The 81,854-nt window shown below is 44.4% G+C and carries 76 protein-coding genes; 30 read left to right on the top strand and 46 right to left on the bottom strand.

Annotated features, from left to right (window positions below; genetic code table 11):
• Positions 1-409: 409 nt before the first annotated feature.
• Positions 410-1,831 carry a cytochrome c oxidase accessory protein CcoG gene (gene ccoG, locus K5Q92_RS10255; protein ID WP_220768909.1) on the bottom strand — a complete coding sequence of 474 codons (1,422 nt, stop codon included), beginning with the start codon at positions 1,829-1,831 and terminating at the stop codon, positions 410-412.
• Between the two features lie 88 nt (positions 1,832-1,919).
• Here ccoG and K5Q92_RS10250 point away from each other — a divergent pair, with 88 nt between their 5' ends.
• From K5Q92_RS10250 to K5Q92_RS10240, 3 genes are all read left to right on the top strand, one after another.
• Positions 1,920-2,273, top strand: coding sequence for a hypothetical protein (locus K5Q92_RS10250; RefSeq protein ID WP_220768908.1), 354 nt, complete (start codon positions 1,920-1,922; stop codon positions 2,271-2,273).
• 128 nt (positions 2,274-2,401) lie between these two features.
• A complete protein-coding gene (locus K5Q92_RS10245; protein ID WP_220768907.1) occupies positions 2,402-3,304 on the top strand; it encodes a 1,4-dihydroxy-2-naphthoyl-CoA synthase in 903 nt (300 codons plus the stop codon).
• A gap of 163 nt (positions 3,305-3,467) precedes the next feature.
• Positions 3,468-3,665 carry a DUF2061 domain-containing protein gene (locus K5Q92_RS10240; protein ID WP_220768906.1) on the top strand — a complete coding sequence of 66 codons (198 nt, stop codon included), beginning with the start codon at positions 3,468-3,470 and terminating at the stop codon, positions 3,663-3,665.
• An 8-nt stretch (positions 3,666-3,673) separates the two neighbouring features.
• Here the strand turns inward: K5Q92_RS10240 and K5Q92_RS10235 are convergent, their stop codons facing one another.
• Positions 3,674-4,870 (bottom strand): potassium/proton antiporter, encoded by a 1,197-nt coding sequence (locus K5Q92_RS10235; protein ID WP_220768905.1) that lies wholly within the window; start codon positions 4,868-4,870, stop codon positions 3,674-3,676.
• 551 nt (positions 4,871-5,421) lie between these two features.
• On the opposite strand from K5Q92_RS10235, the gene K5Q92_RS10230 reads away from it, so the two are divergent.
• The 6 genes from K5Q92_RS10230 to K5Q92_RS10205 all read left to right on the top strand — a co-directional run bounded on the left by K5Q92_RS10230 (position 5,422) and on the right by K5Q92_RS10205 (position 10,622).
• Positions 5,422-6,231, top strand: coding sequence for a phosphate ABC transporter substrate-binding protein (locus tag K5Q92_RS10230; protein ID WP_220768904.1), 810 nt, complete (start codon positions 5,422-5,424; stop codon positions 6,229-6,231).
• Between the two features lie 75 nt (positions 6,232-6,306).
• Positions 6,307-7,212, top strand: coding sequence for a phosphate ABC transporter permease subunit PstC (pstC, locus tag K5Q92_RS10225; RefSeq protein ID WP_220768903.1), 906 nt, complete (start codon positions 6,307-6,309; stop codon positions 7,210-7,212).
• Complete coding sequence (gene pstA, locus K5Q92_RS10220) at positions 7,212-8,063, top strand: phosphate ABC transporter permease PstA (protein ID WP_220768902.1); 852 nt, start codon at positions 7,212-7,214, stop codon at positions 8,061-8,063. Before pstC ends, pstA begins: the two co-directional genes overlap by 1 nt.
• Before the next feature lie 10 nt (positions 8,064-8,073).
• The gene (gene pstB / locus K5Q92_RS10215) at positions 8,074-8,823 is read left to right on the top strand and encodes a phosphate ABC transporter ATP-binding protein PstB (RefSeq protein WP_220768901.1); all 750 of its coding nucleotides are present in this window, start codon (positions 8,074-8,076) and stop codon (positions 8,821-8,823) included.
• 176 nt (positions 8,824-8,999) lie between these two features.
• A complete protein-coding gene (locus K5Q92_RS10210) occupies positions 9,000-9,275 on the top strand; it encodes a hypothetical protein (protein WP_220768900.1) in 276 nt (91 codons plus the stop codon).
• A 303-nt stretch (positions 9,276-9,578) separates the two neighbouring features.
• Entirely contained in the window at positions 9,579-10,622 is a 1,044-nt protein-coding gene (locus tag K5Q92_RS10205; RefSeq protein ID WP_220768899.1) for a GMP reductase, read from the top strand.
• A 172-nt stretch (positions 10,623-10,794) separates the two neighbouring features.
• Here K5Q92_RS10205 and glmS read toward each other — a convergent pair whose 3' ends face one another.
• From glmS to mioC, 19 genes are all read right to left on the bottom strand, one after another.
• Positions 10,795-12,624 carry a glutamine--fructose-6-phosphate transaminase (isomerizing) gene (glmS, locus tag K5Q92_RS10200; RefSeq protein WP_220768898.1) on the bottom strand — a complete coding sequence of 610 codons (1,830 nt, stop codon included), beginning with the start codon at positions 12,622-12,624 and terminating at the stop codon, positions 10,795-10,797.
• Between the two features lie 96 nt (positions 12,625-12,720).
• Positions 12,721-13,491, bottom strand: a complete 771-nt coding sequence (locus K5Q92_RS10195) for a DeoR/GlpR family DNA-binding transcription regulator (RefSeq protein ID WP_220768897.1) — start codon at positions 13,489-13,491, stop codon at positions 12,721-12,723.
• A gap of 177 nt (positions 13,492-13,668) precedes the next feature.
• Positions 13,669-15,801, bottom strand: a complete 2,133-nt coding sequence (locus K5Q92_RS10190) for a TonB-dependent siderophore receptor (RefSeq protein ID WP_220768896.1) — start codon at positions 15,799-15,801, stop codon at positions 13,669-13,671.
• Positions 15,802-16,076: 275 nt separating this feature from the next.
• Positions 16,077-17,441 (bottom strand): bifunctional UDP-N-acetylglucosamine diphosphorylase/glucosamine-1-phosphate N-acetyltransferase GlmU, encoded by a 1,365-nt coding sequence (gene glmU / locus K5Q92_RS10185; RefSeq protein WP_220768895.1) that lies wholly within the window; start codon positions 17,439-17,441, stop codon positions 16,077-16,079.
• A gap of 101 nt (positions 17,442-17,542) precedes the next feature.
• Positions 17,543-17,899 carry a DsrE/DsrF/TusD sulfur relay family protein gene (locus tag K5Q92_RS10180; RefSeq protein ID WP_220768894.1) on the bottom strand — a complete coding sequence of 119 codons (357 nt, stop codon included), beginning with the start codon at positions 17,897-17,899 and terminating at the stop codon, positions 17,543-17,545.
• A gap of 478 nt (positions 17,900-18,377) precedes the next feature.
• The gene (locus K5Q92_RS10175) at positions 18,378-18,806 is read right to left on the bottom strand and encodes a F0F1 ATP synthase subunit epsilon (protein ID WP_220768893.1); all 429 of its coding nucleotides are present in this window, start codon (positions 18,804-18,806) and stop codon (positions 18,378-18,380) included.
• 45 nt (positions 18,807-18,851) lie between these two features.
• Positions 18,852-20,228: a F0F1 ATP synthase subunit beta gene (gene atpD, locus K5Q92_RS10170; RefSeq protein ID WP_220768892.1), complete on the bottom strand. Its 1,377-nt coding sequence runs from the start codon at positions 20,226-20,228 to the stop codon at positions 18,852-18,854.
• A 35-nt stretch (positions 20,229-20,263) separates the two neighbouring features.
• A complete protein-coding gene (gene atpG / locus K5Q92_RS10165) occupies positions 20,264-21,124 on the bottom strand; it encodes a F0F1 ATP synthase subunit gamma (RefSeq protein WP_220768891.1) in 861 nt (286 codons plus the stop codon).
• Positions 21,125-21,172: 48 nt separating this feature from the next.
• A complete protein-coding gene (gene atpA, locus K5Q92_RS10160; protein WP_220768890.1) occupies positions 21,173-22,714 on the bottom strand; it encodes a F0F1 ATP synthase subunit alpha in 1,542 nt (513 codons plus the stop codon).
• A gap of 14 nt (positions 22,715-22,728) precedes the next feature.
• Complete coding sequence (gene atpH, locus K5Q92_RS10155; protein ID WP_220768889.1) at positions 22,729-23,262, bottom strand: F0F1 ATP synthase subunit delta; 534 nt, start codon at positions 23,260-23,262, stop codon at positions 22,729-22,731.
• A 16-nt stretch (positions 23,263-23,278) separates the two neighbouring features.
• Positions 23,279-23,749 carry a F0F1 ATP synthase subunit B gene (gene atpF, locus K5Q92_RS10150; protein WP_028767767.1) on the bottom strand — a complete coding sequence of 157 codons (471 nt, stop codon included), beginning with the start codon at positions 23,747-23,749 and terminating at the stop codon, positions 23,279-23,281.
• A 27-nt stretch (positions 23,750-23,776) separates the two neighbouring features.
• Positions 23,777-24,034: a F0F1 ATP synthase subunit C gene (gene atpE, locus K5Q92_RS10145; protein ID WP_012157432.1), complete on the bottom strand. Its 258-nt coding sequence runs from the start codon at positions 24,032-24,034 to the stop codon at positions 23,777-23,779.
• A 33-nt stretch (positions 24,035-24,067) separates the two neighbouring features.
• Positions 24,068-24,898 carry a F0F1 ATP synthase subunit A gene (gene atpB / locus K5Q92_RS10140; protein ID WP_220768888.1) on the bottom strand — a complete coding sequence of 277 codons (831 nt, stop codon included), beginning with the start codon at positions 24,896-24,898 and terminating at the stop codon, positions 24,068-24,070.
• 12 nt (positions 24,899-24,910) lie between these two features.
• Entirely contained in the window at positions 24,911-25,294 is a 384-nt protein-coding gene (locus tag K5Q92_RS10135) for an ATP synthase subunit I (protein ID WP_220768887.1), read from the bottom strand.
• Between the two features lie 223 nt (positions 25,295-25,517).
• Positions 25,518-26,402, bottom strand: coding sequence for a ParB/RepB/Spo0J family partition protein (locus tag K5Q92_RS10130; RefSeq protein ID WP_220768886.1), 885 nt, complete (start codon positions 26,400-26,402; stop codon positions 25,518-25,520).
• A gap of 9 nt (positions 26,403-26,411) precedes the next feature.
• On the bottom strand, positions 26,412-27,200 hold the full coding sequence (locus tag K5Q92_RS10125; protein ID WP_220768885.1) for a ParA family protein: 789 nt from the start codon (positions 27,198-27,200) through the stop codon (positions 26,412-26,414).
• A 222-nt stretch (positions 27,201-27,422) separates the two neighbouring features.
• Positions 27,423-28,046, bottom strand: a complete 624-nt coding sequence (rsmG, locus tag K5Q92_RS10120; RefSeq protein ID WP_220768884.1) for a 16S rRNA (guanine(527)-N(7))-methyltransferase RsmG — start codon at positions 28,044-28,046, stop codon at positions 27,423-27,425.
• 118 nt (positions 28,047-28,164) lie between these two features.
• Positions 28,165-30,054 (bottom strand): tRNA uridine-5-carboxymethylaminomethyl(34) synthesis enzyme MnmG, encoded by a 1,890-nt coding sequence (gene mnmG / locus K5Q92_RS10115; protein WP_220768883.1) that lies wholly within the window; start codon positions 30,052-30,054, stop codon positions 28,165-28,167.
• A 457-nt stretch (positions 30,055-30,511) separates the two neighbouring features.
• Positions 30,512-30,952: an FMN-binding protein MioC gene (gene mioC, locus K5Q92_RS10110; RefSeq protein ID WP_220768882.1), complete on the bottom strand. Its 441-nt coding sequence runs from the start codon at positions 30,950-30,952 to the stop codon at positions 30,512-30,514.
• A gap of 375 nt (positions 30,953-31,327) precedes the next feature.
• Here mioC and K5Q92_RS10105 point away from each other — a divergent pair, with 375 nt between their 5' ends.
• Entirely contained in the window at positions 31,328-32,296 is a 969-nt protein-coding gene (locus tag K5Q92_RS10105; RefSeq protein WP_220768881.1) for a nucleoside hydrolase, read from the top strand.
• Between the two features lie 58 nt (positions 32,297-32,354).
• Here the strand turns inward: K5Q92_RS10105 and K5Q92_RS10100 are convergent, their stop codons facing one another.
• The gene (locus K5Q92_RS10100; protein ID WP_220768880.1) at positions 32,355-32,999 is read right to left on the bottom strand and encodes a LysE family translocator; all 645 of its coding nucleotides are present in this window, start codon (positions 32,997-32,999) and stop codon (positions 32,355-32,357) included.
• 312 nt (positions 33,000-33,311) lie between these two features.
• Between K5Q92_RS10100 and K5Q92_RS10095 the strand changes: the two genes are divergently transcribed.
• Positions 33,312-33,833, top strand: coding sequence for a type II secretion system protein (locus tag K5Q92_RS10095; protein WP_259649542.1), 522 nt, complete (start codon positions 33,312-33,314; stop codon positions 33,831-33,833).
• A 1,326-nt stretch (positions 33,834-35,159) separates the two neighbouring features.
• On the opposite strand, the gene mnmE is transcribed toward K5Q92_RS10095, so the two are convergent.
• The 5 genes from mnmE to rpmH form a co-directional block, all read right to left on the bottom strand.
• Complete coding sequence (gene mnmE, locus K5Q92_RS10090) at positions 35,160-36,521, bottom strand: tRNA uridine-5-carboxymethylaminomethyl(34) synthesis GTPase MnmE (protein WP_220768878.1); 1,362 nt, start codon at positions 36,519-36,521, stop codon at positions 35,160-35,162.
• Positions 36,522-36,637: 116 nt separating this feature from the next.
• On the bottom strand, positions 36,638-38,272 hold the full coding sequence (gene yidC, locus K5Q92_RS10085) for a membrane protein insertase YidC (protein ID WP_220768877.1): 1,635 nt from the start codon (positions 38,270-38,272) through the stop codon (positions 36,638-36,640).
• A 3-nt stretch (positions 38,273-38,275) separates the two neighbouring features.
• Positions 38,276-38,530, bottom strand: a complete 255-nt coding sequence (yidD, locus tag K5Q92_RS10080) for a membrane protein insertion efficiency factor YidD (RefSeq protein ID WP_084221438.1) — start codon at positions 38,528-38,530, stop codon at positions 38,276-38,278.
• The gene (rnpA, locus tag K5Q92_RS10075) at positions 38,497-38,853 is read right to left on the bottom strand and encodes a ribonuclease P protein component (protein WP_086020069.1); all 357 of its coding nucleotides are present in this window, start codon (positions 38,851-38,853) and stop codon (positions 38,497-38,499) included. The genes yidD and rnpA overlap by 34 nt, the downstream gene beginning before the upstream one ends.
• Before the next feature lie 14 nt (positions 38,854-38,867).
• Positions 38,868-39,005 (bottom strand): 50S ribosomal protein L34, encoded by a 138-nt coding sequence (gene rpmH, locus K5Q92_RS10070; RefSeq protein WP_011867659.1) that lies wholly within the window; start codon positions 39,003-39,005, stop codon positions 38,868-38,870.
• 445 nt (positions 39,006-39,450) lie between these two features.
• Between rpmH and dnaA the strand changes: the two genes are divergently transcribed.
• The 5 genes from dnaA (at position 39,451) to K5Q92_RS10045 (ending at position 46,735) form a co-directional block, all read left to right on the top strand.
• On the top strand, positions 39,451-40,836 hold the full coding sequence (dnaA, locus tag K5Q92_RS10065; protein WP_220768876.1) for a chromosomal replication initiator protein DnaA: 1,386 nt from the start codon (positions 39,451-39,453) through the stop codon (positions 40,834-40,836).
• 19 nt (positions 40,837-40,855) lie between these two features.
• Positions 40,856-41,956 (top strand): DNA polymerase III subunit beta, encoded by a 1,101-nt coding sequence (gene dnaN / locus K5Q92_RS10060; protein ID WP_220768875.1) that lies wholly within the window; start codon positions 40,856-40,858, stop codon positions 41,954-41,956.
• A 117-nt stretch (positions 41,957-42,073) separates the two neighbouring features.
• Positions 42,074-43,156, top strand: a complete 1,083-nt coding sequence (recF, locus tag K5Q92_RS10055; RefSeq protein ID WP_220768874.1) for a DNA replication/repair protein RecF — start codon at positions 42,074-42,076, stop codon at positions 43,154-43,156.
• Positions 43,157-43,172: 16 nt separating this feature from the next.
• Positions 43,173-45,590, top strand: coding sequence for a DNA topoisomerase (ATP-hydrolyzing) subunit B (gene gyrB, locus K5Q92_RS10050; protein ID WP_220768873.1), 2,418 nt, complete (start codon positions 43,173-43,175; stop codon positions 45,588-45,590).
• Positions 45,591-45,682: 92 nt separating this feature from the next.
• Positions 45,683-46,735, top strand: a complete 1,053-nt coding sequence (locus tag K5Q92_RS10045) for an HDOD domain-containing protein (RefSeq protein ID WP_374758448.1) — start codon at positions 45,683-45,685, stop codon at positions 46,733-46,735.
• Between the two features lie 65 nt (positions 46,736-46,800).
• Here K5Q92_RS10045 and glyS read toward each other — a convergent pair whose 3' ends face one another.
• Both glyS and glyQ read right to left on the bottom strand, forming a co-directional pair.
• Complete coding sequence (glyS, locus tag K5Q92_RS10040; protein ID WP_220768871.1) at positions 46,801-48,870, bottom strand: glycine--tRNA ligase subunit beta; 2,070 nt, start codon at positions 48,868-48,870, stop codon at positions 46,801-46,803.
• Positions 48,871-48,881: 11 nt separating this feature from the next.
• Positions 48,882-49,787 carry a glycine--tRNA ligase subunit alpha gene (gene glyQ / locus K5Q92_RS10035; protein ID WP_220768870.1) on the bottom strand — a complete coding sequence of 302 codons (906 nt, stop codon included), beginning with the start codon at positions 49,785-49,787 and terminating at the stop codon, positions 48,882-48,884.
• A gap of 117 nt (positions 49,788-49,904) precedes the next feature.
• Between glyQ and K5Q92_RS10030 the strand changes: the two genes are divergently transcribed.
• A complete protein-coding gene (locus tag K5Q92_RS10030; protein ID WP_220768869.1) occupies positions 49,905-50,465 on the top strand; it encodes a DNA-3-methyladenine glycosylase I in 561 nt (186 codons plus the stop codon).
• A gap of 72 nt (positions 50,466-50,537) precedes the next feature.
• Here K5Q92_RS10030 and K5Q92_RS10025 read toward each other — a convergent pair whose 3' ends face one another.
• The 8 genes from K5Q92_RS10025 to fadB form a co-directional block, all read right to left on the bottom strand.
• Positions 50,538-51,191 carry a hypothetical protein gene (locus K5Q92_RS10025; protein WP_220768868.1) on the bottom strand — a complete coding sequence of 218 codons (654 nt, stop codon included), beginning with the start codon at positions 51,189-51,191 and terminating at the stop codon, positions 50,538-50,540.
• Between the two features lie 237 nt (positions 51,192-51,428).
• Positions 51,429-54,617 carry an amidohydrolase family protein gene (locus K5Q92_RS10020; protein ID WP_220768867.1) on the bottom strand — a complete coding sequence of 1,063 codons (3,189 nt, stop codon included), beginning with the start codon at positions 54,615-54,617 and terminating at the stop codon, positions 51,429-51,431.
• 312 nt (positions 54,618-54,929) lie between these two features.
• Positions 54,930-55,364, bottom strand: coding sequence for an MOSC domain-containing protein (locus K5Q92_RS10015; RefSeq protein ID WP_220768866.1), 435 nt, complete (start codon positions 55,362-55,364; stop codon positions 54,930-54,932).
• 34 nt (positions 55,365-55,398) lie between these two features.
• The gene (gene tusA, locus K5Q92_RS10010; RefSeq protein WP_220768865.1) at positions 55,399-55,644 is read right to left on the bottom strand and encodes a sulfurtransferase TusA; all 246 of its coding nucleotides are present in this window, start codon (positions 55,642-55,644) and stop codon (positions 55,399-55,401) included.
• A gap of 147 nt (positions 55,645-55,791) precedes the next feature.
• Entirely contained in the window at positions 55,792-56,259 is a 468-nt protein-coding gene (ybaK, locus tag K5Q92_RS10005) for a Cys-tRNA(Pro) deacylase (protein ID WP_220768864.1), read from the bottom strand.
• 63 nt (positions 56,260-56,322) lie between these two features.
• On the bottom strand, positions 56,323-56,784 hold the full coding sequence (locus tag K5Q92_RS10000) for a GNAT family N-acetyltransferase (protein ID WP_220768863.1): 462 nt from the start codon (positions 56,782-56,784) through the stop codon (positions 56,323-56,325).
• Between the two features lie 187 nt (positions 56,785-56,971).
• Positions 56,972-58,135: an acetyl-CoA C-acyltransferase FadA gene (gene fadA, locus K5Q92_RS09995; RefSeq protein WP_220768862.1), complete on the bottom strand. Its 1,164-nt coding sequence runs from the start codon at positions 58,133-58,135 to the stop codon at positions 56,972-56,974.
• 18 nt (positions 58,136-58,153) lie between these two features.
• The gene (gene fadB, locus K5Q92_RS09990; protein ID WP_220768861.1) at positions 58,154-60,307 is read right to left on the bottom strand and encodes a fatty acid oxidation complex subunit alpha FadB; all 2,154 of its coding nucleotides are present in this window, start codon (positions 60,305-60,307) and stop codon (positions 58,154-58,156) included.
• Positions 60,308-60,670: 363 nt separating this feature from the next.
• On the opposite strand from fadB, the gene pepQ reads away from it, so the two are divergent.
• The 4 genes from pepQ to hemG (K5Q92_RS09970) all read left to right on the top strand — a co-directional run bounded on the left by pepQ (position 60,671) and on the right by hemG (K5Q92_RS09970) (position 64,894).
• A complete protein-coding gene (pepQ, locus tag K5Q92_RS09985; protein ID WP_220768860.1) occupies positions 60,671-61,993 on the top strand; it encodes a Xaa-Pro dipeptidase in 1,323 nt (440 codons plus the stop codon).
• 18 nt (positions 61,994-62,011) lie between these two features.
• Entirely contained in the window at positions 62,012-62,626 is a 615-nt protein-coding gene (locus K5Q92_RS09980) for a YigZ family protein (protein ID WP_220768859.1), read from the top strand.
• 155 nt (positions 62,627-62,781) lie between these two features.
• Positions 62,782-64,239 (top strand): TrkH family potassium uptake protein, encoded by a 1,458-nt coding sequence (locus K5Q92_RS09975; protein WP_220768858.1) that lies wholly within the window; start codon positions 62,782-62,784, stop codon positions 64,237-64,239.
• Positions 64,240-64,366: 127 nt separating this feature from the next.
• On the top strand, positions 64,367-64,894 hold the full coding sequence (gene hemG, locus K5Q92_RS09970; RefSeq protein ID WP_220768857.1) for a menaquinone-dependent protoporphyrinogen IX dehydrogenase: 528 nt from the start codon (positions 64,367-64,369) through the stop codon (positions 64,892-64,894).
• Positions 64,895-64,965: 71 nt separating this feature from the next.
• Here hemG (K5Q92_RS09970) and K5Q92_RS09965 read toward each other — a convergent pair whose 3' ends face one another.
• A complete protein-coding gene (locus K5Q92_RS09965) occupies positions 64,966-65,274 on the bottom strand; it encodes a metalloregulator ArsR/SmtB family transcription factor (RefSeq protein ID WP_202723612.1) in 309 nt (102 codons plus the stop codon).
• A gap of 199 nt (positions 65,275-65,473) precedes the next feature.
• Between K5Q92_RS09965 and hemG (K5Q92_RS09960) the strand changes: the two genes are divergently transcribed.
• A complete protein-coding gene (hemG, locus tag K5Q92_RS09960; RefSeq protein ID WP_220768856.1) occupies positions 65,474-66,013 on the top strand; it encodes a menaquinone-dependent protoporphyrinogen IX dehydrogenase in 540 nt (179 codons plus the stop codon).
• Positions 66,014-66,067: 54 nt separating this feature from the next.
• Here the strand turns inward: hemG (K5Q92_RS09960) and K5Q92_RS09955 are convergent, their stop codons facing one another.
• From K5Q92_RS09955 to def, 5 genes are read right to left on the bottom strand one after another with little or no spacing between them, the layout of a single operon-like run.
• The gene (locus K5Q92_RS09955) at positions 66,068-67,510 is read right to left on the bottom strand and encodes a TrkH family potassium uptake protein (protein WP_220768855.1); all 1,443 of its coding nucleotides are present in this window, start codon (positions 67,508-67,510) and stop codon (positions 66,068-66,070) included.
• Positions 67,511-67,530: 20 nt separating this feature from the next.
• Positions 67,531-68,940 carry a Trk system potassium transporter TrkA gene (gene trkA, locus K5Q92_RS09950; protein ID WP_220768854.1) on the bottom strand — a complete coding sequence of 470 codons (1,410 nt, stop codon included), beginning with the start codon at positions 68,938-68,940 and terminating at the stop codon, positions 67,531-67,533.
• Between the two features lie 7 nt (positions 68,941-68,947).
• Positions 68,948-70,228, bottom strand: coding sequence for a 16S rRNA (cytosine(967)-C(5))-methyltransferase RsmB (gene rsmB, locus K5Q92_RS09945; RefSeq protein WP_220768853.1), 1,281 nt, complete (start codon positions 70,226-70,228; stop codon positions 68,948-68,950).
• Between the two features lie 6 nt (positions 70,229-70,234).
• The gene (gene fmt / locus K5Q92_RS09940) at positions 70,235-71,200 is read right to left on the bottom strand and encodes a methionyl-tRNA formyltransferase (RefSeq protein WP_220768852.1); all 966 of its coding nucleotides are present in this window, start codon (positions 71,198-71,200) and stop codon (positions 70,235-70,237) included.
• 4 nt (positions 71,201-71,204) lie between these two features.
• Positions 71,205-71,717, bottom strand: coding sequence for a peptide deformylase (gene def / locus K5Q92_RS09935; RefSeq protein WP_220768851.1), 513 nt, complete (start codon positions 71,715-71,717; stop codon positions 71,205-71,207).
• 137 nt (positions 71,718-71,854) lie between these two features.
• Between def and K5Q92_RS09930 the strand changes: the two genes are divergently transcribed.
• From K5Q92_RS09930 to K5Q92_RS09920, 3 genes are all read left to right on the top strand, one after another.
• Positions 71,855-72,955 carry a LysM peptidoglycan-binding domain-containing protein gene (locus K5Q92_RS09930; RefSeq protein WP_220768850.1) on the top strand — a complete coding sequence of 367 codons (1,101 nt, stop codon included), beginning with the start codon at positions 71,855-71,857 and terminating at the stop codon, positions 72,953-72,955.
• 420 nt (positions 72,956-73,375) lie between these two features.
• A complete protein-coding gene (dprA, locus tag K5Q92_RS09925) occupies positions 73,376-74,395 on the top strand; it encodes a DNA-processing protein DprA (protein WP_220768849.1) in 1,020 nt (339 codons plus the stop codon).
• 2 nt (positions 74,396-74,397) lie between these two features.
• A complete protein-coding gene (locus K5Q92_RS09920) occupies positions 74,398-74,871 on the top strand; it encodes a DUF494 family protein (RefSeq protein WP_202723603.1) in 474 nt (157 codons plus the stop codon).
• Positions 74,872-75,022: 151 nt separating this feature from the next.
• On the opposite strand, the gene K5Q92_RS09915 is transcribed toward K5Q92_RS09920, so the two are convergent.
• Complete coding sequence (locus tag K5Q92_RS09915) at positions 75,023-76,795, bottom strand: collagenase (RefSeq protein WP_220768848.1); 1,773 nt, start codon at positions 76,793-76,795, stop codon at positions 75,023-75,025.
• A 138-nt stretch (positions 76,796-76,933) separates the two neighbouring features.
• On the opposite strand from K5Q92_RS09915, the gene K5Q92_RS09910 reads away from it, so the two are divergent.
• The 3 genes from K5Q92_RS09910 (at position 76,934) to hemF (ending at position 79,085) form a co-directional block, all read left to right on the top strand.
• Positions 76,934-77,497 carry a type I DNA topoisomerase gene (locus K5Q92_RS09910; RefSeq protein WP_220768847.1) on the top strand — a complete coding sequence of 188 codons (564 nt, stop codon included), beginning with the start codon at positions 76,934-76,936 and terminating at the stop codon, positions 77,495-77,497.
• 86 nt (positions 77,498-77,583) lie between these two features.
• Positions 77,584-78,147 (top strand): L-threonylcarbamoyladenylate synthase, encoded by a 564-nt coding sequence (locus K5Q92_RS09905; RefSeq protein WP_220768846.1) that lies wholly within the window; start codon positions 77,584-77,586, stop codon positions 78,145-78,147.
• Between the two features lie 23 nt (positions 78,148-78,170).
• Positions 78,171-79,085, top strand: a complete 915-nt coding sequence (hemF, locus tag K5Q92_RS09900; protein WP_220768845.1) for an oxygen-dependent coproporphyrinogen oxidase — start codon at positions 78,171-78,173, stop codon at positions 79,083-79,085.
• 54 nt (positions 79,086-79,139) lie between these two features.
• Here the strand turns inward: hemF and K5Q92_RS09895 are convergent, their stop codons facing one another.
• Entirely contained in the window at positions 79,140-79,574 is a 435-nt protein-coding gene (locus K5Q92_RS09895; protein WP_220768844.1) for a group II truncated hemoglobin, read from the bottom strand.
• A 185-nt stretch (positions 79,575-79,759) separates the two neighbouring features.
• Here K5Q92_RS09895 and aroE point away from each other — a divergent pair, with 185 nt between their 5' ends.
• Positions 79,760-80,575: a shikimate dehydrogenase gene (gene aroE, locus K5Q92_RS09890; protein WP_220768843.1), complete on the top strand. Its 816-nt coding sequence runs from the start codon at positions 79,760-79,762 to the stop codon at positions 80,573-80,575.
• A gap of 23 nt (positions 80,576-80,598) precedes the next feature.
• Positions 80,599-80,877 (top strand): DUF1488 domain-containing protein, encoded by a 279-nt coding sequence (locus K5Q92_RS09885; protein WP_220768842.1) that lies wholly within the window; start codon positions 80,599-80,601, stop codon positions 80,875-80,877.
• An 8-nt stretch (positions 80,878-80,885) separates the two neighbouring features.
• On the opposite strand, the gene K5Q92_RS09880 is transcribed toward K5Q92_RS09885, so the two are convergent.
• A complete protein-coding gene (locus K5Q92_RS09880; RefSeq protein ID WP_220768841.1) occupies positions 80,886-81,443 on the bottom strand; it encodes a gamma carbonic anhydrase family protein in 558 nt (185 codons plus the stop codon).
• Positions 81,444-81,854: the final 411 nt, after the last annotated feature.

Genomic DNA, 81,854 nt, shown 5'->3' with positions numbered 1-81,854 from the left:
AAGAGCGTTGCCTGCTTGGCGTTCTTACGAACCGCTTCAAGTGGCTAGGGCTGCGTATTCTACACTTCCCGTTGTTGGCGTCAAGCGTTTATTTTAAGAAGTTTTTCAAGCGATGATTCTTTATACAAGGCACATCAAATGAAGCTCTTAAACCGCTTGTCACCAGATTCAAATCTCTTTCGATTTTTGAATCCCTAACACTGCTGCAAGTCCCGTTCTATCTAGCGTTTACGCTGGGTAGTTAGCCTGCTGTGTCGTGTCAGTGGATGCGCATTATAGGGAGATTTAAGACGAGCGCAAGGGGCTTTCTTAATTAAATGAGAATATTCGAATCAAATGCATAGTTATCAAACGATACGTACAAAAAAGGGGCTAAAAGCCCCATTTTTATATGTTTTGTCTCTTTAGGTTAGTTACCGAAAAAGCGTGATTCTTGCTTTGCTTCAATCCCGCCGTCATCCGTAACCACTTTAAAGTTAATATGAGTCATCGTTCTAGAGAGATCGACTGGGTCAACAGCAACACTAATTGGTAGAGTCAGAACCTCTCCACCTTCGATAGTGACTTGTTGCGGACCAATCCATTCATAGTTAGCTAATCCCTCGACACTCATATTATAGATATGCGCGCTTTCAGTTTTATTGAGGATCTTCAAGGTGAAGGTGTTTTCAATCAAACCAGCATCGGTTTCTCTGAATAATTGGTTTCGATCTCGGATGATGTCGATACGAATTGGCGCTATCGTCGCAGTTGCATAGATAAAGATAAGTATCATTACTGAAAGTACGACACCATAACCAACAAGCTTAGGTCTAAGTACCTTCTCTTTAATTCCTTCTAGCTTGTTTTCTGTGGTGTAACTAATGAGGCCTTTCTCATAACCCATACGCTCCATCGTAGTATCACAGGCATCGATACAGCCACCACAGTTTATACATTCGTACTGTAAACCATTGCGAATATCGATACCCGTTGGGCATACCTGTACACATAAGTCACAATCGATACAGTCACCCAAGCCCATCGCTTTAGGGTCTGCTTTTCTCGATCTTGGTCCACGCACCTCACCACGCTGTACATCATAGCCGACTATATAAGTGTTCTTATCAAACATCGCTGACTGGAATCGCGCATAAGGACACATATGCAGACACATGATCTCACGCATCCAACCGGCATTACCGTATGTCGCAAAAGTGAAGAAGATAACCCAGAAATAGATAGCTCCGCTGGCATTTAAGCTAAATACCTCTATATAGACTTCACTCGTCGGCACAAAGTAAGAGACAAACGTCATTGCGGTCAATAAAGAGATAAACAACCAAGAGGCATGTTTCGCTGTTTTTCGCCATAGTTTGTCAAAACTCCATGGCATCTGATCTAGTTTAATACGCTTATTGCGTGAGCCTTCTAGCTTCTCTTCAAACCAGATAAAGATAAAAGTCCAAACGGTCTGCGGGCAGGTATAGCCGCACCATACTCGACCTAAATATGTAGTGATAAAAAACAGTCCAAATGCTGCAATCATCAATAATGCAGCTAATAAGGTAAAGTCTTGAGGCCAGATAGTCAGCCCAAACACATGAAACTTCTGCTCTGCAAGATTAAACCAGACAGCCTGACGATCTCCCCATGGGATCCATGGTAGAAGCAAAAAGAATAGCATTGCGATCCAACCTATACGGCGACGCAGTGTCGTCCATAGCCCTTCAACGGCCCTGACATAGATACGGTTACGCGGGTTAAAGCGGTCAGCCTTAGTCGCATCGGGTTGGTGGATCTTGATTCTTTCAGTTTTTGAGAAGTCTTTTTTATTTTGTTGAGCGTTCATTTTGCAGCCTTACAGCTTTAATATTGCAAGAAAACTAGCTTATTATAACGCTTATAATACAAGTTATTCACCTAGATAGGACTAAAAGATGAAGGGCTGGATCATATTGGCAATAATTGCAGGAATTCTTTACTACCTTTATACAGAAACAAACACCTTAGATGAGCCAATTGCTGAAGTTCAAGGGATCTACCAACAAGCGGAAGATAAGCTAGATAGCATGACGGGAACACAAATCCAACGCCTCGACGATAAAGTGGATTTATTAAAGACAGATATTGCTGACCGTCTTTCAGCTACCGAACAACAAGCATTGCAACTCATCACTCAATCTCAAGCTAAACTCGATGATTACAAGGATGAGTTTTGTGGCAATGGTGCTAGTCGCCACTCAGCATTTAGCAAGGAAAACCAAACCTACATCTGCGATAAGCTCAACTAATATGCTTAACCGCAAGCCGATAATGCAACAGATCTCAGTTAGCCTACAAACTTGATTGACCTGAGATCTGATTCAGCCTAGCCTTTAGCCATTACTGTAATTAAATGAAGTGAAAAGGCTATCAGCTCATGACACAACAAGTATCAGACATTTTTGATCCCGAACTATGGGATCTCGTTCCTGGATTTGATTTCGAAGATGTTACCTACCACAGAGCCAAAGATCAGGGCACTGTGCGTATCGCGATTAACCGCCCTGATTGCCTCAATTCATTCCGACCAAAGACTGTCGATGAGCTATATACAGCACTAGATCATGCTCGCCAATGGTCAGATGTAGGTTGCGTGCTATTAACGGGTAATGGTCCTTCGGCTAAAGGCCAATGGTCTTTCAGTGCCGGTGGTGATCAACGTATTCGTGGTAAAGATGGCTACAAATATGAAGGTGCAGAAGAAGGTACGCCAGATGTTGCTCGTATGGGTCGTCTGCATATCCTCGAAGTTCAGCGCTTAATCCGCTTTATGCCTAAGGTTGTTATCGCTGTCGTACCAGGTTGGGCTGTTGGTGGTGGCCACAGCTTGCACGTAGTGTGCGATCTAACCCTTGCCTCAAAAGAACACGCTGTGTTCAAGCAAACCGATCCAGACGTTGGCAGTTTCGATTCAGGCTACGGCAGTGCCTATCTTGCTAAGATGATAGGTCAAAAGCGTGCTCGTGAAATCTTCTTCTTAGGCTTTAACTATTCAGCAGAAGAAGCTTTCGACATGGGTATGGTAAATCGCGCCATTCCTCACCAAGAGTTAGAGACTGAAGCATTAAAGTGGGCTAAGGAGATCAACTCTAAGTCACCAACGGCGATGCGCATGTTGAAGTACGGTTTTAACCTGCCAGACGATGGCTTAGTGGGTCAGCAACTATTTGCAGGTGAAGCAACCCGTTTAGCTTACGGAACCGAGGAAGCCAGAGAAGGCCGTGACGCCTTCCTTGAGAAGCGTGACCAAGACTTCTCCTCTTTCCCATGGCACTACTAATACCTAGCACTTAACATACCTACCGAACCCCATCAGTGAATTCACCGATGGGGTTACCGCTCCCTTCTAATCGATTTATCCCATTAAATAAATCTAAGTAATCCTCTTTAAATTACAAATGAGAACCATTATCATTTAGTTAATTCAAATAGGGGGACTCACCATGATTAAGACCATGACTTTCGCAATACTTCACTTTAGCGTAGCTTTCACTATTACTTACCTATTGACCGGAAGTGTGGTCATTGGTGGCGCAGTTGCATTAATCGAGCCCGCTATCAATACAGTTGTGTTCTACTTCCATGAAAAGGTATGGAAAGGAATTGAAGCTAAAAATGCGTTAGTCACAGCAGCGGCATAAACGGTTCATTAATCTTTATCGGAACGGTTCAAACCTAGCTTATTTGCCAAAGGAGCGATAGCTCCCCCTTGAATAAAGACTGAGAACAATACGATAAAGAACACCATATGCACGATATCTAAGGCTCCAGGTACGCCAGCCGCAGCTGGAATTAATGCAAATACAATTGGTGTTGCGCCTTTTAAGCCTATCGCAGAGATAAATAAACGCTTCTTCCAGCTCGCCTTAACAAATGGCAGATAACAGAGCTGCACAGCTAAAGGTCTAGCCACCAGTATCAATAGTAGCGCCGGCAATAATGAGCTTACGAACACAGTTGCTAATGACTGTGGGAAGATCTGTAACCCTAACACGATAAACATCAGTGCCTGAGCCAACCAAGATAAGCTGTTAAAGAAGTGTAGATTAACCAACTGCCCACGCTTAATACCATTGCCTATCACCACACCTGCAATATAAGAAGCCAGCAAGATATTACCCCCTAGTAACTCGGCGCCATAGGTCGCAATAACAAAGCTGGCTAAAACAAACACAGGAATAAGCCCAAACTCAGATAGATGAATGCGATTAAGTAGCGATACAGCGATTTTAGCCACCAGCCAACCGACAACCATAGCAACACCGATTTGGGTTACCAGTTCCAGAGCTATATCTGATGCAGCTATGCTCTTACCCGTAGAGAGCGCCATATCCGTTAGAAAGATAACCAATAGCATGGCGACCGGGTCGTTGGTGGCCGACTCAAACTCCAATACCGTATCGGTCTGCTCTTTTAGCTTTAACTTTTTAGACTCGAGAATAGAAAATACGGCTGCGGCATCGGTAGATGACACGATTGCAGCAAACAGCAGACAAGTAATAAAATCAAAATCGAGTAGCCAATATAAAATGACCGCAAAAAACAGTGTGGTAAACAACACACCAAAGGAGGCCAGTACGCCGCCCTCTTTATAAGCCACTTTAATTTTATCAGTTGAGGTGTTTATGCCGCCTACAAACACAATCATGTTTAGCGCCAAACCACCTATCCACGCAGTCTTATCTAAATCATCATAGACAAAGTTAAACTCGCCATTTCCTAACATAAGCCCTACGCCCATGAAGATAAGAAGCGACGGGATCCCTAAGGTACGAGAAGGGTGATGCAACAAAATACCGACCAAGATCAAAATCGACATACCAATCATGACCATTTCAGTCGTCATAGAAGCACCTTTATTAAGTATTTATATGTGAGAGTTCATGCTTACGCATAAAGGATAGACGCCAAAAGTAACTTGGGGTTGAATACATAAGTTATTGTGACTAATTATTTGTACAAATATGTGGCAAACACATATTGTCATAAAAGTTTAATAATAAATTTATCCTGCGTTCTAATAACCGAAACATAACATATTTGCCCTCGCGAGTTGTTAATCTAAACTTAATTTGAAGTTAACTCGCAGAAGTAACAACCGCGCAATCACCATAAAAAACCTGCTCCACACCCCATAAAACCTAGAGTCGAGTACAGCTAAAGACGGCTTAATAAACCCATTCTGAATTTTTGTTCATGTAACAAAAAACGATTAGAACCTAAAAAACAGTATTTCCTAATACACATCGAGTGAGCCTTTCAAATTAACCTAACCTGTTTCTTAGTCACATAACTGTCATATAAGTCTGTCTTAATGCGCTTGCCTTCAGTGAGGCACTAACTTGGTTTTGTAAATAACTCGTATCTAAGCGACCAAACAATAGAGTGGAAATCGTAATGAAAAAAGTATTTGGCTTGTTAACCGCAGTAGGTCTAATGACGACACCTCTTGCACATGCAAGCACGGTAACAGTATCAGGTTCGACATCTGTAGCTCACGTAATGGAAGTGCTTGCAGAAAATTATCAAAACACCACTAACACTAACGTTGAAGTACAAAGTACTGGCTCATCGGCTGGCATTCGTGCAGCGAAAGATGGTACCAGCATGATTGGTATGTCTTCACGCAACGTCAAAGAAAGTGAGCTCAATAGCAATACTAAAGAAATTGTCATCGCACGTGATGGTATTGCGGCAGCTGTGAACAAGGCTAACCCTGTGAAAAATCTCACCCAAGAGCAGATATCAAAAATCTATCGTGGTGAAATTAAGAATTGGAAAGAGGTTGGCGGTGAAGCTCGCCCAATCGTCGTTGTTACCCGTGAGAATGGCTCGGGAACGCGCGGTGCATTTGAAGAAATAATGAAGCTACAACGCACGATTAACGGCCACAAGGTCACAGCTATCTCACCAACTGCCCAAGTAGGTAACGGTAACGGCATGATCAAGACCATTGTCGCCAACAACCCATATGCTATCGGCTATATATCTCTAGGCAGTGTCGATGACAGCTTACGCGCTATCGATGTAAACGGTATCGCAGCGACAGAGAAAAACATCATCGCTGGCGACTATCAAATTGCCCGTCCATTTATCGTATTAATGGACAAGCAGGCCCCCAAAAATGCCAACGACTTTATCAACTACATATTATCGAAAGATGGTCAAAGCATAGTGGCTGCAGAAGGCTATATCCCTGTTCAATAATTCAATGACAAGATACAGAGGAAACACTTTCCTCTGTATCAACCGTTCATTATAGGTAGATGTCGAGGTTAAGTGATGACAACAGCCAGTAAAGTCCAACCACAAGGGCTTAAACTCGCTCCAGCAAAGTCCTATGACTGGAAAGAGATGAGTTTTCATATACTCTTCCTTAGTTGCGCCATGGTTGGCGTGCTTTCGGTCGCAACCATAGGATGGTTTGTCTTTAGCGAAGGCTTACCCGCCTTTAAAGAGGCTGGCGTTTCGCAGATGATATTAGGCAAAGAGTGGCTACCACCAGCACTGTTTGGCTTGTTACCAATGATAGTCGCATCACTTATCTCCACCGCTGGCGCAGTGATTATTGGTGTCCCCATCGCGTTGCTTACGGCAGTGTTCTTAGCCGAATTAGCCCCAAACTGGTTAGCCAATATAATTCGCCCTGCTGTTGAGCTACTAGCTGGTATCCCTTCAGTGGTTTATGGCTTCTTTGGTTTGGTCATTATTGTTCCAGCCATCGAGACCATTTTTAATATTCCTGCAGGTAACACCATACTTGCAGGTGTAATCGTGTTGGCCATCATGATCTTGCCAACTGTGATTACGATTTCAGAAACCTCACTGCGCGCCCTACCTCCAACCTATAAAGAGGGGGCGCTCGCGTTAGGGGCTTCGCACATCTTTAGTATCTTTAAAGTTCTCATTCCTGCCGCACGCAGTGGTATTTACACAGGCATAGCCCTAGGTGTCGCACGCGCAATAGGGGAAACCATGGCAATTATTATGGTGATGGGTAACGCACCAGCAATGCCCGGCTCGATACTTGAGCCAGCTAGAACCTTAACCGCCAATATCGCCATGGAGATGTCATACGCTACCGGGATCCATGCCAACGCTCTGTACTCGACAGGCATAGTGCTACTGGCCTTTATCATATTACTAAACGGTTCACTGCTTTATCTCAACCGAAAGCGAGCTCACTAATGTTACAACTTTCACGAGACAACCAAGATAAGCTGATGCTAGCCGCTATTTGGGCCGCAGCGGCAACAACACTACTGTTTTTACTCTGGGTCGTTTGGCACATCTTAAGCAATGGCCTAGATCATGTCAGTTGGGAATTTATCACTGGCGCCTACACACGTATCGGTGAAGCCTCGGGTATTTGGGCTATGATAGTGTCGACCGTTTACATGGTCGGTCTATCACTGACCTTCGCCGCCCCTATTGGCATAATGACAGCTATCTACCTAACTGAATATGCAGCGCCGGGGAGTAAAGTCGTTAAGGTCATCCGCTTCTGCACCGAATCGTTGGCGGGTATTCCATCGATCGTTTACGGTCTATTCGGTATGACATTCTTCGTCACCACCCTAGGGCTAGGTTTCTCAATTCTTTCGGGTGCGTTGACATTAGCTATGCTGATTTTACCTGTAATAATCCGCACCACAGAGGAAGCGCTACTATCTGTGCCTATGAGTTATCGCGAGGGCGGCTATGCTCTGGGTAGCTCGAAAATTTACACCATCTGCCGCTTAGTACTTCCAAGCGCATTACCGGGTATCGTCACGTCAATCATCCTAAGTACGGGCAGAGTCATAGGTGAATCAGCCCCAGTATTTTTAACTGCGGGCATGGTGACTCAAATACCTGAATCTGTCTTAGAATCTGGCCGCACCTTAACGGTTCACCTTTATAAATTGACTCAAGAACTCTTTACTCAACACGAGTGGGATCAGGCCTATGCTACCGCCACAGTGTTGATTGTCTTGGTACTTATTTTAAATCTGGCAACCAAAGTGATTGCCTCACGCTTAAACCGCTCATCTAAGTAAGGTTATCTCCATGAATAAGCTAGAAGTGAACAACTTAAACCTATTTTACGGCGACAACCATGCGCTAAAGAATATCTCTCTAACCATACCTGCTCGCCAAGTTACCGCGTTAATTGGCCCTTCTGGTTGTGGTAAATCGACTCTGCTGCGAACACTAAACCGTATGAATGACTTAGTAGCTGGTGTGAAGATTGATGGTGACGTGATGTTTGATGGCAACAATATCTATCAAGATGTTGATGTAAAACACCTAAGAATGCGTGTGGGTATGGTGTTTCAAAAGCCTAACCCTTTCCCAATGAGTATCTATGAGAACGTTGCTTTTGGGCTCAGAGCTCAGGGAGTTAAAGACAAAAAAGTGCTCGATGATACCGTAGAGGAGTCGCTGCGTAGTGCCGCTCTATGGGAGGAAGTGAAAGATAGACTTAATACACCAGCATTTGGTTTATCTGGCGGGCAGCAACAGCGTCTGTGTATTGCACGCACCATCGCGATGAAACCTGAGGTCATTTTAATGGATGAGCCCACCAGCGCACTCGACCCTATTGCGACGCACAAGATCGAGGAGTTAATGGATGAACTACGCAAACAATTCACCATTGTCATCGTCACTCATTCAATGAATCAGGCCAAGCGGATCTCCGATAAGACCGCCTTCTTCTGGATGGGAGAGTTAGTAGAGCATGGAGAAACCACCCAGATATTCAATCAACCACGAGATCAGCGAACTCATGGCTATGTCAGCGGACAATTTGGCTAAATCAGATAACGCTCGCTATAAATAGTGAGCGTTTTTTCTTTCCATATAGTACATAAGGGCGAGATAACCGATAGTCTCCCACCTAAAATACTGACTTTAGCCTACAAGCTTGTTTAAACTAGGTTATTAAGATAGCTTCGGGGTTATTGCTGAATTGATTAAAGAGAACCTTATACATGGAAAGAATAAGAGAAGCTCAAGAATGCCTGCAAAGAGAGTTTGAAATCTATAACAACGCATCCAACAAAAAGCTCCCCGCTCTCGATATAAATTGTCCCGAAAACCTTGAGACAATGCTGGAGTTTGTCACTCGCAGAGAATCTCTGAAGCAAACAAAGAAACCAACCTACCCACCTGCGGCGAAACTCAAATCGGCTATAGCTGACACCTTATTATTACTAGATAATTTCGATATGAAAGAGTTTAAAGAGAAAGCCGCAAAAGATAAGTAAACCTTAACTAGTTAATATCAGGGTTTTACGTTATGCAGCTTAGCTAATCACTCACAGTGAAATAAAAACAAAGACGCAAGCAGGTATCAACAAAATAATAACCTTCCGTTTTTAAGAAATGATAGTTTTAATTTGAGAACTTGCTAATAAGAAATCTGTTCCTATAATGCCTAAAACCGGAGCGTCCACAAACGTTCCGGTTTTTTTGTGCCTGAAATAAACTCAGGAATTAATTTAATATCCGATAAAACTACTTTTTATCGGCGGTTTTGCTGCGCGCAAAATCCATGTGAGGAATAAACTATGCGTATTGAACAAGATCTAAAATTAGGTTTTAAAGATGTTCTTATCCGACCTAAGCGTTCAACGTTGAAGAGCCGTTCTCAAGTAGACTTAAACCGTCAATTTACTTTTAAGCATAGTGGCAAGACTTGGTCTGGAGTGCCAATTATTGCTGCCAACATGGATTCTGTAGCTAGCTTTGAAATGGCTGTTAGCCTAGCCGAGCACAATGTAATGACTGCTGTTCATAAGCATTACAGTGTCGGGCAGTGGAGCGAATTTGTAGCAAACCAAACTGCAGATGTATTGAAACACGTTATGGTTTCTAGCGGCACCTCTGATGCAGACTTTATCAAACTTAGTGAAATTCTATCGATGTCTGAAGACCTTACCTTCATCTGTATCGATATCGCTAACGGCTACTCTGAGCACCTAGTTGATTACGTGCGTAAAGTAAGACAAGCATACCCAATGAAAGTTATCAGTGCTGGTAACGTGGTTACGGGTGATATGGTCGAAGAGCTCATTATTGCTGGTGCAGATATAGTTAAGGTCGGCATTGGCCCGGGGTCTGTATGTACGACACGTGTAAAAACCGGTGTTGGCTATCCACAACTTTCAGCCATTATCGAATGCGCCGATGCAGCGCACGGTTTAGGTGGACAGATCATCGGTGACGGTGGCTGTAGTTGTGCCGGTGATGTAGCTAAAGCCTTCGGCGGTGGTGCTGACTTCGTTATGCTTGGCGGTATGTTAGCTGGCCATGAAGAGAGCGGCGGAGAAGTCGTTGAGCAAGATGGTAAGAAAATGGTTAAGTTCTATGGCATGTCGTCACAGTCGGCCATGGATAAGCATTCTGGCGGCGTAGCAAAATACCGAGCAGCTGAAGGTAAAACCGTACTACTACCATTTAAAGGCAGTGTAGATAACACCATTAACGATATTATGGGCGGCGTTCGCTCTACTTGTACTTATGTTGGTGCGGCATCTCTAAAAGAGTTAACTAAGCGTACTACGTTTATTCGTGTTCAAGAGCAAGAAAATAACGTTTACGGTAAAGAGTAAGTAATTTATGGCGCTAACGACAATATCATTCGTTAGCGTTTAAATTTATTAAATTTCAATTATAAGGCGATTTATTTAATAAGCTTTAAATAAGTATCAGCTTAATTGATTAAATATAAAAGCGGCTACCTAGGTAGCCGCTTTTTTGTTTCACTCATTGCTAATCAAATACTTACTCAACCGTAACTGACTTAGCCAAATTACGTGGTTGATCAACGTCAGTACCTTTAATCAAGGCCACATGATAAGAAAGTAATTGTAGTGGAATAGTATAGATAAGTGGTGCCATAAACTCATCACAGTGAGGTACAGGGATCACCTTCATAGTGTCATCAGATTCAAACTCGGCATCTTTATCAGCAAACACATACATCAAGCCACCACGAGCACGCACTTCTTCGACGTTAGACTTTAGCTTCTCTAACAGTTCGTTATTAGGTGCAACCACAATAACCGGCATATCGGCATCAATCAGTGCTAGTGGACCGTGCTTAAGCTCACCAGATGCATAAGCTTCTGCGTGAATATAAGAGATCTCTTTTAGCTTAAGTGCACCTTCCATCGCGATTGGATATTGATCGCCACGACCTAAAAATAGTGCATGATGCTTATCGGCAAAATCTTCTGCCAATGCAGCAATCGCATCATCTAAACCTAATGCTTGCTCTACTTTAGCTGGCATTGAAAGCAGGCTTTGGCTGATCTCAGCCTGCATCTCATCAGACATACCGTTGTAACGGCCAATAGCAGAAGTCAGCATCAACAGACCCGCTAGCTGCACGGTAAAGGCTTTAGTCGATGCAACACCAATCTCTGCGCCCGCTTTCATCATGTACGCCATATCTGATTCGCGTACTAATGAAGAGCCTGGAGCATTACAGATAGTCAATGTTGCCTTATAACCCATCTCTTTGGCTAAACGCATTGCCGCTAAGGTATCTGCAGTTTCACCAGACTGTGAAATGGTCACAAGCAAGCTGTTAGGAAACAGGTGCGACTTGCGGTAACGGAACTCTGATGCGATTTCGACGTTACAAGATACGCCAGCCCAATCTTCTAACCAGTAACGTGCTGCCATACCCGCATGGTAACTGGTACCACAAGCGATGATCTGTACGTGTTTAATATCTTTTAAGAATTCAGCAGCGTTATCACCAAAGGCTGTATCTAATACTTTGCCAGCGGCGATACGACCTTCTAGCGTACGGGCGATTGCCGTTGGCTGCTCGTAGATCTCTTTTAGCATGTAGTGACGGTATTCACCTTTATCACCGGCGTCATGAGTGACTTCCGACTCTTTAACCTCACGCTCAACTGCATTACCGTCAACATCATAGATGTTCACTTCGCGGCGAGTCACTTCGGCAACATCACCTTCTTCTAGGAAAGCAAAAGAGCGAGTAACAGGCAATAGTGCTAATTGATCAGAAGCGACAAAGTTTTCACCAAGACCATAACCGATAACTAGCGGGCTACCAGAGCGAGCCACTATCATGCGCTCGCTATCAGTGCGGTCGATAACCACAGTACCATAGGCACCTTCAAGCTGTTTTACCGTTGCTTGAACTGCAGCAAGTAGGGTCTTGTGAGTCTTTAACTCATGATGTACTAAGTGGCAGATCACCTCAGTATCTGTGTCTGACTCAAACACGTAACCTAAGCCTTTGAGCATCTCACGTAGCTTGTTATGGTTTTCAATAATACCGTTGTGTACAACCGCGATATCGCCATTTGACTGATGCGGGTGAGCATTACGCTCGCTCGGCTCACCATGGGTTGCCCAACGTGTGTGCGCGATACCCGTGCCACCAGCAAGAGGTGCAGCCTCTAAAGCTGCAGATAATTCTTGTACCTTGCCCACGCGACGAGTTCTATTTAACTCACCATTATTTAATACCGCGACACCAGCAGAATCATAACCGCGGTATTCGAGGCGTCTTAGGCCTTCAACCAGAATTTCTGCCACATCTCTTTGCGCTACAGCGCCAACGATTCCACACATATTTAGTTACCTAATCTCTCTGTATGAGAGTTAAATTGAAAGTTAAAAGTTAAATTTGAAACTAGATAATTTAAACAAGCAGCCTGCTTGTAATAGTTACCCGGCATAAGGTGCAAGAATGACCCGCACCCCATGGTTAGAAATAGTCTCTAGCGCATCTCTTGGTAACTTATCATCGGTTACCAATACGCTGATCTTGCTCCAAGGCAGCTCTAAGTTCGGTATGCGTCTACCCAGCTTTTCCGATTCAAGCATCACCACCACTTCTCGCGACACCTCGGCCATCACCTTACTCAAGCCTGTTAGCTCATTAAAGGTTGTGGTGCCGCGCTCAAGATCAATACCGTCTGCACCAATAAACAACTGATCGAAGTTGTAGGAACGTAATACTTGCTCGGCAATTTGGCCTTGAAAGGACTCAGAGTGCGGATCCCATGTCCCACCAGTCATCAATAAAGTCGGCTCGTTTTCAAGCTCATGAATTGAATTGGCAAGTGCAAGTGAATTGGTCATCACCAGTAAGCCACGCTTATTGTTGAGCTCGCCGATTAAACCTGATGTGGTACTGCCACTATCGATAATGATACGGTTATGATCTTTAATCAGTTCAGCAGCCACCTTAGCGATAGACAGCTTGTTAGGTGCTATCTTGGCGGAGAACTGCTGAGTCACCTCATCAGGCACGGCGACGGCGCCACCGTAACGGCGCAACAATAGGCCCGTTTTCTCTAAAGTGGCTAAGTCCTTACGAATAGTGACCTCAGAGGTTTCGAAACGTAAGGATAACTCCTCAACACTCACTTCGCCTTGCTGAGTAAGCAGGCTAATAATGCTATGACGTCGCTGTTGAGTGTTTCGTTTGTTCATAAAACCTTTCACTAAGTTTCGTTTCGAAAGGAGCATTATAGTGAAACGAAACTTAATTGCCAGTTTTACACCTTTATAATCGTTAAAGAGAGATATTTCAGGCAAAGAAAAGCCCCAACCCTAAGGTTGAGGCTTTTAATACGAACTAGACTTTAAGCCTATATTTACGACTTAGTTTTAGAACTTAGCTTCCAATGCAAGGCTGAAGTGACGACCTTCACCCACGGTGACATCAGTATTTGTGCCGCCGGCAAGGTAATCGGTATCGAATAGATTCTTCACGTTTACACGTACACTCACATCGCTGCCCATTACATCCATAGTGTATGCGGCGCCCATATCGAATCGCACATAGCCGTCTTTGCTAATGGTGTTACTGGTATTAGCAAAACGCTCACCTACATAGATAGCACCGAAGTTTAATGCTAAGTCATCGGTCATCTCATAACGTGTCCAAACGTTTGCCGACCACTCAGGCGCGTCGACCGGTGTCTTACCATTTAGGCTATCTGTTTCAGGACGAAGATACTCAGCATCTAGGTACATCATAGAGCCTGTCATAAACCAGCTATCGCTTATCTGGCCCTGTGCCCCCATCTCGAAACCTTTATGGCGCTGCTCACCAGACTGAGTGGTAATTGTTTGGCTGCTACCTTCAATCTCTTCAGTTACCGTCACATTCGATACCGTGATATCAAATACCGCACCGGTTAATAGTAAGCTACCGTCAAATAGCTCCCATTTGGTGCCAATTTCATACTGTTCACCGTATTCAGGATCTAGGTTTTTACCATCATTGACATCATCAATATCATTTACGATGCCTTGAGGCGTGAAACTCTTAGAGTAGTTAACGTAGATGCTACCGTTTTCAGCTGGAGAGTAAATAACACCAAACTTAGGTGACACTGCATAACTGTTGTTACCCGCGCCGTCTTTCTTCTGCTCGTCGTAACGCACGCCAGCTAGCACTTGCCATTCATCGGTAATCGTCACTAAGTCTTGAACATAGAAGCCATAATGCTTGTACTCACTCTCGTACAAAGTTTCATCACGGTTGTAATCAAGATCTGGCTTAGGAATAGGTTGGCCTGGCATCACAACTTGATTCTTATCACCCGACTCTTTTAGCTGACCATAGTAGTAGTCCAGCATGTTAGCGCCGATAAGCAGTTGATGCTCTAAGTCGCCAGTATAAAAGTTACCAGTAAAATCAACAAAACCTGTCTTATGTTGCCAGTCATCATAACGGTCAAATGGGCTGACATAGTAGCCATCGGTAAATGGATCTTCTGAACCGCTGATTAGCGATGGTGAAGAATCTAGGCGCTGGCGATTAAACTGCTGATCGTTATAGCCCGCTTTCACTTTCCAATCATCAGACAAGTGATAAGTCAGTTCTGCACCTAGGTTAGAGATAGTGTTGTCAGTGAATGCCCATGGCTGATCCCAGATAATATCACGACCACCAATTAACTCACCGTCGCTGTCTAGCCAACCACCGCGGTCGATACCCGTCTTGTCTTGAGTGTGGTCATACTTAAGCGACAACATTAGATCATCGGTAATATCAAACTCTAAGTTTAAATAACCTAACCAGCGATCACGCTCTTGATTAGTGCCATCTTGGTACTCTCTCCAATAGGTCGTATCTTGCTTCACTAACACTGTACGATAACGAATAGTCTCGGCTTCGTTTAAGCTACCGCCAGCATCGAGTTGGAAACGTGTAGAGCCGTGCTCATCGGTATCAAAGCCGATATCGAGCATGGTTTCATAAGTAGGCTTCTTAGTGACCATGTTGATCAGTCCACCAGGACCTGACTGGCCATAAAGCATACTAGATGGGCCCTTTAGCACCTCAACTTGCTGTAGTGTTTCAATAGGTTGTACGTAGTGAGACCACTGTTGCTGACCATTTATCAAGAAGCCTGAGCCTGAAGACAGCTCAAAACCACGTATGTTGAATACTTGGCGGTTCCATTTCTCAGAGCCACCAGTCACGCTCGAGTCATTAACCAGTACTTCTGAAAGGTTAGTCGCTAACTGCTCATCGGTAACGAAGTCAGGAATGACAGTGACAGATTGAGGTGTGTCTAGGATGTCGATATCGCCGCGCATAGCGCCTGAAGATGAGCCAACATTGTAATCGTTAAAGCTACGACCTGTAACGCTAATGCGCTCGATATTTGGCTCAGCCACAATAGCAGAGTCAACACTTGCATCCTCAGCCAGCGCAGATGATGAAGCCAGTGCAGCAACGATTGCCAGCCCTAAACGAGAAAACTTAAATGACGTCCCAACAGACATATCCAACCTCAAAATGACACATGAATGTATTAATTGAGTCGCAATATAAATGAGAACTATTTTTATTTAAGTTTCTTTACACTTCTTTACAATGGCTAGTGACGCACTTCAAAATTACCATTGAGAATAAACATTTGCAGCCACAAATGTATCAATAAGTATCTACAGCGATTGGCTTTATTAAGTTTAAAGACAATATGCTGAACATAGACATAACGGGCTAAATAAAAAACAAAAAAGCGGCTCTTGAGCCGCTTTTTTTGAAGCCTTTAAAATTACTTTTTCAGCTTAACTGGTCGTGGCCAACCAGTTAAATGACGCTGCTTAACACGGGTAATGACCAACTCATCTGCAGCAACATCCTTAGTAATCGTCGAACCAGCACCTAAGGTTGCGCCTTTGCCAATCGTCACAGGTGCCACTAACTGGGTATCACTGCCCACAAACACATTGTCTTCGATAATAGTCTGGAACTTGTTAGCCCCATCGTAATTACAGGTAATGGTACCCGCACCAATATTAACACCACTACCGATAGTCGCATCGCCAATATAGGCTAAGTGTCCAGCCTTAGAGCCTTTACCTAGTACGGCTTTCTTCATCTCAACGAAATTACCGATATGGGCATCTTCTTTAAGCTCTGCACCTGGGCGCAAACGCGCGAAAGGACCAGCACTCGCATCGACACCAACTTTGGCATTTTCAATAATAGAGTAAGGTTTAATTACAGCGTTATCGGCAATCTCACAATCGATAAGAATTACGCCAGCGCCAATGGTTACGTTATTACCGATAGTCACTCTACCTTCGATAACCACATTCACGTCGATCATCACATCCATGCCTACGGTAACGTCACCGCGAATATCGATACGGGCAGGATCGCGCAGGTTAGCACCTTCAAGCATCAGCTTTTCCGCTGCACGAGCTTGGAAAGCACGTTCAAGCTGTGCCAACTGTACACGGTTGTTTGCGCCTTCGACCTCAATAGCTGACTCAGGCTGTGCAGTCGTAATCGCCACGCCATCGTTGTGTGCCATGGCAACAATATCAGTCAGGTAGTATTCACCCTGGGCATTATCCGATGATAACTGACCAAGCCAAGCTTTCAACTGCTTACCCGGCGCCGCCATAATGCCAGTATTAATCTCATTAATGGCAAGCTGCTCAGCATTGGCATCTTTTTGTTCGATGATACCAACTACATTTCCACCTTTTCTAACGATGCGGCCATAACCTGTTGGGTTTGGTAGATTAACAGTTAAGATAGCTAAGCCATTCTCTTCGCGAGCAGCAAGTAGCGCCTCAAGCGTAGATGCTTGGATCAGTGGCACATCGCCATAAAGAATTAACACGGTATCATCATCGGCGATATTGGCATTCGCCTGTGCTACCGCATGCCCTGTACCCAATTGCTCAGCTTGTAGCACCCAATTTAACTGCTGTTCACCCAGTTTTGCTTGTAGCTTATCAGCACCATAGCCATAGACTAGCTGGATAGCATCACTGCCCACTTGATGTGCAGTATCGATTACATGCTGAACCATGCTCTTATGAGCGATTGGGTGAAGAACTTTTGGAAGATCTGAGCGCATGCGGGTTCCCTTGCCTGCGGCCAAAATCACTACATTCAGTGCCATTGGTTTATATCCTTGAGCTAATGCTTGCTTATAAAATAGAGAGGTCTGTATCTGAGTGCTGATTTTAAGCGATACCAGTACTAAAAGCGACTCGCTAGCCTTTAAAAGGTAATCGTTTTATCAGCCACCAGCACCCATTGTGCAAGATCATCCATAGTCGCCATCTCACAACCCTCTATCACTTCAAGCTCTGTTAGGCCGCGAGCATGCATACAAGAACCACAAAACTTTACTTGCGTCTTTTGCGCCATAACAATCTCTAGCATCTGCTGGATATTATAACCCTCGGCAGGCTTTTGATTGGGTAAAACGGCAGTGACGGCATCAGACATTAAGAATAGGCTCACTCGAACGGGTGAATAGTCTTGTTCATTGAGCTGTATGGCTAAACGAAGCGCATTGAACAACTTTTCAGAACCATAAGGGGCATCATTGACGATAATTAACACGTGCTGCATGGGAAGCTCTCAGACATAAAATTAGTGCCTGAGGGTAGCACTCAAATGAGATAAGGGTTCTTACTTAGATCACGTTCTGAAGTTATGTCGATTGCGGTAAAGAGTTCTTCAGACAGTTAAATATACCAGCTGCTAGGACGTGACTTCGTCACGGCTAGAGCGTCACTACGTTCCTGCTAGATCCTATAAGAGCAGGACCGGCTGTCCAAAGCTAGCTAATCCCAAAGCTGGTGGGCAAAGCAACCTAGGGTAGGTTGATTAGAAGGGTCACTGAAGCTTTCGCTAAACTTACCGTGAGTGAGCTTGCGAACGTTCCGTTATCCGTCAGCGTAGCGTTCCGTAAGTGACGCAGTCTCGTTCCCTAGGACGAAGGCCGTTCATCTTTGCTTTCCTAGAACCTTTCTTAGCTTTTCCTAGGGCCTTCTTTTAGATACAAAAAAGGCGCCATTAGGCGCCTTTTTTTCATCAAACAATAACCTTATCTGGCAATGTTCTTCTTGATGGTCTCGACTACGCGTAATTGAGCGATAGCTTGAGCTAACTCAATCGCTGCAGCTGCATAGTTGAAGTCTGCGCCAGCACCCGCCATAGCGGTTTCTGCACGGAGCTTAGCTTCAGCAGCGGCTTGCTCGTCAATCTCATCGGCACGCATAACGACGTCAGCCAATACTGAAATTGAAGAAGGCTGTACTTCCAGGATACCACCTGAAAGGTAAAGCACTTCTTCGCTTCCATCTTGCTTGACGATGCGCGCCATGCCAGGTTTGATACTTGTTAGCAGAGCCGCGTGACCAGGCATAATACCTAGCTCACCTTCCGTTCCGGTAACTTGTAGCTGAGCTACGCGACCAGAAAAGATATGACTTTCTGCACTTACCATATCAAGCTGTACTGTCATGGCTGCCATCCGTTCTCCTTAAACTAGTGCTCTATATTACTACAGAATACTTAGTTATTTTTTGTTAGCTTTCTCAACGGCTTCGTCGATTGAACCAACCATGTAGAACGCTTGCTCTGGAAGGTGATCGAATTCACCCTCTAGAATGCCCTTGAAGCCACGGATTGTGTCTTTAAGAGAAACGTACTTACCTGGAGAACCGGTGAATACTTCTGCTACGAAGAATGGCTGAGAAAGATATTTTTCAATCTTACGAGCACGGAATACAGTTGTCTTATCTTCATCAGATAATTCATCCATACCTAGAATCGCAATGATATCTTTCAGCTCTTTGTAGCGCTGAAGTACAGTTTGAACACCGCTAGCAACATCGTAATGCTCTTGACCAACAATTTGTGGATCTAGCTGACGTGAAGTCGAATCCAATGGGTCAACCGCTGGGTAAATACCTAGCGAAGCAATGTTACGAGACAATACAACAGTCGCGTCTAAGTGAGCGAAGGTTGTTGCTGGTGATGGATCCGTTAAGTCATCCGCAGGTACGTATACGGCTTGAACAGAGGTAATAGACCCTGTCTTAGTCGATGTAATACGCTCCTGAAGAACACCCATCTCCTCAGCCAATGTTGGCTGGTAACCTACTGCTGATGGCATACGGCCTAGCAGTGCAGATACTTCAGTACCCGCCAAGGTGTAACGGTAGATGTTATCCACGAAGAAAAGAACGTCTTTACCTTCGTCACGGAACTTCTCAGCCATTGTTAGACCAGTTAGTGCCACACGTAGACGGTTTCCTGGAGGCTCGTTCATCTGACCATATACCATGGCCACTTTATCTAGAACGCCAGAATCTTCCATCTCGTAGTAGAAGTCGTTACCCTCACGAGTACGCTCACCTACACCAGCGAAAACTGATAAACCAGAGTGTGCTTTAGCGATGTTGTTAATAAGTTCCATCATGTTAACGGTCTTACCAACACCAGCACCACCAAACAGACCAACTTTACCACCCTTAGCGAATGGACATACAAGGTCGATAACCTTGATACCAGTCTCTAAAAGTTCAGTTGTGTTTGACTGATCTTCGTATGAAGGAGCTTCACGGTGGATCACATAGCGATCTTCTTCACCGATAGGGCCCGCTTCATCAACAGGCTCACCCAATACGTTCATAATACGGCCTAGGGTCGCAGACCCAACCGGAACAGTAATTGGTGAACCAGAGTTTACAACCTCTAGGCCACGACGCAGACCATCTGAAGAACCCATAGCGATGGTACGAACTACACCACCACCAAGTTGCTGCTGAACTTCCAGCACCAAGCCTTCACTTTTGATCTCTAGAGCGTCATATACCTGAGGTACGGCATCATGTGGAAACTCTACGTCCACAACCGCGCCAATTACTTGGACAACAGTACCTGTGCTCATGATTAATCCTCTAAAACTTGTATTCGTTACCTAGCCTAAACGGCGGCAGCACCTGAAACAATTTCCGAAAGTTCTTGCGTAATCGCAGCCTGACGGGCTTTGTTATAGACCAACTGCAAGTCACCGATAAGTTCACCAGCGTTGTCTGTCGCAGCTTTCATAGCAACCATACGGGCCGCTTGCTCAGATGCGATGTTTTCAACAACACCTTGATAAACTTGAGATTCCACAAAGCGAACCAACAAAGTATCTAACAATAACTTTGGATCTGGCTCGTAGATGTAATCCCACTGATGAGTAAACTCATCTTCTTCTGACTTAGGCAAAGGTAGCAGCTGCTCGATCACCGGGGTTTGCGTCATAGTATTTACAAACTTGTTGAATACTACGTACAAACGGTCCAGCTTGCCTTCGTTGTATGCTTCTAGCATCACACGTACTGTTCCGATCAAGTCGGCTAGCTTTGGAGCATCGCCTAAACCTGAAGCAGAAGCAGATACTTGTCCACCAAAGCTGTTGAAGAATTGCGCACTACGTGCACCAATTGTACAGAATTCAACTTCTGCACCAGCTTCACGCTGCTTCTTCACGTCTGCGACAACCTTCTTGAAAAGGTTAACGTTCAGACCACCACAAAGACCACGGTCGGTTGACACTACAATGTAACCAACACGCTTAGCTTCTCGCACTTCCAAATATGGATGCTTATATTCGAGAGAACCTTGCGCCACGTGACCGATCACCTTACGCATATTTTCTGCATATGGACGACTAGAAGCCATGCGATCTTGTGCTCTACGCATTTTGCTCGCGGCAACCATTTCCATTGCAGACGTGATCTTCTGAGTGTTTTGAACACTCGCGATCTTGGTTTTAATCTCTTTAGCGTTGGCCATCTTTACTCTCCAATTCTGGACCTGAGGTGCCAGAGGCACCTCTAATATTTACCAGGTTTGGGTTTCTACGAACTTGTCCAAGCTAGCCTTCAACTCACCTTCGATATCAGCGTTATAATCGCCAGTATCGTTGATAGTCTTCATTAGGTCAGCATGTTCACTGTTCATGAAAGAGAGCAGAGACGCTTCGAAGCTACCGATTTTGCTTAGCTCAACGCTCTTCAAGTAGCCTTTTTCAGCTGCGAAAATAGACACAGACTGATCAGCGATACTCATTGGAGCATATTGCTTTTGCTTCATTAGTTCGGTAACACGCTCACCATGCTCAAGCTGAGCACGAGTTGCATCATCTAAGTCAGATGCAAACTGTGAGAACGCTGCAAGCTCTCGATACTGTGCAAGAGCGGTACGGATACCACCAGACAGTTTCTTGATGATCTTAGTCTGAGCCGCACCACCAACACGAGAAACCGAGATACCTGGGTTAACAGCTGGACGTAAGCCAGAGTTAAATAGGTCTGTTTCAAGGAAGATCTGACCATCGGTAATCGAAATTACGTTAGTCGGTACGAATGCAGAAACGTCACCAGCTTGAGTTTCAATAATTGGTAGAGCAGTCAAAGAACCTGTTTGGCCTTTAACTTCACCTTTAGTGAACTTCTCAACATACTCGGCGTTAACACGTGAAGCACGTTCCAACAGACGAGAGTGAAGATAGAATACATCACCTGGATATGCTTCACGTCCTGGTGGACGCTTAAGAAGCAATGAGATTTGACGGTAAGCAACAGCTTGCTTAGACAAATCATCATATACGATTAGTGAGTCTTCACCGCGGTCGCGGAAGTATTCACCCATTGTACAACCAGAGTATGGAGCCAAGTATTGCAGTGCAGCAGCTTCAGAAGCTGTAGCAACAACAACAATGGTGTTCGCCAAAGCGCCGTGCTCTTCTAGCTTGCGTACCACGTTAGCGATTGTAGAAGCCTTTTGGCCTACCGCTACGTACACACACTTAATGCCAGAATCTTTTTGGTTGATAATCGCGTCGATCGCTAGAGCGGTTTTACCGATCTGACGGTCACCAATGATCAATTCACGCTGTCCACGACCGATTGGGATCATAGAGTCAACGGCTTTATAACCAGTTTGTACTGGCTGATCAACTGACTTACGCTCAATTACACCAGGTGCAATTACTTCAACAGGAGAGAAACCATCGCTTTCGATAGGTCCTTTACCGTCAATTGGCTCACCTAGCGTGTTGACTACACGGCCTAGTAGACCGCGGCCAACAGGTACTTCCAAAATACGGCCTGTTGTTTTAACTTTGTCGCCTTCTGCCAAGTTGGCATAAGGGCCCATTACTACGGCACCGACAGAATCACGTTCTAAGTTCAACGCGATTGCAAAACGGTTGCCAGGCAGCTCGATCATTTCACCCTGCATCACATCGGCTAGGCCATGGATGCGGATGATGCCGTCACTTACTGCAACGATAGTACCTTCGTTGCGAGCTTCACTAACGACTTCGAACTGCTCGATCCGCTGTTTAATCAGATCGCTGATTTCAGTGGAATTCAGTTGCATGCTCAAACTCCCAATTACGACTGCAGCGTATCAGACAGACGCGAAATTTTTCCGCGGACCGAGCCATCAATGACTAAGTCTCCTGCCGTGATAATTACACCAGCAATAAGGCTGGTATCTATGCTGCAATTCAGCTTAACTTTGCGTGCTAGACGTTTCTCTAGAGAAGCGCTCAGCTCTTGTAGTTGCTCTGAGGTTAGCTCAGTAGCTGAAACGATTTGCGCTTCAACTTCTTTCGCGTACTCACGTTGCATCTCAACAAATTGTTGAGCAACAGCAGGTAGCGCAACTAAACGACCGTTTTCAGCCATTACCTTTAACAGGTTCTGAGCTTGCTCATTGATCTGCTCACCACAAACTCCAATAAAGAGTTCAGCAAGCTTATTGCTGGCCATAGCGCCAGACAGTAGTGGCTGCATAGCTTCGTTTTCACTAACTAATGCGGCGAAGTTAAGCATTTCTGCCCAACTATCTACTGCTTTCTGTTCAAGAGCGAAGTCAAAAGCTGCCTTTGCGTAAGGACGAGCGATGGTGGTTATTTCAGCCATAACTCAAGCTCCTTATTTAAAGTTCAGCAACAAGTTTATTAACTATGTCACTGTGTGCGGCTTCATCAATCGAACGTTCAAGAATCTTCTCTGCGCCCGCAATAGCTAGTACAGCTACTTGCTTACGTAGATCTTCTTTCACGCGATTACGTTCGTTTTCAATTTCAGCGTGGCCTTGAGCGATGATTTTCGCACGCTCGGCGTCAGCTTCAATTTTTGCTTCATCAACAATTTGAGCTTTGCGTTTGTTCGCTTGCTCAATGATTTCGTTTGCTGTTGCTTTAGCGTCTTTTAGCTGCTCTGTGGCTTTCACCTGAGCTAGCTCTAAATCTTTTGCAGCACGTCCTGCATCAGCTAGCCCATCAGCAATTTTCTTCTGGCGTTCTTCGATAGCGTTCATCAATGGCGGCCATACAAACTTCATGCAAAACCACACAAAGAGAAGAAAAGAAATCGCTTGGCCTAGCAGGGTAGCGTTAATACTCATAACGACAACTCCTTCTAAGGGGGACGATTAGCCTGCCAATTGACCTAAGAACGGGTTAGCGAATACGAAGAATAATGCAACACCAACTGCAATCATTGAGATCGCATCAAGTAGACCAGCTACGATGAACATTTTAGTTTGAAGTGCAGGAGCAAGTTCTGGTTGACGAGCAGAAGCTTCTAGGAATTTACCACCTAGAATAGCAAAGCCAATACCAGTACCTAGCGCTGCTAAGCCGATCATAATTGCAACAGCTATTGCTGTAAAGCTAATTACAGTTTCCATTTTATCTCCGATAAGTATCTAATTTTTAATAAATTAATGGTCTTCATGTGCCATGCTTAGATATACAATCGTCAGCATCATGAAGATAAACGCCTGCAGCACAATTACCAAAATATGGAAAATGGCCCAAGGCACTGATAATGCAAACTGAGCCCACCAAGGCATCAGTGCTATCAGAATAAAGATCAACTCACCTGCATACAGGTTACCAAACAGACGAAGCGATAATGAAATCGGCTTCGCAACCAAAGTCACTGTTTCCAAAATAAAGTTAATTGGAATTAGTGCCCAATGATTGAAAGGCTGTAAAGTTAGTTCTTTAGTGAACCCACCTACACCTTTAACCTTGATACTGTAGAAAACAATTAACGCGAACACACTTAAAGCTAAGCCCAAAGTTACGTTCAAGTCAGTTGTAGGTACAATCTTTAGGTAAGGTACGCCTAATAATCTGTTTGCGGCCTCAGGTACAAAGTCAACAGGGATCAAGTCCATCAAGTTCATCAGGAAAACCCAGACGAAAATAGTTAGACCTAATGGTGCGATAAGCGCGTTTTTCCCATGAAATGAGTCTTTAACGATTTTATCTACACCTTCCACGCACATTTCAACGAAACATTGAAGCTTGCCTGGAACACCAATTGTTGCCTTTTGTCCTACTTTGTAGAATAACCACAAAAATAGAACCCCTAGACCAACTGAAAACAAAAGTGAGTCAATGTGCCAAGTCCAAAACCCCGCATCTTGACATGCATAGTTAAAAGCAATCCCGCCATCAGCGGAACACATTTTCGCATTAGTCAGGTGATGCTGGATATAGTCGGAAGCCGTTATAGTTAACGTATCATCCCCAGTTGTCGCCATGATTAATCTCACTTAATTTTGTTTGAAGTATAAAGGGACTGTCCAAGGTACAACTAGCACAAGTAAATAACAGATGAATAACGGCATAAATGACGCTTTCATCAAACCAAATGCAAGTGAAAATAGTACAATGGTTAACAGCAACTTTACCGCTTCCCCCAGGAAAAATGATCTTACGACCTTTCCTGATGCTTGCGCCCCCGAATGGGAGAAAGCTAGGGTTGCGAACACAAAATTAGGGAATACAGCGATAGCACCACCTGCCAAAGCAGATATACCATGCTGAACTCCCCACATAGCGAAAAAGAAAAGGGAAACACATCCAGCAACCGCCGCCTGCAGTAAAACTAATCTATAGGCTGACCGCCGGCCACGACGTGCTAAAACCTTGCTCAATTTACCTTCTCCGCATTATAACTTCTTGTTTCGATGACAGGATTACAAATATCCGTATAAACCCGAGGTACAAAAAGCTTGCGAAAGTATACCGTTTCAGGCTTTCAAAGCAAGTTTAACAGCTATAAAAAGGGGACTTTTAGTGTGATCTACGCCAAAAGTCTAAAAGTGTAAGATTAACGAATGTCACAAAGTTACATAATATAGTGTTAACTTTAAGAATTTAGTGAATTTTGCTGATAATTCCCTCTAATTCAGCCAAATTTTGATAGTTTATTACCAATTTACCTTTCCCCTTCTTGTTATGGGTTAACGTAACCTTGGCACCGAGCCTTTCAATTAATTGGCTCTCTAGACGCACTACATCATGATCTTTAGCTGGCTTTTCGACGATTTCAGTTTGATTTAAGGTTTTATTAACCAATCGTTCAGTTTCACGAACTGTTAATTCTTTAGCAACAACCAATCGAGCAAGATTAGTTTGTTCATCACCATTAATCGCCAACAATGCGCGACCATGACCCATGTCGATATCGCCATATTCAAGCATACGCTTAACTGGTTCATTTAATCCATTGAGGCGTAGCAAATTTGAGACCGTTGCACGAGATTTACCTACTGCGTCAGCAATCTGCTGATGAGTTAAGTCAAATTCTTCGATTAAACGGTTTAATGCAATCGCTTCTTCCATTGCATTAAGGTCTTCGCGTTGGATGTTTTCGATTAGCGCGATAGCAACAGCAGCTTCATCGGGGACCTGCTTAACGATACAAGGGATAGCAGCTAGACCAGCTAACTGCGATGCACGCCAACGACGTTCACCCGCAATAATCTCGTAACTTTCAGGAGATACTTTACGTACAACAATAGGCTGGATAATACCTTGAGCACGAATAGACTCAGCAAGCTCCTCAAGTGCTTCAGGCGCCATATCTTTACGCGGTTGATACTTACCAGGTTGCAATCTATCGATATCTAACGTGACTAAATCATCGTTTTTAATCTCTAGCTCAACTTCTGCAGCAGGTGCGATACGCTGACTAGCCGCTTGGCTGGTACTCAATAGTGCATCTAGGCCCTTACCTAAGCCTCTTTTTTTCAGTGTCATCTTTTATCCTTAAACTAACTCGGCCTGGCTTAGTTGCTCTGCACGGCGAATAATTTCACCAGCCAATGCGAGATAGGCTTTAGCCCCTGCGCTTGATTTATCGTAATACATTGCGGGTGCACCAAAACTTGGTGCCTCAGCTAAGCGAACATTCCGTGGGATCACAGTGCGGTAAACCTTATCACCAAAGTGCTGTTTTAGCTGATCAGATACATCATTTGAGAGTCGATTACGTGGATCGTACATGGTGCGTAAGATCCCTTCGATATGTAGACCAGGGTTAACCATAGCCGCTAACTTACTAATGGTATCCATCAATGCCGTTAACCCTTCCAATGCATAGTACTCACACTGCATAGGAACCAGCACAGAGTCGGCAGCAGACATAGCGTTAACCGTTAGCATATTCAGTGAAGGTGGGCAGTCGATGAAAATAAAGTCGTAATCATCTTTAATTGGGGCGAGGGCGTTGCGTAAACGGATTTCGCGAGCAAAAAACTCCATGAGTTTAATCTCGGCAGCTGTCACGTCACCATTGCCGGCAATGAGATCGTACTTACCGTTCGTATCTCGGCAAACAACTTCTTCAAATGGTTTCTCTTCAACCAGTAGTTCATAGGCAGTATTCTCGACTTCATACTTATCGATACCGCTCCCCATGGTCGCATTCCCCTGTGGATCGAGATCGATCAACAAAACACGACGCTTAGTCGCCGCTAAAGAGGCAGCTAAATTTACACAAGTTGTTGTTTTTCCGACACCACCTTTCTGGTTGGCCACGGCAATCACTTTACCCACAATATCACCCTGTAAGTCACTTTTATTATATCCCTAAGCGACGTTTGCTTAAGAAATTAGCGCGCAAATCTAATGGTTATTTCTTAAATTGCTTGAAGCGCTGAAAGATTGCAACTTTTCAGTACGCTTTATAAGCTGTAGCTCACTTCATTAGGCCTTTATCTATCACGGCCGAAATAAAATTAGCTGGCGAGCACACTAAAATGGCGCGCGCCCAAATAATTAATCTTGTTTGATCACTCTAAGCAGATGACGCTGCTCGTCGAGTTTAGGCACTTTAAGTTCGATAGTATCGGTCACCACAAAACCAGCTGGCATCTGTGACATCTCTTCTTCACTTAATTGTCCCTTAAGCGCGTAGAAACAACCATCTTCCTTAGGTAAGTGCTGGCACCAATGCAGCATATCTTGAATCGATGCAAATGCGCGACTCAACACGCCATCGAATAGCTCTTCTGGCTGATAGGCTTCAACACGGCTTTCAATTGACGATATGTTATTGATACCTAATTCAAACTGAACCTGCTTTTGGAAACGAATACGCTTACCTAAACTATCGAGCAGTACGAACTCTTTATCTGGATTTAAGATCGCTAGTGGGATCCCTGGTAATCCGGGTCCAGTGCCGACATCAATAAAACGATCGCCTTTTAGGTGAGGCGACACTACTAAGCTGTCCATGATGTGACGAATTAACATCTGCTCAGGATCGCGAACAGAAGTCAGATTAAATGCCTTGTTCCACTTATTGAGCATGCCAACAAAGTCTACAAGCTGCTGTTTTTGCTGCTCGGTAGCAGTCAGGCCAACTTCGGCCAAATAATCATTTAATTGGGCAGATAACACAGTTTGTGTCCTCAAATAGAGCGAATTAAATATCAATCAGTATTATGAATCGCTAAAAAGATGAAAGGAAGCCTCAAAGCTTCCCTTTATCATGTAAAACTACCGAGTTTAGAGCGAACTAAGCGCTCTTTCTCAATAAACCACGTTTTTTAAGGTGTACCAACAAAATAGAGATTGCCGCTGGTGTCATTCCTGAAATTCGTGAAGCCTGCCCAATGGTTTCTGGCTTATGCTCATTTAACTTAGCAATAACCTCGTTAGATAAACCAGGAACTTCTTGATAATCAAGCTCAAGTGGTAACAGGGTCGTTTCATGGCGAATAGCCTTATCGATTTCGCCCTGCTGACGCTGGATATAACCAGAATACTTAACTTGGATCTGAACTTGCTCTGCAGCGCGTTGATCTTCAAGTCCAGGTCCAAAACCGTCAATAGACATCAGCTTTGGATAATCCATCTCTGGACGACGTAGCAGATCTTCAAATGTCGCTTCACGAGTGATCGGTGTGTTCAAGTGTGGATTCAACACATCAACCAGAGGTGAATTAGGATGGATCCATTGACCACGTAATCGCTGTAGTTCTGTTTCGATCGACTCCATCTTCTCGCTAAACAGTGCCCAACGATGATCATCAACTAAACCTAGTTCACGGCCTTTCTCGGTTAAACGTAGATCGGCGTTATCTTCACGTAGCAATAAACGGTATTCAGCACGGCTAGTGAACATACGGTATGGTTCTTTGGTGCCTAAGGTAGAAAGATCATCAACCAATACACCTAGATAGGCTTGATCTCGGCGTGGACACCAAGCTTCTTTCCCCTGCACTTGTAGTGACGCGTTCATCCCCGCTAGCAGACCTTGTGCCCCAGCTTCTTCGTAACCCGTTGTGCCGTTAATCTGTCCAGCAAAGAACAAACCGCTAATGGTCTTAGTTTCTAGCGAGTTTTTAAGATCGCGTGGATCGAAATAGTCATACTCGATGGCGTAACCTGGACGCATGATCTCAGCATGCTCCATGCCTTTGATCGAACGGACTAAGTTCAACTGCACATCAAACGGTAAACTCGTTGAGATACCATTTGGATAGATCTCAGTGGTGTTTAACCCTTCAGGCTCAATGAAGATCTGATGAGATGTTTTATCGGCAAAGCGATTAATCTTGTCTTCAATCGAAGGGCAGTAACGCGGTCCGATCCCTTCGATAATGCCTGAATACATAGGACTTCTGTCCAATCCTCCACGAATGATATCGTGGGTACGCTCGTTAGTATGCGTAATATGACAAGAAATCTGTTCAGGATGATCGTTAACATCACCGATAAATGACATAACAGGCAATGGATCATCACCTTTTTGCTCCGTCATTTTTGAAAAATCGATAGTGTTCGCATCGATACGTGGTGGCGTACCGGTTTTTAAACGGCCAACACGAATTGGTAACTCACGTAATCTATTGGCCAATGCGATTGCAGGCGGATCACCAGCGCGACCACCGCTATAGTTTTCAAGTCCGATATGGATCTTACCGCCTAGGAAGGTACCAGCGGTCAAGACAACTGCTGGTGCTTCAAAGGCTAAACCCATCTGTGTAACAACACCGATAACTCTGTCGTTTTCAACAACAAGATCATCAACAGCTTGTTGAAAAATACGTAAATTAACTTGGTGTTGCAGGATCTCTTGGATCTTATGGCGATAAAGCGCTCTATCTGCTTGTGCACGAGTAGCACGAACAGCTGGCCCTTTACTTGAGTTCAAAGTACGAAATTGAATACCTGCAAAGTCAGTAGCAACAGCCATTGCTCCACCTAACGCATCAATTTCTTTGACTAAATGTCCTTTACCTATGCCGCCGATAGCAGGGTTACAGGACATTTGCCCTAAAGTATCTATGTTATGGGTCAGTAAAAGTGTTTTAGAGCCCATTCTGGCAGAAGCTAAAGCCGCTTCTGTACCTGCATGACCACCACCAACAACGATTACATCAAACCGTTCATGAAATTGCATTCGACAGCCTTCGATTCGTAAAAGGATAAATTGTTTCTGAGCAGAGCATTTTAGCATTTGCTTTGCTTAAGGTGAACGATCTATTTAGCTTGTTTTGATCAGAGGGGATCGCCTTAATAGATCTTAAGATCTTTATATAGATCTCTTATTATGTTTACTATTAAGATCGCTGTTTTCGGTGGATAACTTTAATTGTCTTTTATATTCAATGATTAACAGCAAAATGATCTTGTGATCTGATCGCGATCTAACTGGATTAAGCTTGGGGATAGATCGGCTATTTATCCACAGGGTGGATCATTGAGCAGATCCGATGTGAATTAATGCAACTGTTGATCAGATCAAAATAATAGCTTATCCACATATTTATTAAATTAATAACTATTATGTGGATAAGTTTGATCTAATCTGTGAGTTGTTGGGAAGAATAATCGTAAAAAAGGCGAGGGATTAGATCTTAAAGTTGATCTTGCCAGCCGCAAAGCCAGGTTAATGCAGGTTCTTCAGGAATTGGATCGTATTGAACATCGATCTGGATCTTATCCACATAGACTTTTGCACCGCATTGAATAAGCTCATCAACCAGTTTTTCTGGGCCCTGACAAAATGTGTCATAACTTGAATCACCAATGGCACACAACGCGAATTTTACGCCATTGAGATCGGGTTTTTTAGCTTGGATCTCATCGAAAAATGGCACGATATTATCGGGAAGATCCCCGGCTCCATGAGTCGAAGATACGATTAACCATAGAGAATCTTTACTCAGTTCGTCTAGATTTGCAGCAAGATGCACAATCGTTTCATGACCTAAATCACCTAACTGATCGGATATTTCATCCGCTACATACTCCGCACTGCCTAGTGTGGTACCTACTAAAATGTCTACTTTTGCCATGATCGATCCTAATAATTTGTGTCAAACAGAGGGTTGTTGACTGCTACAGCTTATATATAGTGCATTATTTACAGCCAATAACCTGTATGCATCATAAGTGAAATTGTAATTATGATCTCTAAGCTCGGTCTGTTTTGTCGTTAATTTTCTATGGTGTTTTCAGTGAGATTGATTTGCAGTGGGCTAGGTTTGACAGCTGTTAATGTAGCTTATTAGCTACATTAACAGCAGATTGGCCAATTTTTCACTGAAATAGGCATTAGGTTTGAAATAGTTTATTTAGCTTAAAATCTATATCACGTTAATCAATGGCTTATAAAGGTATCTTACGGCCACCTACACTAGATAAATTGTAATGATTAGGATCCGAATAAAATGACAAATAAAATAATTCTCGATACCGATCCGGGGATTGATGATGCTATGGCTATCCTGTTTGCCGAAGGGCATCCAGCAATAGAACTGAAAGGTATTACGACAGTTTTTGGTAATGCGACTATCGAGAATGGTACTAATAATGCTCTGTTTTTAAAACAAAAGTATGGATTTAGTGCAGATGTCGCGAAGGGCGCTGATAGACCTATTGTACGTGATCCTGTGGGGCCTACAGTAGTCGTTCATGGTGAAACTGGATTTGGTGATGTTCATGCGCCTACCGATCTAACTGTGACAGCCGATCCTCGTCCTGCTTATCAATATATTATCGACTCGGTTAAAGCCGAGCCAGGTGAGATCACCTTAGTTGCCGTTGGGCCTTTAACTAACTTAGCGTTGGCGTTAGACGCTGCACCTGAGATAGCTGGCTTAGTTAAGGAGGTCGTGATTATGGGCGGGGCCTTCGGTGAGAATAATCACCGTGGTAATGTTACTCCTTATGCTGAGGCGAATATTCATGACGATCCACATGCTGCTGATAAAGTATTTACTGCAGCTTGGCCAGTGGTAATTATTGGTCTAGACGTCACAGAGGAGAGTTTCTTCAGTAAAGATTATCTCGATCACTTAAGAGACGATGCTGGTGAAGTAGGGCAGTTTATTTGGGATATTAGTCGTTATTATCTTAAATTTTACTCTGAAAAAGTAGGGTTAGAGGGATGTCATGTCCATGATCCATCTGCGATAGCCTACGTTATCGATCCTACTTTATTTACCCTGCGTGAAGGGCCTGTTCGTGTAGTTACCGATGGTCCTGCTGAAGGACTAACAATCCAGAAGTTTGACGGTCGTAAGCATCAGCACGATGATTGGGCGTCTAATACTGCCCAGCGAGTTGGTGTAAAGGTGAGAGATGAAGCGTTGTTAAAGCTCTATCGTGAAACGATTATTGAATACGGTAATCGTTAATCTTTTGCCAAAAAGCGGGGAATAATCCCCGCTTTTTTATTGTCCTTTATAAAAGAGCTTAACTGATATTTTGAACCTGAGAAGCCAGTAGCCAGATAGCCAAAACAAAGAAGATCACGCCCATAAATTTATTTTGATAGGTTCTGAATTTCTCATTTTTCAATAGTGGTTTACCTACCGTACCGACTAAAGCCACTAGCAATAGATTAAAAGCTAACCCCATCACGTTAAGTAATAAGCCCAGGGCTAACATCTGCTCACCAGAGCTGGCTGTTAGTTGAGTCGATACAAATTGGGGTAAAAATAATACAAAAAATATCAATGCTTTAGGGTTAAGTAAGTTACTGACTACCGCGCGTCGATATAATAGCTTGGCCAGATTATTCTGCTGCTCTATTTCAGGAGCTTCCGCTGCCGAGCTGCGAATACAGTCCCATCCCATCTTTAATAGGTAGGCACCACCTAGAATGCGTAATACTTCTAATGCCATCGGGTTCATGGCGATAATTGCCGATACACCCATGGCTGCCAACAGGGTTAAGATCAGTCCAGATGTCGCATTACCAAAACTGGCGTAAACACCTACTTTACGGCCATAACTTAGGCTTGAACTGGCTATCAGCAGCATGTCTGGTCCGGGGATCAGTAGAAGGGCCACTACAGTGGTTAAATAAAGTGGTAATAAGGCCAGATCGATCATCATAAATAAGCTATTTAAAAGGTGTGGAATCAAACAAGGCGCGGATTTTACCGTGATCAAAATGGAATGAAAGTGATACAGCTTGTAAAACTCATCACTGAATTGGCAGGCTTTGTTTACGCTTGAGTTGCTGAGTCAAGATGAGGTTGATATTGCTAGCTCATTTCAAGCTATCTATTCTGTGCTACATCGCTTTCTAAGGCTGAATCTCGCTAAGCATTAGTGGCAGGTTTAACCTGATAAATATGAACTGTATTCATTTTAAATTATTCAATATAATGCAGTTTCTTCTTAGTCAATAAAACGATGAATTTAATGAAAAAAAATGGATTTACACTGATTGAATTAGTTGTGGTCATTATTGTTCTCGCGATACTCAGTGTTATTGCTGCTTCTCGTTTTATTGAACTTCAGTCTGATGCCAGAATCTCTTCTTTGAAAGGCCTACAGGCTGAGATGCATGGTGCTATGAGTGTGCTTTACCCTAAATCTGTATTACAAGGACTGCAGAACAAGCCACCAGAAGATAAAAATGATCCAAGCTCTGAAGAGAATGTCATTATTATCGATGGCCAAAAAATTCATTTAGCCTATGGTTATCCAGCTGCTGATGCTGCTAATAGTTGGAGTAAGCTGATTCTTGCTAAATTTGAAGATTCACAATTTCATCCTGAGCGTTCTGCGGACTGGTACTTTCATAATAACGGCGGTGATAATTTCATTCGCTTCATGACGCAGACAAAAAAGTATAGCGGTGATAATTGTTACCTTAAATACACACAGGCTGCTAGCCCTACCACACCTCCAGTATTTGAGATTGTCGATTCTGGTTGCTAGTGCTATTCACTTTTGAAATGCCATGAGTCACTTATTTTTTTAGAAGTGAATAGGCATAGATTAGCTCTTACTTATTAGTAACTAACTGTATTACTTTATGCGTATGATTTTAAAGGTTTTTTATTTTAGTTAGTAAGGGTTTCACGTGGAACCAAAGTGCTAATTAGCGAAAGGCTAACCTCTATAAGCATCGGGTTTAGAGTAAAAGGTCAAAACAGTAGTTACAATTTTATCTGCTAATTTCGGCACATTATTCTACCTTTCAGACTGGTTAAATTTTACTTCACTCTGTTAACTACAGAGTTGAACCTATCCTATTTATGGCGTTATATCAGTAGAGAAACATGGTGGCCATCTGCCGTTATTATGTAATTAGACATCATCACTATTGTGTACAAGGCTAAATATCTGCCTAGCGGTAAATAGCTATAGTTAACTCGCTTTTGGGTCCGCAAGAGCCCACAAAAAATCCGGACACAAGCATACTCGAAGACCTAATAAATCTAGTATCGAAAAGCCTGTTGAGTCGATGGGATCTACTAACGTGAAATTGCGGAAAAAGCTGGCTCTATTTGGGAAAATTCATCGCTTTTTACTCTCAAAATGGAACAGTTATTAAATTCGGATCATGAATATAATTTTTCTGAGTATAACTTATTAATAAAGATCGATTGATTTGGAAAATAATCAGATTGAGATCTTAAATGGTATGGCTATATTTTTGTTAAAAATCAATTTGTTGCATGTTGTGTCTGTAGTTGATCTAGAACTATCCACAGATCAACTTTGCTTGTTGATATCTCTGTTGATACTTATATGAGCTTTAATGATCTCGATCATTGCTTTCAGTTGAAGTGGTTTATTTTGCGTGTCTTCTAGGAGGAATGTTCTTTTCTCCACATTCCTCACCATAATTTATTTCAATATATACACAAACAAAGATCTTATCTCTAGGTTGCTGGTGTTATTGATCCCTCCTGTTTGATGAGGGAGTAATTCATTGCTGCTAGATGAAGTGGTGTAGAGGAAAGGATTCGGTATTTTTGAGCTATAACCGATAGCTTTAACGCAAGTATATGGCTTTGCTATGACCGGGATTATTTATATTTCTCCGGTGAAAGCTGAGCGTGAAGGCCTGCTGGGTGAGGCTATGGCTGCCTGTTCCGTTGGTGAGCTGAATAATAGTGCTTAGTAGACTAAAGCTAAGGAAAAGAGCGAAAAAATGCCACTAGGGTAACTAGTGGCATTTCTTCATTAATTGAGTAGCAATCTATTGATATCAGACTATAACAATTAATATCTAAACTGGGGACTGGAGTCTAAGTTTTACTTACCGATACAAAATGAGCTAAAGATCTTACCTAACAGATCATCTGAGGTGAACTTACCAGTGATCTCTGAGAGTGCCATCTGACACATACGTAACTCTTCGGCAAGTAGTTCGCCCGCCTGATACACTTCTAACTGCTCTTTACCTAGCATTAAATGGCTGCTAGCTAAGTCTAAGGCTTCTAAGTGGCGACGACGGGCAATAAAGCCGCCTTCAAGGTTGCTCTGGTAACCCATTAGTGATTTCAGGTGTTGCTTTAGCTCTTCTACGCCTAAGCCTGTTTTCGCTGAGATCCGGTAGATGCTGTGTCCGGCTTCTTGCGTTATAGCGAGATCTTCACCAGTAAGATCGGCTTTGTTACGCACGACTGTCACACCTAAGTTATTTGGAAGGCGATCGATAAAGTCTGGCCAGATTTCGTGGGGATCAACGGCATCGGTCGTCGTACCATCGACCATAAACAGTACTCTATCGGCGGTTTTTATCTCATCCCAAGCTCGCTCGATGCCTATTTTCTCTACCGTATCGGCGGTATCACGCAGGCCTGCAGTATCGATAATATGCAATGGCATACCGTCTAAATGGATATGTTCACGCAGTACATCGCGAGTGGTACCTGCAATTTCGGTGACAATAGCAGACTCCTTACCAGCGAGGGCATTCAATAGGCTAGATTTACCAGCGTTAGGGCGACCCGCAATCACTACCTTCATGCCTTCTCGAATAATTGAGCCTTGCTTAGCGCTAGCTTGAACACCATCGAGTTTGCTAATAATCCCATTTAAAGAGGCGGCAATTTTACCGTCAGATAGGAAATCGACCTCTTCATCTGGGAAATCAATCGCAGCCTCGACGTATAAGCGTAGATTTGTGACCTTTTCTACCAGATCATGTACTTGAGTTGAGAATTCACCCTGAAGTGAGTTTAGAGCGCTTTTAGCGGCCTGTTCGCTGGTCGCATCAATTAGGTCGGCAATCGCTTCGGCCTGAGTAAGGTCAAGCTTGTCATTCATGAAAGCTTGTTCGCTGAATTCACCGGGTTTTGCAATACGCAGCCCATCGACTTCCATCACACGCTTAATGAGCATGTCGAGAACGATTTGACCGCCGTGGCCTTGCAGCTCGAGTACATCTTCACCGGTAAAGGAGTTTGGACCTTTAAAGAATAGCGCGATGCCTTGGTCAATCACTTCACCTGTTTCATCTTTAAAATCACAGTAATCTGCGTAGCGAGTTTTAGGGATATGCCCTAAAACGGCCATAGCAACATTACTCGCTAAGTCGCCAGATACGCGAATAATACCTACGCCACCACGTCCGGGAGCGGTCGCTTGTGCCACGATAGTATCTGTAGTCATTACTGTGTTTCCTAATTTGATTTTCAGGTGAAGTAAAAAATATTGTCTCTACATAGAAAGCAAAAAAGCGGTCAATACTCAGTATTAGACCGCTTTTTGTTAGTCAGAGCTAAAGGTTATTTTAACCCTTTTTTCTCCAGACCAGCATAGATAATTTTCTGCTGCGTAATCGCCACTAAGTTACCTACCAACCAGTATAGAACCAGACCTGCTGGGAACCATAGGAAGAATACGGTAAAGATCACTGGCATCCACTGCATCATCTTAACTTGCATTGGGTCCATCGTCGGTGCCATTGGCTGCATCTTCTGCATAATGAACATCGAGATACCCATTAGGATAGGTAGCACGTAGTAAGGATCTTGAACTGATAAGTCAGTAATCCATAGCATGAATGGCGCGTGACGCAATTCAACACTTTCTAGTAGTACCCAGTATAGTGCGATGAAGATTGGCATCTGTAGCAAGATTGGAAGACAGCCACCCATAGGGTTTACTTTCTCTTTCTTGTACAGTTCCATCATAGCCTGACCCATCTTTTGACGGTCATCACCAAAACGCTCTTTTAGATCTGCAAGCTTAGGCTGTAGATTACGCATTTTCGCCATAGAGGTGTATTGCGCTTTCGTTAGCGGGTATAGCAGACCACGAACAGTTAATGTGATTAGGATAATAGCGATACCCCAGTTACCAACGATTGATTGGAAGAACATCAATAGTTTGTAGATAGGTACTGCTAACCACCATAGGAAGCCATAATCAACTACTAGGTTTAGCGATGGAGAAAGCGCTGATAGTGCTTTTTGATCTTTAGGACCAACATAGAACTCAGCTGAAATCGTTTTTTCAGCGCCAGGTGCGATATCTTGTAGCTCACCACGGAAACCAATATTCGCGAGTCCATTTTTTACACTAGAGAAGATAATATTCTTCTCAGCAGCTGGTGGTATCCAAGCCGATACGAAGTAGTGCTGCAGCATTGCTACCCAGCCACCTAGTGTTGAGTCATCTAGGTTTTTATCTACCATATCGTCGAAGCTGTACTTCTCGTAGCGAACATCAGCAGTTGAGAACGCTGCGCCACGATAAGTTGGCATCATCATGCTGCTTTCGCTCTTCTTGATGCTGTGCTTGATCTGTCCATACATTTGAACTTGAAGCTGTGCATCTGAAGTGTTGTTAATTTTGTAATCAACAGCGACGTTGTATTTACCACGAGTGAAGACAAATACTTTGGTGTAAGTCACACCTTTGTCACTAACGTAAGTCAAAGGAACGTTTAGTGTGTCTTGACCATCAGTCAATTTGTACTCACGTGAAGCACTGTCAAAGTGAGCTCGACCTTTAACACTACTATCAATACCGTCACGGCCGATTAGGCCACTTTGCGCGATATAGTAGATATCATTTGTCTGCTCAAGAAGAACGAATGGATCGTCTCCATTTTCTTCAAGCTTGTGAGCAAGAAGGGCTGAGTAAACTATATCACCACCAACAGGGTCAATTTTGATCTCTAGTTGGTCAGTAATAACTGTGATTAGCTCTTTTGATGCGGTAACCGTTTCTGGTACAGCTGAATCGGCATCAGGTACGTCTGAGCTATGAGCGTCAGCAACCGTTGAAGCAGGGATTGAAGATTGAGTTTGAGCTGCTGCCACCGGTTGAGGAGCTTTATCTGCTTGCCACTGTTGCCACAGTAGGAAGCTGACAAACAGCAAACCGATCAGCAATATATTGCGTTGAGATTCCATAACCTATTTATCGCACCTATGTTTTTTGTTAGGGACGGGGTCTTCACCGCCCGGATGTAAAGGGTGACATTTTAATATGCGTTTACCTGCAAACCAACACCCTTTCACCACTCCATGCAAACGAATTGCTTCGATTGCGTAATGTGAACACGTTGGATTGAACCTACAACGAGGCCCCAGCATGGGGCTTATGAGTAGTTGGTAACCACGAATAATCGTAGTTGCTAGCCATTGTAACGGCGAGAGAGTTTTCGCCATAGCTTTTCTACTAAGTTTTTAAGTTCTGCGTTTTCCATATCAAGCACGCCATTTCTTACAAGCACAACGATATCCACAGCGGGTAGATCATGCTGGTGTAAACGGAAATTATCTCTAATTATGCGTTTAATACGGTTACGTTGGTTTGCTTTTTTGACATAACGCTTGGCAACAGTTAGTCCTAAACGAGGATGTTGTTCAGAATTAGGAATTGCAAGTAAGGTTATTTCAGCGGAGGACGCTTTGATAGGTTTGGTAAATACAGATTTAAATTGCGCGGGAGTTAACAAACGTAACTCCCGCGTAAAGGTGTAGCTAGTCACTTGCATTTCTACGATTACGCAGAAAGACGAGCGCGACCTTTAGCACGGCGACGTGCGATGACCTTACGGCCACCTACTGTAGCCATACGAGCGCGGAAGCCGTGAGAACGCTTGCGCTTCAGGTTGCTAGGTTGAAAAGTACGTTTACTCATTATGGCAATCCGTCTTTGTTAGGTTAATAATCCTTACACTCTATAAATAGAGCTAAGGGCAAAAAAGAGGCCGAATTGTAATCACTTTAGTTATCCTCGTCAACAAGGAAAGCGCACAAGTGATGAAATATTGGCATCTCCGAATATTCTTCGAAGGTTTAACGCTACTATAATGTGTGGATAACTCTGTGAGTTACCACTACATCTTGTGGTTTAGTAGATCAAAAAGCAGATCGAAGGTCATCTATTATAGATCGATCTGGATCGCTTTATAAAGCTGGATTTGCAGCTTGGCTAATTTTTTTTGATCGCAAGGGATCTTTTAAGATCGAGATCTTAATGATTAGTTGATCTATCTGGGGATAAATCTATTTAAAGGATAGCGATCAGCGTGATCTCACTATAGAATAGACCTCTTTTGTATGATCTTCTGGGGATAACTACAGTGGCGGTTTCACTTTGGCAACAATGTATCGCAAGGCTGCAAGATGAGCTATCTGCTCAGCAATTCAGTATGTGGATAAGACCGTTACAAGCAGAAATGGAAGGCGACACGCTCGTCATCTATGCGCCTAATCGTTTTGTTTTGGATTGGGTTAGGGATAAATACCTTAATATCATCAACCAATTTTTTACTGAACAAATGGGTAACGATGCGCCAAGTTTGCGTTTCGATATCGGCAGTCGCCCATCGGCGAAGCCAGTTGTTCAGGCCACAGCTGAAGTAAAGAGTAGCAAGCCTGCTAGTAGAGAAGTGGCCAAGCCTTCTTTCAATACTCCGCATGCAGAGCCTATGGCGAATGCTAATCATCGTAGTAACATTAATCCGACTTACCAGTTTGATAACTTCGTAGAAGGTAAATCAAACCAATTAGGTAAAGCGGCTGCTTTGCAGGTGGCTGAAAATCCTGGTGGTGCATATAACCCGTTGTTCCTTTATGGTGGCACCGGTTTAGGTAAGACTCACCTATTGCACGCTGTTGGTAATGGCATTATTAAGAATAAGCCAGATGCAAAAGTGGTTTACATGCATTCTGAGCGTTTTGTGCAAGATATGGTTAAGGCGTTACAAAATAACGCTATCGAAGAATTCAAGCGTTACTACCGCAGTGTTGACGCGCTGTTTATTGATGACATTCAATTCTTTGCTAACAAAGACAGATCTCAAGAAGAATTTTTCCATACCTTTAATGCCTTATTAGAGGGTAATCATCAGATCATTCTGACTTCGGATAAATATCCAAAAGAGATCGATGGTGTTGAAGATCGTCTTAAGTCACGTTTCGGTTGGGGTTTAACGGTTGCGATTGAGCCGCCAGAGTTAGAAACCCGTGTAGCGATCTTGATGCGTAAGGCACAAGAGAGTGGCATTAATTTGCCGGATGAGGTGGCGTTCTTTATTGCTAAACGTTTACGTTCAAACGTTCGTGAGCTTGAAGGCGCACTGAACCGTGTAATTGCTAATGCTAACTTTACCGGCCGTCCGATCACTATCGACTTTGTCCGTGAAGCACTACGTGACTTACTCGCTCTACAAGAGAAGTTGGTGACGATTGATAATATTCAGAAGACAGTAGCGGAATACTACAAGATTAAGATGGCGGATATGCTGTCTAAGCGTCGCTCCCGTAGCGTGGCGCGTCCAAGACAGATGGCGATGGCATTATCGAAAGAGCTAACCAACCAGAGTTTGCCTGAAATTGGCGACGCCTTTGGTGGTCGTGACCATACAACGGTTTTACATGCGTGTCGTAAAATTGCGCAGTTGCGTGAAGAAAGTCATGACATTAAAGAAGATTATGCTAACTTGATAAGAACTTTATCTTCTTAAGATCAGGGATATTGAATCAATGAAATTCTCAATTGATAGGGATGCCTTATTAAAACCGCTGCAACTTGTTAGTGGCGCGGTAGAAAGGCGACATAACTTGCCTATACTGGCAAACCTTTTAGTTGAAGTGAGTAATCACTCACTAAAGTTGACTGGAACCGATTTAGAGGTCGAATTAGTCGGCGAAGTTCAGCTAGAAGGTGAGATCCTTGAGGGGCGAACAACTGTTCCGGCGAAGAAGTTTTTAGATATTGTTAAGTCACTGCCGGATCAGGTAGAGCTTAAAATAGAACAGCAAGACAATCGCTTGTTATTACGTTCAGGCCGTAGTCGCTTTACTTTAGCGACCTTGCCAGCAGAAGAGTATCCAAACGTCGATGCCTTTGAAGCTGAGATAGAGTTTACTCTGAAGCAGGGCACTATGAAGTCCTTAATCGATGCGACACAGTTCTCTATGGCTAACCAAGACGTGCGTTACTACCTTAACGGTCTGTTATTGGAAACCGAAGGTAATGTGCTACGCGCGATTGCGACAGACGGACACCGTTTGGCACTGAGTCATCGAATGATCGAAGCGTCACTGCCTGAAAAGCAAGTGATCGTGCCGCGCAAAGGTGTGTTAGAGCTGATGCGCTCTTTTGAAGCCGACGATCTCGATGTGACCATTGCAATTGGTGACAATGCGATTAGAGCAACGACTGCGACGGCAGTATTTACCAGTAAGCTGGTGGATGGGCGTTTCCCTGATTATCGCCGGGTATTACCAAAAGGTGGTGACAAAGTCGTTATTGCCAGTCGTCAGCAGTTAAAGCAAGCGTTACTGCGTGCTTCTATTCTGTCGAATGAGAAGTTTCGTGGCGTACGCGTACAGCTGGAAAACAATTTAATTAAGATCACCGCTAATAACCCTGAACAGGAAGAAGCGGAAGAGATCTTAGATGTTGAATATGAAAATGCGCCATTAGAGATAGGCTTTAACGTCAGTTACTTACTCGACGTGCTCAATAACCTACCTTCAGATGATGTACGCATTACCTTGATAGACGGTAACTCAAGCGCACTTATCGACAATCACATAGAGCAAGACTCTATGTATGTTGTTATGCCAATGCGTTTGTAGTCCCCAACCTTCCTATCTTGACTTAAGGTCAGCCAGATAAAGGTGTTTAACATGCTTTATCTGGTTAACCTAAGTGACTCAGTAATAGAACACTCCCCGTTGTTATAAAGGTCATCAATGAGTCTTACTCGTCTCCATATCGAAGCTTTTCGTAATATCTCCTCTGCACAACTGCAGCCGGGTGACGGGCTAAACTTAATCTATGGCCACAATGGTAGTGGAAAAACCAGTATCCTCGAGGCCATTTACTTCCTCGGCATGGGGCGCTCCTTTCGTAGTCACCTCTCCCAGCGTGTCATTAAGAATGACGATGATGCTTTGACATTGTTTGCCAATATGGTTAACGGCGAAGAGCTCAGCAAGATAGGTTTACGGCGTTTTAGAAGCGGTGATATTGAAGTTAAAATCAATGGTGATAAAGTAAAGCGTTTATCGACATTAGCCGAAACTCTGCCGATCCAAGTGATCACGCCTGAGAGTTTTTCGTTGCTGTTCGAAGGTCCTAAATCTAGACGTCAGTTTATTGATTGGGGCGCGTTTCATTCCGACCCACGCTTTTATGCTGCATGGGTTAATGTTCGTCGAATTTTAAAGCAGCGAAATCAGTTACTCAGAGATGGATCGCCCTATAGTTCTATTCAGTTTTGGGATAAAGAATTTATTCGTTATGCTGAACTGGTTACCGAGATACGAAAGCAATATGTAGACTCGTTAAATGAGCTACTTAAGGGTATAATCGGAGAGTTTTTACCTCAGGTTGATGTTAAGGTTTCTTTTACTCGAGGATGGGATAATAAAACCGAGTATGCGCAGCTACTCGAGACGCAGTATCCCAGAGATTTAGCCATAGGCTATACCGTCAGTGGACCACACAAAGCAGACTTACGTTTGCGGGTAGGAACCCTACCTGCACAAGATGCTCTATCCCGTGGCCAACTGAAGTTGTTAGTCTGTGCGTTGCGTATTGCACAGGGAAAGTTGCTTAAACAACAAATAGATAAAAAAAGTATTTATCTGGTGGATGACCTTCCATCGGAATTGGATGCACAGCATAGAAAACTATTGTTACAGCAATTAGCTGATACCGGGGCACAAGTTTTTGTCACGGCTATTGAGCCTGCAGCGATAGTGGATTCGTTAATCACGCCGCCAAGTAAGACGTTCCATGTGGAACAGGGTCGTGTAACGGTAATTGAATAACCGACGAGAGAATAATATGTCAGAGAATAGTTATGATTCTTCGAGTATTAAGGTTTTAAAAGGCCTTGATGCGGTACGTAAGAGACCAGGTATGTATATCGGTGATACCGATGATGGCACAGGTCTACATCACATGGTATTCGAAGTGGTCGATAACTCTATCGATGAAGCGTTAGCGGGCCACTGTAGCGACGTCGATATTACCATTCATGCCGATGGGTCTGTATCGGTTCGAGACGACGGTCGAGGTATCCCTGTTGCTATTCACCCTGAAGAGGGAGTGTCAGCTGCTCAGGTTATTATGACGGTACTGCACGCTGGTGGTAAGTTCGATGATAACTCTTATAAAGTATCAGGCGGTCTACACGGTGTAGGTGTGTCGGTTGTAAACGCATTATCTAAAAAGCTACAGCTTACTATTCGCCGCGACGGCAAGGTGTATGAGCAGTTCTACACCATGGGTGAGCCTGATGAGCCAATTAAAGAAGTTGGTGAAGCGACTAACACTGGTACAGAAATTCGTTTCTGGCCAAGTGAAGAGACCTTCTCTGATGTTCAGTTCCATTTCGATATTCTTGCCAAGCGCGTTCGTGAGCTGTCATTCCTAAACTCTGGTGTGGGCATTCGCTTGATTGACGAGCGTGATAACCGCGATGAGTTTTTCAAGTACGAAGGCGGTATCAGCGCATTTGTTGACTTCTTAAACGTTAACAAGACACCAGTAAACAAAGAAGTTTTCCACTTTTGCCAAGAGCGTGACGATGGTATTACTGTTGAAGTCGCGATGCAGTGGAACGATGGTTTCCAGGAAAACATCTTCTGTTTTACTAACAACATTCCACAGCGCGATGGTGGTACGCACTTAGCGGGCTTCCGTGGTGCGTTGACTCGTAACCTGAATAACTACATGGAGCGTGAAGGTTTTAACAAGAAGGGTAAGACTGCTGCAACGGGTGATGATGCTCGTGAAGGTCTAACTGCGGTTATCTCTGTTAAAGTTCCCGATCCTAAGTTCAGCTCACAGACTAAAGATAAGCTAGTTTCAAGCGAAGTTAAGTCTGCGGTTGAGCAAACAATGGGTGAGCAGTTAGGTGATTACCTAATGGAACATCCAAATGAAGCTAAGCTGATCGTGGGTAAGATTATCGATGCAGCCCGCGCTCGTGAGGCGGCACGTAAAGCACGTGAAATGACTCGTCGTAAAGGCGCATTAGATTTAGGTGGTTTGCCAGGTAAGCTTGCTGACTGCCAAGAGAAGGACCCTGGTCTTTCTGAAATTTACATAGTGGAGGGTGACTCTGCGGGCGGTAGTGCTAAGCAGGGTCGTAACCGTAAGAACCAAGCGATTCTTCCACTAAAGGGTAAGATCCTAAACGTAGAGAAAGCGCGCTTCGATAAGATGTTATCTTCACAAGAAGTGGCGACATTAATTACTGCATTAGGCTGCGGTATTGGCCGTGACGAATATGATCCGGACAAGACTCGTTACCACAACATCGTTATCATGACCGATGCTGACGTCGACGGCTCGCATATTCGTACGCTGCTGTTGACCTTCTTCTTCCGTCAAATGCCTGAGCTTATTGAGCGTGGTTATGTGTATATTGCACAGCCTCCTCTCTACAAGGTTAAGAAAGGCAAGCAAGAGCAATACTTGAAAGATGATCCAGCGTTGACTGAGTACCTAACGACTCAAGCGCTAGATAACGCTAACATCTATCCGTCTCAAGGTGCACCTGGCATGTCTGGTCAGCCATTAGAACGTTTAGTTAATCAGTACCGTGAAGTTGAGGCTATCATTGCTCGCTTAGAGCAACGTTACCCAACCAATATCACTGATCTAATGCTATACCACCCAGCATTGACTAACGAAATGCTAGCTGACGAAGCACAGGTTAAAGCATGGGCTGATGTATTCGTTGCTGACTTAATTGAGAAAGAGACAGGCGGTATCTTATATAGCGCTGAGCCAGTACTTGATCCAGAGCGTCAATCTTACTTGCCTAAGATCACGATTCGTAAGCATGGTATCGATACGCACTACTTGTTCTCATATGACTTCTTCCAGTCAAATGATTATCAGCGCATCGTTAAGATGGGCGGCGAAATCAATGGTCTGATCGAAGAGGGCGGTTATGTTCAACGTGGTGAGCGTACTAAGGACGTAACAAGCTTTGTAGAGGCACTAGATTGGTTGATGAACGAGTCTAAGCGTGGCTTATACATTCAGCGATATAAGGGATTGGGTGAGATGAACCCAGAGCAGCTGTGGGAAACTACTATGGATCCTGAATCTCGCCGTATGCTACAGGTGACGATTGAAGATGCTATTGCCGCTGACCAACTATTTACCTGTTTGATGGGCGATCAAGTTGAGCCGCGTCGTGACTTCATCGAAGCCAATGCTTTGAATGTAGCTAACCTAGATGTTTAAGTTTATTCTTATCGTTAAACTTATAAGTTGATTAAAGTCGGTGCTATATGCACCGATTTTTTTGTTGATAACTTGGTGTCCGGTCATAACAATTGTTTAGTAAAGCCTTTAAAAAACTGTTTAATATCAGAGAACAGGTCGTCATAGAGAAGCCAAAGAGCTTCAGTGGGTCAATGGAGTCGTTTCAGTCTAGGCAAAGTCAATCCGCGCCTGAGACTAAGAGGGCTGTACAGCCACAAGAGAGCCCCTCGATAGTGACAATTGATCTATCCGCGTTGTTTTATAGTCTGTTGTTTCCTAGCACGCAACTTAGCGGTACGGCAAACGAGTTAGAGAAGAGTGTATTTAGGCGAGTGGAGGCTGCACTTGCATCCCCAAAAGCCATCGCCGAAAGGGTGCTGAAGCTACCAACTCAAGTAGCAGCTTTAGAGCAGCAACTTGCAGATGAGAACACCGATACTAAAACACTGTTGGCCTTAATTGAGAGAGATCCCGTACTGAGTGTTGAAGTGCTAAAACTATGTAACTCGCCACTTTTTAGACGCAGTGATAAAGAGGTGACGAGCTTACAGGTTGCACTAGTCCAACTCGGACGAGAGCAGATGAAGCGTTTCGTAACGACCGCTATGATGCGTAAAGTCATCGATATTCAGCCAATCTACTTTCGTCGTTTTGGTAGCCAAATTTGGCGCCACTCTATGCAGGTAGCCTATCTATCGAGTGAACTTACTCAAGACGATCCTGACACAGCCTTTCTACTCGGGTTGCTCCACGATGTGGGCAAGATAGCTATTTTTAAATTGTTATTAGAAGCCTTTAAACAAGCCGAGCCTGGTGAGCAACCCTGTTCTAGCCTATTCAGACAGGTGATGACGGCGAAATCCTTAAGCTTAAGCGCGCTGTTGGCGCGTTACTGGGAATTACCAAGCTTATTTGAGACAGAGCTTAGTCGTCTCGCTGTTATGGACTCTAAGCCTGCTGGTGGCCTTGCCGAGGTGATTTGGCGTGCCAACCTGATCAGTGAGTCTTCCATGTTATTGGAAGCGGGTAAGTTACAGCCAGAGCAGTTAGATAGACTGTTATTTGAAGCTGGGATAGACAGTGAAACCTTTGAGCAAATGCATCAGAAACTGGTGCTGTTTTAACTGCTAGAGCAATAATCATAAAAAAACGCGCCCAATGGCGCGTTTTTTATTTATCGATTCAGTGGTTACTGAAGCAGTGAAATATCTGCCGCATGTAAGAACTGCTCGCGTAGACTAGATAGTAGCGCTAAACGGTTGTTCTTAAGTGCTTCATCGTCAGCCATAACCATCACATCTTCAAAGAAGGTGTCTACGCTTTCACGTAGGCTAGCAAGCAGTGCAAGCGCTTCTTGGTAGTTAGCAGCAGCGAATAGCGGCGCTAGTTGTGGTTGTAATTCAGCAAGCTTTTCAGCCAGTGCTTTTTCTGCAGACTCAACGAGTAGCTTATCGTCGATTGCAGCTGGTAGCTCACCTTCAACTTTAGCTAAGATATTTGATACACGCTTGTTAGCTGCCGCTAGTGCTGAAGCTTGCTCAAGGGTTCTGAAGTGAGCAACAGCTTTAATGCGGCTTTCAAAATCAGCTGGAGCAGTAGGGCGACGAGCCAATACGGCTAGGATTACGTCTACACTCACGCCTTGATCTTGGTACCAGGCACGGAAGCGAGCCATAAAGAACTCAAGTACTTGCTCTGCAACATCTGCGTTAGTTAGATTCTCGCCATGTAGCTCTTGTGCCTTAGCAATCAGGTCAACAAGATCTAGCGGCAAGTTGTTTTCTAAACAGATACGTAGCACACCAATTGCTGCACGGCGAAGTGCGAATGGATCAGCAGCACCTTTTGGTGCTTGGCCAATACCAAAGATACCCACTAATGTATCTAGCTTTTCTGCTAGTGCCACACAGATAGAGATAGGGGCTGTTGGTACGGTATCGCCAGAGAACTTAGGCTTATATTGCTCAGATAATGCCACGGCAACGGCTTCTGTTTCACCATTTAGGCGAGCATAATGCATACCCATGGTGCCTTGAAGATCGGTAAACTCCATCACCATGTTAGTCATTAAATCAGACTTAGAAAGCAGACCTGCGCGTGCGGCTTCGTCGCTGTTGGCGTTGATGCTAGTCGCAATATAACCTGCCATCACTGAGATGCGCTCAACACGTTGCTTAATGGTGCCTAGTTGCTTCTGGAACACAACTGTTTCTAAGCTAGCAAGGCGTGCTTCAAGGGTTTCTTTCTTATCGGTCTCGAAGAAGAACTCAGCATCGGCAAGACGTGGGCGAACCACTTTCTCGTTACCTGAAATAATTTGCTGAGGATCTTTCGATTCGATGTTAGTCACGAAGATAAAGTTTGGTAGCAGCTGTCCGGCATTATCAAATACAGGGAAGTACTTTTGGTCGCCTTTCATGGTGTAAACCAAGGCTTCGGCTGGTACATCTAAGAACTTCTCTTCGAAGCTTGCTGTAAGCACTACTGGCCATTCAACCAAAGAGGTAACTTCTTCTAGCAGGTCATCTTCAAGATCCGCTACGCCACCAATCTTAGCTGCTGCAGCTTCTGCATCGGCTTTGATAATCGCCTTACGAGCTTCGTAATCGGCTAATACCTTGCCTTTCTCTTTTAGAGCAACAAGGTAGTTGTCAGCATGCTCTAACTCGAAGTTAGACTCGCCCATAAAGCGGTGGCCACGAATAACGCGATCAGACTTGATGCCTAGTAGCTCACCGTCAACCACTTCGCTTCCGAGTAGCATGGTCACGGTGTGAACTGGACGGATAAATTGTGTGGTGTTACTGCCCCAGCGCATTGGCTTAGGGATAGGTAACTTGTCTAGTGAGCGCTGCGCCATATCGGCGATAAGGCTCTTAGTTTCAACACCGACAACACGCGCTTGATGTAGTAACCATTCACCTTTGTCAGTCTTTAGGCGCTCAGCTTGCTCAACAGTAATACCATTACCACGAGCCCAGCCCATTGCGGCTTTAGTTGGGTTGCCATCAGCATCAAAAGCTTGTGCAACGGCAGGGCCGCGCTTCTCAACCACTTTGTCTGCTTGTGCTAGCGCAAGTTGGTTGATGCAAATTGCTAGGCGGCGTGGCGCTGCGTGCCAAACTGCTGACTCAAAGCTTAGCTCTGCTTTAGTTAACTCTTCAGTAAAGTTGGCAAGAAATGACTCTGCCAGTTTACGTAGTGATTTTGGTGGTAACTCTTCTGTGCCTACTTCAATTAGTAAGTTTTCAAAATTCATCTGTTATTCCTCTACTTACACATTGGGAAGCCTAGTGCTTCACGGGCCTGATAGTAAGATTCAGCTACACCTTTAGCCATGGTACGAACGCGTAAGATATAACGCTGGCGCTCAGTAACAGAGATAGCGTGGCGAGCATCAAGCAAGTTAAATGCATGAGAGGCTTTCATGACTTGTTCGTAAGCAGGTAGTGGCAATGGTTTTTCAAGCGCTAATAAACGCTGACAAGCTTGCTCACAGTCGTCAAACATCTTGAATAGCACGTCAACATCGGCATGTTCGAAGTTGTAAGTTGATTGCTCAACTTCGTTTTGATGGAAAATATCACCGTACATGACTTTGCCCATTGGGCCGTCGGTCCAAACAAGATCGTAAACGCTGTCTACTTCTTGGATGTACATTGCAAGACGCTCAAGACCGTAAGTAATTTCACCTGTAACAGGCTTACACTCAAGACCACCCACTTGCTGGAAGTAAGTAAATTGAGAAACTTCCATCCCGTTAAGCCAAACTTCCCAACCAAGACCCCAAGCACCTAGAGTAGGTGATTCCCAGTTGTCTTCAACGAAGCGAACATCATGAACATTCATGTCTACGCCTAGCGCTTCAAGTGAGCCTAGGTAAAGTTCCTGAATATTGCTTGGCGATGGCTTAAGTACTACTTGATATTGGTAGTAGTGCTGAAGACGGTTAGGGTTTTCACCGTAACGGCCATCAGTCGGACGGCGACATGGTTGAACATAGGCACTGCTCATCGGCTCTGGGCCTAATGAACGTAAGAATGTCATAGGGTGGAATGTACCAGCACCTACTTCCATGTCCAATGGTTGAACGATTGCGCAACCTTGCTGCGCCCAGTATTCCTGCAGGGTCATAATGAAGCCCTGGAATGTTTTCACATCGTGTTTCGTCGTCATATCCGCTTGTCTACTGCCTGGAAGCCTTAATAGAAAATGGTTTCGATTATACCTTGTAGAATAACGCTTATGTAGGTTATTTTTTATCTGGTTGGTTAAAAATTTAGGGATCGGACTATGGAAGTGACGCGTTGCGGTTGGGTAGGCAGTGATCCCATCTATCAGGAATATCATGACAAGGTGTGGGGAAGGCCTGTTTTCGATAGCCAAGAGTTATTTGCCAAGCTTTGTCTCGATGGCCAACAGGCCGGCTTATCTTGGATCACCATACTTAAAAAACAGCAAAACTATGAGGACGCATTCGCTAATTTTGATCCTAAAGTCATTGCGACATTTGATGAAGCAAAAGTTGAAGAACTGCTGCAAAACCCTGGAATTGTACGAAATCGACTTAAGGTTAACTCGATCATTAAAAATGCCAAAGGCTATATGGCCTATGTAGAGCAGGGTAATGATTTTTCAGCGTTTTTATGGAGTTTTGTTGGTGGTTCTCCAAAGGTGAACCACTTTGATTCAATGAGTGAACTACCCGCACAGACTCCAGAATCAGAAGCCATGTCTAAGGCGTTAAAGAAGTTAGGTTTTAACTTTGTTGGCCCTACTATTTGCTATGCCTTTATGCAGGCTGTAGGCATGGTTAATGACCACACCACGGACTGTTTTTGTTATCAAAGATAATACTTATGAGTATAAAGAGTCGTACACTCGCCTTTATGTGGCAGTAGTGGACTCTTTATACCGATTGCTTCATTAATGCTGAGTCATAACCAGTTGTGACGGGTCTTCGGTATAGATATAGATAGCTTTAAACTCCAACTCACCCGTTGCATTCTCTGATGTATTTACAAAGCTAAGATTGCTGTCGAAGTTTTGTATTAACTTTTTGTTGGCTTCGGTCAGTTCATTGGTGGTTATCGAGAGTGCACAAATTCGGCCTGCACACCCAATATTTTGTTCATACAAGGCCATATTATTAAGCTGCAGTAATTGTTGGTTAAGCTTATTTTGTCGCTCGATAGCAAATTCACTATTTGCAGGTAAGTTGGAAACCTGTTCTATAAAGTCATTCATTCCTCTAGTTAATACATCGACTAGAGCTTTACGTTCAATTGCGCCGGCTTCATTGACGAAGAGTGTATTTATTGCTGTTTCATCGTTTAGTTCGAAGTATAGGTTAGGGCTGTTATCGGACTCAACATTGGTGATCGTTGGGGAGTCATCTGAAGTTTGTTTAAGTTTTACATCGGCTTTTGTAGCTTGTTGATTTTTTTTGGCGGCGGGCATTGCAACATCTTCTTGTATTGTCGCAGCGATTTGTACCTGTGGTTTAAAAAATAGTTGGCTAGCTAATATTGATAATGTGATGCTAATAATGACTAAAGCAATTATTCTAGATGTGGACATGCTCAACTTCCTTGATTTTGATAAAGATTTCCATTCACTATGCACATCAAGATAAAGCATTAGCTTGAGTTAATAAAGTCATTAAAAAAGGATGTTCCACGTGGAACATCCTTTTTTATTTAGAGGACTTCTAAAATAATGAAGTCTTGTTTTTGGCATTTTAAAACCGAAAAATAATTTTTCTGAAATTTAAAAATTGCAGCTAAGTTAGCCAGATTTTAAATTAAAAAATGAAATCTATTTTTCAAAAAAGAACGGTTTTCTCTGTTGGCCTCTGTTTTTCGAACCACCATTGAGTTGGTCCATAGTTTCTGCATTAAACAGCTTACCGTTCACCATGGTGTAAGTTACGCGATCGGTAACCCGAATATCATCAAGTGGATTACCATCGATAACGATTAGGTCGGCTAGTTTACCCTCCTTGATTGAACCGATTTGGTGATCCATGGCAAAGTGCTTAGCAGGGTTAATGGTTGCGGTTTTTAGCACTTCCATATTACTCATACCACCTTGAGCAAACATCCACATTTCCCAGTGAGCCGCTAAACCTTCACGTTGACCGTGAGCACCAATATTGGCTTTGATACCCACTTCATTTAGCTCATTAGCAACACGGGCAACATTGAAGTGGTTGTAGTGTTCATCAGGTGCAGTAGGGCGGCGCATCGAACGAGCATCTAAAATATCAGATGGTACATACATGGAAAGGCGGGGGTGTGCCCAAACATCTGTTTTATCGTACCAGTAGTTCTCACCTGAAATACCGCCATAGGCAACAACCAGTGTTGGCGTATAACCTACATCGGTTTGCCCCCAGAACTGCTTAATGTCGCTGTAGATATTGGCTGCCGGTAATGAGTGTTCAATACCTGTGTGACCATCGGCAATCATGGTGAGGTTATGCTGCAGTAAGCTGCCGCCTTCTGGCACAACCATCATTTCAAGTTCACGAGCGGCTGCGATAACTTGTTGGCGCTGGTTACGGCGAGGTTGGTTATAGCTCTTAACACTGAAAGCACCGACTTTCTTTAAGCGCTCCAAGTGGAACTTGGCATCGTCTAGTGAGTCGATATGAGAAGTATAACCTGGGGCATTAGCGCCATATAAAATGGTACCAGTTGAAAAGATGCGCGGCCCTGCAATATTACCGGCTTTCTGTTGCTCTGAAGCAGCGAAGATCTCTGTGGTATCATTTGATGGATCATGAATAGCGGTCACACCTAGTGATAGGTTAGAGTAAAGTTCCCAGTTTTGCTGCGGGATGATCTCGTTCTCGCCTTGAGCACCGTGAGCATGTGCATCGAATAAGCCTGGCATTAAGGTTTTACCCTTGATGTCGATAACCTTAGCATCGCTTGGAATATCGATAACAGATGAAGAACCGACGCTGACAATATGATTGTCTTTAATGATTACCGTACCATTTTCGATAACTTTATCGTTTTCCATGGTAATGATATTGCCACCAACAAATGCGATTGTTCCACGTGGAACATCAGCTTTTTGGCTGAAACCAAGATCGGTAATTGTTGGTTTAGACTTATCTTCTTCAGCAGTTTGATATTGCGTATCGACATTGACTTGATAAAGCTCAGGACCAAGCGTCCAATACAGTTGGTCGCTATCTGTATTCCAGCTGATACTTTCACCTGCGCGAACACTTAATTGCTCAACAGGTAGGTTATTGGCCTTTGGGCCGATCTGAATTGTTTCACCATGCTTAGCAAATGGCGTGACGAAAACTTTGAAGCGTTCGGCAAAAGCAAGTTGTTTACCGTCTGGCGAGACTCTGAATTCAGTAGCATGCTTGCTAGTGTAGTGTACTCGTTTTTCGAAACCATTGAGGCCAATAGATGCTAGCTGCGGCGTTTCGCCACTTTCCATAAAGTAGACACGATCATTGTCGGCACCAAACTGTGGTTGGTAACCTGAAGCCGTTATCTTGGTATTTTTGTCACCATCGATATCGACTTGGTAAAGCCCGGTTTCTTGAGACCAAGTGCGTGGAGTGATGTAGCCACCTTTGGCCTTACGGTAAACTACGGTTTCACCATCGGGTGAAAAGGTCGGTTCTACATATTTACCCGGCTCATCGGTCAGAATCTTTACACGCTTATTACGTACAGTTGCTAAGCTAACTGTACCTTGCTGTTGATCATCCCAGGTGGTGAAAACAATACGTTTGCCATCGCGAGACCATTGTGGAAATAGTTCTCGCAGTTCGCTATCGAGCTTAGTAAGGCGAGACATCTTGCCATCGGGCAGGTTCTTAACCCAAATCTTACCAAGAGCTTCGAATGCTACTTTCTTACCGTCAGGCGATACTTGTGCCATACGCAGCATTTTTACATCGAAGACATCTTTATCGAGATCTTGTTGGAAACGAACGGCGGGTTGAACGGCTAGTTCAGTCCTAACCGTAAATGGAATTTGCTCTACAGACTTAGATTCAACATCGAGTTTATTGATTTTACCATTGGCCCAGAACAGGATTTCATCATTATCGGCTGTCCAGCTCATGGTTGGGTAAACGCCGTGAATAGCCCATGTTTCTTGCATGTCTCGGTCTAGATCACCATACAACTTTTCAGTTTCGCCAGACTTAAGATCGAGTAAATAAAGTGATGACTGGAAACCATCACGCTTAATGTAGGCTAGCTTATTTCCATCAGGACTAGGGGTTGGTCTAATCGCACCGCCAGTCCCCTGGATCAATACTTCGATATCACCCGTCTGGGTGTCGTAACGTTTGATCTTATAAATGCCTTTTACTGAGTCTTTTGAGTAGTGGAATGTCTTACCTGGAGTCGCATCTTGGCTGAAGTAGATATAGCGACCATCAGGAGAGTAGGCTGGTTCACCTAAATCTTTTTGTTCATTTGGTCGCTCGGTAAGCTTTACCCCATCACCACCGGCAACGTGATACATCCATACTTCTCCAGCACCTAAGCTGCGGCTACCAGTAAAGTGCTTACGCGCAACTAGATATTGTCCATCAGGACTCCAGGCTGGACTGTTCAATAGGCGGAAAGTTTCTTTGGTGACAGGACGAGGGTTACTGCCATCTGCGTCCATTATCCAGATATTGTCACCGCCATCTTCATCTGAGGTGAAAGCGATATATTTTCCATCTGGACTGTAAACTGGCTGCATCTGCCATGCGATACCTTTAGCTAATGGCTTAGCTTCTCCACCAGCGATAGGCATTTGATAAATATCGCCTAGAAGATCAAACACTACATGTTTACCGTCAGGGCTCACGCTGACATTCATCCAGGTGCCTTCGTTTACTTCAATTTTTATCTGTTCAAGTGGGGCATTTGCTGGCGCGTTAACTTGCCATGATTGAGCCTCTTCGGCCAATGATGGCGTACTGATACTTAGAGCAATGGCGGCGTATAGGGGAGTTAATTTATTCTTTAGCATGATAATCCTATGATTATTGTTATCGTTTTAAAGGAGTGATTTTTAGTTCTATTATTGATAGTTATCCGTGGCACTTAACTGGAGCTTTAATTGTGCAACAGTTATCGCACAATTTGATTAACAGTAAAACAAAAAATCTGTTTCAATTAGTTAAATGCAATTAAGCAGGAAAGGTATTGTTGAGAGGGGAAATAGCCGAGTTGTGACTGAGAGTATCTATCTTTGACCAAACGCAGAAAACGCTACAACCTTAATGGAGTTATTTGCTTTGTATTAGTTGGACTTTTGAGGGGCTTTAGCTTTTAAAAAGAGTTAAAAGCTAACACTAGCATTAAGCTGGATATGGGAACCATGGATAACCCGGCAAGTGACGCCACCTCGCCAATCGGGTTGCAGCGCTTTTTCCAGTGCAGGGCAAGCGAGTTCCATCTTGTTGCAGGGATCGGTTTCGCCTGTTACTTCCAACACTAACTCGCCAATAGCTAGACGTTTACCAAGATCTTGTTGGGAGAAACTTAAACCATCGATAAGTAGGTTGGCGCGGCGGGTAAGCCAAGAAAGATCTTTACCAATATCATTACAGGCTAGCTGCCACTGTTGAAGTGACATAACCGTAACTTGGCGCTTGCCAGGGCGGCCATAAACATCGTCTTCGACGCCTTTAGCTTGAGTGACCTCGGCTTGTGAAGCCGAGATCATTGGTCCACCTTTCTCGGTCTTGAACGCTATACCGATTAATTTGGCCATGATAATTCCCTTTATCTATTTCGTTTGTTAGCGACTACAGACCCTTTTTTATAAGGTACTGGTATGGCGTTGACTCTGTTTGGCTGGCAATTAAGGTGTGATCCATAAACTCACAAAAACTTGGGATGTCACGAGTCGTTGCTGGATCGTCTGCAATAATCAAAAGAGTTTCACCATCGTTCATGCGTCTTACTGACTTACGAACCATCATTACAGGCTCTGGGCAGCGAAGGCCTAAAGCGTCGAGTTGATGTTGTGCAGCATTAAATTGGTCGTTCATATTACCTCGGCAGAACGATTAAACAGAAGTGGCTAATATTACTCCAGCGTCTTAGTTTATCCAAGCTGCTTAGCATAATTTGTGAGCCTAAAATCATTTACTATTTAGCGGTGTTCCACGTGGAACACTACAATAATTGATGTTTCCTTAAGCCGTCATTGGGGCAAAATTAGCTTTAAGGAGTTGTTTGATATCCTCTGGGGCTAAGGCAATATCCAAGCCACGACGTCCACCACTAACATACATCTGCTCGAGTTGAGATGCAGAGTCATCTATAACAGTAAGTAGTAATCGCTTTTGTCCTAAAGGACTGACGCCACCAAGAACATAGCCGGTGCTGCGTTGTACCTCGGCAGCTTCAGCCATCACAGCCTTTTTGGCTTTCGCTGCTTTCGCCATGGCCTTCAGACTAAGCTTTTCGGCTACAGGAATAATCGCGACGGCGAGTTGTTTGCCATCTAACTTGACTACTAAGGTTTTAAAGACGAACTCTGCTGGCACGCCCATTTTTTCTGCCGCTTCTAATCCATAAGCCTGACAACTGGGGTCATGTTGATACTCGTGAACTTGATGAGCAATCTTATGTTTTACGAGCAGATCGATAGCGGGGGTCATTATGTTTACCTATATTTATCGCGTTGGCTTATTGAGTTGAATAGCGCTGTTAGCTAATTTCTATCAAAGCCATTTTTCCATAACCAGCACTTTAATACCGTGATAGGTGACCTGTTCTACTGGTTGCCAGCCGAGGGGCTTATATATACCGCCAGAGAGATCTTCAGTCTGTAAGTTAATACTGTTTACTCCAAGCACTTTGGCCTTATCTATAATTGCGTTAACTAGGGATTTGCCTATGCCTTTTCCTCTATGTTTTGAGGCAACATAAACCCCGCCTAACCAATGTTTGCGTTCGGGATAGATATCCATTTCATGGAAACGAAGTTGCGCCGCACCGAGCAGTTCATCGCCATCTTGGGCTAAGATTATCAAAGGCAACTTGTCGTGATTAAGGTAATCACTAAGCTTTTGTTCTAGTTCTGTAGCACTGCGTCCCTCACCAATATAACCCCATTCATCGCTGTACCACTTTGCGATAATTGGTAGTGCTGACTCATTGTTGGCAAGTAATACAATCTCCATTCCGTGTCCTTGTTTCAATCACATGTGTTACTTAAATGGGAGGCTAACTTTAGATTACTGTAGCGATGTGATCTTGGCCAGTAGCTCGCGAGAGTTGTGATAAGTATTGCTGTGCCGGATTAAAAGCAGAATAAGAAAAATAAAAAAGCCAGCTTAGGCTGGCTTTTGTTTCTTTACGAATGCGCCCTTATGGGCGCTCGAAAATAGTCGCGATGCCTTGGCCTAAACCAATACACATGGTCGCTAGACCGAACTTAGCATCTTTCGCTTCCATCAGATTTATCAGAGTGGTGGAAATACGCGTGCCTGAACAGCCTAGTGGATGACCTAATGCTATGGCACCACCATTTAGGTTAACCTTTTCATCGACAACATCCATCAAGCCTAGATCTTTTACGCAAGGTAGAGATTGTGCTGCAAAGGCTTCGTTAAGCTCGATTACGTCTAAGTCATCAATGGTTAGTCCAGCGCGCTTAAGCGCTTTTTGGGTTGCAGGTACTGGACCATAACCCATAATCGCTGCGTCACAACCGGCAATCGCCATTGAACGAATACGTGCACGAATCGGTAGACCTAACTCTTTCGCTTTCTCCTCTTCCATCACTAGCATGGCAGATGCACCATCTGATAGTGCTGATGACGTACCCGCTGTAACGGTGCCGTTTGCAGGATCAAAAGCAGGGCGTAGGCCTGACAATGACTCCATTGATGTCTCTGGGCGGATAACTTCGTCATAGTCCACTTTAATCAATGCACCATCGGCGTCATGGCCTTCGATAGCTACAATCTCGTTAGCGAAGCGACCTTCAACAGTTGCAGCGTGAGCACGCTGGTGTGAACGTACGGCAAAGGCATCTTGTTGTTCTCGGGTGATGCCGTGCATCTTACCTAGCATCTCAGCCGTAAGACCCATCATGCCTGAAGCTTTAGCAACGTTGTTGGCAAGACCGGGGTGGAAGTCAACGCCATGGTTCATCGGTACATGACCCATATGTTCTACGCCGCCTACGATAAAAGTATCACCTTGGCCTGTCATAATGGCGCGGGCAGCTTGATGTAATGCATCCATAGATGAACCACATAAACGGTTTACAGTAACTGCGCCAACTTGCTTTGGAATACCGGCTAGTAGGGCAGCATTACGGGCAATATTAAATCCTTGCTCTAGTGTTTGTTGTACACAACCCCACATCACATCTTCGATGGTGTTTGGGTCAAGCTTAGGATTGCGCTCTAGTAGCGACTTCATGAGTTCTGCAGACAGAGTTTCTGCGCGCACATTTCTAAATACTCCAGCTTTTGAGCGGCCCATTGGAGTACGAATGCAATCTACGATAACGGCATTTTTCATTGTTCTAATCCTTCCTGCTTAAGCCTGCTGGTAGTAGCTGCCATTGTTGGCGGCAAGTTCACGCATAGTGTCGGTTACTTGGTATAGACCACCTAGGTGTGCATATTTGTCGGCAAGTGCCACAAAGTTAGCGACGCCCATGGTATCTAGATAACGGAATACACCGCCTCTAAATGGTGGGAAACCAAGTCCGTAAACTAGGCCCATATCCGCTTCAGCAGGCGAAGCGATAATGCCTTCTTCAAGACAGCGAACCGTCTCAATAATCATTGGGATCATGGTACGGGCAATGATTTCATCTGCTTCAAATGGTTTTTGCTCACCAAACTCTGCATGCAGCAGTTCATAGCTAGTTGGGTCTAAATCTTTCTTTGGCTTACCGCGACGGTCAACTGAATACTGGTAGAAGCCCTTACTGTTTTTCTGACCAAAACGCTCGGCTTCAAACATGATATCAATAGCATCTTTGCCAGATTTACCCATGCGGTCAGGGAAACCTTCAGCCATTACTGCTTGGGCGTGGTGACCCGTATCTAGGCCAACCACATCAAGCAGGTAAGCTGGACCCATAGGCCAACCAAACTGTTTCTCCATCACCTTGTCGATAGCCGCAAAATCGGCGCCATCGGCAAGTAGTCCACTAAAGCCGGCAAAGTAAGGGAAGAGTACGCGGTTCACAAAGAAGCCCGGGCAGTCATTTACTACGATAGGTGTCTTGCCCATCTTGCTGGCGTAAGCCACAACAGAAGCAATGGTTTCATCAGAGCTGTGTTCACCGCGAATGACTTCAACTAATGGCATCTTGTGCACCGGATTGAAGAAATGCATGCCACAGAATCGTTCAGGCTTTTTAAGACTCTTAGCTAATAGATTGATTGAGATAGTCGAAGTGTTAGACGTAATGATGGCATCTTCACTGACATGCTCTTCAACCTCGGCAAGTACCATAGACTTCACTTTTGGATGCTCAACAACCGCTTCAACCACGACGTCGGCATCTTTTACTGGCGCGTAATCGAGTGCCGGAGTGATGTTATTGAGTACCGTAGCCATTTTCGCAGGGGTCGAACGGCCGCGCTTAACTTGTGCCGTCAGCAGTTTAGCCGCTTCACCTAAACCTAAATCTAGTGCAGGTTGGGCGATATCTTTCATTACGATTGGTGTACCTTTGCTGGCACTTTGGTAGGCTATACCGCCACCCATGATGCCTGCGCCAAGTACAGCTGCAGAGTCTACTTTCTTAGCAAGTTTCGCGGCTTTCTTAGCCTTGCCTTTTACTAGCTGATCATTAAGGAAGATACCAATCAGTGCTTGTGCCACTTCGGTTTTCGCGAGCTTTACGAAAGCTTGGTGTTCAACTTGTAGTGCGCCGGCACGATTACATTGTGCGGCTTGCTCAATAACGCTAATAACAGTCATTGGTGCTGGGTAGTGTTTACCCGCAACCTTAAATACCATGCCTTTAGCTGTTGCGAAAGACATCATGGCTTCAAGTTTTGGTAGTGCCAGTGGTGCTTGCTTCTTAGCGCGTCGAGTCTGCCAATCTAGCTTTTCTGCAAGGGCATCTTTTAGCATTTTTAGCGCGGCAGACTGTAACTGTTCAGGAGCAACAACAGCATCAATTGCACCGACTTTAAGTGCAGCCTCTGGGCGTTGGTCTTTACCTGTTGTGATCCACTCCAGTGCATTGTCAGCACCTATTAGTCGAGGTAAACGAACTGTGCCGCCGAAGCCAGGAATAATACCTAGCTTAGTCTCTGGTAGGCCAATACGGGCTGTGGTGTCTGCTATACGGAAGTCTGTAGCAAGAATCGTTTCGCAACCGCCACCCAGCGCAAAGCCATTAATGGCTGAAAGTGTTGGGAAAGGCAGATCTTCAAGTTTATTGAAAACATCGTTGGCTTGTTCAATCCAAGACTGTAAAACCGCATCATCTTCAGCGAACAACCCTAAAAATTCGGTGATGTCTGCGCCAACGATAAAGGCGTCTTTTGCTGAGCTGAGCATTAATGCCTTGATACTTGAATCTTGCTTGATGCTGTCGAGTGCAGCATTTAACGAGTTGATGGTTTCTCTGTCTAACTTGTTAACCGAACCTTGCGCCTTAAAGCACAGGTGAGCGATATTATCTTCGAGTAACTCAACCTCAATTGTAGGGCTTTGGTAGATCATTGCTTGCTTCCTTATAGCTTAAGTTCACGCTTCAGATCATTAGTGATTTTATTGTCTGAATGTGACCTTCTTTGTCACGGCAGCCTAGGCCATCATTTGACCAGTTACTACTCAGTGTGCGACTAATCACAAAAAAATACAACACCCAATTTAAACGGTCGTTTGGTTTTTGCTGTTTTTGAAATTCTAACTAATATAAATCAGTATGTTACCTACATTATTGGTTAAGGTTTATTTTGAAATTATAGCTGAGTGGGTCACTAAAAACGGGAATGATATGTTTGAAGAAAAATTTAATTAACGATGTGATAGACTGAGGTGATGTCCAAAATTTGGCTAAACAATAACAATAGGGTAACCCTCATGGAACAGTTAGCGCGCCTCTATCATGACCATCTTCGAGTGTTAAATCAGCGTGTCAGCGAAATCATCTCTCGTGAAAACCTATCGGGACTTGTCATACACTCCGGCCAGCCTCACAGGCAGTTTTTAGATGACATGGATTATCCTTTTAAGGTGAATCCCCACTTTAAGGCTTGGTTACCTGTTACCGACAACCCTAACTCTTGGTTGGTGCTTAACGGCAGAGACAAACCACTATTAATTTTTTACCGCCCAGTTGATTTTTGGCATAAGGTCGCCGATGAACCGGACGATTTTTGGGCTGACCATGTCGATATTAAGTTTCTAAGCAAGGCTGATAAGGTTGCCGAATATCTTCCAGCTGATATCGATAGCTGGGCCTATATTGGTGAGCACTTAGATGTTGCCGAAGTACTGGGCTTCTCGCGACGCAACCCCGATTCTGTATTGAGTTATCTTAATTATCACCGCGCAACAAAAACTGAGTATGAGTTGGCTTGCATGCGTAAGGCTAATGAAATAGCGGTGACCGGGCATCAGGCAGCAAAAGTTGCGTTTTATAATGGTGCTAGCGAGTTTGAGATCTTGCAGGTCTATCTGTCGGCTATCTCACAAGGTGAGAATCAGGTGCCCTATAGCAGTATCATCGCGCTTAATGAAAACTCGGCCATCTTGCATTACACCGCTCTCGAACACGCAAGTCCTGCTCAGCGCCGCTCATTCCTAATCGATGCGGGTGCTAGCTATAATGGTTATGCCTCCGATATTACCCGTAGCTACTCATTTGAGAAAAACATCTTCGATGAACTAATCACCGCGATGGATAATATGCAGCTACAGATCATAAGCATGATGAAGCCCGGTGTGAGCTATGCGGAATTACACATACAAACTCACTATAAGCTAGCGCAGATCTTGCTGGATTTTGATATTGTCCGCGGCGAGGTTCAGGGGCTGGTCGAACAGGGAATAACCCGTGCCTTCTTCCCCCATGGATTAGGACATATGCTTGGCATTCAGGTGCATGATATGGGCGGTTTCCTTTGCGATGAAAAAGGCACGCATGTCGCGGCACCAGAGGCTCATCCTTTCCTACGTTGTACTCGAGAACTTGATATCAACCAAGTACTGACGATTGAGCCGGGCGTTTATATTATTGATTCACTGTTGACAGAGCTAAAGCAAGACCAGCGTCAATCACAGATCAATTGGAATACGGTTGATCGCTTAAGGCCGTTTGGTGGGATCCGTATTGAGGATAATGTGATAGTTCATGGTGATCGTATCGAAAATATGACCCGTAATTTAGGTCTGAATCGTTAACCGAATGAGAGAAATGTTTTGAGTGAGAGTTATCTCATCCCTGCGGCGGAGTTGTTGTTCGAAGAGGAGATAAAGCATAGTCGCTTTATCTCTTTTCTGTTTCACTGCCAGTCGGCAGAAGAGTTGAAGTGTGTACTTACTAACTTAAGGGTTGAATACCCAGGCGCTAACCATTACTGCTATGCCTTTGTTGGTGGCTCGCCTACCGATAGTGTCAATATTGGCTCAAGTGATGATGGTGAACCTTCGGGGAGTGCTGGACGACCAATGCTGGCAGCCTTACAGGGGGCTAATATTGGTGAAATAGGTGCCGTTGTGATCCGTTATTTCGGCGGCACCAAGCTGGGAGTTGGTGGCTTGGTTAGAGCGTATAGCTCTGGCATTAAACAAGCGATTCCTCAACTTGAGACGCAGTTAAAGCAGATCCGTTATCCCGGCAAGCTGGTGTGTGAGTATCATCAGTTAAAAGATGTGGAACACCTATTCGCTCAATTAGATGTCTTGATTGAAGACAAACTGTTTGCAGAGCATATTGAGATCCGATTTGCTATCCCTAAGGCTTTTAAACAGCAGTTGAATCTAGATTTGGCGACAATGAGTAAAGGTCAGCTTAAAGCAGTATTTGAAGAGTAAGCCATAACTTAGCTTTAGCTTGTTGGGTTTATTAAAAGCGATTGATACTCGCTTGGCGTTTTTATTGATGAGTAGCAAGATTGCTATTCGAATGTGAACATTAATTAATAAGTGTGCGAGAATGCGCTAAGCATAAGCGCTAGTGATGGGAATCAATGCAATATCGAACAATTATAAGAATTACAGGCCTGTTGATGGGGTTGTTTTCTTTATCTTTACTTCCACCCGCTCTGGTCGCTGTTATCTATAAAGATGGCGGAGGCATGGCTTTTATTCAGGCGTTTGTGTTGTGCCTGATCTTGGGTTTTGGACTCTGGTATCCTAATCGCTCTCACCATAAGGACCTACGTACCCGAGAAGGCTTCCTGCTGGTGGTACTATTTTGGGTGGTACTCGGATCTATTGGTGCGGTGCCATTTATCTTCTCTGGCCAGCCCTCTCTGAGTTTAACCGACAGCTTCTTCGAGTCTTTCTCGGCATTGACGACCACGGGAGCTACAGTGATTGTAGGCTTAGATAGCCTGCCTAAGGCGATTCTATTCTACCGACATCTACTACAGTGGCTCGGCGGTATGGGGATAATCGTACTGGCGGTGGCTATTCTTCCCGTACTCGGTGTCGGAGGAATGCAACTGTATCGAGCAGAGATGCCGGGGCCAGTAAAAGACAGCAAGATGACGCCGAGAATTGCCGAAACCGCCAAGGCGCTCTGGTATATCTATTTAGCACTGACAGTTGCTTGTGCTGTTGCATATTGGCTGGCGGGGATGGATGTTTTCGATGCTATCTGTCACTCATTTTCCACTATTGCGATTGGTGGCTTCTCTACCCATGATGCCAGCATGGGTTACTTCAATAGCCCTACTATCAACATGATCTGCGTGGTGTTTTTACTTATTGCCGCACTGAACTTTAGCCTCCACTTTGCTGCATTCTCTCGCCGTGGCATTAATTTACGAGTCTATTTCCGTGATGCAGAGTTCAAGGTGTTGATTGCCATTCAATTGGTTCTAACCGCCATCTGTTTTGTTACGCTTTATGGCTCAGGCATCTATGACTCTGCTGAAGAAACCTTTGACTATGCACTGTTTCAGGCGGTATCTATCTCTACTACGGCAGGTTTTGGTACCGAGAGCTTCCACGCCTGGCCTTTGTTCTTACCGATCCTATTAATCTTTTCTAGCTTTATTGGTGGTAGTGGGGGCTCTACTGCAGGTGGTATTAAAGTGATCCGAGTGATCTTACTTTTGCTACAAGGCTCCCGTGAACTGAAGCGTCTAGTTCATCCCCGTGGCATGTTTTCTATCCGAATCAGCGGTAACGCGCTACCGGATAGGGTGATTGATGCGGTCTGGGGGTTCTTCTCTGCTTACGCCTTAGTTTTTGTTATCTGTATGCTTATTCTGATGGCGCTAGGTATGGACGCCATTACCGCTTTTAGTGCTACAGCGGCCTGCTTAAACAACTTAGGTCCAGGGTTAGGTGAGGTGGCGAGTAACTACGCCAGTATTGGTGATGGTGAGAAATGGGTGCTGCTGTTTGCGATGTTATTCGGTCGTTTAGAGGTATTCACCTTGCTAATTTTGTTTACTCCGACATTCTGGAAGAACTAAATCAGCGTAACAATATCTGGTGTAAGAAAGACTCAGTTAGTGTTAATTGTTGCCCGATATACTGAACATAAGATCGGCCTTTGGCCATTGTTTGAAATTAGTTTGAACCGAAAATAGTGAGACGTTAATGAACAATACACTAATCATTTATTCGACAGTCGATGGCCAAACCAAAGCGATTTGTGAACAGATAAAGAAGATAAACCAAGAGCAAGGGGCTAAGGTAATATTGGCCTCTCTCGAAGAGGCTGAAACCATAGGCTTGGCACAGTTTGACAAGATCTTAATTGCTGCGAGCATTCGCTATGGTAAGCATCGTCCCGAGCTGTACCAGTTTATTAACCGTCACCATGCGGTGCTGGATGCCAAGCAAAATGCATTCTTCACTGTCAATGTAGTGGCTCGCAAGCCTGAGAAAAACACCCCAGAAACCAACCCCTACATGAAGAAGTTTTTGGCGCTGTCATTGTGGCAACCGCAGCAGTTAGCCGTGTTTGCCGGTAAGATTGATTATCCTAAATATCGCCTGTTCGATAAGGTGATGATCCGTTTTATTATGTGGATGACTAAAGGTCCAACCGATACCAGTGGTACTTTTGAATTTACAGATTGGAATAAGGTTGATGAGTTTGCCTTAGCATTTGCTAAGCGCTAGATTTGAGCCGACAAAAAGCCTGCTATTTAGCAGGCTTATTTCTATCTTAAATTGGCTCTAAAAATTATCTCTTAGGCAGCGCAATACTTGCGGTGCAATATGGAAATAACCTCGGTGACCTGCTCATTTTTAAGGGTGTAGTAAACCACTTGTGAGCTCTTTCGGGTTGCGACTAAATCTTCAGAGCGTAACACGGCGAGATGTTGTGATAGCGCCGATTGGCTAAGTGGAACCGTTTTATTTAATTCGGTTACGCTTAACTCTTTATCTAATAATAAGCACAGAATCATTAACCTATATGGGTTCGCGATAGCCTTAAGCCATTTTGCTGCGCTCTCTGCATTGGTGACCATTGCGCTGGCATCGATTTCTTTTTGCATACGGTTACTTACTCCATCGCCTTTAATTAGTTTATTCTAATTGAGATGTTATGATAAGACAATATACTCATGGTTTCTAATTATCACAATTTTTGATGTCGATAATATGAGCTACACCTAATTTGTGATCCATTCTTCTTTAAAAACTACGATTTGCTGTAACAATGGATTTAATAGCAAATCCTCAATTGGAATACAGATGAAATCAGTTTTGGTACTTTATTATTCTCGTGGTGGTCATACTGCCAGAATCAGCCGCGCTATCGCTGACCACTTAGTTAGCCAAGGTCACCAGTGCGATATGATGCATATTAGTGAGGCTAAGGCTGAAGGTGTCGATTGGGCTAAGTATGATGTTGTCGCTCTCGGCGCATGTGTACTTTACGGCAGTTATCATAAGTCGGTATTTGAATTCGCAGCCACACATCAAGCCCAATTAAGTGCAAAAGCCTCAAGCTTCTTTAGTGTTAATGTGGTTGCGCGTAAGCCAGAAAAACGTGTGCCTGAAAATAATAAGTATCTACAGAAGTTCATTGAGTTATCAGCGTGGAAGCCTAACGATGTGAAGGTGATTGCTGGTAAGGTCGACTATCCATCTTGGCGCTGGTACGACAGAATGATGATCCAACTGATCATGAAAATCACCGATGGCCCAACCGATCCTAAAGCAGTCATTGATTATACCGATTGGGATGATGTGAAGGTTTATGCTGATCACTTAGTGAGCCTAGCTAAATAAGCGCCCTAATCAAAAAGCCGCAATTAATGCGGCTTTTTTGTGTCTAACGTTTATCTAATACTTCCAGAAGCTTGGGTGGAACAAGACCGCGACAGTTAAGATCTCTAATCGCCCCAATAGCATACCTATTGCTAGCGCCCATTTGGCAACATCGGGTAGAGATGAGAAGTTGCCTGCTGGGCCAATGGTATCGCCTAATCCTGGACCGACATTGGTAACGGCGGTTATGGCGCCGGTAAAGCTGGTGACTGGATCGAGCCCCGTGAGTACCAGCACCACAGATAGCAGCACTATCACCAATACAAACAGCAGAATAAAAGTGACCAGTGAGCGGACAATATCCTCTTTAATGATGCGTTTATTGTAACGCTCTTTAAATACGCCATTTGGGTGAAACTGCTGCTTAAGCTGCTCACGCATGATCACTCCAGCTATTTGAAATCTGAAGATTTTTATCCCGCCAGAGGTTGAGCCCGAGCAGCTGCCGACAAACATCAAGAACAGGAAGGCGATATTGGCCAGTGCGCCCCATGCGGAGTAATCGGTAAGGCCATATCCAGTCGTTGTAACCACTGAGACCACATTAAAGCTGGCTAAGCGTAGGGCATCGAGTGGGTTAATTTCTCTGGTACTCCATAGCCATAGGGCAAGTGAGCAAGAAACAAAAATGACAAACTTTAAGAAGCCTTTGACTTGGGCGTCGTCCCATACGCTGACGGAGCGTTGTTGCACCATGTGGACGAACATCAGCAAGGGCAATCCACCGGCAAGCATAAAGATGGTGCCAATCCAATGGGCCTCGTTAGAAAACGCTGCCATGGATTGGTCTGAGGTGGAGTAGCCGCCAGTTGATAGGGTCGTCATGGCATGGTTAATGGCTTGAAACCAGTTCATCCCGCTGCTGTGGTAGGCTAGGAAGCACAGAAAGGTGAGTAGGCTATAAACAATAAATAGGTTCTTTGCCATATGCTGGGTGCGCGGGGTGGTCTTATCACTCCAGTCTGAAGACTCGGTTCTAAACAGTCGCATACCACCGACGTTCAAGAAGGGCAGCACGGCTACGGCCATCACGATAAAGCCTATTCCGCCTAACCATTGTAGCAGTGAGCGCCAGATCAGAATGCTGTGATCCATGCTGTCCAGCCCCGACAACACGGTAGAGCCTGTGGTGGTGATCCCCGACATGGTTTCGAAGAAGGCATCGGTATAGTTGATACCGTGATACAGAGTGAAGGGCATTGCGGCAAATAGGCTTACGATAAGCCATGTGAGGCAGGTCAGCAGAAACATATCTCGAATGTTGAGATGGAGTTTATGGCTCTGGCCTTGGTGCATACAAAAGCTGGCTGCGCTGCCCGCAACCAGAGAGGAGATCATAAATGCACCTACTGTTTCCTCGCCATAATAGAGCGCGAAGGCGCCGGGAATTAACATAAACGCGGTAAGCGTTGACAGGAAAACTCCCAGAATAAACAGTAAAGGACGATAGTTCAGCACTATTACGCTCCTGAACGTTTTTAAAAGAAAAAGGCACTCGGTTGGAAAAGCTTCTCAACTTCACCAATAAACTTCTTATTTACTAAGAAGAGAATAACGTGATCGCCTTGTTCGATGACGGTTTTGTCGTGAGCCATCAATACTTCTTCATCGCGCACGATAGCACCAATGGTCGTGCCGGGTGGTAATTTGATTTCGCTGATCTGTTTACCTACGACCTTGGAGGTGTTGGAGTCACCGTGAGCAATCGCTTCGATAGCTTCGGCTGCACCGCGTCGCAGTGAGTAAACGTTACAAATATCACCTTGGCGAATGTGGGTCAGTAGCGCCGAAATGGTGGCTTGCTGTGGTGAGATGGCGATATCGATATTGGCTTCCTGCACGATATCAACATAGGCCTCACGCTGGATCAGCACCATGACTTTCTTGGCGCCCATGCGCTTAGCGAGCAGGGCGGCCATGATATTGGCCTCATCGTCGTTGGTAACCGCAATAAATACATCGGTTTGATCGATATGCTCTTCGAGTAGCAGTTCTTGATCCGATGCATCGCCACAAAATACTGTGGTGTTCTCAAGCTTTTCTGATAACTCTTCGGCGCGCTCTTGCTTACGCTCAATCAGCTTGACCGAATGGTTACGCTGTAACTGCTTAGCCAAGCCTAAACCGATATTACCACCGCCAGCAATCATGATGTTGCGGTAGGAGTTATCCAGCTTTTGCATTTCACTCATTACTGCGCGGACGTGGCGACTGTCAGCTACAAAGAAGACTTCATCATCGGCCTCAATAATGGTGGTGCCGCGGGGCATAATCGGGCGACCTTGTCTAAAGATTGCTGCCACTCGGGTATCAATATTGGGCATATGCTCGCGCAGTGCGGCCAATGCATTACCCACGAGAGGGCCGCCATAGTAGGCACGTACGGCAACGAGACTGAGTCTGCCTTCGGCAAACTCAAGTACCTGCAGTGCGCCTGGGTATTCAACTAAGCGGCCAATATAGGCGGTAACCAGTTGTTCTGGCGCAATAAGCTCATCGATAATAAAGCCACCACGAGGGCGATTTTCTGCGTGTTTAGTTTCACTATCGATAAACAGTTTGTCACGAAGACCTAAATACTGCTCAGAACGAATACGGGCAATTTTTGTTGGTGTGCCATAGAGCGAATAGGCAATCTGGCAGGCAGCCATATTACATTCATCGCTATTGGTTACCGCAATCAGCATGTCTGCGTCTTCGGCTCCAGCCTCTTTTAATACACTTGGGTGAGCACCATGACCCACAACCACCCTTAAGTCGTACTTATCTTGCAAGGTACGCAGGCGGTTTTTGTCGTTATCGACAATGGTGATGTCATTGTTTTCGCCTACTAAGTTTTCGGCTAACGTGCCGCCAACTTGTCCTGCACCCAAAATGATAATTTTCATTGCCGTACTAATCCTTCACTAGGCGAGCGTAATAAAAGCCGTCCATGTTGTCTTGTCCGGGAACAATCTGCCAACCGATATCATCAGGGTTAGCTTGCTCTTCGATAGGTACTAAAGTCGCATCAGGTGTTCTGGCTAAGAAGGCACTGACTTGATCTTTATTTTCCTGTGGCAAAATCGAACATGTGGCATACAAGAGTGTGCCACCAGGCTTTAACCACTTCCAGCAGTGATCGAATATTTGCGACTGTAACTGCGCCAATTCTTCGATGTCATTGTTCTTTCTTAGCCACTTAATATCTGGATGACGGCGGATAACACCTGTTGCCGAGCAGGGCGCATCGAGCAGAATACGGTCAAACTTTTCACCTTGCCACCATGAATCAATATTGGCGGCATCGCCATGAACTAATTTGGCTTTGAGTGACAATCTATCAAGATTTTGCTGCACACGCTCTAGACGTTTAGCATCGAAATCTACTGCAACCAGCTTGATGTTTGGCGCCTGCTCCAATAGATGACAGCTTTTACCGCCCGGTGCTGCGCAAGCATCTAGCACTAGCTCATCACCTTGTGGTGCCAGTAATGTGGCAGCCCATTGCGCCGCACCATCTTGCACGGAAGCTGCACCTGTTTCAAAACCCGGTAGATGCATCACATCTCGTGGGCTACTTAATAGGATTGAATCGGGGCTATTACCTGCTTGCGCTTCGATCTCCAGACCGGCCAACGCTTGTAGATAGGTCTCTCGTGTTTGAGATAGCTGATTGTTACGCAGCCACATGGGGGGGCGTTCATGGCTTTGCTCAATGACTGTTTGCCAGTTTTCTGGGTAAGCCTCTTTTAAGCGCTTAATGATCCAGGCTGGAGTGTTATAGGCTAAGGTGTCGTTTTCAGTCGATAACGGCTTTTCTTGGCGTTGAATATTACGTAGGACACCATTAACGACTTTCACTAAGCCTTCGAACTTTAGCTGACGACAGGCTTCGGCAGTTTCAGAAATTGCTGCATGACTCGGGATACGGGTGAAGTATAGCTGGTAGCAGCCAACGAGTAATAGCTGGTGGACGATGCGCTGCTTACCCTTCATCTGCTTGCTCATGCAATCACTGACTTGCTTGTCGAGTTGTGGCAAATGACGCATCACGCCGTAGCATAACTCGGCAAGCAGTGCCTTATCTTTACCACTGTCTAAATGCTTTTGCTGATCCGGCAGCGCCACGGAAAGTGACACGCCTTTTTCTAGCACTTGGAAAACGACCTTGGCGGCCAAAGCTCTTAAATTCATTAGCGATTAAGCCTCTAAGTTATCTGTGCCAGCAAGTAGGGTTCCTGGAGTAAACCAGTCTGCTCTTGCATTTAGGATGTCAGCAACGCTTAAAGGTTTCTTACCTGGAAGTTGCATTTGGGTAATGGTTAATACCCCTTCGCCGGTTGCGATGCTAATGCCATTTTTATCGGCAGATAGAATCGTACCAGGCTGCTTTGAACTGGTTTCATCACTGACATGGCTTTGCCATACCTTAATGGTATTGCCTTCGTGCTCGTAGTGACTGACTGGCCACGGATTAAAGGCTCGGATTTCTCGCCATAGTGCGATAGCCGATTTAGACCAGTCTAAACGCGCTTCCTCTTTCGAGAGTTTCTCTGCGTAGTTGGCTAGGCTTTCATCTTGCTTCTCGGCAGGTAAACGATTTTCAGCTATGCCTGCAAGCGCTTCAACCAATGCAGTAGGCCCCTGCTCAGCAAGCTTTTCATAAAGGGTGGCAGAGGTGTCACTGTCTTCAATTTTTAGCTGGGTTTTTAGCAGCATATCACCGGTATCGAGACCTATGTCCATCTGCATGATGGTTACGCCAGTTTCACTGTCGCCAGCCCACAATGCGCGTTGAATTGGTGCCGCACCACGCCAGCGTGGCAAAATTGAGCCATGAACATTGATGCAACCTAGGCGGGGAGTATCGAGTACCACTTTAGGTAAGATAAGCCCGTATGCTACAACGACCATGATGTCGGCGTTTAGCGAAGCAAGTTCTGCTTGAGCATCTTCGTCACGTAGCGACTTAGGCTGAAAAACTGCGATGTCATTTTCAAGGGCTAACGCTTTAACTGGACTCGCTTGTAGTTTCTTACCACGGCCTGCGGGTCTATCCGGCTGGGTATATACTGCAATTACGTTGTGCTCTGAGTCGATTAGCGCTTGAAGATGGCGTGCAGCAAAGTCAGGAGTTCCTGCAAAAATGACATTTAATGGTTTCAACGATTTATCCTTGTTTTGCTTCAAGACGAGCCGCTTTTTCTAGCTTTTGTTTGATACGCTGGCGCTTAAGTGGTGACAGGTAGTCAACAAACAGTTTGCCTGCTAGATGATCTAATTCATGCTGTAGGCAGATAGCAAACAACCCATCAGCTTCCAAGGTAAACTCTTTACCGTCACGATCGAGTGCCTTGATGGTAACAAATTCTGCTCGATCTACTTTAGCGTAAATACCTGGAACAGATAGGCAGCCTTCTTCGTTCGAAAACTCACCGCTTTTGGCGATAATTTCTAAATTGATGAACACTTTTGGGCGTTCAACTTCATCTTGAAGGTCCATAACAATAAGTTGATGGTGGTAATCGACCTGTGTTGCAGCAAGACCAATTCCCTTTTCTTCGTACATTGTTTCGAACATATCATCGATCTGTGTTTGAAGAGCAGGGTTAAACTCTGTTATCGGCTTAGCAACAGTGCGTAATCTCTCATCGGGAAACTGTAAAACTTTTAATAAACTCATACCTAAACTCTTAACAAGTCTGTCAAATCTGAGTCAGTTGGTTATACTGACTTTGGCTAATGGCTCAATTTTAGTCGTTAGCGGCATTCAATAACAGCAAAAGCTCTACTTATTACTCTAATAAAAGAGCAAATAGCATGGATACCCAGATGAAACGGTTAATATTACTTGCTTCACTCATAATTGGTTGCACCTCCGTATTTGCCGATACGCTAACCCTAAAGTCGGGGCATCCCGATTCTTACGTGGTTAAGAAAGGCGATACCCTTTGGGATATTTCGGCCGCATTTCTCAATGATCCTTGGCGTTGGCCCAAGCTTTGGGGCGCAAACCCACAGGTGGCTAATCCGCACCTTATTTATCCTGGTGACAGACTTACCTTGGTCTTTATTGATGGTCAGCCCCGTCTAGTGGTTAAGCCTCATATTCGAAAGAGCCCACAGGGGCGTATTTCCCCTAAAGATGGCGCTATCCCAGCAATTGACCTCTCGTTAATTCGTCCTTATTTATTACAAAATCGCGTGGTCGATGAGCAGTGGTATGAGTCACAGCCGAAAGTCATGGGAGGAGAGAGTCCCTCAAAGTTCCATGTGGTTTCAGACATTATCTATGTTCAAGGCGAGCTTACTGTGGGTGAAAAGTTAGGTGTTTACACTTATGGCCGCACCTTTAAGAATAGCGATGGCGAAGATTTAGGTTTAGAGGTGATCTTGTCTGCCAGTGGTCGAGTGGTAGAGTCGGGGGCGATTTCCAAAGTTGAGTTGCTTAGTAGCTTGCAGGAAACATCCGCTGGATATCGAGTCTTACCGATCGAAGATGATTCACTCATGTCAGCCTATTTTATGCCTAAGGCTGCGGAGGTCGATGCACCAACGACAGTATTAGCATCGGGTAAAGATATTCGTGAGATGGGTAAGCTTGATGTGGTCTATTTAGACAGAGGGGCAACAGATGGCCTTGAGCCTGGGCATGTGTTCTCTATCTTTAAAGACGGAAAGGTCGTAGTTATCGATGGCGATGGCATACCTGTACAGCCTCATGAGCGTAACCGTTATGAGAAGATGCTAGCTAATATCTCTTCCGACAGCGCCGTTAAGATGCCGGATCTTTATCGTGGCAAGTTGATGGTGTTTAAAGTATTCGATAAAACGAGTATGGGGATTATTTTAGTTAATGAGCGGCCGGTAAGAGTGGCTGACAAATTGGCAATTCCCGATTCGCTGATCAGCAGTGAGTAGACTAGAGTTAGTTATAGTGTTTCTTTCGATGCAACTTTATACCTATCAGTATAAGAAGTTGATCTACTCAGAGCGTTTTTGGCAAACTAATTCAAGGCGAATAGCTGAAAGAATAGTTATTCCCTTGTGAAGTTGTTCAACACAGAATTAGGAAGCCAAAACGCTCCAAAATGGCGAGTTTTATCGCTTATGATGCTGTGTTAACGAGTTTAACCGTAGAACTACTATGTTCTTCACTCGTTGCCTTGTCTCATAACCGCTAAACTCTCGCTGAGCGACCAAATCTTTAGACTGATTGGTATTAATGGTTGCATCGCACTTTTAAAGGGACGAACTATTAACGATACACTGGTCGATTGGCTAGTTGTTTCTGCTGTATCTGGGCTAGGACCAGCTCGGATTAAACAATTAATAAATTACATGGATGTAGCCGAATTAAGGCAAAGGTTAACGCATGAGCCACAAGCGCTGCCTTTACCAGAGTCGTTACTACAATCTCATCTTTCTCCCGATTATGCTTTAGTTGATGCGGCTTTGGCGTGGCAGCAAGCTGAAGATAACCATCACCTTATCAGCTTTGATGACCCAGATTACCCTCCACTGCTAAAGCAGATTAGCGATCCGCCACCACTGTTGTTTTTAAAAGGTAACCGGAATGCTTTATTGTTTCCCAGTCTTGCCATTGTCGGAAGTCGGCGGGCAACACCAGGTGGCTTAAAGGTGGCTTACCAATTAGCAACACAATTAGCGATGAATGGTATTGGTATAATCAGTGGTATGGCCTTAGGTATTGATGGTTCAGCCCATAAAGCAGCTATCGATATCGATAAACCCAGTATTGCCGTTCTGGGGACTGGAGTCGATGTAATCTACCCTAAGAGGCATAGTCACATTTACAATGGTATTCAAAAGGATGGCTGTGTTATTAGTGAATTTTGGCCCAGCGTTAAGCCATATTCTGGTAATTTTCCGAAACGAAATCGCATTATTAGCGGTCTAACTATAGGAACCTTGGTGGTTGAGGCAACCCTGAAAAGTGGCTCACTGATCACGGCTAGGTTGGCGAATGAACAGGGGAGAGAAGTGTTTGCTGTTCCGGGGAGTGTGCTCAGTGAGCAAAGTGAGGGATGTCATCAATTGTTGCGTGACGGCGCTAAGTTAGTCGAGTCTGTTAGTGACATTTTGGAAGAAGTTACCGCTTTATCGCATTTTCACCTTGAAGAACTTAAGGCTCGTCACCATATAGGGGGAGAGAACGCTTCTGATTTGCCATTTTCCTCGCTGTTAGCTAGTGTAGGCTATGAGGCTACAACAATAGATGATGTAGTCGAGCATAGTGGAAAAACCATAGAGCTAGTATTAGAGCAATTGCTTGAACTCGAGCTGCAGGGTTGGATTTCTGCAGTCCCTGGTGGTTACATAAGACTAAAGAGGAGCTAGCCATGTTTGATATCCTCATGTATTTATTTGAAAACTATGTTCATAGTGAAGTCGAACTCTTGGTAGATGAAGACGAACTCACAAAAGAACTTACTCGCGCCGGATTTCACCAGAGCGAAATTATCAAAGCACTTTCTTGGTTAGAGCGTTTAGCTGAACTTCAAGAAGCTGGCACGCCTTATCTTTGTAATCATGATCAGCACTCATTCCGCATTTATACCGATGCCGAAATGGAAAAGATTGATGTTGAGAGTCGTGGCTTTTTACTCTTTTTAGAGCAGATTAAAGTGCTCAGCGTCGAGACCCGTGAGATGGTTATCGACCGAGTGATGGAGATTGATGAGCCAACTCTGAATCTTGATGATCTTAAGTGGGTGATCCTGATGGTGCTATTTAATGCGCCGGGTCATGAGTCTGCATATGAGCAGATGGAAGATCTTATCTTTGAACAGCCTGACGGGCGTCTGCACTCGTAGTCTATATAGAATCTAAAGCAAAGGAGGCCTAAGCCTCCTTTTTTGTGTTTGGCGATAAATGTTCCATACATTTATTCGCATTTCCTCAATCCATAGAGGTCAGAACACTTATGCCAATTTGCCCAGAGATGGATACAAATTGGCGTTGTGCCTAGAATGTTAGGTGATTCTCACCATGAGCTAAGTGCTTTGGTTGCAAGTAGTCACGATAATCATAGCGCCCCTGTTTGTGTAACCTAGGTTTGGCATCTTCTTCGCTATCATCAAACTCGCTGACTTGGGTATTTAACCAGTCGGCGAATTGGGGTTGATGCTTAGTCAATGATGCCATCAATTGCTCGTAACCCTCAAAGTAATCGGTTTTAAGGTATTTGCTTAGCTGTACAAAGTCGGCGTGATGATTTTCCACTAGGAAGCGAATCGCCATATAGCTCCACTTATAGGTTCTGTCTTGGCCATCTTTATATTCGGTGGCGAAGATCTCTTCTAGTGTAGGTGCTTCTTCTATATCGCGTTTAATAACGCGAAGGGCTGAAGGGTTCTCGTTACCCTTGGAAACATACTCAGCTAAGCCTTCTGACCACCACACCATTTTTGATGGGAAGTGCCCAAAACCAGCATATTTTACAAAGTGACCATCAAGGTAGTGTACATATTCATGGTTGAGGTTCCAGACTCTAAACTCTGGTTCGATCCACCATTGGCGATAGGCAAAGAAGGTCGCCTGATTACCAGGTTTGGATGGTGTGCCTTCTATGTACATTCCGCCATTATCGGTATTAATATCAAAGATCAGCTGACCATAGAGGTGGTATTGGCTCCAATTCTTAAAGGCGACAACTCTTAGTGCGGTATTAAAGTCATTAGGTGTGGGTTTTAGCCCAGTCTCTAACACACTATGGAAATTAGACTCTTGAGATGTCAGCTTGGTACAGCTCTCTGCCAACTCTTGCTCGTTTAGATCTTGAGTCAGTATGAACAAACTATCGGAGCAGTGATGCTCGATTGGTAGAGCCGTTTTAAGATCCGGAATGCGGCATATTTCGCTATTCTCTTCACACAACTCCTGACCACCAAATACGTTGACGTGAAAACCCGCGGTGTAAGCATCTCTTGCTGCATCACCACGTTGAGCAACGTCGGCTTTCGCAATTGCCGCTACAGCTTCGTCTACGGCAAGCTCTTGCTCGGTTTCTTTACCATCTTCCGATGAAGGAAGGGCGAGACGGTAGAGGGCGAGTGCCCAATATGCATTGGTGCGAGGCCAGTCACTATCGGAGCGGATACTGGCAGGGCTAGCTGCAAATGCCAATAGTGGCGTATTTAGCTCGGCAGCTAGCAGTACTTTGTTTAGCTCGCCATCGACATCCTTACGGCTTTTATTGAATAGGAAACCATAAGCTTTAAGTGTTTCTAGCAAGCCATAGTCGTTAGCTTTATTGGGTGTCGATGTGGCGAGTTGCTGTAGCTGCGTTTCTAGTTGAGAAAGTAGGGGGGCCAAGGCTGGTGCGGCATCGTTATTGGCGAAGTAACGATATACCGTCACCGCATACTGTTCTTGCAGACGGGCTTGGTTGTCGAGTAAGCCTGAATCACTTAGGTTTTCAAGTGCTATCGCTAAAGCAGAGATGTCTGCGGCGCTAAGCTCATCCACTGGACCGTAATAGCTAAAGGCACGGAAATAGTAGAGTAGTTGATTAGCCGAGTCGATATTTTGAGTCGTACTCAGAGCCGCACTGGCCTGTAAAAAGGTATCTCTTGTTAAGAGTGGGTTTTGGGCATTAAACAGGTCTGTTTCGGAAGCCGCAGCGATTTGGCTAATGGTTTGTGGGTTGACAGCTTGTTGTTCGACACTAGTACAACCTGAGAGAGAGGTGAGTAGACCCGCTATAATAGTCATAGCTAGCTTTGAGGGTGTATTCATTTTTTATCCCTTTATTTTAATCCCTTTGCTTTTATTGAATACAATATATCATTGCTTTTCACGAAATTCTAACACTGGAATACAAAACTTAATCGATTCCTTGGTAGAATAGCGGCATAGAGATGAATTGAGACAATCATGACCAAAATAGATCAGCAACTGTTTACTACGCATGAGCACGCTCTTGAGAAAGAGTTTGAGCTTTGCCCTAAATGTGGCTGCGAGTTGTCGGTAAAGCACAGTAAGCACGGTGGTTTTATTGGGTGTAATAACTATCCAAGTTGTGATTACACAAGACCGCTGGTGCAGCACGAGTCGATTGAGACACAAATTATTGAGGGTTCTGTTTGCCCTGATTGCGGTAATGAGCTGGCGGTTAAGTCTGGCCGTTTTGGTATTTTTATTGGTTGCACCAATTATCCTGAGTGTAGCCACATCGAAAAGCATGATCAGGCCGATAGCCAAGATGAGATCCCTTGCCCTAAATGCAAAAAAGGTCATATAGAACATAGAACAAGTCGATTTGGTAAGTCGTTTTATGCTTGTAGTGCTTATCCAAAGTGTAAGTTCTTAGTCAACTATCCACCTAGGGCGGAACCTTGTCCTGAGTGTGGCTTTGGGATCTTAGTTGAGCGCAAGGGAGCCGCTGGAATGCGCTTAGAGTGCCCTGAAAAGACATGCAAATATAAGCGTCCTGTTTAAGTATTTATATTATCTTCCCGCTAATATCACTTTTGAGTAGTCATAGGGATATTGAACTGCGCGGATTACATAAGGTTAAGAGATAAATGTTAGAAGTATTGCCGGCGGACGTAGCCGAATTGGTCGAGCAAGGTGGAGTGATAGCTTACCCAACTGAAGCTGTGTACGGCTTAGGTTGCGATCCCGATAATGATAATGCCATCAATCAGTTACTGCAAATAAAGCAGCGTCCTTGGCAGAAGGGGCTTATTTTGGTTGCGGGTGACTATCGACAGTTGTTGCCGTATATCGATGAATCCCAACTTACTGCAGAGCAATTAGCTTATGTTAAGAGTAAGTGGCCGGGTCCGTTTACTTTTATTATGCCGATTAAGCCAGGGCTATCTAAGTTACTCAGTGGCACCTTTGACTCTATTGCAGTACGCGTGACAGCGCATGAGGATGTTAAAGCCCTATGTGCAGCTATCAATAAACCAGTTGTATCGACCAGCGCCAATTTGTCAGGGCAAGAGCCAGCGTTATCAGCTGAAAGTATTAAAAAGCAGTTTACTGGCAAGATTGCTGGATTAGTAAAAGGTGAGCTAGGAACTCAAGTATCACCATCCACCATTATCGATGCCAAAACAGGCGCCATTCTGAGACAAGGTTAATTAGCCACAATAAAAGGAATAATATGAGCACACCAGATCCAGCAGTAGTAAAAGCCTTCTTACTCGATCTTCAAAACCGTATTTGTAATGGATTAGAAGCCCTAGATGGCGTGGCAACATTTGCAGAAGACTCTTGGAAACGTGAAGAGGGGGGCGGTGGGCAAAGCCGCGTACTGACTGGTGGTGCCGTATTTGAACAAGCCGGCGTTAACTTTTCCCATGTGATGGGCGCATCTATGCCTGCCTCGGCAACAGCACATCGTCCAGAGCTAGCGGGTCGCAGTTTCGAAGCGATGGGGGTGTCTTTAGTTATTCATCCAAACAATCCACATATTCCTACGACACATGCCAACGTACGTTTCTTCATTGCCCATAAAGAGGGGGCCGACCCTGTATGGTGGTTTGGTGGTGGTTTTGACTTAACCCCTTACTACCCATATTTAGAAGATGTGCTCGAATGGCACTTAACAGCTAAGTCTTTATGTGAACCATTTGGCGAAGAGGTTTACCCTAAATATAAGCAGTGGTGTGATGAATACTTTTGGTTACCACACCGCAATGAGACGCGCGGCGTTGGTGGACTTTTCTTTGATGATCTCAATAAACAGGGCTTCGATCAGAGTTTTGCCTTTATGCAGGCGGTAGGTAATGGGTTCTTAACGGCGTACGCCCCAATCGTTGAGCGTCGTAAAGAGACTGAATATGGTGAGCATGAACGGCAGTTCCAGTTATACCGTCGCGGGAGATATGTTGAATTTAACTTGGTTTATGACCGTGGCACCTTGTTTGGTCTACAAACTGGTGGTCGCACAGAGTCTATTCTCATGTCGATGCCACCACTAGTACGTTGGGAATATGCCTATACACCAGAAGAGGGCAGCCCAGAAGCACAGCTTTATAGTGATTATCTAAAGCCAAGAGATTGGTTAAACCTTTAACGGGCTTTATCACAAGCATCACTATAGCAGCGAAACCAATCATGTTCTTAAACGTTATTGGTTTCGCATATGATCCGCTAGCGTAGCGATTGCACTATAGATAGCTTGTTGATGCTGTGGCTCAGTCACTTCTATCTCTATCGCCGCTTTCATACAGAGTAACCACTGATCTCGCATGGCCTCGTCGACTTTAAATGGCATGTGTCTAGCCCGCAATGCTGGGTGCCCATGTTTCTGCTGATAAAGTTGAGGCCCACCAAGCCAGCCGCTTAGAAATTCAAATAGCTTTTGTTCTGACTCATCGATTGGTGCTCTATGGATCGACAATAACGCTTGTGTTGCTTCATTGCTCTGCATCTGCAGATAAAACTGATGGGCAATCGCGCGAATGACCTTTTCTCCACCGATGCGATCATAGGCATTGGATTGGCTTGGGTCTCTGTCTTGATTAGGTTGGGTTTTGCCAACTAGCTTCTTTAACCAGTTCATATTGCTTCTTCTACCGCTTCTTATTACGACTTTGGCGAACAGTGTAGCAAGCCCATGAGTAAATTTATCTAGCAATTTAAGTGAGTCACAGTAGAAAACAGAGCTGAAAATAACTCGGGTAGAATAGATTGCCTAAGAGTTAATCCGCGTTACACTAGTGTTTTAACCCGCATAGAGTTGCAAGCATGACTGAACGATACGCAGTATTTGGTAACCCCATCGCACACAGTAAGTCCCCTAAGATACATAGCATGTTTGCCAAAGAAATGGCTCAGTCACTAAGTTATGAGGCTATCTTAGCGCCGATTGATGCATTTGAAGAGACATTCAAACAGTTTGTTGCTAACAAGGGCTATGGAGCCAATGTTACAGTGCCTTTTAAAGAGCAAGCATTTGCTCTGTGCAACGAGCTTAGTGAGCTGGCGCAGCTAGCAGGAGCGGTGAATACTTTATCGGTGCAAGCTGATGGTAAGGTCAGAGGTGATAATACAGATGGTTTAGGCTTAGTTGCTGATCTCGAAAGAAACCTTGGCAGCCTTACGGGTCTAAATGTTCTATTAGTAGGAGCGGGTGGTGCGGCACGAGGCTGTATTTTGCCACTACTGAATGCAGGAATTGAAAAGCTGACGATAGTAAACAGAACACAAGCTAAGGCCGAAGCTCTGGTAGAACTATTTGCTAACTACGGAACGGTTAATGCCTTACCGATATCACATACAGGTCAAAGCTACGACCTTGTTATTAACTCGACTTCTTCCAGCTTAAGCGGTGAGGTGCCGAATATAAGTGGCGATACGATTACAGATAAGACAGTTTGCTACGATATGATGTATGGCAAAGAAGCAACGGCATTTAATGTGTGGGCCCAAGCGCAAGGGGCCAACCAAACCATAGATGGCTTAGGCATGCTGGTGGGCCAAGCTGCCGAAAGTTTCTTTATCTGGCGTAAGGTTAAACCTAGCGTAGAACCTGTTCTCGCCCAGCTACGAGCCGAACTCTAATTTGAGGTATGTTTGAGATAGTTATGAACCAGAGTATTTTATTTCCCGATCTACAAGATTGGGACGCACAAACACAAAGCATTGTTTTCCCTGTACAGGTTCAGGGAGCCAATATTGAATGCCGAATTAGTTTAAATAAGCTGATTTCTTTGTCATCGACAACAATGGATATCGGTGAGCAGGATATTGCTAATAAAGCACTAGAGCTATTTGATGATTATCGGTTTGATATAGAGGAAGAGGTTGAAGCGCTCATCGAACAGGAGATATTCGATGAGCAGGGAAGAGTCGTTATAGCATAAGCTCGAGGCTACTTGTCTTCTTGTAGATATTCGTTCTTTAGTCTGACATAGTTGTCAGCTGACTGAGGCAGGAAGGCAAGCTCTGCCTCGGTAAGTGGTCGAGCTTGTTTCGCCGGGCTGCCAACATAAAGAAAACCACTCTTTAGTACTTTTCCTGGCGGCACTAACGAGCCTGCACCTAAAATCACATCATCTTCTAATATGGCTCCATCTAAAATGATAGCCCCCATGCCGACTAAAATACGATTGCCGACTTTGCATCCATGTAGCATAGCTTTGTGACCAACTGTCACATCATCACCAATAATTAAAGGGTGACCTTCGGGTAAAGATGGTGACTTACGAGTGACATGTAGCACAGTACCATCTTGGATATTTGAACGTTTACCGATATAGATACTGTTTACATCGCCCCGAGCAGCGACTAAAGGCCAAACGCTAGAGTCATCATCTAGCGTAATATCACCGACTAGAACGCAGTCTTGGTCGATATATACATTACTCTTTAGCTCAGGAACAATGCCCTTATATGAGCGCAGTGACTTATTGTTTCTGGAGTTAGTCATCTAAAAGTCCTTAAAATGGCGTTTTATGGCATTATAAAGCCTAAAAAGTAGCTAGTCAGGGGGTTTTATAAGCAAACAGTAATGAAACTAGAGATTTATTCATTTTTACTCTTGCGCTCGTCTTAAATCTCCCTATAATGCGCATCCACTGACACGGCACAGCAGGCTAGCTACCCAGCGTAAACGCTAGATAGCACGGGACTTGCAGCAGTGTTAGGAATTCAAAAATCGAAAGAGATTTGAATCTGGTGACAAGCGGTTTAAGAGCTTCATTTGATGTGCCTTGTATAAAGAATCATCGCTTGAAAAACTTCTTAAAATAAACGCTTGACGCCAACAACGGGAAGTGTAGAATACGCAGCCCTAGCCACTTGAAGCGGTTCGTAAGAACGCCAAGCAGGCAACGCTCTT

Source organism: Shewanella sp. MBTL60-007, from assembly GCF_019654915.1.
Classification (GTDB): Bacteria; Pseudomonadota; Gammaproteobacteria; order Enterobacterales; family Shewanellaceae; genus Shewanella.
This window is presented reverse-complemented; position numbering and strand designations above follow the sequence as displayed.

Bases quoted from the DNA above. Each gene is read 5' to 3' on its own strand.
- K5Q92_RS09975 (WP_220768858.1), top strand. From the start codon at position 62,782: ATGCAATATCGAACAATTATAAGAATTACAGGCCTGTTGATGGGGTTG.
- yidD (WP_084221438.1), bottom strand. From the start codon at position 38,530: ATGGCGAAAACTCTCTCGCCGTTACAATGGCTAGCAACTACGATTATT.
- pstB (WP_220768901.1), top strand. From the start codon at position 8,074: ATGAATAAGCTAGAAGTGAACAACTTAAACCTATTTTACGGCGACAAC.
- K5Q92_RS09965 (WP_202723612.1), bottom strand. From the start codon at position 65,274: ATGCAAAAAGAAATCGATGCCAGCGCAATGGTCACCAATGCAGAGAGC.
- mnmG (WP_220768883.1), bottom strand. From the start codon at position 30,054: ATGCAATTTCATGAACGGTTTGATGTAATCGTTGTTGGTGGTGGTCAT.
- glmU (WP_220768895.1), bottom strand. From the start codon at position 17,441: ATGGCACTGAATGTAGTGATTTTGGCCGCAGGCAAGGGAACCCGCATG.
- K5Q92_RS09920 (WP_202723603.1), top strand. From the start codon at position 74,398: ATGTTTGATATCCTCATGTATTTATTTGAAAACTATGTTCATAGTGAA.
- K5Q92_RS10175 (WP_220768893.1), bottom strand. From the start codon at position 18,806: ATGGCAGCCATGACAGTACAGCTTGATATGGTAAGTGCAGAAAGTCAT.
- atpE (WP_012157432.1), bottom strand. From the start codon at position 24,034: ATGGAAACTGTAATTAGCTTTACAGCAATAGCTGTTGCAATTATGATC.
- mioC (WP_220768882.1), bottom strand. From the start codon at position 30,952: ATGGCAAAAGTAGACATTTTAGTAGGTACCACACTAGGCAGTGCGGAG.
- K5Q92_RS10190 (WP_220768896.1), bottom strand. From the start codon at position 15,801: ATGTCTGTTGGGACGTCATTTAAGTTTTCTCGTTTAGGGCTGGCAATC.
- yidC (WP_220768877.1), bottom strand. From the start codon at position 38,272: ATGGAATCTCAACGCAATATATTGCTGATCGGTTTGCTGTTTGTCAGC.
- K5Q92_RS10195 (WP_220768897.1), bottom strand. From the start codon at position 13,491: ATGAACAAACGAAACACTCAACAGCGACGTCATAGCATTATTAGCCTG.
- K5Q92_RS09905 (WP_220768846.1), top strand. From the start codon at position 77,584: ATGTTAGAAGTATTGCCGGCGGACGTAGCCGAATTGGTCGAGCAAGGT.
- atpG (WP_220768891.1), bottom strand. From the start codon at position 21,124: ATGGCCAACGCTAAAGAGATTAAAACCAAGATCGCGAGTGTTCAAAAC.
- K5Q92_RS10020 (WP_220768867.1), bottom strand. From the start codon at position 54,617: ATGCTAAAGAATAAATTAACTCCCCTATACGCCGCCATTGCTCTAAGT.
- K5Q92_RS10105 (WP_220768881.1), top strand. From the start codon at position 31,328: ATGACAAATAAAATAATTCTCGATACCGATCCGGGGATTGATGATGCT.
- K5Q92_RS10240 (WP_220768906.1), top strand. From the start codon at position 3,468: ATGATTAAGACCATGACTTTCGCAATACTTCACTTTAGCGTAGCTTTC.
- K5Q92_RS10030 (WP_220768869.1), top strand. From the start codon at position 49,905: ATGGAAGTGACGCGTTGCGGTTGGGTAGGCAGTGATCCCATCTATCAG.
- aroE (WP_220768843.1), top strand. From the start codon at position 79,760: ATGACTGAACGATACGCAGTATTTGGTAACCCCATCGCACACAGTAAG.
- K5Q92_RS09930 (WP_220768850.1), top strand. From the start codon at position 71,855: ATGGATACCCAGATGAAACGGTTAATATTACTTGCTTCACTCATAATT.
- pepQ (WP_220768860.1), top strand. From the start codon at position 60,671: ATGGAACAGTTAGCGCGCCTCTATCATGACCATCTTCGAGTGTTAAAT.
- K5Q92_RS10000 (WP_220768863.1), bottom strand. From the start codon at position 56,784: ATGGAGATTGTATTACTTGCCAACAATGAGTCAGCACTACCAATTATC.
- K5Q92_RS09885 (WP_220768842.1), top strand. From the start codon at position 80,599: ATGAACCAGAGTATTTTATTTCCCGATCTACAAGATTGGGACGCACAA.
- pstC (WP_220768903.1), top strand. From the start codon at position 6,307: ATGACAACAGCCAGTAAAGTCCAACCACAAGGGCTTAAACTCGCTCCA.
- atpA (WP_220768890.1), bottom strand. From the start codon at position 22,714: ATGCAACTGAATTCCACTGAAATCAGCGATCTGATTAAACAGCGGATC.
- dnaN (WP_220768875.1), top strand. From the start codon at position 40,856: ATGAAATTCTCAATTGATAGGGATGCCTTATTAAAACCGCTGCAACTT.
- atpB (WP_220768888.1), bottom strand. From the start codon at position 24,898: ATGGCGACAACTGGGGATGATACGTTAACTATAACGGCTTCCGACTAT.
- hemF (WP_220768845.1), top strand. From the start codon at position 78,171: ATGAGCACACCAGATCCAGCAGTAGTAAAAGCCTTCTTACTCGATCTT.
- hemG (WP_220768856.1), top strand. From the start codon at position 65,474: ATGAAATCAGTTTTGGTACTTTATTATTCTCGTGGTGGTCATACTGCC.
- tusA (WP_220768865.1), bottom strand. From the start codon at position 55,644: ATGAACGACCAATTTAATGCTGCACAACATCAACTCGACGCTTTAGGC.
- gyrB (WP_220768873.1), top strand. From the start codon at position 43,173: ATGTCAGAGAATAGTTATGATTCTTCGAGTATTAAGGTTTTAAAAGGC.
- K5Q92_RS09895 (WP_220768844.1), bottom strand. From the start codon at position 79,574: ATGAACTGGTTAAAGAAGCTAGTTGGCAAAACCCAACCTAATCAAGAC.
- fadB (WP_220768861.1), bottom strand. From the start codon at position 60,307: ATGATCTACCAAAGCCCTACAATTGAGGTTGAGTTACTCGAAGATAAT.
- K5Q92_RS10245 (WP_220768907.1), top strand. From the start codon at position 2,402: ATGACACAACAAGTATCAGACATTTTTGATCCCGAACTATGGGATCTC.
- pstA (WP_220768902.1), top strand. From the start codon at position 7,212: ATGTTACAACTTTCACGAGACAACCAAGATAAGCTGATGCTAGCCGCT.
- K5Q92_RS10095 (WP_259649542.1), top strand. From the start codon at position 33,312: ATGAAAAAAAATGGATTTACACTGATTGAATTAGTTGTGGTCATTATT.
- K5Q92_RS10100 (WP_220768880.1), bottom strand. From the start codon at position 32,999: ATGATGATCGATCTGGCCTTATTACCACTTTATTTAACCACTGTAGTG.
- def (WP_220768851.1), bottom strand. From the start codon at position 71,717: ATGAGTTTATTAAAAGTTTTACAGTTTCCCGATGAGAGATTACGCACT.
- K5Q92_RS10230 (WP_220768904.1), top strand. From the start codon at position 5,422: ATGAAAAAAGTATTTGGCTTGTTAACCGCAGTAGGTCTAATGACGACA.
- trkA (WP_220768854.1), bottom strand. From the start codon at position 68,940: ATGAAAATTATCATTTTGGGTGCAGGACAAGTTGGCGGCACGTTAGCC.
- K5Q92_RS09915 (WP_220768848.1), bottom strand. From the start codon at position 76,795: ATGAATACACCCTCAAAGCTAGCTATGACTATTATAGCGGGTCTACTC.
- K5Q92_RS09880 (WP_220768841.1), bottom strand. From the start codon at position 81,443: ATGACTAACTCCAGAAACAATAAGTCACTGCGCTCATATAAGGGCATT.
- rsmB (WP_220768853.1), bottom strand. From the start codon at position 70,228: ATGAATTTAAGAGCTTTGGCCGCCAAGGTCGTTTTCCAAGTGCTAGAA.
- atpF (WP_028767767.1), bottom strand. From the start codon at position 23,749: ATGAGTATTAACGCTACCCTGCTAGGCCAAGCGATTTCTTTTCTTCTC.
- K5Q92_RS10210 (WP_220768900.1), top strand. From the start codon at position 9,000: ATGGAAAGAATAAGAGAAGCTCAAGAATGCCTGCAAAGAGAGTTTGAA.
- atpH (WP_220768889.1), bottom strand. From the start codon at position 23,262: ATGGCTGAAATAACCACCATCGCTCGTCCTTACGCAAAGGCAGCTTTT.
- dprA (WP_220768849.1), top strand. From the start codon at position 73,376: ATGGATGTAGCCGAATTAAGGCAAAGGTTAACGCATGAGCCACAAGCG.
- mnmE (WP_220768878.1), bottom strand. From the start codon at position 36,521: ATGACTACAGATACTATCGTGGCACAAGCGACCGCTCCCGGACGTGGT.
- hemG (WP_220768857.1), top strand. From the start codon at position 64,367: ATGAACAATACACTAATCATTTATTCGACAGTCGATGGCCAAACCAAA.
- K5Q92_RS10180 (WP_220768894.1), bottom strand. From the start codon at position 17,899: ATGCAGCACGTGTTAATTATCGTCAATGATGCCCCTTATGGTTCTGAA.
- atpD (WP_220768892.1), bottom strand. From the start codon at position 20,228: ATGAGCACAGGTACTGTTGTCCAAGTAATTGGCGCGGTTGTGGACGTA.
- rpmH (WP_011867659.1), bottom strand. From the start codon at position 39,005: ATGAGTAAACGTACTTTTCAACCTAGCAACCTGAAGCGCAAGCGTTCT.
- K5Q92_RS10130 (WP_220768886.1), bottom strand. From the start codon at position 26,402: ATGACACTGAAAAAAAGAGGCTTAGGTAAGGGCCTAGATGCACTATTG.
- ccoG (WP_220768909.1), bottom strand. From the start codon at position 1,831: ATGAACGCTCAACAAAATAAAAAAGACTTCTCAAAAACTGAAAGAATC.
- K5Q92_RS10250 (WP_220768908.1), top strand. From the start codon at position 1,920: ATGAAGGGCTGGATCATATTGGCAATAATTGCAGGAATTCTTTACTAC.
- glmS (WP_220768898.1), bottom strand. From the start codon at position 12,624: ATGTGTGGAATCGTTGGCGCTGTAGCGCAAAGAGATGTGGCAGAAATT.
- fadA (WP_220768862.1), bottom strand. From the start codon at position 58,135: ATGAAAAATGCCGTTATCGTAGATTGCATTCGTACTCCAATGGGCCGC.
- recF (WP_220768874.1), top strand. From the start codon at position 42,074: ATGAGTCTTACTCGTCTCCATATCGAAGCTTTTCGTAATATCTCCTCT.
- glyQ (WP_220768870.1), bottom strand. From the start codon at position 49,787: ATGACGACGAAACACGATGTGAAAACATTCCAGGGCTTCATTATGACC.
- glyS (WP_220768871.1), bottom strand. From the start codon at position 48,870: ATGAATTTTGAAAACTTACTAATTGAAGTAGGCACAGAAGAGTTACCA.
- K5Q92_RS10025 (WP_220768868.1), bottom strand. From the start codon at position 51,191: ATGTCCACATCTAGAATAATTGCTTTAGTCATTATTAGCATCACATTA.
- K5Q92_RS10205 (WP_220768899.1), top strand. From the start codon at position 9,579: ATGCGTATTGAACAAGATCTAAAATTAGGTTTTAAAGATGTTCTTATC.
- K5Q92_RS09910 (WP_220768847.1), top strand. From the start codon at position 76,934: ATGACCAAAATAGATCAGCAACTGTTTACTACGCATGAGCACGCTCTT.
- K5Q92_RS10015 (WP_220768866.1), bottom strand. From the start codon at position 55,364: ATGGCCAAATTAATCGGTATAGCGTTCAAGACCGAGAAAGGTGGACCA.
- ybaK (WP_220768864.1), bottom strand. From the start codon at position 56,259: ATGACCCCCGCTATCGATCTGCTCGTAAAACATAAGATTGCTCATCAA.
- K5Q92_RS10235 (WP_220768905.1), bottom strand. From the start codon at position 4,870: ATGACGACTGAAATGGTCATGATTGGTATGTCGATTTTGATCTTGGTC.